At 55.5% G+C, this 100,065-nt stretch carries 100 protein-coding genes (1 of these 100 running past the window's edge); 36 read left to right on the forward strand and 64 right to left on the reverse strand.

Translation table 11 applies throughout. From position 1 onward, the window contains the following. On the reverse strand, positions 1-1,106 hold the 5' portion of the coding sequence (gene icd / locus IM273_RS06625; RefSeq protein WP_003857898.1) for an NADP-dependent isocitrate dehydrogenase. The gene continues 145 nt to the left of window position 1, outside the view; the window shows 1,106 of its 1,251 coding nt (coding positions 1-1,106); the start codon lies at positions 1,104-1,106; its stop codon lies beyond the left edge, outside the window. Positions 1,107-1,223: 117 nt separating this feature from the next. On the opposite strand from icd, the gene rluE reads away from it, so the two are divergent. The 8 genes from rluE to IM273_RS06665 all read left to right on the forward strand — a co-directional run bounded on the left by rluE (position 1,224) and on the right by IM273_RS06665 (position 9,030). Beyond that, positions 1,224-1,877, forward strand: a complete 654-nt coding sequence (gene rluE, locus IM273_RS06630; protein WP_193050248.1) for a 23S rRNA pseudouridine(2457) synthase RluE — start codon at positions 1,224-1,226, stop codon at positions 1,875-1,877. Positions 1,878-1,886: 9 nt separating this feature from the next. Then, on the forward strand, positions 1,887-2,360 hold the full coding sequence (locus tag IM273_RS06635) for an NUDIX hydrolase (protein WP_028012752.1): 474 nt from the start codon (positions 1,887-1,889) through the stop codon (positions 2,358-2,360). Between the two features lie 40 nt (positions 2,361-2,400). Continuing rightward, entirely contained in the window at positions 2,401-3,513 is a 1,113-nt protein-coding gene (mnmA, locus tag IM273_RS06640) for a tRNA 2-thiouridine(34) synthase MnmA (RefSeq protein WP_028012751.1), read from the forward strand. Positions 3,514-3,539: 26 nt separating this feature from the next. Next, positions 3,540-4,169, forward strand: coding sequence for a high frequency lysogenization protein HflD (hflD, locus tag IM273_RS06645; RefSeq protein ID WP_013097081.1), 630 nt, complete (start codon positions 3,540-3,542; stop codon positions 4,167-4,169). A 19-nt stretch (positions 4,170-4,188) separates the two neighbouring features. Further along, complete coding sequence (gene purB / locus IM273_RS06650) at positions 4,189-5,559, forward strand: adenylosuccinate lyase (RefSeq protein WP_193050250.1); 1,371 nt, start codon at positions 4,189-4,191, stop codon at positions 5,557-5,559. Positions 5,560-5,682: 123 nt separating this feature from the next. Continuing rightward, entirely contained in the window at positions 5,683-6,354 is a 672-nt protein-coding gene (gene phoP, locus IM273_RS06655) for a two-component system response regulator PhoP (RefSeq protein ID WP_025911763.1), read from the forward strand. Beyond that, entirely contained in the window at positions 6,355-7,818 is a 1,464-nt protein-coding gene (gene phoQ, locus IM273_RS06660; RefSeq protein WP_193050252.1) for a two-component system sensor histidine kinase PhoQ, read from the forward strand. A gap of 90 nt (positions 7,819-7,908) precedes the next feature. Beyond that, entirely contained in the window at positions 7,909-9,030 is a 1,122-nt protein-coding gene (locus IM273_RS06665) for a cupin domain-containing protein (protein ID WP_193050254.1), read from the forward strand. A 42-nt stretch (positions 9,031-9,072) separates the two neighbouring features. Here the strand turns inward: IM273_RS06665 and pepT are convergent, their stop codons facing one another. After that, on the reverse strand, positions 9,073-10,296 hold the full coding sequence (pepT, locus tag IM273_RS06670) for a peptidase T (protein ID WP_193050256.1): 1,224 nt from the start codon (positions 10,294-10,296) through the stop codon (positions 9,073-9,075). A gap of 237 nt (positions 10,297-10,533) precedes the next feature. On the opposite strand from pepT, the gene potA reads away from it, so the two are divergent. Genes potA through potD form a run of 4 tightly spaced genes read left to right on the forward strand, consistent with a single transcriptional unit; the run spans position 10,534 to position 14,342 of the window. After that, on the forward strand, positions 10,534-11,682 hold the full coding sequence (gene potA, locus IM273_RS06675) for a spermidine/putrescine ABC transporter ATP-binding protein PotA (RefSeq protein WP_169804854.1): 1,149 nt from the start codon (positions 10,534-10,536) through the stop codon (positions 11,680-11,682). Continuing rightward, complete coding sequence (gene potB, locus IM273_RS06680; RefSeq protein WP_041910497.1) at positions 11,666-12,523, forward strand: spermidine/putrescine ABC transporter permease PotB; 858 nt, start codon at positions 11,666-11,668, stop codon at positions 12,521-12,523. Before potA ends, potB begins: the two co-directional genes overlap by 17 nt. Then, positions 12,520-13,311, forward strand: coding sequence for a spermidine/putrescine ABC transporter permease PotC (gene potC, locus IM273_RS06685; protein WP_028012744.1), 792 nt, complete (start codon positions 12,520-12,522; stop codon positions 13,309-13,311). The genes potB and potC overlap by 4 nt, the downstream gene beginning before the upstream one ends. Then, complete coding sequence (potD, locus tag IM273_RS06690) at positions 13,308-14,342, forward strand: spermidine/putrescine ABC transporter substrate-binding protein PotD (RefSeq protein WP_193050258.1); 1,035 nt, start codon at positions 13,308-13,310, stop codon at positions 14,340-14,342. The genes potC and potD overlap by 4 nt, the downstream gene beginning before the upstream one ends. Before the next feature lie 39 nt (positions 14,343-14,381). On the opposite strand, the gene cobB is transcribed toward potD, so the two are convergent. The 5 genes from cobB to lolC are packed head-to-tail and all read right to left on the reverse strand — an operon-like array spanning position 14,382 to position 19,321. Further along, positions 14,382-15,203, reverse strand: coding sequence for a Sir2 family NAD+-dependent deacetylase (cobB, locus tag IM273_RS06695; protein ID WP_041910499.1), 822 nt, complete (start codon positions 15,201-15,203; stop codon positions 14,382-14,384). A 14-nt stretch (positions 15,204-15,217) separates the two neighbouring features. After that, entirely contained in the window at positions 15,218-16,129 is a 912-nt protein-coding gene (gene nagK, locus IM273_RS06700) for an N-acetylglucosamine kinase (protein ID WP_193050260.1), read from the reverse strand. Positions 16,130-16,183: 54 nt separating this feature from the next. Then, positions 16,184-17,428: a lipoprotein-releasing ABC transporter permease subunit LolE gene (gene lolE / locus IM273_RS06705; RefSeq protein ID WP_193050262.1), complete on the reverse strand. Its 1,245-nt coding sequence runs from the start codon at positions 17,426-17,428 to the stop codon at positions 16,184-16,186. Then, positions 17,428-18,129 carry a lipoprotein-releasing ABC transporter ATP-binding protein LolD gene (gene lolD / locus IM273_RS06710; RefSeq protein WP_008500772.1) on the reverse strand — a complete coding sequence of 234 codons (702 nt, stop codon included), beginning with the start codon at positions 18,127-18,129 and terminating at the stop codon, positions 17,428-17,430. The genes lolE and lolD overlap by 1 nt, the downstream gene beginning before the upstream one ends. Further along, on the reverse strand, positions 18,122-19,321 hold the full coding sequence (gene lolC, locus IM273_RS06715; RefSeq protein WP_028012739.1) for a lipoprotein-releasing ABC transporter permease subunit LolC: 1,200 nt from the start codon (positions 19,319-19,321) through the stop codon (positions 18,122-18,124). The genes lolD and lolC overlap by 8 nt, the downstream gene beginning before the upstream one ends. A gap of 256 nt (positions 19,322-19,577) precedes the next feature. On the opposite strand from lolC, the gene IM273_RS06720 reads away from it, so the two are divergent. The 3 genes from IM273_RS06720 (at position 19,578) to IM273_RS06730 (ending at position 25,364) form a co-directional block, all read left to right on the forward strand. Then, a complete protein-coding gene (locus IM273_RS06720) occupies positions 19,578-20,651 on the forward strand; it encodes an acyltransferase family protein (protein ID WP_193050264.1) in 1,074 nt (357 codons plus the stop codon). A 149-nt stretch (positions 20,652-20,800) separates the two neighbouring features. Continuing rightward, the gene (mfd, locus tag IM273_RS06725) at positions 20,801-24,247 is read left to right on the forward strand and encodes a transcription-repair coupling factor (protein WP_182035536.1); all 3,447 of its coding nucleotides are present in this window, start codon (positions 20,801-20,803) and stop codon (positions 24,245-24,247) included. A 151-nt stretch (positions 24,248-24,398) separates the two neighbouring features. Beyond that, the gene (locus IM273_RS06730) at positions 24,399-25,364 is read left to right on the forward strand and encodes a L,D-transpeptidase family protein (protein ID WP_193050265.1); all 966 of its coding nucleotides are present in this window, start codon (positions 24,399-24,401) and stop codon (positions 25,362-25,364) included. A 69-nt stretch (positions 25,365-25,433) separates the two neighbouring features. Here IM273_RS06730 and IM273_RS06735 read toward each other — a convergent pair whose 3' ends face one another. From IM273_RS06735 to bhsA, 9 genes are all read right to left on the reverse strand, one after another. Next, the gene (locus IM273_RS06735; RefSeq protein WP_193050266.1) at positions 25,434-25,796 is read right to left on the reverse strand and encodes a hypothetical protein; all 363 of its coding nucleotides are present in this window, start codon (positions 25,794-25,796) and stop codon (positions 25,434-25,436) included. After that, positions 25,796-27,172: a hypothetical protein gene (locus IM273_RS06740; protein ID WP_193050267.1), complete on the reverse strand. Its 1,377-nt coding sequence runs from the start codon at positions 27,170-27,172 to the stop codon at positions 25,796-25,798. The genes IM273_RS06735 and IM273_RS06740 overlap by 1 nt, the downstream gene beginning before the upstream one ends. Further along, on the reverse strand, positions 27,172-27,429 hold the full coding sequence (locus IM273_RS06745) for a PAAR domain-containing protein (protein ID WP_032639699.1): 258 nt from the start codon (positions 27,427-27,429) through the stop codon (positions 27,172-27,174). The genes IM273_RS06740 and IM273_RS06745 overlap by 1 nt, the downstream gene beginning before the upstream one ends. Continuing rightward, positions 27,429-28,139, reverse strand: coding sequence for a hypothetical protein (locus IM273_RS06750; protein ID WP_193050268.1), 711 nt, complete (start codon positions 28,137-28,139; stop codon positions 27,429-27,431). The genes IM273_RS06745 and IM273_RS06750 overlap by 1 nt, the downstream gene beginning before the upstream one ends. A 2-nt stretch (positions 28,140-28,141) precedes the next feature. Continuing rightward, on the reverse strand, positions 28,142-28,828 hold the full coding sequence (locus IM273_RS06755; RefSeq protein WP_193050269.1) for a hypothetical protein: 687 nt from the start codon (positions 28,826-28,828) through the stop codon (positions 28,142-28,144). Positions 28,829-28,831: 3 nt separating this feature from the next. Further along, the gene (locus tag IM273_RS06760) at positions 28,832-29,542 is read right to left on the reverse strand and encodes a hypothetical protein (protein ID WP_193050270.1); all 711 of its coding nucleotides are present in this window, start codon (positions 29,540-29,542) and stop codon (positions 28,832-28,834) included. 13 nt (positions 29,543-29,555) lie between these two features. Then, complete coding sequence (locus IM273_RS06765) at positions 29,556-31,694, reverse strand: DUF3274 domain-containing protein (protein ID WP_193050272.1); 2,139 nt, start codon at positions 31,692-31,694, stop codon at positions 29,556-29,558. Continuing rightward, positions 31,691-34,204 carry a type VI secretion system Vgr family protein gene (locus tag IM273_RS06770; protein WP_193050274.1) on the reverse strand — a complete coding sequence of 838 codons (2,514 nt, stop codon included), beginning with the start codon at positions 34,202-34,204 and terminating at the stop codon, positions 31,691-31,693. The genes IM273_RS06765 and IM273_RS06770 overlap by 4 nt, the downstream gene beginning before the upstream one ends. An 801-nt stretch (positions 34,205-35,005) precedes the next feature. Further along, complete coding sequence (bhsA, locus tag IM273_RS06775; RefSeq protein ID WP_023332711.1) at positions 35,006-35,263, reverse strand: multiple stress resistance protein BhsA; 258 nt, start codon at positions 35,261-35,263, stop codon at positions 35,006-35,008. Positions 35,264-35,507: 244 nt separating this feature from the next. Here bhsA and comR point away from each other — a divergent pair, with 244 nt between their 5' ends. After that, positions 35,508-36,143: a TetR family copper-responsive transcriptional repressor ComR gene (gene comR / locus IM273_RS06780; RefSeq protein ID WP_136343116.1), complete on the forward strand. Its 636-nt coding sequence runs from the start codon at positions 35,508-35,510 to the stop codon at positions 36,141-36,143. Positions 36,144-36,202: 59 nt separating this feature from the next. On the opposite strand, the gene IM273_RS06785 is transcribed toward comR, so the two are convergent. The 8 genes from IM273_RS06785 to hinT all read right to left on the reverse strand — a co-directional run bounded on the left by IM273_RS06785 (position 36,203) and on the right by hinT (position 42,290). Then, positions 36,203-36,742, reverse strand: a complete 540-nt coding sequence (locus tag IM273_RS06785; protein ID WP_028012731.1) for a glycine zipper 2TM domain-containing protein — start codon at positions 36,740-36,742, stop codon at positions 36,203-36,205. A 193-nt stretch (positions 36,743-36,935) separates the two neighbouring features. Further along, complete coding sequence (locus IM273_RS06790; RefSeq protein ID WP_028012730.1) at positions 36,936-38,240, reverse strand: NAD(P)/FAD-dependent oxidoreductase; 1,305 nt, start codon at positions 38,238-38,240, stop codon at positions 36,936-36,938. A gap of 237 nt (positions 38,241-38,477) precedes the next feature. Continuing rightward, on the reverse strand, positions 38,478-39,020 hold the full coding sequence (gene ycfP, locus IM273_RS06795) for an alpha/beta hydrolase YcfP (RefSeq protein ID WP_008500781.1): 543 nt from the start codon (positions 39,018-39,020) through the stop codon (positions 38,478-38,480). Positions 39,021-39,054: 34 nt separating this feature from the next. Next, positions 39,055-40,080, reverse strand: a complete 1,026-nt coding sequence (gene nagZ, locus IM273_RS06800) for a beta-N-acetylhexosaminidase (protein ID WP_193050306.1) — start codon at positions 40,078-40,080, stop codon at positions 39,055-39,057. Between the two features lie 11 nt (positions 40,081-40,091). Continuing rightward, positions 40,092-40,916 (reverse strand): thiamine kinase, encoded by an 825-nt coding sequence (gene thiK / locus IM273_RS06805; protein ID WP_041910506.1) that lies wholly within the window; start codon positions 40,914-40,916, stop codon positions 40,092-40,094. Then, complete coding sequence (lpoB, locus tag IM273_RS06810; RefSeq protein WP_088205017.1) at positions 40,897-41,541, reverse strand: penicillin-binding protein activator LpoB; 645 nt, start codon at positions 41,539-41,541, stop codon at positions 40,897-40,899. Before lpoB ends, thiK begins: the two co-directional genes overlap by 20 nt. A 13-nt stretch (positions 41,542-41,554) precedes the next feature. Continuing rightward, on the reverse strand, positions 41,555-41,929 hold the full coding sequence (locus IM273_RS06815) for a YcfL family protein (protein ID WP_041910507.1): 375 nt from the start codon (positions 41,927-41,929) through the stop codon (positions 41,555-41,557). 1 nt (position 41,930) lies between these two features. After that, positions 41,931-42,290: a purine nucleoside phosphoramidase gene (hinT, locus tag IM273_RS06820; RefSeq protein ID WP_006809243.1), complete on the reverse strand. Its 360-nt coding sequence runs from the start codon at positions 42,288-42,290 to the stop codon at positions 41,931-41,933. Positions 42,291-42,630: 340 nt separating this feature from the next. Between hinT and fhuE the strand changes: the two genes are divergently transcribed. Beyond that, on the forward strand, positions 42,631-44,820 hold the full coding sequence (fhuE, locus tag IM273_RS06825) for a ferric-rhodotorulic acid/ferric-coprogen receptor FhuE (protein ID WP_193050276.1): 2,190 nt from the start codon (positions 42,631-42,633) through the stop codon (positions 44,818-44,820). 71 nt (positions 44,821-44,891) lie between these two features. Here fhuE and ptsG read toward each other — a convergent pair whose 3' ends face one another. The 14 genes from ptsG to yceD all read right to left on the reverse strand — a co-directional run bounded on the left by ptsG (position 44,892) and on the right by yceD (position 57,219). Next, a complete protein-coding gene (ptsG, locus tag IM273_RS06830; RefSeq protein WP_028012724.1) occupies positions 44,892-46,325 on the reverse strand; it encodes a PTS glucose transporter subunit IIBC in 1,434 nt (477 codons plus the stop codon). Positions 46,326-46,622: 297 nt separating this feature from the next. Next, positions 46,623-47,417, reverse strand: coding sequence for a metal-dependent hydrolase (locus IM273_RS06835; RefSeq protein WP_047368291.1), 795 nt, complete (start codon positions 47,415-47,417; stop codon positions 46,623-46,625). A 10-nt stretch (positions 47,418-47,427) separates the two neighbouring features. Beyond that, positions 47,428-48,432, reverse strand: coding sequence for a DNA polymerase III subunit delta' (gene holB, locus IM273_RS06840; RefSeq protein ID WP_045261638.1), 1,005 nt, complete (start codon positions 48,430-48,432; stop codon positions 47,428-47,430). Further along, on the reverse strand, positions 48,429-49,070 hold the full coding sequence (gene tmk / locus IM273_RS06845; RefSeq protein WP_041910511.1) for a dTMP kinase: 642 nt from the start codon (positions 49,068-49,070) through the stop codon (positions 48,429-48,431). Before tmk ends, holB begins: the two co-directional genes overlap by 4 nt. Next, complete coding sequence (gene yceG / locus IM273_RS06850) at positions 49,060-50,082, reverse strand: cell division protein YceG (RefSeq protein WP_193050278.1); 1,023 nt, start codon at positions 50,080-50,082, stop codon at positions 49,060-49,062. The genes tmk and yceG overlap by 11 nt, the downstream gene beginning before the upstream one ends. After that, positions 50,079-50,894 (reverse strand): aminodeoxychorismate lyase, encoded by an 816-nt coding sequence (pabC, locus tag IM273_RS06855; RefSeq protein WP_193050280.1) that lies wholly within the window; start codon positions 50,892-50,894, stop codon positions 50,079-50,081. Before pabC ends, yceG begins: the two co-directional genes overlap by 4 nt. 122 nt (positions 50,895-51,016) lie before the next feature. Continuing rightward, complete coding sequence (gene fabF, locus IM273_RS06860) at positions 51,017-52,258, reverse strand: beta-ketoacyl-ACP synthase II (RefSeq protein ID WP_045630098.1); 1,242 nt, start codon at positions 52,256-52,258, stop codon at positions 51,017-51,019. A 91-nt stretch (positions 52,259-52,349) separates the two neighbouring features. Beyond that, positions 52,350-52,586 (reverse strand): acyl carrier protein, encoded by a 237-nt coding sequence (gene acpP, locus IM273_RS06865; RefSeq protein WP_003857954.1) that lies wholly within the window; start codon positions 52,584-52,586, stop codon positions 52,350-52,352. 154 nt (positions 52,587-52,740) lie between these two features. After that, entirely contained in the window at positions 52,741-53,475 is a 735-nt protein-coding gene (fabG, locus tag IM273_RS06870) for a 3-oxoacyl-ACP reductase FabG (RefSeq protein ID WP_010429699.1), read from the reverse strand. A gap of 12 nt (positions 53,476-53,487) precedes the next feature. Beyond that, on the reverse strand, positions 53,488-54,417 hold the full coding sequence (fabD, locus tag IM273_RS06875) for an ACP S-malonyltransferase (protein ID WP_193050282.1): 930 nt from the start codon (positions 54,415-54,417) through the stop codon (positions 53,488-53,490). A gap of 15 nt (positions 54,418-54,432) precedes the next feature. Further along, positions 54,433-55,386, reverse strand: coding sequence for a beta-ketoacyl-ACP synthase III (locus IM273_RS06880; protein ID WP_041910515.1), 954 nt, complete (start codon positions 55,384-55,386; stop codon positions 54,433-54,435). Between the two features lie 6 nt (positions 55,387-55,392). After that, complete coding sequence (gene plsX / locus IM273_RS06885) at positions 55,393-56,427, reverse strand: phosphate acyltransferase PlsX (protein ID WP_028012715.1); 1,035 nt, start codon at positions 56,425-56,427, stop codon at positions 55,393-55,395. 80 nt (positions 56,428-56,507) lie between these two features. Continuing rightward, positions 56,508-56,681, reverse strand: a complete 174-nt coding sequence (gene rpmF / locus IM273_RS06890; RefSeq protein ID WP_003857964.1) for a 50S ribosomal protein L32 — start codon at positions 56,679-56,681, stop codon at positions 56,508-56,510. A 16-nt stretch (positions 56,682-56,697) separates the two neighbouring features. After that, positions 56,698-57,219, reverse strand: a complete 522-nt coding sequence (gene yceD, locus IM273_RS06895) for a 23S rRNA accumulation protein YceD (RefSeq protein WP_021240759.1) — start codon at positions 57,217-57,219, stop codon at positions 56,698-56,700. Positions 57,220-57,359: 140 nt separating this feature from the next. Between yceD and IM273_RS06900 the strand changes: the two genes are divergently transcribed. Further along, positions 57,360-57,944: a nucleoside triphosphate pyrophosphatase gene (locus IM273_RS06900; protein WP_193050284.1), complete on the forward strand. Its 585-nt coding sequence runs from the start codon at positions 57,360-57,362 to the stop codon at positions 57,942-57,944. 79 nt (positions 57,945-58,023) lie between these two features. Here IM273_RS06900 and rluC read toward each other — a convergent pair whose 3' ends face one another. After that, complete coding sequence (gene rluC, locus IM273_RS06905) at positions 58,024-58,971, reverse strand: 23S rRNA pseudouridine(955/2504/2580) synthase RluC (protein WP_028012713.1); 948 nt, start codon at positions 58,969-58,971, stop codon at positions 58,024-58,026. A 572-nt stretch (positions 58,972-59,543) separates the two neighbouring features. Here rluC and rne point away from each other — a divergent pair. Then, positions 59,544-62,651: a ribonuclease E gene (gene rne / locus IM273_RS06910; RefSeq protein WP_193050287.1), complete on the forward strand. Its 3,108-nt coding sequence runs from the start codon at positions 59,544-59,546 to the stop codon at positions 62,649-62,651. Between the two features lie 41 nt (positions 62,652-62,692). On the opposite strand, the gene IM273_RS06915 is transcribed toward rne, so the two are convergent. Beyond that, positions 62,693-63,631: a LysR family transcriptional regulator gene (locus tag IM273_RS06915; protein WP_028012711.1), complete on the reverse strand. Its 939-nt coding sequence runs from the start codon at positions 63,629-63,631 to the stop codon at positions 62,693-62,695. Positions 63,632-63,740: 109 nt separating this feature from the next. Between IM273_RS06915 and IM273_RS06920 the strand changes: the two genes are divergently transcribed. Further along, a complete protein-coding gene (locus IM273_RS06920; RefSeq protein ID WP_028012710.1) occupies positions 63,741-64,955 on the forward strand; it encodes an MFS transporter in 1,215 nt (404 codons plus the stop codon). A 74-nt stretch (positions 64,956-65,029) separates the two neighbouring features. On the opposite strand, the gene flgL is transcribed toward IM273_RS06920, so the two are convergent. The 11 genes from flgL to flgB form a co-directional block, all read right to left on the reverse strand. Beyond that, complete coding sequence (gene flgL, locus IM273_RS06925) at positions 65,030-65,983, reverse strand: flagellar hook-associated protein FlgL (RefSeq protein WP_048999996.1); 954 nt, start codon at positions 65,981-65,983, stop codon at positions 65,030-65,032. Positions 65,984-65,997: 14 nt separating this feature from the next. Then, entirely contained in the window at positions 65,998-67,638 is a 1,641-nt protein-coding gene (gene flgK, locus IM273_RS06930) for a flagellar hook-associated protein FlgK (protein ID WP_193050289.1), read from the reverse strand. 75 nt (positions 67,639-67,713) lie between these two features. Continuing rightward, positions 67,714-68,667, reverse strand: coding sequence for a flagellar assembly peptidoglycan hydrolase FlgJ (flgJ, locus tag IM273_RS06935; protein WP_041910522.1), 954 nt, complete (start codon positions 68,665-68,667; stop codon positions 67,714-67,716). Continuing rightward, positions 68,667-69,758 carry a flagellar basal body P-ring protein FlgI gene (locus IM273_RS06940; RefSeq protein WP_028012706.1) on the reverse strand — a complete coding sequence of 364 codons (1,092 nt, stop codon included), beginning with the start codon at positions 69,756-69,758 and terminating at the stop codon, positions 68,667-68,669. Before IM273_RS06940 ends, flgJ begins: the two co-directional genes overlap by 1 nt. 12 nt (positions 69,759-69,770) lie before the next feature. After that, positions 69,771-70,469 carry a flagellar basal body L-ring protein FlgH gene (gene flgH / locus IM273_RS06945; RefSeq protein ID WP_023311139.1) on the reverse strand — a complete coding sequence of 233 codons (699 nt, stop codon included), beginning with the start codon at positions 70,467-70,469 and terminating at the stop codon, positions 69,771-69,773. Positions 70,470-70,526: 57 nt separating this feature from the next. After that, positions 70,527-71,309: a flagellar basal-body rod protein FlgG gene (gene flgG / locus IM273_RS06950; RefSeq protein WP_000625853.1), complete on the reverse strand. Its 783-nt coding sequence runs from the start codon at positions 71,307-71,309 to the stop codon at positions 70,527-70,529. An 11-nt stretch (positions 71,310-71,320) separates the two neighbouring features. Then, on the reverse strand, positions 71,321-72,076 hold the full coding sequence (locus IM273_RS06955; protein ID WP_028012705.1) for a flagellar basal body rod protein FlgF: 756 nt from the start codon (positions 72,074-72,076) through the stop codon (positions 71,321-71,323). A 20-nt stretch (positions 72,077-72,096) separates the two neighbouring features. Continuing rightward, entirely contained in the window at positions 72,097-73,305 is a 1,209-nt protein-coding gene (gene flgE / locus IM273_RS06960) for a flagellar hook protein FlgE (RefSeq protein WP_126327390.1), read from the reverse strand. 26 nt (positions 73,306-73,331) lie between these two features. Beyond that, complete coding sequence (gene flgD / locus IM273_RS06965; RefSeq protein WP_041910524.1) at positions 73,332-74,042, reverse strand: flagellar hook assembly protein FlgD; 711 nt, start codon at positions 74,040-74,042, stop codon at positions 73,332-73,334. Positions 74,043-74,053: 11 nt separating this feature from the next. Continuing rightward, complete coding sequence (gene flgC / locus IM273_RS06970) at positions 74,054-74,458, reverse strand: flagellar basal body rod protein FlgC (RefSeq protein WP_013097138.1); 405 nt, start codon at positions 74,456-74,458, stop codon at positions 74,054-74,056. A 3-nt stretch (positions 74,459-74,461) separates the two neighbouring features. Then, positions 74,462-74,878, reverse strand: coding sequence for a flagellar basal body rod protein FlgB (gene flgB, locus IM273_RS06975; RefSeq protein ID WP_008500815.1), 417 nt, complete (start codon positions 74,876-74,878; stop codon positions 74,462-74,464). A gap of 157 nt (positions 74,879-75,035) precedes the next feature. Between flgB and flgA the strand changes: the two genes are divergently transcribed. The 3 genes from flgA to flgN all read left to right on the forward strand — a co-directional run bounded on the left by flgA (position 75,036) and on the right by flgN (position 76,512). After that, positions 75,036-75,695: a flagellar basal body P-ring formation chaperone FlgA gene (flgA, locus tag IM273_RS06980; RefSeq protein ID WP_193050291.1), complete on the forward strand. Its 660-nt coding sequence runs from the start codon at positions 75,036-75,038 to the stop codon at positions 75,693-75,695. A gap of 93 nt (positions 75,696-75,788) precedes the next feature. Beyond that, positions 75,789-76,082 carry a flagellar biosynthesis anti-sigma factor FlgM gene (flgM, locus tag IM273_RS06985; protein ID WP_014883360.1) on the forward strand — a complete coding sequence of 98 codons (294 nt, stop codon included), beginning with the start codon at positions 75,789-75,791 and terminating at the stop codon, positions 76,080-76,082. A 4-nt stretch (positions 76,083-76,086) separates the two neighbouring features. Further along, the gene (gene flgN / locus IM273_RS06990; RefSeq protein ID WP_028012701.1) at positions 76,087-76,512 is read left to right on the forward strand and encodes a flagella biosynthesis chaperone FlgN; all 426 of its coding nucleotides are present in this window, start codon (positions 76,087-76,089) and stop codon (positions 76,510-76,512) included. A 59-nt stretch (positions 76,513-76,571) separates the two neighbouring features. Here the strand turns inward: flgN and murJ are convergent, their stop codons facing one another. From murJ to rimJ, 4 genes are all read right to left on the reverse strand, one after another. Beyond that, a complete protein-coding gene (gene murJ / locus IM273_RS06995; RefSeq protein WP_028012700.1) occupies positions 76,572-78,107 on the reverse strand; it encodes a murein biosynthesis integral membrane protein MurJ in 1,536 nt (511 codons plus the stop codon). A 129-nt stretch (positions 78,108-78,236) separates the two neighbouring features. After that, positions 78,237-79,160: a Gfo/Idh/MocA family protein gene (locus tag IM273_RS07000; RefSeq protein WP_047368281.1), complete on the reverse strand. Its 924-nt coding sequence runs from the start codon at positions 79,158-79,160 to the stop codon at positions 78,237-78,239. A 2-nt stretch (positions 79,161-79,162) separates the two neighbouring features. After that, positions 79,163-79,810: a YceH family protein gene (locus IM273_RS07005; RefSeq protein ID WP_193050293.1), complete on the reverse strand. Its 648-nt coding sequence runs from the start codon at positions 79,808-79,810 to the stop codon at positions 79,163-79,165. Between the two features lie 9 nt (positions 79,811-79,819). After that, on the reverse strand, positions 79,820-80,404 hold the full coding sequence (gene rimJ / locus IM273_RS07010; protein ID WP_013097146.1) for a ribosomal protein S5-alanine N-acetyltransferase: 585 nt from the start codon (positions 80,402-80,404) through the stop codon (positions 79,820-79,822). A gap of 236 nt (positions 80,405-80,640) precedes the next feature. Between rimJ and mdtH the strand changes: the two genes are divergently transcribed. From mdtH to IM273_RS07055, 9 genes are all read left to right on the forward strand, one after another. Next, entirely contained in the window at positions 80,641-81,849 is a 1,209-nt protein-coding gene (gene mdtH / locus IM273_RS07015) for a multidrug efflux MFS transporter MdtH (protein WP_045261652.1), read from the forward strand. Between the two features lie 123 nt (positions 81,850-81,972). Then, positions 81,973-82,533 (forward strand): lipoprotein, encoded by a 561-nt coding sequence (locus IM273_RS07020; protein WP_028012696.1) that lies wholly within the window; start codon positions 81,973-81,975, stop codon positions 82,531-82,533. Positions 82,534-82,659: 126 nt separating this feature from the next. After that, a complete protein-coding gene (gene pyrC / locus IM273_RS07025; protein ID WP_193050295.1) occupies positions 82,660-83,706 on the forward strand; it encodes a dihydroorotase in 1,047 nt (348 codons plus the stop codon). 74 nt (positions 83,707-83,780) lie between these two features. After that, positions 83,781-84,026: a DNA damage-inducible protein I gene (dinI, locus tag IM273_RS07030; protein ID WP_028012694.1), complete on the forward strand. Its 246-nt coding sequence runs from the start codon at positions 83,781-83,783 to the stop codon at positions 84,024-84,026. A gap of 272 nt (positions 84,027-84,298) precedes the next feature. Continuing rightward, entirely contained in the window at positions 84,299-84,553 is a 255-nt protein-coding gene (gene bssS, locus IM273_RS07035) for a biofilm formation regulator BssS (RefSeq protein ID WP_023299782.1), read from the forward strand. A gap of 116 nt (positions 84,554-84,669) precedes the next feature. After that, the gene (gene solA / locus IM273_RS07040; protein ID WP_193050297.1) at positions 84,670-85,788 is read left to right on the forward strand and encodes an N-methyl-L-tryptophan oxidase; all 1,119 of its coding nucleotides are present in this window, start codon (positions 84,670-84,672) and stop codon (positions 85,786-85,788) included. Between the two features lie 60 nt (positions 85,789-85,848). Then, entirely contained in the window at positions 85,849-85,962 is a 114-nt protein-coding gene (locus IM273_RS07045; protein ID WP_032644857.1) for a YceO family protein, read from the forward strand. A gap of 218 nt (positions 85,963-86,180) precedes the next feature. Beyond that, complete coding sequence (locus IM273_RS07050; protein WP_028012692.1) at positions 86,181-86,747, forward strand: cytochrome b; 567 nt, start codon at positions 86,181-86,183, stop codon at positions 86,745-86,747. 1 nt (position 86,748) lies between these two features. Continuing rightward, the gene (locus IM273_RS07055; RefSeq protein WP_061098591.1) at positions 86,749-87,327 is read left to right on the forward strand and encodes a YceI family protein; all 579 of its coding nucleotides are present in this window, start codon (positions 86,749-86,751) and stop codon (positions 87,325-87,327) included. Between the two features lie 41 nt (positions 87,328-87,368). Here IM273_RS07055 and IM273_RS07060 read toward each other — a convergent pair whose 3' ends face one another. Beyond that, on the reverse strand, positions 87,369-88,418 hold the full coding sequence (locus IM273_RS07060) for a rhodanese-related sulfurtransferase (protein WP_028012690.1): 1,050 nt from the start codon (positions 88,416-88,418) through the stop codon (positions 87,369-87,371). Between the two features lie 221 nt (positions 88,419-88,639). On the opposite strand from IM273_RS07060, the gene IM273_RS07065 reads away from it, so the two are divergent. From IM273_RS07065 to IM273_RS07075, 3 genes are all read left to right on the forward strand, one after another. After that, the gene (locus tag IM273_RS07065; RefSeq protein WP_028012689.1) at positions 88,640-89,566 is read left to right on the forward strand and encodes a Kdo(2)-lipid IV(A) acyltransferase; all 927 of its coding nucleotides are present in this window, start codon (positions 88,640-88,642) and stop codon (positions 89,564-89,566) included. Between the two features lie 140 nt (positions 89,567-89,706). Beyond that, a complete protein-coding gene (mdtG, locus tag IM273_RS07070; RefSeq protein WP_193050299.1) occupies positions 89,707-90,924 on the forward strand; it encodes a multidrug efflux MFS transporter MdtG in 1,218 nt (405 codons plus the stop codon). A gap of 97 nt (positions 90,925-91,021) precedes the next feature. Continuing rightward, positions 91,022-91,396 carry a MysB family protein gene (locus tag IM273_RS07075; RefSeq protein WP_028012687.1) on the forward strand — a complete coding sequence of 125 codons (375 nt, stop codon included), beginning with the start codon at positions 91,022-91,024 and terminating at the stop codon, positions 91,394-91,396. 6 nt (positions 91,397-91,402) lie between these two features. On the opposite strand, the gene IM273_RS07080 is transcribed toward IM273_RS07075, so the two are convergent. The 3 genes from IM273_RS07080 to mdoG form a co-directional block, all read right to left on the reverse strand. Further along, positions 91,403-91,630, reverse strand: coding sequence for a YceK/YidQ family lipoprotein (locus IM273_RS07080; protein ID WP_013097162.1), 228 nt, complete (start codon positions 91,628-91,630; stop codon positions 91,403-91,405). An 84-nt stretch (positions 91,631-91,714) separates the two neighbouring features. Continuing rightward, positions 91,715-94,243, reverse strand: coding sequence for a glucans biosynthesis glucosyltransferase MdoH (gene mdoH, locus IM273_RS07085; protein WP_041910533.1), 2,529 nt, complete (start codon positions 94,241-94,243; stop codon positions 91,715-91,717). Further along, positions 94,236-95,789: a glucans biosynthesis protein MdoG gene (gene mdoG / locus IM273_RS07090; protein ID WP_193050301.1), complete on the reverse strand. Its 1,554-nt coding sequence runs from the start codon at positions 95,787-95,789 to the stop codon at positions 94,236-94,238. Before mdoG ends, mdoH begins: the two co-directional genes overlap by 8 nt. 254 nt (positions 95,790-96,043) lie before the next feature. Between mdoG and mdoC the strand changes: the two genes are divergently transcribed. Next, positions 96,044-97,183, forward strand: coding sequence for a glucans biosynthesis protein MdoC (mdoC, locus tag IM273_RS07095; protein ID WP_028012684.1), 1,140 nt, complete (start codon positions 96,044-96,046; stop codon positions 97,181-97,183). Positions 97,184-97,218: 35 nt separating this feature from the next. Here the strand turns inward: mdoC and ymdB are convergent, their stop codons facing one another. From ymdB to csgB, 5 genes are all read right to left on the reverse strand, one after another. Continuing rightward, complete coding sequence (gene ymdB / locus IM273_RS07100; RefSeq protein ID WP_028012683.1) at positions 97,219-97,761, reverse strand: O-acetyl-ADP-ribose deacetylase; 543 nt, start codon at positions 97,759-97,761, stop codon at positions 97,219-97,221. Between the two features lie 103 nt (positions 97,762-97,864). After that, on the reverse strand, positions 97,865-98,185 hold the full coding sequence (locus IM273_RS07105) for a type 1 fimbrial protein (RefSeq protein ID WP_028012682.1): 321 nt from the start codon (positions 98,183-98,185) through the stop codon (positions 97,865-97,867). Between the two features lie 150 nt (positions 98,186-98,335). Further along, positions 98,336-98,668, reverse strand: a complete 333-nt coding sequence (gene csgC / locus IM273_RS07110; RefSeq protein ID WP_041910536.1) for a curli assembly chaperone CsgC — start codon at positions 98,666-98,668, stop codon at positions 98,336-98,338. 61 nt (positions 98,669-98,729) lie between these two features. Continuing rightward, positions 98,730-99,182 carry a curli major subunit CsgA gene (gene csgA, locus IM273_RS07115; RefSeq protein ID WP_193050303.1) on the reverse strand — a complete coding sequence of 151 codons (453 nt, stop codon included), beginning with the start codon at positions 99,180-99,182 and terminating at the stop codon, positions 98,730-98,732. Between the two features lie 41 nt (positions 99,183-99,223). Next, positions 99,224-99,679: a curli minor subunit CsgB gene (gene csgB / locus IM273_RS07120; protein ID WP_028012679.1), complete on the reverse strand. Its 456-nt coding sequence runs from the start codon at positions 99,677-99,679 to the stop codon at positions 99,224-99,226. Between the last annotated feature and the right edge of the window lie 386 nt (positions 99,680-100,065).

The raw sequence follows: 100,065 nt of genomic DNA on the forward strand, positions 1-100,065 counted from the left end.
CATTCCATATGGCGCAGCATCATCTCTGCGGAGAGGATGATAGAGCCTGGGTTCACTTTGTCCTGGCCTGCGTATTTTGGTGCAGTGCCGTGGGTTGCTTCGAACAGGGCGCACTCGTCGCCGATGTTCGCGCCAGGGGCGATACCGATACCGCCAACCTGTGCCGCCAGGGCGTCAGAGATGTAGTCACCGTTCAGGTTCATACAGGCGATCACATCGTATTCAGCAGGACGCAGCAGGATCTGCTGCAGGAACGCATCGGCGATCACATCTTTAATGATGATCTCTTTGCCGGTGTTCGGGTTCTTGATCTTCTGCCACGGGCCGCCGTCGATCAGCTCACCGCCGAACTCTTCGGTCGCCAGCTGGTAGCCCCAGTCTTTGAACGCGCCTTCGGTGAACTTCATGATGTTGCCCTTGTGAACCAGGGTCACAGAATCACGGTCGTTGGTGATCGCGTATTCGATGGCCGCACGCACCAGGCGCTTGGTCCCTTCTTCAGAGCACGGCTTAATGCCGATACCGCAGTGCTCAGGGAAGCGAATTTTCTTCACGCCCATCTCTTCGCGCAGGAATTTAATCACTTTTTCTGCATCAGCAGAGTCCGCTTTCCACTCGATACCCGCGTAGATGTCTTCTGAGTTTTCGCGGAAGATAACCATGTCGGTCAGTTCAGGGTGCTTAACCGGGCTTGGGGTGCCCTGATAGTAACGAACCGGACGCAGACACACGTACAGGTCCAGCTCCTGACGCAGCGCCACGTTCAGGGAACGGATGCCGCCGCCGACCGGAGTGGTCAGTGGGCCTTTAATAGCAACGCGGTAGTCGCGGATCAGGTCCAGCGTTTCCGCTGGCAGCCAGACGTCCTGGCCATAAACTTGCGTCGATTTCTCACCGGTGTAAATTTCCATCCAGGAAATTTTACGCTCGCCTTTGTAGGCTTTCTCAACAGCGGCATCAACCACTTTCAGCATTGCCGGGGTAACGTCTACACCGATACCGTCGCCTTCGATGAACGGAATAATCGGATTGTGAGGAACGTTAATCTTGCCGTTTTGCAGGGTGATCTTTTTACCTTCCGCCGGAACAACTACTTTGCTTTCCATTAACCTCTCCTTCGAGCGCTTCTGGTTGTTACTGATCTTATGTTAATAAATTGTAATGAGCCCTTCGATAGTACCTGATTGTCCTGCGCCATGAAAGGTCTTCGTTATTAGGCTATAATGCGGCAATTGATAACGCCTGAAAATACCATGAAGAAAACTTCTTTTACAAAACACCGGGTTGAGCGATTCAGCTCACGACAAGCCGCCAGACGACCGCAAGAAACCCAGCCAAAGCGGGTTATTCTGTTCAATAAACCCTACGATGTTTTGCCGCAGTTTACCGATGAGGCCGGACGCAGCACGCTCAAGGATTACATCCCTGTTCAGGGCGTCTACGCCGCCGGTCGCCTGGACCGGGACAGCGAAGGACTTTTGGTCCTAACCAACGACGGCGCCCTACAGGCAAAGCTTACACAACCGGGCAAACGCACCGGCAAAATTTACTTTGTGCAGGTTGAAGGCGAGCCGGACGAAGAGACGCTGGCGAAACTGCGCAGCGGGGTGACGCTGAACGACGGTCCCACCCTGCCCGCCGGTATTGAACGCGTGAATGAGCCGGAGTGGCTGTGGCCGCGTAACCCGCCCATTCGCGAGCGCAAATCCATCCCGACAAGCTGGCTCAAAATCACCCTGTATGAAGGCCGCAACCGCCAGGTGAGACGAATGACCGCGCACGTCGGCTTCCCTACCCTACGTCTGATTCGCTACGCTATGGGCAGCTACACGCTGGATACGCTGGCAAACGGCGAATGGTGCGACGCTGCCCCTTAAGGAGAAACGATGTTTAAACCTCATGTTACGGTCGCCTGCGTGGTGCACGCGCAGGGAAAATTCCTCGTTGTGGAAGAGAGCATCAACGGCAGGGCGCTGTGGAATCAGCCTGCCGGGCATCTTGAAGCCAATGAAACGTTGCTGCAGGCCGCGAAGCGCGAGCTCTGGGAAGAGACCGGCATTCGCGCTGAGCCCCAGCACTTCATTCGCATGCACCAGTGGATTGCGCCCGACAGCACCCCATTCCTGCGCTTTTTATTCGCCGTTGAGCTTAGCGAAACGTGCGCCACAGAACCGCATGATGACGATATCGATCGCTGCCTGTGGGTCACCGCCGAGGAGATCCTGAACGCGCCAAACCTGCGCTCGCCGCTGGTTGCGGAAAGCATCCGCTGCTGGCAGTCAGGCGCACGCCTGCCGCTGGGTGTCATCGGAGAATTTAACTGGCCGTTTACAGAGGGTGTCAACGGTGGGGGGGCGTGATAGAATACGCCGCCTTGAAGTTCAATGTCGTGAGTATTCCATGTCAGATAACAGCCAGAAAAAAGTGATCGTCGGCATGTCCGGCGGTGTCGATTCCTCCGTTTCCGCCTACCTGTTGCAGCAACAGGGCTATAAGGTGGAGGGCCTGTTCATGAAGAACTGGGAGGAAGACGATGGCGAGGAATACTGCACTGCCGCAGCGGATCTCGCCGACGCGCAGGCCGTATGCGACAAGCTCGGCATTGAACTGCACACCGTTAACTTTGCCGCAGAATACTGGGACAACGTCTTTGAACTGTTCCTGGAAGAGTACAAAGCGGGCCGTACCCCGAACCCGGATATTCTGTGCAACAAAGAGATCAAATTTAAAGCTTTCCTGGAATTCGCCGCAGAAGATCTGGGCGCTGACTACATTGCGACCGGTCACTACGTGCGTCGTGCGGACGTGAATGGCAAAAGCCAGCTGCTGCGCGGCCTCGACGGCAATAAAGACCAGAGCTACTTCCTTTATACGCTGAGCCATGAACAGATTGCGCAAAGCCTGTTCCCGGTCGGCGAACTGGAAAAGCCGGAAGTGCGTAAAATTGCCGAAGAGCTGGACCTGATCACCGCGAAGAAAAAAGACTCCACCGGTATCTGCTTTATTGGCGAGCGCAAATTCCGTGATTTCCTGGGCCGCTACCTGCCTGCACAGCCGGGTAAAATTGTCACCGTTGATGGCGACGAGATTGGTCAGCATCAGGGGCTGATGTACCACACCTTAGGCCAGCGTAAAGGCCTGGGTATTGGTGGGACGAAAGAAGGCAGCGAAGATCCGTGGTACGTGGTCGACAAAGACGTCGAAAACAATATTCTGGTGGTGGCTCAGGGTCACGACCACCCGCGTCTGATGTCCGTTGGCCTTATCGCACAGCAGTTGCACTGGGTCGATCGCGAGCCCCTGAAAGGCACGCTGCGCTGTACGGTGAAAACGCGCTACCGCCAGACCGATATTCCTTGCACCATCACCGCGCTTGATGACGACCGTATTGACGTCCGTTTCGACGAGCCGGTCGCCGCCGTTACCCCGGGCCAGTCTGCTGTCTTCTACAGCGGCGAAATCTGCCTGGGCGGCGGGATCATTGAACAGCGCCTGCCGCTGCCCGCTGTTTAACCGATTGCACACATAAAGGAGACCGTGTGGCGAAGAATTATTATGACATCACCCTGGCGCTGGCAGGAATTTGCCAGTCTGCTCGTCTGGTGCAACAGCTGGCGCATCAGGGTCACTGTGACGCTGATGCCCTGCACGTTTCGCTCAACAGCGTTATCGACCTCAACCCCGGTTCAACCCTGGGCGTGTTCGGCGGCAGCGAAACCAATCTTCGTCTCGGTCTTGAAACCCTGCTTGGCGTGCTTAACGCCAGTAGCCGTCAGGGGTTAAACGCGGAACTGACCCGCTACACCTTAAGCCTGATGGTGCTTGAGCGTAAGCTGAGCGCGGCGAAAGGCGCGCTCAATACCCTGGGCGATCGCATCGCCGGGCTACAGCGTCAGCTCGACCATTTTGACCTGCAGTCTGAAACGCTGCTGAGCGCCATGGCGGGCATTTACGTTGACGTCATCAGCCCGCTGGGCCCGCGCATTCAGGTCACCGGATCCCCTGCCGTACTGCAAAGCCCGCAGGTGCAGGCGAAGGTTCGCGCTTCCCTGCTGGCTGGGATCCGCGCCGCCGTGCTGTGGCATCAGGTTGGCGGTGGCCGCCTGCAGCTAATGTTTTCTCGTAATCGCCTGACCACTCAGGCAAAACAAATTCTTGCTCATTGTTAACCTCCCGGAGTTGCGAATTATGGAATTATCCTCACTGACCGCCGTATCCCCTGTCGATGGACGCTACGGCGATAAAGTCAGCGCGCTGCGCGGGATCTTCAGCGAATATGGTTTGCTGAAGTTCCGTGTTCAGGTTGAAGTACGCTGGCTGCAGAAGCTGGCCGCCCAGGCAGCAATCAAGGAAGTTCCTGCTTTTGACGAAAAGGCAAACGATTACCTTGATAAAATCGTTGCTGAGTTTAGCGAAGAAGATGCCGCGCGCATTAAGACCATTGAACGCACCACCAACCACGACGTGAAAGCGGTTGAGTATTTCCTGAAAGAGAAAGTGGAAAGCGTCCCGGCCCTGCATGCGGTATCCGAGTTCATTCACTTCGCCTGTACGTCCGAAGATATCAATAACCTGTCTCACGCGCTGATGCTCTCCACCGCGCGTAAAGAAGTGGTGCTGCCTTACTGGCGTAAAATCATCGACGCGGTGAAAGCGCTGTCCGTGGAATACCGTGACATTCCGCTGCTTTCCCGTACTCACGGCCAGCCAGCCACCCCATCCACGATGGGTAAAGAGATGGCGAACGTGGCGTACCGTATGGAGCGCCAGTATCGTCAGCTGGAGCAGGTTGAAATTCTGGGTAAAATCAACGGCGCGGTCGGTAACTACAATGCCCACATTGCCGCGTACCCGGAAGTGGACTGGCATCAGTTCAGCGAAGATTTCGTGACCTCTCTGGGGATCCAGTGGAACCCGTACACCACCCAGATTGAGCCGCACGACTACATTGCAGAGCTGTTTGACTGCATCGCGCGCTTCAACACCATCCTGATCGACTTCGATCGCGACGTGTGGGGCTACATCGCGCTGAACCACTTCAAGCAGAAGACCATCGCCGGGGAAATTGGCTCCTCCACCATGCCGCACAAAGTGAACCCAATCGACTTCGAAAACTCCGAAGGCAACCTGGGCCTGGCGAATGCCGTGCTGCAGCATATGGCGAGCAAGCTGCCGGTATCCCGCTGGCAGCGTGACCTGACCGACTCCACCGTGCTGCGTAACCTGGGCGTGGGCATTGGCTACGCGCTGATCGCGTATCAGTCCACCCTGAAGGGCGTGAGCAAGCTCGAAGTGAACCGTGACCGTCTTCTGGACGAGCTGGATCACAACTGGGAAGTATTGGCAGAGCCGATTCAGACCGTGATGCGCCGCTACGGTATCGAAAAACCGTACGAGAAGCTGAAAGAGCTGACACGCGGTAAACGCGTCGATGCCGAAGGCATGAAACAGTTTATCGACGGTCTGGCACTGCCGGAAGAAGAGAAAACCCGCCTGAAGGCCATGACTCCGGCGAATTACATTGGCCGCGCCATCACCATGGTTGATGAGCTGAAGTAATGTTCCTTCCCCCCTTTCCGCCCGGAAAGGGGGTTGCTTTTCCCCGGTTTACTGAATGTTTATCCCCACAGCAACATAATCAGCGTTAAACTATTCATACTATTTATTCTGGGAGAAAAGATGATGCGCGTACTGGTTGTTGAGGATAACGCATTGCTACGCCACCACCTGAAGGTTCAGCTTCAGGAGATGGGACATCAGGTGGATGATGCTGAAGATGCAAAAGAAGCCGATTATTATCTCAATGAACACCTGCCGGACATCGCCATTGTCGATTTAGGCCTGCCTGATGAAGACGGCCTGTCGTTAATTCGTCGCTGGCGCAGCCATGACGTTTCCCTGCCGGTTCTGGTTCTCACCGCCCGCGAAGGCTGGCAGGACAAAGTTGAAGTGCTCAGCGCCGGTGCGGATGATTACGTCACCAAACCGTTTCACATTGAAGAAGTGGCGGCGCGCATGCAGGCGCTGTTACGCCGCAACAGCGGGCTGGCTTCACAGGTTATCTCCATTCCGCCTTTCCAGGTGGATCTCTCCCGTCGCGAGCTCTCGATTAACGATGAAGTGATCAAGCTCACCGCGTTCGAATACACCATTATGGAAACGCTGATCCGTAACAGCGGAAAAGTAGTGAGCAAAGACTCCTTAATGCTCCAGCTCTACCCTGACGCTGAGCTGCGCGAGAGTCACACCATAGACGTGCTGATGGGCCGTTTGCGTAAGAAAATTCAGGCGCAGTATCCGCAGGACGTGATTACGACCGTCCGCGGCCAGGGCTACCTGTTCGAATTACGCTAAATGAGACGGATTTTGCGCCACATTCTGCCCCTCTCGCTGCGGGTTCGTTTTTTACTGGCAACGGCCGCGGTGGTGCTGGTGCTGTCGCTCTCCTACGGTCTGGTCGCCCTGGTGGGCTACAGCGTCAGCTTCGATAAAACGACCTTTCGACTGTTACGCGGCGAAAGTAATCTGTTTTATACCCTGGCCACATGGAAAGACAACCACATCACCGTTGAAATGCCGGAGAACCTTGATCAACAGAGTCCTACTTTAGCCCTGATTTACAATGAAAAGGGAAAGTTGCTTTGGGCGCAACGCGATATTCCGTGGCTGGCGAAAAGCATTCGTCCGGAGTGGCTCAAAACCAACGGGTTTCATGAGATAGAAGCCGATCTCAATACCACCAGCACGCTGATTCGCGAAGATCGCTCGATGCAGCAAAAGCTCAATGAAATCCGGGCTGACGATGCCGAGACGGAAATGACGCACTCGGTGGCGATCAATATCTACCCGGCGACCATGAACATGCCGCAGTTAACCATTGTGGTGATCGACACCATTCCGGTTGAGCTAAAACGTTCCTATAAGGTCTGGGGCTGGTTCGTTTATGTTCTGGCAGCAAACCTGCTGCTGGTGATCCCGCTGCTTTGGGTGGCGGCGTGGTGGAGCTTGCGCCCTATTGAGTCCCTGGCGCGAGAGGTGCGCGAGCTTGAGGAACATCATCGTGAAAAGCTCAATCCGGAAACCACCCGTGAGCTGACCAGCCTGGTGCGTAACCTCAATCGCCTGCTGAAAAGCGAGCGTGAACGCTATGATAAGTACCGTACGACCCTGACCGACCTCACCCACAGCCTGAAAACGCCGCTGGCAGTAATGCAAAGCACCCTGCGTTCCATGCGCAGCTCAAGGCTGAGCGTCGACGATGCCGAGCCGGTGATGCTGGAACAAATCAGCCGAATCTCGCAGCAAATTGGCTACTATCTGCACCGCGCCAGCATGCGTTCCGGCAGCGCGCTCCTGAGCCGCGAGCTGCACCCGGTGGCCCCGCTGCTGGATAATCTCACGTCCGCCCTTAACAAGGTGTATCAGCGTAAAGGGGTGAACATCAGCCTCGATATTTCGCCTGAAATTAGCTTTGTAGGCGAAAAAAATGACTTTATGGAAGTGATGGGGAACCTGCTGGATAACGCCTGTAAATACTGCCTGGAGTTTGTTGAAGTATCGGCGCGCCAGACGGATAACGAGTTACACATTATCGTTGAGGATGATGGCCCCGGGATCCCGCTTAATAAACGTGATGTGGTGTTCGATCGCGGTCAGCGAGCGGATACGCTGCGCCCCGGTCAGGGCGTGGGTTTAGCCGTCGCCCGCGAGATTGTCGACCAGTATGACGGAAAAATCGAAACCAGCGAAAGCTTGCTCGGCGGGGCCAGAATGGAAGTGATTTTTGGTCGTCAGCAGCCCATATCGGACGATAGTTAACCCGTTATGTGAAAAATGCGAGGATCTCGCAGCCGGGGGGCTGAGCTTCCGTTATAATCCGAGTCAGTAAGAGCCTGCGGATAAAAAAATATGGATTATCACTTAACACTTAACTGGCCCGAGTTTATTGAACGTTACTGGCAAAAGCGCCCGGTGGTTCTGAAACGCGGGTTCAGCAACTTTGTCGACCCTATCTCACCTGACGAGCTGGCCGGTCTGGCCATGGAAAACGAAGTCGACAGCCGTCTGGTCAGCCACCAGGACGGGAAATGGCAGGTCAGCCACGGTCCTTTCGAAAGCTACGATCATCTCGGCGAAAGCAACTGGTCGCTGCTGGTGCAGGCGGTTAACCACTGGCACGAGCCGACTGCCGCGCTAATGCGCCCGTTCCGCGCCCTGCCCGACTGGCGAATGGACGATCTGATGATCTCCTTCTCCGTACCTGGCGGCGGCGTGGGTCCGCATCTGGACCAGTACGACGTGTTTATCATTCAGGGGACGGGCCGCCGCCGCTGGCGCGTGGGCGAAAAAGTGCCGATGAAGCAGCACTGCCCGCACCCGGATCTGCTTCAGGTGGATCCGTTCGAAGGCATTATCGACGAAGAGCTGGAGCCAGGCGATATTCTCTACATTCCGCCAGGATTCCCTCACGAAGGTTACTCCCTGGAGAACTCGCTGAACTACTCTGTCGGGTTCCGCGCGCCGAGCGGCCGCGAGATGATCAGCGGCTTTGCCGACTACGTCCTGCAGCGCGAGCTGGGAAGCTATCGCTACAGCGATCCGGATGTGCCTGAGCGCGAGCATCCGGCAGACATCGTGCCAGAAGAGCTGGATAAGCTGCGCGGCATGATGCTGGATCTGATCAACGAGCCGGAACATTTCAGGCAGTGGTTTGGCGAATTTATCAGCCAGTCACGTCACGAGCTGGACGTTGCACCGCCGGAGCCGCCGTATCAGGCAGATGAGATCTATGATGCGCTGCAGCAGGGTGACAAGCTGGTGCGCTTGGGCGGACTGCGCGTGCTGCGCATTGGTGAAGAGGTCTTCGTCAACGGTGAGAAGCTCGACTCCCCGCACCGCCCGGCACTGGAAGCCATTGCCAGCCACATGATACTGACTGCAGAAACCTTTGGCGACGCGCTGGAAGACCCATCCTTCCTCGCGATGCTGGCCGCGCTGGTCAACAGCGGGTACTGGTTCTTTGAGGACTGAGTTGTGACAATGCCCGGTGGCGCTGCGCCACCGGGCTTTTTCTTACTGCTTCGCGGTTAACTCGGCTATCCGCACAATCACCTTCACCGCCTTTTCCATCCCTTCCAGCGTCACAAACTCATGCTTGCCGTGATAGTTATAGCCACCGGTAAACAGGTTCGGGCACGGTAGCCCCATAAACGATAGCTGCGAGCCGTCAGTGCCGCCTCGAATCGGTTTTAAGACCGGTTCAATATCGCAGTCTCGCATCGCCTGCTGGGCGATATCCAGAATGTGCGGATGGGCCATCACCTTGTCGCGCATATTGTAATAGCTGTCTTCAATGATCAGCTCAATATAGCAGTCAGGATGCAATCCCTTCCCAACCTTCTTGGCGATCTCCATCATTTTGCGCTTGCGCGCCTCAAAAGCTTTACGGTCAAAATCGCGGATGATGTAGTGCATCTGCGCGCTGTCCACGGTGCCTTTGATGCTGGTGAGGTGATAAAAGCCCTCGTACCCCTCTGTCTGTTCAGGGCTCTCTTCCGCCGGGACTTCCGCATGAATACGCGACGCCAGCGACAGCGCGTTCACCATCACCCCTTTGGCAGACCCGGGGTGAACGTTGTTTCCGACAATTTTTATGGTCACCGACGCCGCGTTGAAGTTTTCATACTCCAGCTCGCCCACGCCACCGCCGTCGACGGTATACGCCCACTGCGCGTTAAAAGCGTCCACGTCGAAGTGCTTCGCGCCCTTACCTACCTCTTCATCTGGGGTAAAAGCAACGCGGATGTCCCCGTGCGGGATGTTTTTACCTTTCAGCACCGCCAGCGCCGTCATGATTTCCGCGATGCCCGCCTTGTCATCCGCCCCCAGCAGCGTTTTGCCGTCGGTGGTGATCAGCGTCTGGCCGAGCAACTGGTGCAGCACCGGGAACATCACCGGAGAGAGCACTTCGTCGCCAATCCCCAGCGCGATATCACCGCCGCGGTAGTTTTCCACGATCTGCGGGTTCACGTGTTTGCCGCTAAAATCAGGTGAGGTATCGACATGAGAAATAAAGCCAATCGCCGGAATATCACCCGGCACATTCGCCGGCAGCGTTCCCATCACAGTGCCTTTTTCGCTTAACGTGACGTTGACCAGCCCCATGGCCTCAAGCTGCTCTTTAAGCAGGTTTAACAACTTCCACTGGCCTTCGGTGCTTGGCACCTGGCGGACACCCGGCTTAGATTGGGTATCCAGCGAAACATACTGTAAAAAACGCTCAAGTAATTTATCCATGCAGTCACCCTCACTTTTTGTGACAACATTATCAGTAAGCATCAAAACGCAAATATTGCGTCAGGTCACTTTTATCCCGCAAACGAGAACTTTTTACGTTTATATCTTTATGCGTTAATAAATGTAGCTTATGAATCAGTGACAAGGATTGGCGATTACGGGGGATTGCCGTAGAATGTCCGCCCTCATTACGAGTCACCAAGGTGGTTACACACAAACCCCGCTTCAGTCTGCTGCCTGAGGCGTCTATATGGGACAGCGCAAAAATTGAATACACAATCCCGTTCTCGTTCACCGCTGGTGCAACTGGAACGAATTCGTAAAAGCTTTGATGGCAAAGACGTCATTTCCGACCTCAACCTGACCATCAATGATGGTGAGTTTCTTACGCTGCTTGGCCCTTCCGGTTGCGGCAAAACCACCGTACTGCGCCTTATCGCCGGGCTGGAAAGCGTTGATAATGGCCGCATCCATCTTGAGAACCAGGACATAACCCAGGTTCCTGCCGAAGATCGCCACGTCAATACTGTTTTTCAGAGCTACGCCCTGTTCCCGCACATGACCGTGTTTGAGAACGTGGCGTTTGGCCTGCGGATGCAAAAAACCCCGGCTAATGAGATCGAACCGCGCGTCACCGAAGCCCTGCGCATGGTTCAGCTGGAGACGTTTGCCCAGCGAAAGCCCCACCAGCTCTCCGGCGGTCAGCAGCAGCGCGTGGCCATTGCCCGCGCGGTCGTCAATAAACCGCGCCTGCTTCTGCTGGATGAATCCCTCTCCGCGCTGGATTACAAGCTGCGCAAGCAGATGCAGAACGAGCTGAAAGCGCTACAGCGCAAGCTCGGTATTACCTTTGTTTTTGTCACCCACGATCAGGAAGAGGCGCTGACCATGTCAGACCGTATCGTGGTAATGCGTGACGGTAAGATTGAGCAGGACGGTACGCCGCGTGAAATTTACGAAGAGCCGAAAAACCTGTTTGTCGCCAGCTTTATTGGCGAGATCAATATCTTCAACGCCACGGTGATTGAGCGTCTGGATGCACAGCGCGTTCGCGCGAACGTCGAGGGACGCGACTGCATTATCACCGTGAACTTTGCCGTCGAGAAAGGACAAAAACTCAATGTCCTGCTGCGCCCGGAAGATCTCCGCGTTGATGAGATCCACGACACGGCCGACGTCGAAGGTCTGATCGGTTACGTTCGCGAACGTAACTATAAAGGGATGACCCTCGAGTCCGTTGTGGAACTGGAGAACGGCAAAATGGTGATGGTCAGCGAATTCTTTAACGAGGACGATCCTGACTTTGACCACTCTCTTGACCAGAAAATGGTTATCAACTGGGTAGAAAGCTGGGAGGTTGTGCTGGCTGATGAAGAACACAAGTAAGTTCCAGAAGGTGGTCATTGCCACTATCGTCGGTTGGCTTGTGTTATTTGTCTTTTTACCCAACCTGATGATCATCGCCACCAGCTTCCTGACCCGCGACGATGCAAACTTCGTTTCGCTGGTCTTTACGCTGGACAACTACGCGCGCCTGCTCGATCCGCTCTATTTCGACGTGCTGTTGCACTCGCTCAATATGGCGCTGATTGCCACCGTGGCCTGCCTGCTGCTGGGGTACCCTTTCGCATGGTTCCTGGCGGGACTGCCGCAAAAGGTGCGCCCGCTGCTGCTGTTTCTGCTGATTGTGCCGTTCTGGACCAACTCGCTGATTCGCATCTACGGGCTGAAAATCTTCCTCAGCACCAAAGGCTACCTCAACGCGTTTCTGCTGTGGCTGGGCGTGATTGATACGCCAGTGCGCATCATGTTTACCCCAGGTGCGGTAATCATTGGCCTGGTCTATATCCTGCTGCCGTTTATGGTGATGCCGCTCTACTCCAGCATTGAGAAGCTCGATAAACCGCTGCTGGAAGCGGCAAAAGATCTGGGGGCCAGCAAGCTGCAGACCTTTATCCGCATTATCATTCCGCTGACCATGCCCGGCATTATTGCGGGCTGTCTGCTGGTGATGCTCCCGGCGATGGGCCTGTTCTACGTTTCTGACCTGATGGGCGGGGCGAAAAACCTGCTTATCGGCAACGTGATTAAGAGCCAGTTCCTGAACATCCGCGACTGGCCGTTCGGCTCCGCGACCAGCATTACGCTCACGGTGGTGATGGGGCTGATGCTGCTGGTCTACTGGCGCGCTTCTCGCCTGCTGAATAAAAAGGTGGAACTCGAATGATCGGTCGACTGCTTCGCGGCGGTTTTATGACCGCCATTTACGCTTACCTTTATATCCCGATTATCATTTTGATCGTGAACTCGTTTAACAGCTCGCGGTTCGGGATCAACTGGCAGGGGTTTACCACCAACTGGTACAGCCTGCTGATGAACAATGACAGCCTGCTGCAGGCCGCACAGCACTCGCTGACGATGGCGATCGTCTCCGCCACCTTTGCCACGCTGATTGGCTCGCTGACCGCCGTAGCGCTGTATCGCTACCGTTTTCGCGGCAAGCCGTTCGTCAGCGGCATGCTGTTTGTAGTGATGATGTCGCCGGACATCGTGATGGCGATTTCGCTGCTGGTGCTGTTTATGCTGCTGGGCGTACAGCTTGGCTTCTGGTCGCTGCTGTTTTCCCATATCACCTTCTGCCTGCCGTTTGTGGTGGTCACCGTCTACGCGCGTCTGAAAGGGTTCGACGTGCGCATGCTGGAAGCGGCGAAAGATCTGGGTGCCAGCGAGACGATCATCCTGCGCAAAATCATCCTGCCGCTGGCGATGCCTGCCGTCGCCGCCGGATGGCTGCTCAGCTTTACCCTGTCGATGGATGACGTCGTGGTTTCCTCCTTCGTGACCGGGCCCAGCTACGAAATTCTGCCGTTGAAGATCTATTCGATGGTAAAAGTTGGCGTCTCACCGGAGGTGAACGCGCTGGCGACCATTCTGCTGCTGTTTTCGCTGGTTCTGGTGATCGCCAGCCAGGTTCTGGCTCGTGATAAAACAAAATCTCAGGGGACAATGAAATGAAAAAAATGCTCGCCGCTGCGGCGCTGGTGCTTGGCATGGGTGCCGCGCACGCTGATGACAGCAAAACGCTTTACTTCTACAACTGGACCGAGTACGTGCCGCCGGGCCTGCTGGAACAGTTCACAAAGGAGACGGGCATCAAGGTGATCTACTCGACCTACGAGTCGAATGAAACCATGTACGCCAAGCTCAAAACCTACAAGGACGGCGCCTACGATCTGGTCGTTCCTTCCACCTACTTTGTCGACAAAATGCGCAAAGAGGGCATGATCCAGAAGATCGACAAAACGAAGCTAACTAATTTTTCAAACCTCGATCCTGAGATGCTCAACAAGCCGTTCGACCCGAATAACGACTACTCCATTCCGTACATCTGGGGGGCGACGGCGATTGGCGTGAACAGCGAGGCCATCGATCCGAAAACGGTCACCGGCTGGGCCGATCTGTGGAAACCGGAATACAAAGGCAGCCTGCTGTTAACCGACGACGCGCGTGAAGTGTTCCAGATCGCGCTGCGTAAGCTTGGCTATTCCGGTAACACCACCGATCCGAAAGAGATCGACGCGGCTTACAACGAGCTGAAAAAGCTGATGCCTAACGTGGCGGCATTCAACTCTGATAACCCGGCAAACCCGTATATGGAAGGCGAAGTAAACCTGGGGATGGTGTGGAACGGCTCTGCGTATGTTGCCCGTCAGGCCGGGACGCCGCTGGAGGTGGTCTGGCCGAAGGAAGGCGGGATCTTCTGGATGGATAGCCTCGCGATCCCGGCCAACGCGAAGAACGTGGACAGTGCGCTGAAGCTGATTAATTTCCTGCTGCGTCCGGACGTGGCGAAACAGGTAGCCGAGACGATTGGCTACCCGACGCCAAACCTGGCCGCCCGCAAGCTGCTGAAGCCTGACGTGGCTAACGATAAGTCACTCTATCCGGATGCCGAAACCATCAGCAAAGGAGAATGGCAGAACGATGTAGGCGACGCGAGCCGCCTTTACGAAGAGTATTATCAGAAGTTAAAAGCAGGTCGTTAATGCAATACATAACGGGCGACGCAACGTCGCCCGTTACTCTTACAGCCCCTTCAGAAGCTTATCTACAAACGCTGGCACCACCTCGCTCGCCAGGCCATATTGCTTCTCTTCAAACTCGCTGCCCACCTGGCTCGGCTCCAGATTGAGCTCCACCGTATGCGCCCCGTGCAGTCGCGCTTCGTGAACAAACCCCGCCGCCGGGTAAACGTGCCCTGATGTGCCAATAGCGATAAACACGTCCGCCATCGCCAGCGCGCTGTAGATCTCATCCATCCCCAGCGGCATTTCGCCAAACCAGACCACGTGCGGACGCAGGCGCGACGGGAACTGGCAGCAGTGGCACTTGTCCTCTGGCAGCACGTCCTCTTTCCAGTCCAGCACCTGGCCGCTCCAGGCGCAGCGAACTTTAAGCAGCTCGCCATGCATGTGGATGATGTTCTTGTTACCGGCCCGCTCGTGCAGATTGTCGATATTCTGCGTCACCAGCAGAAAGCGGTCCCCGAGCGCCTCTTCCAGCTTCGCCAGCGCCAGATGCGCCGCGTTCGGCGCAATCTCAGGCTGCTGAAGCTGCCGACGGCGAGCGTTGTAAAACGCCTGCACGAGATCCGGATCGCGGGCAAAGCCTTCCGGCGTCGCCACGTCCTCGACGCGGTGCTCTTCCCACAGCCCGTCTGCCGCACGGAAGGTTTGAATTCCTGACTCGGCGGAGATCCCCGCCCCGGTCAGTACCACCACTCTGGGTTTATCCATCGCTTCTGGCATGATTCTGTCTCTGAAAAAGATCCGCTGGCGCAAGCGCTCTCGTAAGCGGCGTTTGTTTTTGCGAAAACGGCTGAGTCGACCCTGGCGACGCGACAGCATAAAGACCTCGTAAACTAATCGGTGAGATGAAGGAATGCGGCTCCGCGCATGCCTCCCGCGTCCCCGTGTCGCGCGCGTTCAATGCGCGGCACGCGGGCGACCGGCAATAAATGTCGGGGCAGACGCCCGGACAACCGTTCCGTAATCGCAGTAAAGTTTGACAGCCCTCCCCCGATCACCAGCAGATCCGGGTCGACGATGGTGAGAATATTTCCCAGGCACACCGCCAGCAGATCCAGATAGCGCTCGACGTGCTCACGCGCCTGCGCATCCCCCTGCTCCCACAGGGTAATGATTTGAGGGGCCTCAAGTTTCTGATGATAGAAGTGTTCGTAAAGCCATGCAAACCCGCGTCCTGAGAGAGAGTTCTCGATACAGCCGTGCTGGCCGCAGCCGCAGCGGGTGAGCGGGAAATCACGCCCTACCACCTCCAGCGCATCCACCGGGAGACGGATATGACCAAACTCCCCGGTGATGTAGCTGCGCCCGGTAATCGGCTTGCCGTTGATGACAATCCCCCCGCCTACGCCGGTACCGAGGATCAGCCCCATCACCAGCGGATAGCGGCGGAATTCATCGTCCCAGGCTTCAGAGAGGGCAAAGCAGTTGGCATCGTTATCTAAACGCACGTCGCGTTCTAGGAGGGCCGAGAGGTCGGCGCGGAGCGGTTTACCGCTGGCGGCAGGCACGTTGGTGGCATACAGCGTGCCATCATCGGTTTCCGGCATCCCCGGAATACCGATGCCGACGCTGCCTTTCACGCCAAATCGTTCATCCGCCTGCGCTACCAGCGCGGCAATGGCGGTTAAAAATTCATCGTAGCTTTCGCGCGGCGTGGGAACGCGGGTTTCCCACTGGAGTTTGAGGTCTTTATCAAACACGCCGAGCGCAATCTTGGTGCCGCCAATATCAAATCCATAATACATAACGCATTCCTCTTTCTGACATAGCGGCCTCAGGACCGCTACACCATGACGTAATTACTGGCCACTTAATACCCTCGCCGGATCAATTCGGCTTGCGCGACGCGCCGGATACCAGCTTGCCAGCAGACTCAGTAAAAGTGCTGTAACCAGCACATAAAAAACGTCCAGCCAGTGCAGTTCAGACGGCAGGAAGTCAATAAAATAGATGTCACCGGACAGGAACTGGTGACCAATAAGCTTTTCAATGCCGTTGATAATCGGCGTCAGCTGCAGAGAAACCACCACGCCAATCACCACGCCGCAAAGGCTGCCGAACAGCCCTGCCAGCAAACCGTACCAGACGAAGATGGCGCGAATAAGACCGTCTTTTGCCCCAAGGGTACGCAACACGGCGATGTCGCCGCTCTTGTCCTTAACCGCCATTACCAGCGTCGAGACGATATTAAAGCACGCCACGCCAATCACCAGCACCATCGCCAGATACATGATCGCACGGATCATCTGGATATCACGGTACATATATCCGTAAGTGCCGATCCAGCTTTTGATGTAGACATAGTTATTGGTCACGCTGCCGGCATCACGCACCAGTTTGTTGGCGTTAAAGACGTCGTTCACCTTAATGGCAATGCCCGTCACGCTGTCGCCCATGTCGAGATACTGGCGTGCATCCTCCATCGGCACCATCGCAAAGCTGTGGTCAAGCTGACCGCTCAGCTGAAGAATACCGGTAACGTGCAGGCGCACGCGCTTGGGCTGCTGTAATTTGTGATCGGCGCTGGCATTCGGGATCATGATTGACACCCAGTCGCCCTGCTTCACCTTCAGGGCATCGGCAACGCCTTTACCCATAATGATCTGCTGCTCGCCGGCCTTAAAGTTCGCCCACGCTCCGTTCTGAACATATTTCGGCAGCGCACTGAGCCGCGCTTCCTGGGCCGGGTTGACCCCTTTCACCTGAATGGCGCGCAGGTTTACCCCGCTCTCCACCAGCCCGGTAAAGTTAATGTAGGGCGCGGCCGCGGCAATGCCCGGCACTTTTTCCACTTTGGCGAGCGCATCGCTCCAGTTGGCCCACGGCTGGTTAACCGGCTCGATCTCCCCGTGCGGCACCACCGCCAGAATGCGGTTATTCAGCTCGCGCTCAAAGCCGTTCATAGCGCTTAAGCCGACAATCAGGACCGCCACGCCCAGCGCAATACCGATGGTGGAGATCACGGAGATCAGCGACACCATACCGCCGCGACGGCGGCCGCGGCTAAAGCGTAACCCGATGAGTAACGATAACGGTGACGCCATTACTCTGCCCCCATCAGGGTCAGTTCCGCGTTCAGATGGCCGTCGCGCATCTCAAGCTGGCGACCCATGCGTTTTGCCAGCTGCAGGTCGTGAGTCACCACCAGAAACGCGGTTCCCTGCGAGGCGTTCAGCTCGCCCAGCAGTTGGAAGATACTGTCCGCATTGCGTGCGTCCAGGTTACCGGTCGGTTCATCCGCCAGCACCAGGCGCGGATTATTGACCAGCGCGCGGGCAATCGCCACGCGCTGGCGCTCGCCGCCGGACAGCTCCGACGGGCGGTGATTTCCCCGGTGGCCCAGTCCTACCGCTTTCAGCATATCGCTGGCGCGGGCGTTAATTTCTGCCGGTTTCTTTTTGCCAATCAGCAGCGGCATCGCCACGTTTTCCAGCGCCGTAAAGTCCGGCAGCAGGTGGTGGAACTGGTAGATAAAGCCCAGCTCGCGGTTACGCAGCTCGGCCTTCGCCGCAGAGGACATTTTGCTCATCGGCTGACCGGAGAAGATCACGTCGCCGTTGGTTGGCGTGTCCAGCCCGCCCAGCAGGTGCAGCAGCGTACTTTTGCCCGAGCCGGAGCTGCCGACAATCGCCATCATCTCGCCCTCGCCCACGCTGAAGCTCACATTGTGCAGCACGTCAGTCTGCACAGTGCCTTCCTGATAGCGTTTGGACAGGTTGTCGCATTGCAACAGGATCTTATTCATAACGTAAAGCCTCAGCGGGTTGAGTGGCGGCAGCGCGCCAGGAAGGATAAAGCGTAGAAAGTAGCGCAATGGCCATCGCGGCCAGCGCAATTCCGACCACCTGCAGCGGCTCGATAGCCACTGGCAGCGCCGCGCCGTCAAGGAGCGCGCCGATGATCGGCATTAAATTATTAAGCTGGCTGGCAAGCAGTGCGCCGAGCACGGCGCCCAACAGCGCGCCGATAATGCCTGCACTGGCCCCCTGCACCATAAAGACCGCCATGATCTGGCGCGGCGTCAAACCCTGGGTTTGCAGGATGGCGACTTCGCCCTGCTTCTCCATCACCATCAGGCCCAGCGAGGTGATGATGTTAAATGCAGCCACGGCGACGATCAGGCTCAGCAGCAGCCCCATCATGTTTTTTTCCATGCGCACGGCCTGGAACAGCTCGCCTTTACGCTCGCGCCAGTCCTGCCATTTGGTACCGTCCGGCAGTTTTTGCTGGCTGAGGGTATCGACCTTCAGCGGCTGATCGAGCCACAGGCGCCAGCCGGTGATATTTCCCGCCGGGTAGCGCATCAGGCGTGACGCATCCTGAATGTTCACCAGCATCTGATAGCCGTCAACTTCGCTGTTGGCGGCAAAAGTACCAATCACGTTAAACAGGCGCTGGCTCGGCAGGCGACCCATTGGCGTAAACTGGCTGGCGGACGGCACCATCACGCGCAGCTGATCGCCGCGGTTGACGCCAAGCTGCCCGGCAAGCTGCTCACCCAGAATCACGTTGTATTTTCCGGCTTCCAGATCGGTTTGCTTCACGTTAACCAGGAACGGCGTCAGCGGGTCTTTTTGCGCCGGGTCAATCCCCAGCATCACGCCGACCGCCACGCTGCGGGCGCTTTGCAGCACCACATCGCCAGTGGTTAAGGGCGCAACGCGCGTGACGCCCTGTAACTTCGCCGCGCTTTCCGGCAGCTGTTGCGGGTTAACGGAACCGTTATTCGATGAGAGAACGGCCTGCGGCATCAGCCCCAGGATGTTGTTTTGCAGCTCGCGCTCGAAGCCATTCATGACGGAAAGCACCGTCACCAGAGCCATCACGCCGAGCGTAATGCCAATAGTCGAAAGCCAGGAGACAAAGCGACCGAAGCGGTCCGCGGCGCGCCCACGCATGTAACGTAAGCCTATGAAGAGTGCGACAGGTTGATACATGAAGTCCGTCTGTTTGCTGATAGCAGACCCACGAGTATATAAGCGAATCCGTTAAGGGTAAATGACTGAAACCGTAAGCTTTGGTAATCATTTTTCCGAAAAATTCAGATAAATCAGGGTACTAATGTCTGAAACCGCGCCTCGCAACCTCCACCTTTTCCGAAAAACCTCCTGATACAGACTGTTACCCATTACATCACGGTTTCGTTTAACAACAATTGCTCGTTCGTCTATGGCAATAAGGTAGTTGCGAACAATGAAGCAAAAAGCATTATGGATAAACCAGATAAAAGGGCTGTGCATCTGTCTGGTGGTGATTTACCACTCGGTTATCACCTTTTATCCTCATCTCAGCGGGCTACAGCATCCGCTCTCCGGTCTCCTCGCCAAATGCTGGGTCTATTTTAACCTCTATCTCGCCCCGTTCCGGATGCCGGTTTTCTTCTTTATCTCCGGCTATCTGATCCGTCGTTATATTGATGAGGTAGACTGGCGCACCAGCCTCGACAAGCGGATCTGGAGTATTGTCTGGGTTCTGGCGCTGTGGGGGATCCTGCAATGGCAGGCGCTGACCCACCTGAACGCCTGGCTGGCGCCCGATCGCGAGCTTGCCACCTCGTCGAACGCGGCCTACGCCGATTCCCTCCCCGGCTTTATAAAAGGCATGCTCACCGCCAGCACCAGCCTGTGGTATCTGTATGCTCTGGTGGTCTACTTCACGCTGTGTAAACTGCTGAGCCGCTGGAAGCTGCCGGTACTCGGACTGCTTGCGCTGGCGAGCATCGCGATCAACTTCCTGCCGCTGCCGTGGTGGGGAATGAACAGCGTGGTACGCAACATGATCTACTACAGCCTGGGGGCGTGGTATGGCGCCGAGCTGATGGCGTGGATGAAAAGCTTCAACCTGCGCCGCACCTGGCTGGCTACTGGCGCTTTCGCGGCCGTCTCCGTGGTGCTGTGGTTTGCTAACGTTCCTCTCCTGCTTTCTCTGCTGTCGATCGTGTTGATCATGAAGCTGTTCTACAGCCTTGAGCAGCGTTATGCCGTACATCCCAACAACCTGCTGAACGTGATTGGCTCAAACACCATTGCGATCTATACCACCCACCGCATCTTAATTGAGGCCTTCAGCCTGATCCTGATTGGCGAGATGAATGCCGCTTACTGGCCGGTATGGGCAGAGCTGTGCTTAATTCTGATCTACCCGTTTGCCAGCCTGCTGATCTGTACCCTTGCCGGGCTTGGGGTGCGTAAAATTTCCACCGCGCTGTTCGGGGACCTTTTCTTCTCTCCTCCGTCTACGCGGAGCCTGTCACCTGCCACCCGCTAACGCCCTCTCCGCCCCCGTTTTGGGGGCGTTTAGCCCTGCCGTGCGGTTACAATTTGCTTATGTAAAACGATCGAGGATAATAAAGACATTGCGTATCAGTGATATGCCCCAATACTGTTGGTATATCCATAAGAGACTCTGACATAGCCATGCCTGAACACTATCGTTATTCCTTGCCCGTCAAAGCGGGCGACCAGCGCCAGCTGGGTGAACTCACGGGCGCGGCGTGCGCCACGCTGGTGGCAGAAATCGCTGAGCGACACCCTGGCCCGGTGGTGCTGGTTGCCCCGGATATGCAAAACGCCCTGCGCCTGCACGATGAAATCCGCCAGTTCACCGATAGCCTGGTGTTTAGCCTGGCCGACTGGGAAACGCTGCCGTATGACAGTTTCTCCCCGCATCAGGAGATCATCTCCTCGCGCCTGTCGACGCTATATCAACTCCCGACCATGCAGCGCGGCGTGCTGATTGTGCCGGTGAATACCCTGATGCAGCGCGTCTGCCCGCATAGCTATCTGCACGGCCACGCGCTGGTGATGAAAAAAGGCCAGCGCCTGTCTCGCGACACCCTGCGAGACCAGCTTGACGGTGCCGGATATCGCCATGTCGATCAGGTCATGGAGCACGGGGAATATGCCACCCGCGGCGCGCTGCTCGACCTTTACCCGATGGGCAGCGACCAGCCGTATCGTCTGGATTTCTTTGATGATGAAATCGACAGCCTGCGCGTGTTCGATGCCGACACCCAGCGCACGCTGGAAGAGGTGGAATCCATCAATTTACTGCCTGCCCACGAGTTCCCGACGGACAAAACCGCCATCGAGCTGTTCCGCAGCCAGTGGCGCGACAGGTTCGACGTAAAGCGTGATGCAGAACATATCTATCAGCAGGTCAGCAAAGGTACGCTCCCGGCCGGAATCGAATACTGGCAGCCGCTGTTCTTCAGCGAGCCGCTGCCCGCCCTGTTCAGCTACTTCCCGGCAAATACCCTGATTGTGAACACCGGCGATATCGACGCCAGCGCCAGCCGCTTTGAAAGCGAAACCCGCGCGCGCTTCGAAAACCGGGGCGTTGACCCGATGCGTCCGCTCCTGCCGCCGGAAGCGCTGTGGCTGCGCACCGACGAACTCAACGCCGAGCTGAAGCGCTGGCCGCGCATGCAGCTGAAAACCGATTCGCTTGCCGATAAGGCCGCCAACACCAACCTCGCCTTCCGCACGCTGCCGGAGCTGGCCGTTCAGGCGCAGCAGAAATCGCCGCTGGATAATCTGCGCAAGTTCCTGGAGTCCTTTACTGGCCCGGTGGTGTTCTCCGTTGAGAGTGAAGGCCGCCGCGAAGCTTTGGGTGAGCTGCTGGGACGCATTAAGGTGGCGCCGAAGCGCATTCTTCGCCTGAGCGAAGCGACCGGAAACGGTCGATATCTGATGATCGGCGCCGCCGAGCACGGGTTCATCGACACGCTCAACAACCTGGCGCTGATTTGCGAAAGCGACCTGCTGGGCGAGCGCGTCGCGCGCCGCCGTCAGGACAGCCGTCGGACCATCAACCCGGACACGCTGATCCGCAACCTGGCCGAGCTACATCCAGGCCAGCCGATTGTTCACCTGGAGCACGGCGTTGGCCGCTATCAGGGGATGACCACGCTGGAAGCGGGCGGTATCAAAGGTGAGTACCTGATGCTGACCTACGCCAACGACGCCAAACTCTATGTACCGGTCTCGTCGCTGCACCTGATCAGCCGCTATGCGGGCGGCGCGGAGGAAAATGCGCCGCTGCACAAGCTGGGCGGCGACGCCTGGGCGCGTGCACGCCAGAAAGCGGCGGAAAAAGTGCGCGACGTGGCGGCCGAACTGCTGGATATCTACGCCCAGCGCGCGGCCAAAGAGGGCTTCGCCTTTAAGCACGACAAAGAACAGTACCAGCTGTTCTGCGACAGCTTCCCGTTTGAAACTACGCCGGATCAGGCCCAGGCCATTAATGCCGTGCTGAGCGACATGTGCCAGCCGCTGGCAATGGACCGCTTAGTCTGCGGCGACGTCGGCTTCGGTAAAACCGAAGTGGCGATGCGCGCCGCCTTCCTTGCGGTTGAAAACAACAAGCAGGTGGCAGTGCTGGTGCCGACCACCCTGCTCGCCCAGCAGCACTTCGACAACTTCCGCGACCGCTTCGCCAACTGGCCGGTACGCATCGAGATGCTGTCGCGTTTTCGCAGCACCAAAGAGCAGACGCAGATCCTGGAGCAGGCAAGCGAAGGCAAAATTGACATTCTGATCGGTACCCACAAGCTGCTGCAAAGCGATGTGAAGTGGAAAGATCTGGGGCTGCTGATCGTCGACGAAGAGCACCGCTTCGGGGTGCGTCATAAAGAGCGCATCAAAGCGATGCGCGCGGACGTCGACATCCTGACCCTGACCGCCACGCCGATCCCGCGAACCCTGAACATGGCGATGAGCGGCATGCGCGATCTGTCGATTATCGCCACGCCGCCGGCGCGTCGTCTGGCGGTAAAAACCTTTGTCCGCGAGTACGACAATCTGGTGGTGCGTGAGGCCATTCTGCGTGAAGTGCTGCGCGGGGGTCAGGTCTATTACCTGTATAACGATGTCGAAAATATCCAGAAAGCCGCCGACAGGCTGGCGGAACTGGTACCGGAGGCGCGTGTTGCCATCGGTCACGGACAGATGCGCGAACGCGAGCTGGAGCGGGTGATGAACGACTTCCACCACCAGCGCTTTAACGTGCTGGTGTGTACCACCATCATCGAAACCGGGATCGACATTCCAACGGCGAACACGATTATCATCGAACGCGCGGATCACTTCGGCCTGGCCCAGCTTCACCAGCTGCGCGGCCGTGTCGGGCGTTCGCACCATCAGGCCTACGCCTGGCTACTGACGCCGCATCCGAAAGCGATGACCACCGACGCGCAAAAGCGCCTGGAAGCCATCGCCTCGCTGGAAGACCTCGGCGCAGGCTTCGCGCTGGCCACGCACGATCTGGAGATCCGCGGCGCAGGTGAACTGCTGGGTGAGGACCAGAGCGGCTCCATGGAGACCATCGGCTTCTCGCTCTATATGGAGCTGCTGGAAAACGCGGTGGACGCCCTGAAGGCCGGGCGCGAGCCGTCTCTGGAAGATTTGACCAGCCAGCAGACCGAGGTCGAGCTGCGAATGCCTTCCCTGCTGCCGGATGATTTCATTCCGGACGTGAATACCCGACTGTCGTTCTACAAGCGCATCGCCAGCGCGAAGACGGAAAACGAGCTGGAAGAAATTAAGGTTGAGCTGATCGACCGCTTCGGCCTGCTGCCAGATGCTGCGCGTAACCTGCTGGATATCGCGCGCCTGCGCCAGCAGGCGCAGAAGCTGGGCATTCGCAAGCTTGAGGGCAACGAAAAAGGCGGCGTCATTGAATTTGCCGAGAAGAACCACGTCAACCCGATGTGGCTGATCGGCCTGCTGCAAAAACAGCCGCAGCACTTCCGTCTTGATGGCCCGACGCGACTGAAATTTACTCAGGAGCTGACGGAGCGCAAAACGCGCATGGACTGGGTGCGTAACTTTATGCGTCAGCTGGAAGAGAACGCTGTCGCGTAACTCGCCCTTCCCCCCCGTTAGCGCAGTGCTGGCGGGGGGACAATTTACAAACTCTTTGCACTTCACCCGATCTTCCCGACACACCCATTCGCCATAATTATCTTTAACCCCTTATAAAACAATAACCTTATCATTTACATGGATTATGGTGATGATGACCTCTTCGCGTTTTACCCGCTGGATAACCCTGTTTGCGCTGGCAGCCACCGTCGCGGTTGCGCTTCCTGCGCGGGCAAACACCTGGCCCCTTCCCCCGCCCGGCAGCAAGGTGGTGGGCGAAAACCGTTTTCATGTGGTTGAAAACAATGGTGGCTCTCTTGAAGCGATAGCCAAAAAATATAACGTCGGTTTTCTGGCCCTGCTTCAGGCGAACCCCGGCGTCGATCCGTACGTCCCGCGCGCGGGCAGCGTACTGACGATTCCGTTACAGACTATCCTGCCGGATGCCCCGCGCGAGGGGATCGTGATCAACCTGGCGGAGTTGCGTTTGTACTATTACCCGCCGGGTAAAAATGAGGTTACCGTCTACCCTATCGGTATTGGTCAACTGGGCGGCGATACGCTGACGCCGACGATGGTCACCACCGTCTCGGATAAACGCGCCAACCCAACCTGGACGCCGACGGCCAACATTCGCGCCCGCTATAAGGCCCAGGGCATCGATCTTCCTGCCGTGGTTCCGGCAGGCCCGGATAACCCGATGGGTCATCACGCGATCCGCCTTGCCGCATATGGCGGTGTGTACCTGCTGCACGGTACGAACGCGGATTTTGGCATCGGCATGCGCGTCAGCTCCGGCTGCATTCGTCTGCGCGATGACGATATCAAAACGCTGTTTAACGTCGTTACGCCGGGAACGAAGGTGAATATTATCAATACGCCGATTAAGGTCTCTGAAGAGCCAGGCGGCGTGCGGCTGGTTGAGATTCACCAGCCGCTATCAAAAAATATCGGCGACGATCCCCAGACGTTACCCATTAACCTGAATGCCACGATGGTGAGCTTCAAAACGAATGCGAATACCGATAGCCTGGTGATGGAGCGCGCGATGGAAGCGCGGTCAGGCATGCCGACCGATGTCACCCGGCATCACGATGTTATCCAGCAATCGATGTAAATTGGAAAGAAAAACGCCCTGCACGTCTGCTTTACTTAAGGCTCACGTGACTTAAACCTGAACGGATATTTAGATGGCACATAAAGCACTGAACGATCGTATCGTCGGTGCTTTCTTTTTTCTGGCAGGAAATCCCGGATACATAATCAACATCATTAAAAACGCCTGATAGTCTGTGAAAATTTTCAGCGGCACACTAATATAGCATTCCCGTCGGGAAGGGATACGTATCGACATATATAAGTAGTAGATTCCTGGAGAGTCCTTCAATGATTTTAATTTATTATATGCACAGCAGTGCTTTTTGTTCCTGTAATCAAAAGACAAATCAATATCCACCACCATTAACGCAAGCATTACACCGAGGACCAAATCATCATAATAAAATACAGATTTATGAGGTAAAATAAGAGCGATTAGTTCATTCATCATTACAGCCCCATGTGCTGGTAAGCTTTATCACTCTGTAGCCAGGTAATAAATACGCCTGCAGCCGTAAACAATCCAGTACATATTACAAACAGAATAACCAGGAACCCGCCAGAAATATCTTCACCCTCGTTAACGCTGAAACCAAACATAGTTAATATAACAGTGAAAAATAACATCATTCCGGATAGCCCGGCTGAAGACCACGGTGGAGTGTACATTTTTTCCGCCGGATAATCGGGCTGATGGGTTAATCTGGAGGATACCGCCGTAATAGAAAACTTTTTCTGTTCGGATGCCGCCACAAACTGGTCCCCCTGTGCGTACGTTACTGCATCTGATGCCAGCGCCAGCGCCAGCCACGGATACCCTGCAGAATGCTCACCGAGCGACATTTCAAGCTCCAGCCGATCCGGTACGACTTTTTTTTCGTCCAGCACTTCCAGCAGCGGATACTTCTCTGTGCGCGATAAACCGGTATACCAGATCTGTTTGGGTTTACTGACAGCCTCCGCACGCAGATAAACAGGTACTGCACTTTCTACGTCAATAACCCCCGTCATCGGTTGATAAAGATAAACAGGTTTTTCTCCTTCCGTTTTAACGTAGTAATTCGTCAGGAGAAGCGCGGTAGCATTCTCCATCCACTTGCATTCCCCTTCTTCAGAATGCAAATCTACACAGATAAGCAGGCGTTCAACAACGTAGCCGTTCGCCTGTTTTATCCACTCTGTGACTAACGTATAGTCCGGGCATTCAGGCAAAAATGTGATTTTTTTGGTTGAAATCCCGGAACGTTCAAGCACACGCCGGAGTTCATCGCTACAGGATTCATCCCCACCTCGCACCCATACAAGCGCTTCAATCTGCCTGTACCGGGAGAGTTTTTCCATCATCGGCGCCAGGAGGTAGATAATTGCCTGCCCGGCTCGCGTGAAATCGAATGATTTATCCAGGTCAATCTTCAACGGCATTTTGGCGGCCAGCGGAAACTCCCCCTCCAGTTTCAACATGTTCAGCGCCAGCTCCTTTGTTGCCTTTGGCGGGGTCAGTATCGACCAGCCAGCCAGGATGATGTTACGCCTGGCATAGCTGACAACCTTGTATTCCTGCCGTGCCGCAATCAATAACCGCGTTTCTATGTAGTGTCTGTGCGCGTTATACGCAATACAGAACGCCTGTACTAAAAAGGTTACTACAGCGACAGGTATTACCACGGCATCAACAAGAAAACCTGAATCTACATGTTTATTACCCGGCCAGGTGACAGCCCGAATACCAGTACAAACAATCACCACGAGCACATAGACGACACACACACCAATAGTGGGAAAGTCATGTTTAAATTCGTTCTGCTTAGGGTAAAGCCACCAGTTCATCACACAGCCCCCGCAGTGGGGAGTGTGGTGCGAATAACACAGCCGCACGCCGCTTTACAGCCATCCACGACCACGCCCCGGCCGTTCATCGTCCATGTCGGATGGCTCTCTTTAATGGGGAACGTCCCCTTGTGTTCGGGACACATCACCTCATCCCCTTTCAGCGCGACAGGCATGCCCATAAACTGCGCGCCTGACGCCTTAATTACCTTCCCGCCGCTCACCAGCGGGTCATTCAGTCGAATTACGCCGTTCATCAGTTTCCTTTCCTTCCTGCGTCCATATCGCAGCGCATATGGTCCCAGCCGGTATAATCTTTCACTTCCGGTACTTTATCGGGTAAGCCCTGATAGTTAGCCTTAAACTGCGCTGTATCTTCTTTCAGACCTTGTTTGGTGATGTAATCCAGCCCCCAAGCTGGGCCAGCATTACTTGGCTCCAGTTTTCCATTTACCTTACCTCCCATTCCGTCATCCACGGTGTATTCAATCCCAGGACCACCGGGCTGAATGCGCGGGTCATCAAACGGTTTGGACGACATATACAGTCGATGTTTGGTCTGCAAAAAACCCTGATCATTGACCACTGTGAAGGAAAGAACATCTTCCTGCTGTGGGGCATTCATTCCATTAAGATCATTTTCACCAGGGGAAAACTGTGCAATTTGCCAGGTCTGCCCATAATCTTTCGAAACCCTAAATCCACCAACACCCCAACCAGTTATTGCAATATATTTCTCAGATGGATGGACATATTTTTTGGTAAATATCCGGTAAAACTGGCTGACAGGCTCCGTGTGGATACCCCGCAGTGTATCCGTATACCAGAGCTCGCCCTCACAGTCCCAGCCCTTCAGCTCCAGATAACGGTGATCGTCAAACCGATAAACCACCTGCGTCGGCGGCTCTGAAGCCTTGCAACCGGCCACCAGCAGCAGCGCGGTCAGCACTGAAAAAAGTCCTTTCATGGCTATCTCCCTGCATCCATATTGCATTGCATATGGTCCCAGCCGGTATAATCTTTCACTTCCGGTACTTTATCGGGTAAGCCCTGATAGTTAGCCTTAAACTGGGCTATATCCTCTTTCAGACCTTGTTTAGTTATGTAGTCCAGCCCCCAGGCTGGACCAGGTGAACGGGGTTCCAGAACTTGCACAGTCCCGTCCTGTAGCTTGTAAGTAATGCCGGGTCCACCCGTAGCGAGACGAGGATCATCAAACGGCTTGGACGACATATATAGTCGGTGTTTGGTCTGCAAAAAACCCTGATCGTTGACGACAGTGAAGGAAATAATATCGTCGTAAGGAGGCGAAGAATCACCGTTAGGCTCGTTTTCTCTGGGAGCAAACGCCGAAGGATACCAGGTTTGCCCATAATCTTTCGAAACCATAGCCCCTGGAGAATCCCATGTAGGAATAGCAATATAACGTTCAGAAGGATGAATAAATTTTTTGGTGTAAATCCGGTAAAACTGCCTGACAGGCTCAGAGTGAATACCCCGTTGTGTATCGGTGAACCAGAGTTCACCTTCACAGTCCCAGCCCTTCAACTCCAGATAACGATGGCCATCGAACCGGTACACTACCTGCGTCGGTGGTTCTGAAGCCTGGCAACCGGCCACCAGCAGCGCGGTCAGCACTGAATAAAGTCCTTTCATCTTTTAACGCCCCGCATCCATATCACAGCGCATATGGTCCCAGCCGGTGTATCCCTTCACTTCCGGAACCTTATCGGGTTGATTCTGCCAATTCGTTTTAAGTTGCTCAGTAGAGCCTTCTAAACCTTGTTTGGTCATATACACCATTCCCCAAGGCCAGCCAGGTGAACGAGGTTCCACTTTCCCGCTTACCTTTTGCCCAGTTCCGTCGTCAACGGTATATTCAATCCCAGGACCACCAGCGGCAAGGCGCGGGTCGTCAAACGGTTTGGACGACATATACAGTCGATGTTTGGTCTGCAAAAAACCCTGATCGTTGACGACCGTGAAGGAAAGAACATCTTCCTGCTGTGGGGCATTCATTCGATTAAGATCATTTTCACTAGGGGAAAACTGTGCAATTTGCCAGGTCTGCCCATAATCTTTCGAAACCCTAAATCCACCAACACCCCAACCAGTTATTGCAATATATTTCTCAGATGGATGGACATATTTTTTGGTAAATATCCGGTAAAACTGGCTGACAGGCTCCGTGTGGATACCCCGCAGTGTATCCGTGTACCAGAGTTCACCCTCGCAGTCCCAGCCCTTCAGCTCCAGATAACGATGGTCATCGAACCGGTACACTACCTGCGTTGGCGGCTCTGAAGCCTTGCAACCTGCGGCCACCAGCACTGACACCAGGGCAATACCTGCTGTACGTTCTATCTTCATGCTTGTCTCCCTGTCACGATTCCCACCACGATTTTTGTTTCGCTATTCCCAGGTCGCTGTCAGATTTTGGCTTAGGCATATCCCATTGTAGATTTGCCACTTCCTGATTCCCTGTTGCCAGATCACGGGATGGCTTAACCGACGTGGCATTGTTAAACTGGTTTTCCACGCCGAACTCACCTTTAGGCAGAACATCTTCAGGTTTATTCATAAACCATTTTGTTGTTTCATCATTCAACTTTCCGGTTCTGTAATAATCTACAGCTGACTTGAACCCATTCTGCGGGTCTCGCCAGTCTGCGCGGTGTAACAAGCCTTCCCAGAACTTACCCGCCTGATAGTCAAAGGACTTGCACTGACCGATAGCCAGGTCGAACGCCATCGCGTGCGACGGTGCAAATTCACTGGCGACGATAGAAGAGTGCTGGCTGTAGCCTACCGGATCGGTGTTCTGCCACTCCTTTTCAAGTTCGTCACGGGATTTAAGCCAGGTCAGCGTCAGCTGAGAAAAATCTCTCGTTCCCGTCACTTCACCGCGAATAACTTCATGCCCCCGGTCAAAACTTTCCACCTGCAGCTCATTCGGCGTTAATACATGACCCGGTTGCCAGCTGATACGCTGATAGTTATCAAGCGCATAGGTAGCCGATGCCGTGCGCGAAATGGCACTGGCTTTAGCTGAATAGGAAATGTAGGCATCCGGGCTGTTCGGATCGATATACGCGGTGTACGGTTTATCACTGGTCTTCGGATCGTTATCCGGATGGTTATCCTGCCCCATGAGTTTGAAAATAAATGGCTCCGGCAGTTCTTCGCCGTTAATCACCACATCGCTGTACGAATATCCCGCATTCATCACCGGCGTGGTACTGAAATCCCCCTTTCGCTCCGGTGCCATCTTAAACGGCTCCGTCTCCAGTCGCCCTACCCAGCGGTGCTGGCAGAACACACGCTGACGCAGGTTAGGAATGCCAGCAGCTAACTTATCGGGAATACCCCGCCAGCCAAATCCCTGGATGTTTTGCAGGGAGACGGTACCGTCCTGCGGACACCAGTAGTTATAAACCTTACCGTTATTGTCACGACGATACTTAGCATCCTTCCTCAATGGGTTATCGGAAGGCTTGCGTGATGCGCAGCTGGCTTCCATCGCCAGCATATCCGCGTCTGACAGATCACCGCCTTTGTACTGAGTGCCCATCAATGCACAAAAATGTTTAAACGTTTCCTGACGGGCAAACGCCGTCTGGTGATGACCGGGCTGGGCGTCTTCACTGAGACGTCCTTCCAGCGAATACGGTGAGTGGTTCAGAATGGTGCAATTAACCGGATCAAAACTCTCCTGTTTGACCAGCATATTTGCCAGCATGGTGATAATCGTGCCCTGGCTGTGCGCCACTACATTAATAACATCCTTCCCGGTCACTGGATTTCGGCGGATAGTCAGGATCAAATCCGCCAGACGCTGCGCGGCAAAGAATTGATAGATGCGGTGCGGGTTCGGAAAGATGGGGTGCGTGTAATCGCCGCCATTCATGTGCAATGTGGCAAACCCTGCGGCGGCCAGCGCCGCGCCACCAGCTCCCGGTCCTAACATATCGGGGATGTTGGTTGTCGCATTGGCAAACGTCCCTCCACCTTTGGCAAAATTCGTATCGAGGGCGTTTTTGAAATTATCGTTCTGGTACTTAAACGCACCTTTGCCGTCGTTACCCAGCGCCGCTTTATTCTCCTCGTTATCCTCCTGATAAGCATCAAACGGCAGGTGCGCATTGTCTCCCTGCCTGTAAACCTCTTCCCTGTAGCGTTGCTGGTCTGCAACGTAATCCTCATGCGTTACCGGCTTGTATCCCCAGTAAAACGGGATAACCGGTGAACGGCCGGGGTGCGCAATTCTATATTCCCCCCATTCATGCGCGTAAAAATCCTGACGATTAAGACGCTTACTCAGGCCCGCAATAATGCCCTTCTCCTGATTCTGGTACGCTTCGCCCACGTCGTTCACGCCATGAACCAGGATCACAATCCCCGGCATCGGGCGCGGCACGCCAACGCGACGGGTCTGGGCCACCTCCCCCAAATCTTTGTGTATCGGGATATCCCCTTCTGATATGACCCGTGGGGCATACGGGCTTTGTCTGGCTTCCGTCATTCCATTAACTCCATTTTGTAGGTGTCAAGGTCATCGGCATCGAGTAATGCTGAATGGCCGTTGCTGTCCGTTATGCCTTCCACCACTTTTCCGGCCGAGCTGGTCAGCCTGAATTTTTTGTTCGCGAGAATTTGCTCCGGGTCATCTCCGGCGTGCAGCTGGTAGCGGAGCTTAAATGCGCCCTTATTGAACGACGGGACCGTGACATGCGCGCTTTCCGGGCCGTCATACTTAAGATTTAGCCCTTTCAGTTCGATTCCTGTTGGCGAGAATATGGTGACCAGTCCGTTCGGACTGACGCGTATTCCGCCACCGCCACAGACCAGCTGTATGCCCTGTCTGGCGCTGCCGTTCAGTTGCCCGGCGGTGCTCGCCATCGTGAAATCATTCTGCGAGAGCATATGCATGGCACCGCGCTGGGCCTGCGTCGTGATATCCCCGGCACCGGCAATCATCTGAATGCCGAGCTTGCGGGCAAACAGCGAGAGTTTTTCCCCCACGGCCAGAGAGAATTTTTTCACCACGTTTACGCTGGTATCCTGGCCCGCAGTCACAATCACATCTTTCCCGGCAGACAGTTGCAGACTGTCCGGCGTGACGTGTGCCTGCCCTTTGTCGGCATAGGTAAGCAGACCCGGCCCTGCCAGATTACTCAGCACCTGGTTCAGCTGGTTTTGCTGATCGGTTTCCACATTACTGGCCCCGGCCGTCAGTGCGCTTTGTTGCAGCGTCATTGCCAGCGACAACGCTTTTTCCAGCTGCGCAATGGCGGCTGTCATATCCAGTTGCTTACCCGCAGCACGCGGTTGCGCCTCCGTGGTGATCATCACCCCTTTGGCCGCACGGAGCGCCATGTGATTGTCAGTACGCGCTTCCACACCTTCACCGCGCTGCTTTCCCTCTGCGTCAACGAGGTGTCCAGCGCTGACCTGGCTCTTGCCGTACTCCGTGGAAATCTTGATGTGTTCCTGACCGCGGCGGTCCTCCAGGCGGATTTTGTTTGAAGCAGCAGTGCGGATCACGTTGCGGGTGTCGTTGTGGTTTGTAACCAGATCAGGGTGCGCGCCGTCATGCATGACATGCGCAATAAAGGGCCGGTCCGGATCGCCGCCTTCAAAGGCTACAGCCACTTCTGTGCCGTCCAGCAGCGGGAAATGAAAACCAAACACATCCCCGCCGTACGGTCTGCCCAGACGCATCAGCGCACTTTCAAAACCGTCACGTTTCTCGTCGAGGTCAAAATCAAACTTCACGCGGTATCGGCCCCGGGCATCGACTCCGGCATAAGTGTGATCCCGATTGATGGCCGCCACGCGACCGGGTACCGTACCGGCAATCACCGGTCGCGGCAGATATTCCGGACGATAGCTGTAGCCGTTCAGATAAGGGATCCCCTTCAGGATGGCGCGGTAGTGCTGTGCGCGACTGCCGGAAAGCGTCATTGTGGTGACAAGAAAACCGTGCTTAAACCCGTCAGGAATATCCCCTGTCGGGTGGAACATCACCCCCGGCAACAGTGCCGGGTCACTGGTTGTTCCACCCAGCACACTCTGTTTGTTCAGCAGGCGCTCATAGCGCAGGCGCGCGTAGAACGTGGCTGTTTCCGCCTCTTCACCGTAAAAATCGCCGTTCTCCAGATAATGATCGGCATAGTGATACTGTTTGCCGCTAGTTATCCCGTCGGGAATATCATTATCGAAAATGGTTTTATCCGCCTGTGGCGAAAATGGATTACGGTAGTTATACGTACGCACCAGCACGCTTTCGGGAATGAGTTCGTATTGTTCTTCGAGCTCGGTAATGTATTCTTCATGACTGGTCATGCCGGAATGGCGGACGTACGGCAGCGGCTTATCGCTGAAGACATAGCGGCGGCCACCGTCACCAAAGATAACCACCGTTTCGCCCTGCACCTTGTCGTGGTTTTCAAAGCGGAACCAGATCCCTACCTCGGCCAGCAGACGGCGGATAAACTGGAGATCGGTTTCCTTCCACTGAATGACCATTTCCCTTCGGGGATAGCTGCGACTCAGCTGGTCAAAATCAATGTTGTAGCCTTCAAACAGACTGCTTTCCTTCATCAGCTGAGTGACGAGCTCGGGTACGGTTACATCCATGTACACGGCCGAGCGGTAATTTCGGTCCAGCAGCGCCAGCTCATGCTCCAGCACACACTCGTACAGGGCTTCATCGGCAGATGACTTCAGACGGGAAAACGACGTGATCACCCCGTTAATCTGGCGCACCGGCAGCCAGGGCTCCTGATCGTACCAGCCTGCTTTCGGATTCGGGGCACGCAGAATAAATTCCGCGCTCTGATTGAGGACTTCGTTGACTGCAATGTTTGATGTTGGGCTGGTAAAGCGGATGGTGTAGCGGTAGGGCTTACTGAGTTCTTCTTCCCCGGTAAAAGAGTGAACATCCGGTAAAACGGATTTGCCTCGTGTAAAATACAGTAAATAACGGTTTAACGTATCCTGTTGCTGAACAATGCCTGATGGTCCTTCCATCGCCAAATATCCCTGTTAAAAATGACTTTTTATTAAAAATACAATACGCCCAAAGTCCATTTAATAAAACGCCATTCCGTAACACATCACAGAATGTTACAAAATACATATCATTCAGTTTAAAGATAAATAAGACAAAAATATTCACACCACAAATAAAAAAAGACCGAGAGTAATACCCGGCCCGTATATAGAAATTCAGTCGGTAATAACAATAGGGACAACGTGCTTTTCCTGTGAACGCATCATCAGATATTCAAGAACTGCCGTTGAAGGGTTATTCGGCTCTTTTTCCTGATATAAATCGCTCTTCCCTGGCGATCAGCAATAAATATTAAACCGGTTCGCCACCTGATAAGAATATACAGCAGTTTCCGTAAGCGGGATTTTATCTGCCACCAGTATATGACCGATATCCCGGTTCGCAGGAGGCGGCAAAGAGCTGCTGCTTAAAATCAAGAGAATACTCAGGGCATCCTTTTCGCCTGCCGCGAGTCACATTTTTCTGCATATCTGACCCTTTGATACCCACCACTTATTTGGTGGACACCACGTTGTTGGATGCATCGACGGCTCTCGCAGGACGCATCCAGAGAGCGGAAAAAAGTATCCAGTCGGACGGGAAAGCATCCGCAACGAAGTCCATATCGAGTTCAGACGTAAAAAATCCGGGCCAGAGGGGCTGTACCCGGATTGTTTCTTACTGGCAGGATCGTTCAAGTGTTCTTAAACGATCGGCATTACTGCACATGTGCAGGGCGTTTTTAATTGCAGTGGCATAAATGAGGGTTTATGCCCGGCTTATTTGTAGATGACAGCGGTGCCGTGCAGGGTGTTAGGACCGGTCACAGAGGTGATGCGGTAAGATTTTGCACCCATTGCTTCCGCTTTTTGTGCCAGCTGATCTTCCAGAGAGCCCAGGTTAGTCCCGGCAGACGCAGAGATCGTCCCGACTTTATGCTGATCGGCTGGCGTGGATTGTACCTGTACAGCAGCAAAGCTTGCGAAAGAGAGTGAACTCAGTACAGCAGCAGCGATGAGGGTTTTGACGTTTTTCATAATGTTTACCTTTGGCAGATGAATTTTTTGGTCGTTAGCTATTTAGTTAACGATCGATAGGTAAATAATAAATGTGATCCAGCTCACGCGTCAACACATTTTTATAACGAGCATTAATTAAATTTTAAAATTGTTATTTTTCATACATATATGATTAATTTATTTTTAAGCATTCTGCACTGGTGGTGGGTTGCGTTTATTTTTATAATGGTCATTCAACAAACCAACAGAGGACCAACGGCAAATGACAACCGACGTCACGAGTTGTGTGAAGAAAAGCCGTGGCCGACCAAAAGTGTTTGACAGGGATGCAGCGCTTGATAAGGCCATGACTCTCTTCTGGCAACATGGGTATGAAGCGACCTCGCTTTCCGATCTGGTAGAAGCCACCGGAGCTAAAGCGCCGACGCTTTATGCTGAATTTACCAATAAAGAGGGGCTGTTCAGGGCGGTGCTGGACAGGTACATTTCGCGCTTTGCGGCGAAACACGAAGCCCAGCTATTTTGTGAAGAGAAAAGCGTTGAACAGGCGCTACGGGATTACTTCACCGCCGTTGCCACCTGCTTCACCAGTAAAGAGACGCCCGCGGGCTGCTTTATGATTAACACCTCTGCCACCCTGGCGGCATCCTCAAAAGAGATTGCCAATACGGTGAAATCCCGTCATGCGATGCAGGAGGAGACGCTCAGCGCATTTCTGGCTCAGCGCCAGCAGCGCGGTGAAATTCCCGCACACTGCCAGCCTCAGATGCTGGCGCAATACCTGAGCTGTATTTTACAGGGAATGTCGATCAGCGCCCGTGAAGGGGCGACGCTGGAAAAACTGCAGAACATTTCCGACACCACGCTGCGCCTGTGGCCTGAACTGCTCAAAATCTGACGCAAAAAAAAGCTCCTCAGCCTGAGCGCTTGAGGAGCTAAGTTCAGAGAACATCTTTTTTACGCTTTGTTATTCAGTACCAGCTGGCCGTTTCCATCCAGTGGAATTTGGGTGCCCGGGTCTTTATCCATGCGGATTTTGCCCTGCTGATCGCCAATTTTGTAGGTCACGTCATAGCCCAGCATTTTTTCCGACTTGTCATAGACGGTTTTACAGCGCTGCTGGGTCGTGGTGTAAGTATCGTTATCCTGCATTGCGCCCTGCACCTGGTTACCGGCATAGCCGCCACCCAGCGCGCCGACCACGGTCGCGACATCTTTACCCCGACCACCGCCAAACTGGTGACCAATCACCCCACCCGCTACCGCACCCAGAACAGAGCCGGCAATACGGTTTTCATCCTGTACCGGACGACGGTGGGTTACGGAGACGTTACGGCACTCCTGACGTGGGGTTTTTACGGTTTCTTTAATAGGCGTTGCAGAAACCACCTGCGCATACTGCGGGCCGCGATCTAAAACGTTGAGACTGGCAACAGCAGCCACACCTAACGCAGCTGCGACGCCGATCCCTATACCCGCCAACATTGATTTATTCACGGGACTTCCTCCTTTGTTGCTATTGGTAACAATTCTGCTATGGAGGCGCGGCTTCGCCAATAAGACAAAGGATCAAAAAGTGGACATCGGGGAGAGATATATCGCGTTTAGGAGAACTCTTAGGCACCTAATCCACGACGAACAGCATGATATGCTAAAAAATCCCTCCGGAGGGCCCGGAGGGAGTGAAAGATTAGTGCAGCTTCAGACGTGGACGAATGACGCGGTTGATTCTGCCCACCAGCATCATCAGGCCCGTTTTAAAGTAGCCGTGCAGCGCGATCTGGTGCATACGGTACAGGGAGATATACACGAAGCGTGCAATGCGCCCTTCCACCATCATCGAGCCACGCATCAGGTTACCCATCAGGCTACCGACGGTAGAGAAGTTTGACAGCGATACCAGAGAACCGTGGTCTTTATAGACATACGCCTTCATTGGCTTGCCTTTGTACTGCGCCAGGATGTTGTGCAGCACCAGGCTTGCCATCTGGTGCGCGGCCTGAGCGCGCGGCGGCACGAAGCCCCCTTCAGGACGCGCGCAGGAGGCACAGTCACCAATAGCGAAGATTTCAGGGTCGCGCGTTGTTTGCAGCGTCGGCTCGGTGACCAGCTGGTTAATGCGGTTCGTCTCCAGACCACCGATATCTTTCATAAAGTCAGGCGCTTTGATACCTGCCGCCCAGACCATCAGATCCGCTTTGATGTACTCGCCGTCTTTGGTGTGCAGTCCACCTTCGTCAGCGCTGGTCACCATGGTCTGCGTCAGGACGCGCACGCCCAGTTTCGTCAGTTCATTGTGCGCTGCGCCGGAAATGCGCGGAGGCAGCGCAGGCAGAATACGCTCACCCGCTTCAACCAGCGTCACGTTCAGCGCTTCGTTAGTTAACCCTTTGTAACCGTAGCTGTGCAGCTGTTTAACCGCATTGTGCAACTCTGCGGACAGCTCAACGCCTGTCGCGCCGCCGCCGACAATGGCAATGTTAACCTTGCCATTCGCACCCAGATTGCTGGTGTACTTCAGGAACAGGTTCAGCATTTCCTGATGGAAACGACGCGCCTGGTGCGGGTTATCGAGGAAGATACAGTGCTCTTTAACGCCCGGCGTGTTGAAGTCGTTGGAGGTACTTCCGAGCGCCATCACCAGCGTGTCATACGCCAGCTTGCGCTCGGGGACCAGCAGCTCGCCTTTTTCATCACGCAGCTCGGCCAGGGTAATGGTTTTGCTCTCACGGTTGATGTCAACCACCGAGCCCAGCTGGAACTGGAAATGATGGTTGCGCGCGTGCGCCAGATAGCTCAGCGCGTCCACGCCCTCATCCAGTGAGCCGGTCGCCACTTCGTGCAGCAGCGGTTTCCACAGGTGGCTGTGGTTACGATCCACCAGCGTGATTTTGGCTTTTTTACCGCGCCCCAGCTTCTTGCCCAACTGTGTGGCCAGCTCCAGCCCGCCAGCACCACCGCCTACAATCACTATCTTTTTCAATGGCGTAGTCAACGTGACCCCCTCAAATTATTAACCAATTGTTAATTAAAAGTTATGAAAATAACCCTTAATTAACAACAGGTTACAGCACTGAAACCATTCAGGTGCATTGAGAATAACACGTCAGGCGCATTGGTCATACCAAAATTGATATGCATCAAGTTTTGATGGCTTAAAAGTAGACAATTCTGGACAAAAAGAAACCCGGTGCGCGTTCGCGACCGGGTTTCTGAAGTGGCAGGCTGTGGTTTAGCCCAGCGTTTTAAAGGCTTTGATGCGCTGGAGGTGCGGGGAGATGTTCTTAAACTTGTGGGTCTGCTCTTCGTCCCAGACGATCTCGTAATAGTGATGCAGCAGCTCTGCGGCCCGATGGCTGTTCAGTGCTTCATCATTACGCGAGAGGATCACCAGACAGCGATCGCGGTTTTTCTCACGGAAGTTGCTCACGCACTTGGTCGCAATATCGACATACTCTTCCGGGCGGTCAATTTTGCCTTCCATGTTCTCATTCGGGAAAAGGTTAGGATTGAAGACCACCTGGCGGATGTCGCACAAGAAGCCAATCCGCTCCGCCCAATAGCCGCCCAGCCCCACGCCGCAAATCAACGGGCGATCGTCGACGTTAAGCTGCAGCATCTTGTCCACCTCTTTGAGCAGATGCTGCATATCATGCTTCGGATGGCGTGTACTGTAGCTAATCAGCCGTACATCGGGATCGATAAACTGCAGCTGTAGCACCTTCTCATGATTACCAGGACTGTTTGAGTCAAAACCGTGTAAATAGATGATCATTGTCTTCTCACCACGCTACGCCTTCCGGGAGGGTTTACAGGCTGGCTTTATGTGCCTGCCAGCGCTCATTCAGGTCTTCAAGCCGGGCGTTGACCGACTTCCAGCGCGCCGAATCCATCAGCTCCTGACGGCTAAATGAACCTTTATGATACAAATGCGTAACACGCTCTGCATTGATCGGTGACAGGTTATCCAACACGCTAACGGCACCTTTACGATTATTGCAGACCAGGATCATATCGCAACCTGCATCCAGCGAGGCCTGACCGCGCTCAGCATAGCTGCCCATGATTGCCGCCCCTTCCATCGACAGATCGTCAGAGAAAATGACGCCGTTGAAACCCAGCTCCTGGCGCAGAACGGTTTTCAGCCAGTGCGGGGAGCCGCTGGCAGGACGCGGATCGACATCGCTGTAAATCACGTGTGCCGGCATAATGGCGTCCAGCTTGTTATCGGTGATAAGCGAGCGGAACACCGACATATCTTTGGCGCGAATTTCCGCTTCCGGACGCGGGTCGCGCGGGGTCTCTTTGTGGGAATCCGCCGTCACCGCCCCGTGGCCCGGGAAGTGTTTCCCGGTGGTTTTCATTCCCGCATCGTGCATCCCGTCGATAAACCGGGTCGCCATTTCCAGCGCAATACGCGGATCTTCATGGTAGGAGCGCTCGCCAATCGCGGCGCTGATATGGCCCACATCCAGCACCGGGGCAAAGCTGATGTCGATATCCATGGCAATCATTTCGCTGGCCATCAGCCAGCCGGCTTTCTGCGCCAGTTTCCCACCCTCTTCCGTGCCGAGCAGCGCGGCGAAAGACTGGGCTGCCGGCAGGCGGGTAAAACCGTCGCGAAAACGCTGCACGCGGCCGCCTTCCTGATCGACGGCCACCACCAGATGATTGCGCGACGCGTCGCGGATCTGGCGCACCAGTTCACGCAATTGCGCCGGATCGTGATAGTTGCGGGTAAACAGGATCAGGCCGCCCACCAGCGGATGCGCCAGAATTTCACGCTCCTCCGCATTCAGCTCAAACCCTTCTACATCCAACATGACTGGACCCACACTCACCTCTCTTATCCTTTCGTTTGTAACTGGCGCCAGGCATCGTCTGCCAGCGCAATAAATTGTTTATCTCTGGACTGCTGCAAACGCATCTCAAACCAGCCCGCCATCAGCATGATGACCCAGGGCCGCCAGCGTCTCACCTGGTGTGCCAGCGCATCGGCGTTAAAGTGCGCAACGCTGGCATACTCTCTGATGAGTTTCTGCCGCGCGGCTTCACTTTCCGTCCAGACCGCGGCCAGCTCCAGCGCCACATCGCCGTCTCCGGCATATTCCCAGTCGATAAGCCTGGCGCCCTGTGGCGTATGCACGATGTTCCCGGCGTGCACATCCATATGTAACGGCGAGAGCCGAATCGGTTGCGGCTCGCCCGCTTTACGCAGCCGTTTGAGATGCGCAAGCCACACTGGGGTACGTCTTGCTGGAGAGGCTTGTTGCCAGTAGTTTTCCAGCAGTGGAAGTAAGGCGATTCGCCACCCCAGACGCTGTTGCTGGTGCAGATGATACAGCATCGCCGCAAGCGCTGGGGTGTCCGGCAGCGCGCTTTTCACCTCCCCCTCCAGATAGTCGACGGCCATCCAGCCCTTGCTGAAAAATCGGGGTTCAGGCACGAGATCCGACGGAAGGCGTTTGAGGGCGCGAAACTGACGGCGAAACTGGAAAGCCGGGGCGAAGGGATCGTGGTTCTGCCGCAAGACCAGACGGTGCGCGCCCCGCGCTATAATGCAACTCGCGCCGCTAAGCCCGGAGTGGGCCTGCGGCGCGATAAGGCGGTACTGTGGAAAATAACGCGTCAGAATCTCTTCACGCGTGGTGTCATTGTTGCGTAACCGCACCTTTACCTGACCAGATAATTTCGCCTGTCTGAACCAGCATCAGCTGCATCTGCAGGGCTGGGGTATTCACGTTACCGGTCGCATTAGAGTACAGCACATACTGGGCGCCAACGTTGCGGGCAATGCCAATCGCCTTGCTGCGGGTGCCGAGGCTATCCTGCGGAGACAGGCCCAGCTGCTGTTTGGCTAATGCGAGCTGCTGAGCAGAGACCAGCGTAAACTTACCGTTGTTTGCCAGTGCATTGCGCAGCGTTTCTGTCGCTTCGCCCGCGTTCAGCGAACCGTTGGTACGGTTGTTCACGCTATCGACCAGCAGCACGCTGCCTGCCGTCACGCCCTGAGCCTGCAGCATTTTACCGACCATCGGCTGCATCGCACCGTTCCAGTCGTAATGGCGCACGCGCGGCGCAGGTTGTGACGTCTGGTCCTGATGTTCAATCGGGCCAGGCTGTGACGGAATAGACGGTACAGACGGCACGGTTGGCTGGGTCTGCGTTGGCGGTGTCGGCTGCTCGGTACCCGGCTTTGCCTCTTCCACAGGTGCTGGCTGTTCTGTACGGGTCACACACCCTGCGAGGAACAGCGCGAATGCGGTCACGAGCGCATAACGGCTCATATTTTTAATCAAGGTTCACCCCTTAGAGATAAAGATAAAGTCTCACCTTATGCGCACCCAGATAGCTGGCGCTGTCATAGAGCGTTACCGACGACCTTGCCGGAAGAGTGACGCTGCGCGGCGCCTCCAGCGGGTGCATCTCAAGACCTCTTACGTCATACCAGAAAAAACGGTAGTGGACCGTCACCGGTTCATTTCTTTCGTTATAGAGCGTAGAGGAGGCAGAAGATTTAATTTCACTGATGGTCAGTGCGGGCTGTTGCGCCGTGATGCCCGCAGCCAGCACGGAGGATTCCATCACCAGCGTCTGTTCATCGCTGACGGGGATCGCCGGACGCGTGCTGCACCCCACAACCATCATCGTCATTACCAGCGCTGCAATACGCCCTTTAAACATGTTACAGACCTTTGTGAGCCAGCATCGGTCCCAGCGGACGTCCACCCAGCAGATGCATGTGAATATGATAAACTTCCTGGCCGCCATGACGATTACAGTTCATGATCAGACGATAACCGTCTTCCGCTATGCCTTCCTGCTCGGCAATTTTCGCCGCCACCGTCAGCATACGACCTAACGCCACTTCGTGCTCGGTTTTTACGTCGTTTACGGTCGGAATCAGAATATTAGGAATGATAAGGATGTGTGTCGGTGCCTGAGGGGAAATGTCCCGGAAAGCCGTTACCAGTTCATCCTGATAGACGATATCCGACGGGATTTCGCGGCGAATAATTTTACTGAAAATTGTTTCTTCAGCCATGACCTTTTCCTTTTTTGTTAGGTGCGTCCGCTGTTAACACACTCTCTGGAGGACTGTGTGACACAATTCAAGAGTATGAGCGAGTTTCTCCTGTCCTTTCAACCTTCTCCCCCGAATTCTTTGCTGAATATTCATCAGCTGACTGAAGAGTGACCGCTCGCGTGCCTTAACGGGCTGAAACATTATTTCAGTTTCGCACGACACATCTGTTTACAGCATTAATGGCAATGCGTATATTTCGCATTTGCATTTTCATGCGCATTTTTAACATAGAAAACGACGTCAGACCGTATTTGTGGGACTGACGCAAACACTCTTCACCGTTCATAAGGGTTTGATAATGTCTTTCATTGATCACACCAGGGATGGGCAACGTCAGCCTGTCGCAACGCCTTCGTTGCTGGCAGCCTGTATTGCTATGGCATTGACGCCAGCCGCCGCTTTCGCTGCATCAGCAACCGAAGACACCGTCGTCGTGGATGGAGGTTTTGACAATACGCAGGATCCTTCCGCAAGTCAGGACCGGGATTACAGCGTAAAAACCACCACCACCGGCACAAAGCTGTTGCTGGTTCCCCGCGATATCCCGCAGTCCGTCAGCGTGATTAGCCAGCAGCGCATGGCGGATCAGAACCTGCAGTCCATCGGCCAGGTGTTAACCAACACCACGGGCGTAACTGCGCAGGTGCAGGACAGCGATCGTACCGTCTTTTACTCGCGCGGATTTTTCGTCAGTAACTACGCGTATGACGACCTGCCCACCTCCATCAGCGAAGTGTGGAACTTCGGCGACACCACCGCCGATACCGCGATTTACGACCGTATCGAAGTGGTTCGCGGCGCGACCGGGCTGATGTCCGGCACCGGTAACCCGGCGGCGTACGTCAATATGGTGCGTAAGCATGCGGACAGCAATGAGTTCAAAGGCAATGTCTCCGCCAGCTACGGCAGCTGGGACAAACAGCGCTACGTGCTGGATCTCCAGGCACCGCTGGTAGAGTCCGGGAAGGTACGGGGACGCCTGATTACGGGCTATCAGGACAACGACAGCTTCGTGGATAACTACCACTACCGGAAGAAGTTCCTCTACGGCGTGGTGGATGCGGACGTCACCGACAGCACCACCCTCTCTGTAGGGTATGAATATCAGGAAAGCCACACCGCCGATCCGACCTGGGGCGGATTGCCGACCTGGTACAGCGACGGGAGTAAAACCGACTACAATCGCAGCCAGACCGTCGCGCCTGACTGGGCCTACTCGGACAAGGATAGCACCCGCATTTTCGCTAACCTGACCCAGCGTTTCGACAACGGCTGGGAAGCGCACGTCAACGGCATGCACGCGGAGACCAACTTCGACAGCAAGCTGATGTATATGTCCGGCTATCCGGAAAAAGAGACCGGGGCGGGCATGGTTGGCTACGGCGGCTGGAACAGAGGTGAACGCAAACAGGATGCGGTTGATGCCTTCCTGCGCGGCGGCTTCGATCTTTTCGGCCGCCAGCATGAGATGATGTTTGGCGGCAGCTTCAGCCGACAGCGCAACCACTATGACAACAGAATGCCGGATGCGCTGTACGGCATGGTGGACGTGGGGAATTTCAAAAACTGGAACGGAAATATCGCCGATCCGCAGTGGACGCCGTGGAAGCTCTATAGCAAGGACGACATTCGCCAGTCCTCAGCGTACACCTCCGCCCGCTTCTCGCTGGCCGACCCGCTGCACCTGATCCTCGGGGCGCGCTACACCAACTACAACATTCGCTATAACCCGGCGGGCTCTCCTGACACCCGTCTGGAAAGCACTGAAGATGACGTAACGCCTTACGCGGGCCTGGTCTACGATATCAACGAAGACTGGTCGACCTACGTCAGCTATACCTCCATCTTCCAGCCGCAGGACAAGCGCGACGCCAGCGGACGTTATCTCGATCCAACCACGGGCAAAAGCTACGAAGCCGGTGTTAAAGCAGACTGGTTTAATACCCGTCTGACCACCTCGCTGGCGATTTTCCGCATCGAGCAGGATAACGTGGCGAGCAACACCTATACCTACATGCCGAGCGGTGAGTCGATTTATGAATCGCTGGACGGCGTGGTCAGCAAAGGGATTGAGTTCGAGCTGAACGGCGCCCTGACCGATAACTGGCAGCTGACGTTCGGCGCGACGCGCTACATTGCGGAAGATAAGAACGGCAGCGCTGTCAGTTCCGATCAGCCGCGCACGACAATGAAGCTGTTTACCCGTTATCAGCTGCCAATGCTGCCGGCGCTGACGGTGGGCGGTGGCGTAAACTGGCAGAACAAAGTTTGGACGGATGTGGACGGTGGCCCGGCGGGACAATCCCGCGCAGAGCAAGGCAGCTACGGACTGGTTAATCTGTTCAGCCGCTATCAGGTCACCAAAGATTTTGCTATTCAGGCGAACGTCAACAACGTGTTCGACAAAGAGTATTACGATTACGTCGGCTCTTACGTGGTTTATGGCGCACCGCTGAACGTTTCAGTGAGCGCAAGCTACGACTTCTGAGTGTTGGCACAACAAACCACAGCAATAAAAAAGGCAGCCATTCGGCTGCCTTAGTCTCCCCAGGTCACAGCTTAGCTGTTGCGGATGTACTCATCCATTTCGGTTTTCAGGTTATCGGATTTAGTACCGAAGATAGCCTGAACGCCCGAACCTGCAACAACCACGCCCGCTGCACCCAGTTTTTTCAGACCCGGCTGGTCCACTTTCGCAACGTCGGCAACGCTCACACGCAGACGAGTGATGCACGCGTCCAGGTTAGTGATGTTCTCTTTACCGCCGAACGCAGCAACCAGTGCCGGAGCCATTTCGCTGGTCGCGCCTGCTTTGCTGTCTTCAGTTGCATCTTCACGACCCGGAGTTTTCAGGTCCAGTGCTTTGATCAGCACGCGGAAGATGGTGTAGTAAACAACGGCGTAGCACGCACCCACGATTGGGAACAGCCACAGCTTGCTGCTGTTACCGGACAGAACGATAAAGTCGATCAGGCCGTGAGAGAAGGACGTACCGTCACGCATACCCAGCAGGATACAGATTGGGAACGCCAGGCCAGCCAGTACAGCGTGGATGATGTACAGGATTGGCGCAACGAACATGAAGGAGAACTCGATCGGCTCGGTGATACCGGTCAGGAACGAGGTCAGCGCTGCGGAGATCATGATACCGCCCACTTTTGCACGGTTTTCTGGCTTAGCAGAGTGCCAGATTGCAATCGCAGCAGCCGGCAGGCCGTACATTTTGAACAGGAAGCCACCAGACAGTTTACCTGCAGTTGGGTCACCCGCCATGTAACGTGGGATATCGCCGTGGAACACCTGACCTGCTGCGTTGGTGAATTCACCAATCTGCATCTGGAATGGAACGTTCCAGATGTGGTGCAGACCGAATGGCACCAGGCAACGCTCGATGAAGCCATAGATACCGAACGCGACAACCGGGTTCTGGTAAGCAGCCCACTGAGAGAAGGTCTGGATAGCGGAACCGATTGGTGGCCAGATGAAGGACAGGATCACGCCAGTGAAAATCGCTGCCAGACCAGAGATGATCGGAACGAAACGCTTGCCCGCGAAGAAGCCCAGATACTCAGGCAGCTTGATGCGATAGAAGCGGTTGAACATATACGCTGCAATCGCACCGGAGATGATACCGCCCAGAACACCGGTATCTGCCAGGTGTTTCGCGGCAATCTCTTCTGCCGGTAAATGCAGAACCAGCGGCGCAACCACAGCCATGGTTTTCACCATGATGCCGTAAGCAACCACTGCAGCCAGCGCAGAAACGCCGTCGTTATTGGTGAAGCCCAGCGCCACACCGATAGCGAAGATCAGAGGCATGTTAGCAAAGACGGAACCGCCTGCTTCAGCCATCACATGGGAAACTACGGCTGGCAGCCAGCTGAAGTTAGCAGAACCGACACCCAGCAGGATACCTGCGATAGGCAGTACGGATACTGGCAGCATCAGCGATTTACCGACCTTTTGCAGGTTAGCAAATGCATTCTTAAACATAATTGAGAGTGCTCCTGAGTATTTGTGCTTTTTTTACGCTTTCACGCATTGGCCCGGGGGGAGTACCGTGCCGTGGACAGGACATCTAAGCGCCCTTTATTTATTACACAGAGTAAAATAATTCCCTCTGAGTTTGTTTGACGGCTATCACGTTTCAGCTTAAGACGGTCGAAAAACTTTCAGTAATTTACAAAAAGCATGTCTGGATGTTTCTAAGAACACCGTCACCGCCCCAAATGAGGCGGTGAACTTTACTCGTTTTATTTATTAATTACGAGCCTAAAAAAAACAGGCTTATCAGACGGATTGCAGGCGGGCGGGGTCGATATGGAACAGCGCAGAGAAGTTTTGCGTCGTGACGCGGGCCAGCTCTTCGATACTGACGCCTTTAAGCACGGCCATGTACTCTGCGACGTCTCGCGTCATGGCCGGCTGGTTCTCTTTACCGCGATGCGGTACCGGCGCCAGATACGGAGAGTCTGTTTCCACCAGAATGCGATCGAGCGGGACATAGCGCGCAGCATCACGGAGCTGCTCAGCGTTACGGAACGTCACGATCCCGGAAAACGAAATATAAAACCCCAAATCAAGCAGTTTACCCGCCGTTTCTCTGTCTTCTGTGAAACAGTGTAGTACGCCACCGCAATCCGTCACGTTTTCTTCCCGGAGGATCGCCAGCGTATCGGCGCGCGCATCGCGTGTATGTACGATGACCGGTTTATTCAGTTCGCGGCCGATGCGAATATGGTTGCGGAAAGACGCCTGCTGGCGCGCTTTCGTTTCCGGCGTATAAAAATAGTCCAGCCCGGTTTCACCCATCGCCACGACGCCCGCTTCTGCTGCCAGTCGGCGCAGCTCTTCTACGTCATACTCTTCATCCTGGTTCAGCGGATGAACGCCGCAGGAGAACACCACGTTATCGCGAACGCCCACCAGCTCACGCATTGAGCGATACCCCGGCAGCGTCGTCGCCACCGCAAGACAAAATTTCACATCGCGGGCAGCGGCTTTCGCCAGCACGTCATCCACGTCGTTGTGCAGGGATTGATAATCCAGGCCATCAAGATGGCAGTGTGAGTCGACTAAAAACATAATGTCTCTCTCAGAGATGGGAAACAGGCGGCGTAACGCCCGGTTGCAGGTAGTGTTCAATACGCAGTAACTGGTCGGTCAGCAAAAGCTCGCGATTAAGACCCGTCACGGTTAAAAGCTGTTCGCGGCTCTCGCAAACATCATGAAGGATAGCGTGCAGAGACGCGCCTGTAAGGCGGCTTGCCAGCATGTTCACCAGGGGCCACGCGTCCGGGTTAGTCAGCAGCGTAGCCCCTTGCTGGATTTTTAGCGCATCGAGCAATAAGGAGGCCAGCCAGTGCAGACGCTCAACGGCCCGATCGCTATTCAGCGCAGGCAGTAAACTCAGCCAGTCCTGGTTGTTAAGTGAAGCCTCAACGGCCCGGCAGAGCGCTTCTCGCTGCGACCAGACGTCAGGCTGTAGTAATGCCAGCGCCGCCGCGGGGGCGCCGCTGCTGAGGCGCAGCGCAGACAACGCACTCTCCTGTGACGTTGTCACCTCTCGCTCAAGCCAGCTTAACGCCCACGATTCCTGAGGCACCGCCAGATGATGGAGACGACAACGGCTGCGCAGCGTCGCCAGTAAACGTCCCGGGTCCCGGCAGGAAAGGAAAAACCACGTCTTTTCCGGCGGCTCTTCCAGGGTTTTAAGCAGCGCGTTCGCCGCCGCCTCGGTAAGCAACGCAGCGTCGTTGAGCCAGACCACTTTTGCCCCGCCCAGACGCGCATGTTCGTACAGTTTCTCGCTGACTTCACGCACGGCATCAATGCCAAGCGCGCTTTTGCCCTTCTCAGGCTCAAGCGTGTAGTAGTCAGGATGCGTGCCGGCCTGCATCAGCTGGCAGCCGCGGCATTTACCGCAGCTTTTATGCCCTTCCGGCTGCTGGCACATCAGAAAACGAGTGATGGCGTAGATCAAGGCATCATCCCCCATTCCCGGCAACGCCTGAATCAGTAACGCATGATGCCCCCGACCGGCCTGATAGCTGGCGATCAGCTGTTCAAAGTGCGGGCGCAACCATGGATACCATTTCATGCCTGCTGCTCCTGTAGCCACTGCGTAACGGTCTGTTGAATATCGCGCGTGACGTCGTCCAGAGATTGCGTGGCGTCAATGGTACGAATTGCGCTGTCCCGCGCGGCCAGCTCAAGATAGCGCGCGCGCGTGCGGTTAAAGAAATCGAATGACTCTTGCTCAATGCGATCCAGTTCGCCGCGCGCGCGGGCGCGCCTGAGACCCACTTCCGGGGTCACATCCAGGTAGAGGGTCAGGTCCGGGCGAAAATCCCCCAGTACGGCATCGCGAAGGGTTGCCAGCATCGCCTGGTCAATACCGCGTCCGCCGCCCTGATAGGCCTGAGTCGACAGATCGTGACGGTCACCGATCACCCACTTGCCGTCGGCCAGCGCAGGTTTAATCACGGTCTCAACCAGCTGGACGCGCGCCGCATAGAACATCAGCACTTCGGCTTTGTCAGTAATAACCTCGTCGCCAACGGATTTAATATCCAGCACCAGGCTGCGCAGTTTCTCCGCCAGCTGAGTACCGCCCGGCTCGCGGGTAAAGACCATGTCAGCGACGCCAAGCGATTTCAGCGTATCCACTACCACGTTACGGGCGGTGGTTTTACCCGCCCCTTCGAGTCCCTCAATGACAATGTATTTACTGCGCATTTTTTTCCTTAAGTGCCTTCAGATAGTCCTGAACAGAGCGATTATGGCCGGCAAGGTTGGTGTTAAAGGTATGCCCCCCTTTTCCATCAGCCACAAAATAGAGGTACGGTGTTTTGGCCGGGTGCGCGGCGGCTTTGAGCGAAGCCTCGCTCGGCGTGGCTATCGGGCCCGGCGGCAAGCCGTTAATCACGTAGGTATTATACGCCGTTGGCGTCTCCAGATCTTTTCTGGAGATCTTGCCGGCATAGCTCTCGCCCATGCCGTAGATGACGGTCGGGTCGGTTTGCAGACGCATGCCGATGCGCAGGCGGTTGATAAATACCGACGCGACCCGGTCGCGCTCGGCCGCCACGGCCGTCTCTTTCTCAATGATCGAGGCCATTGTCACAAACTGGTTTTGATCTTGATAAGGCAGCCCGTCCATGCGCCCTTCCCAGGCGGAATCAACTGCCTCAACCATCTTTTTGTGTGCCCGTTTAAGAATCGCCACATCGGTCGTGCCCGCCGTATACATCCAGGTGTCTGGCCAGAACCAGCCTTCCACCCACTCAGGATGTTCAAATTTCAGCTCCTCGGCGACCGTCTCATAGCGATCGTCTTTGAGCGTGTGCTTGATGTAAGGCGCATCACGCAGCTGCTTGAGGTAATCGCTTAAGCGCATCCCTTCAACAAAGCGCAGCGGGAACTGTGCCTCTTTACCGCTTTCCAACAGCTGCAGCATCTCTCTGACGGTCATGCCGGGCGTAAAGCGATAGGTACCAGCCTTGAAGTGAGACAGTTCAGGCTCGATACGCAATAACCACTGGAACACGCGTGGACGGTTGATGATTTTATCCCCGTAAAGCTGCTCGCCCAGCGCCATCCGCCCGGTACCGGCTTTCAGGGTAAAAATCGTCTCGTCTTTAATCAGGATTTTACTATCCGCCAGCTGGCGAACCTTCCATACTCCCGCTCCGCCGGCAATACCCAGCGCAACAATCAGGAGAAGGACAAAGCGCAACATTTTCTTCATGACTTTTTGATTTGCTCACATATCGGGGCTAAAAACGTAAAGAGCTCTCGCGAAGACCAGCGCTGTTGACCATACGCCCGAACGGGTATAACAGGCATCAGCGCATTGCAGATCACAACTTCATCGGCGGACAGCAGCGCCTCTTCCTTCGCGTTTACTTCGACAACGCGAAAGCCTGCATGTGCCAGCTGTTGCAAACAAAACTGGCGCATGATGCCGTTAACCCCAGCCTGCTCCAGCGAAGGGGTGAAGACCTCACGGCCCTTCCGCCAGAGTAAATTAGCCGCACAGCATTCCGTAATGAACCCTTCGCTGTCAAGGACTAGCGCCTCATCGGCGTCCGTCTGTTCAAGATGAGTACGAACAAGCACCTGTTCAAGGCGGTTAAGATGTTTTATTCCGGCGAGCATAGGGTTTCGCCCCAGCCGTACCGGGCTCAGCGTCAGCGTTACCCCCTCCTCACGCCAGCGTGCATAGTGAGCAGGATACGCTGATACGGAAAGAATACGCGTGGGATGCTGACAGGCGGAACCGCTGTACCCTCGCCCGCCGCTGCCGCGGCTAAGAATAACTTTTAAAACGCCGTTTGTATTACCTGACGCCAGCCGGCGCATCTCGCGCTCGAGAATGTCCCACTGCATGAAGGGAATCAGCAATTTCTCGCAGGCTTTTTGTAAACGACGGATATGGGCGTCAAGCAGGCTCACCTCACCGTCAAGAATACGCGCCGTGGTGAAACAGCCATCGCCAAACTGGATTGCCCTGTCGCTTGCCGGCAGCGTTTCTTGTTCAAGGCCATTAATGAGAAACATGGTGTCTCCTTATGCGTGGAGGCTCAGTCTGGCAGGATGTTAAAAGCCGGACAAGGGGATTTTCCCTAATAAAAAAGGCCCGCCAAGCGGACCTTTTTTTTATAGCTTTCAGGCAGTCAGGCTCAGACCTTTTTGAAGATCAGAGAACCATTCGTGCCGCCAAAGCCGAAGGAGTTACACAGGGTGTACTCCATACCGCTAACCTGACGCGCTTCGTGCGGAACGAAGTCCAGATCGCAACCTTCATCCGGGTTATCCAGGTTGATGGTTGGCGGCACAGCCTGATCGCGCAGCGCAAGGATAGAGTAGATTGACTCTACTGCACCCGCCGCACCCAGCAGGTGACCGGTCATGGATTTCGTGGAGCTGACCATTACGCGGCTGGCAGCCTCGCCGAAGATAGACTTAACCGCCTGCGCTTCTGCTTTATCGCCTGCAGGCGTAGAAGTGCCGTGCGCGTTAACGTAGCCAATCTGTGCAGGGGTAATACCCGCATCACGGATCGCATTTTCCATCGCCAGCGCAGCACCCGCGCCGTTCTCCGGAGGAGACGTCATGTGATACGCATCGCTGCTCATCCCGAAGCCAACGACTTCAGCATAAATTTTCGCGCCACGTTTTTTCGCATGTTCGTACTCTTCCAGTACGAGCATACCTGCGCCGTCACCCAGCACGAAACCATCGCGGTCTTTATCCCACGGACGGCTCGCCGCCTGAGGGTTATCGTTACGGGTAGAGAGCGCACGCGCTGCGCCGAAACCACCAACACCCAGTGGGGTACTGGCTTTTTCAGCACCGCCCGCAACCATAGCATCTGCATCGCCGTACGCAATGATACGCGCGGCCTGGCCGATGTTATGTACGCCAGACGTACACGCGGTAGCGATAGAGATGCTTGGCCCACGCAGGCCGAACATAATGGTCAGGTGACCTGCCACCATGTTAACAATCGTGGACGGAACGAAGAACGGGCTGATCTTACGCGGTCCGCCATTCATCAGCGATGTATGGTTTTCCTCGATCAGGCCAAGACCACCAATCCCGGAGCCGATAGCGGCGCCGATACGGGTTGCGTTCTCTTCCGTAATCTCAAGGCCAGAATCCTGCATGGCCTGAACGCCAGCGACAATTCCATATTGAATGAAGGCATCCATCTTGCGCTGTTCTTTGCGCGAGATGATCTCTTCACAGTTAAAATCCTTTACTAAGCCAGCAAATTTCGTTGCATAGGCGCTAGTATCGAAATGGTCGATTAGGCTGATGCCGCTCTGACCGGCAAGGAGAGCTTTCCAGGTGGACTCTACGGTATTGCCGACAGGAGACAACATGCCAAGTCCGGTCACAACTACACGACGCTTAGACACGTTTGTCCTCCAGGGAGGGATAAAAAAAGAGATACGTGGGACTAAAAAAGATAAAACTCAGGCGGTCGAATGACCGCCTGGAGATGTTCACTTACGCCTGGTGGCCGTTGATGTAATCAATGGCAGCCTGAACGGTGGTGATTTTCTCAGCTTCTTCGTCCGGAATCTCAGTATCAAACTCTTCTTCCAGAGCCATTACCAGCTCAACGGTGTCAAGAGAATCTGCGCCCAGGTCTTCAACGAAGGAAGCGGAGTTCACAACTTCTTCCTGCTTAACGCCCAGCTGTTCGCCGATAATTTTCTTAACGCGTTCTTCGATAGTGCTCATACTCTTAAATTTCCTATCAAAACTCGCTTTCGCGATGGTTTTCGTAGTGTATAAAATGTTGAAAAATTTGCAACTAAATCCCGGCAGGTCTTACCACGATTTTACGTTATTTTGAGGCCATTTGCCCTAATAACGCAAATATTTTCGATCGTGATTAAACCATGTACATCCCGCCGTTGACGTGGAGGGTCTCACCAGTGATGTAACCCGCTTCGTCAGAGGCTAAAAATGCAACCGCACTGGCGATTTCTTTAGGGTCGCCAAGACGACCCGCCGGAACTGCCGCCAGCGTACCCGCACGCTGATCATCAGTCAGCGCACGCGTCATGTCCGTTTCAATAAAGCCCGGAGCAACAACGTTTACAGTAATCCCGCGGGACGCGACTTCACGCGCCAGCGACTTACTGAAACCGATCAGACCTGCTTTCGCCGCAGCGTAGTTAGCCTGACCAGCATTTCCCATGGTACCAACCACAGAACCAACAGTGATAATACGACCATGACGCTTTTTCATCATAGCGCGCATTACCGCTTTTGACAGACGGAATACAGATGACAGGTTGGTTTCGATAATATCGTTCCACTCATCATCTTTCATTCGCATCAGCAGGTTGTCGCGAGTTATCCCGGCATTATTGACCAGAATATCCACTTCACCAAACTCTGCGCGAATATTTTCCAGAACAGATTCGATAGATGCAGGTTCGGTCACATTCAGTACCAGACCTTTACCGTTCGCACCCAGATACTCGCTGATGGCCTGGGCGCCATTCTCGCTGGTTGCTGTACCAATCACCTTCGCGCCGCGCGCGACCAGTGTTTCAGCAATTGCACGCCCGATACCGCGGCTTGCGCCAGTAACCAGGGCAATTTTTCCTTCAAAACTCATGGTATTCCTCTTTTATTGCGAGAGTGCCGCTAACATCGCTTCCGGCTCGTTAATCGCCGAGGCAGTCAGGGTGTCAACAATACGTTTCGTCAGACCGGTGAGGACTTTACCAGGACCGACTTCATAAAGGTGCTCAACGCCCTGAGAGGCCATAAACTCAACGGTTTTGGTCCACTGTACCGGGCTATAGAGCTGGCGAACCAGTGCGTCACGGATAGCCTCCGGCGCGGTTTCGCATTTCACATCGACGTTGTTCACAACGGAAATCGTCGGTGCGTTAAAGGTAATTTTTTCCAGCTCAGCCGCCAGTTTCTCGGCTGCGGGCTTCATCAGTGCGCAGTGAGACGGTACGCTGACCGGCAGCGGCAGTGCGCGTTTGGCGCCCGCGGCTTTACAGGCAGCACCGGCACGTTCAACGGCCTCTTTATGACCAGCAATAACAACCTGGCCCGGCGAGTTGAAGTTAACCGGAGAAACCACCTGCCCTTCAGCAGATTCTTCACACGCTTTTGCAATCGCGGCATCATCCAGACCAATAATGGCAGACATGCCACCCGTTCCTTCTGGCACCGCTTCCTGCATGAATTTACCGCGCAGTTCTACCAGGCGCACCGCGTCAGCAAACGCAATCACACCGGCGCACACCAGCGCAGAGTATTCACCCAGGCTATGGCCCGCGAGCAGCGCTGGCGCTTTACCGCCCTGCTGCTGCCATACGCGCCACAGCGCAACGGACGCAGTCAGCAACGCTGGCTGAGTTTGCCAGGTTTTGTTCAGCTCTTCGGCCGGACCCTGTTGGGTCAGCGCCCACAGATCATAACCCAGCGCATCAGAAGCTTCACGAAAAGTCTCTTCAATGACCGGGTAGTTTGCTGCCATTTCAGACAACATCCCAACGGTTTGAGAACCCTGGCCCGGGAACACAAAAGCAAATTGCGTCATTTTTTATTCCTTATACTAGAAACGAACCAGCGCGGAACCCCAGGTGAACCCGCCACCGAAGGCTTCAAGCAAGACCAGCTGGCCCCGTTTGATTCGTCCGTCGCGTACCGCTTCATCAAATGCGCACGGTACCGACGCCGCAGAGGTGTTGCCGTGACGATCCAGCGTCACCACAACGTTATCCATCGACATGCCCAGCTTTTTAGCGGTGGCGCTGATGATACGCAGGTTCGCCTGATGCGGCACCAGCCAGTCGAGCGCGGTGCGTTCAAGGTTATTTGCTTCCAGCGTCTCATCGACAATGTGCGCAAGCTCGGTCACCGCCACTTTGAACACCTCGTTACCCGCCATGGTCAGGTAGATGGAGCTGTCCGGATTAACGCGATCGGCGTTAGGCAGCGTTAACAGCTCGCCGTAGCGGCCATCGGCATGCAGATGCGTGGAGATGATACCCGGCTCTTCGGACTGCCCCAGCAGCACCGCACCGGCACCATCACCGAAAATAATGATCGTTCCGCGATCGGTTGGATCGCAGGTACGCGCCAAAACGTCAGCACCGATAACCAGCGCATATTTGACGGAGCCAGATTTAACATACTGATCGGCAATGCTCAGCGCGTAGGTGAAACCTGCGCACGCGGCGGCAACGTCAAACGCCGGGCAGCCTTTAATACCGAGCATGTTCTGCACCTGACACGCCGCGCTTGGGAAAGCATGCGTGGCAGACGTCGTGGCAACCACGATCAAGCCAATCTCTTCTTTATCGATACCCGCCATTTCGATAGCGCGCTGTGCGGCTTCGTAACCCATGGTGGACACGGTTTCGTCTGGCGCGGCGATACGACGTTCACGGATACCTGTGCGCGTGACAATCCACTCGTCAGACGTATCTACCATTTTTTCCAGATCGGCGTTGGTACGCACTTGTTTTGGCAGGTAGCTGCCGGTACCTAAAATCTTCGTATACATGTACGCTCAGTCACTTTTAGCTAATACAGATTCCAGGCGAGCGGCAATCCGCTGAGGGACTTGTCGCTGCACCGCCTGCACTGCCTGTTCAATGGCGACAGAAAATGCTCGCTGATTGGCGGCGCCATGACTCTTAATCACGATGCCGCGCAATCCTAACAGACAGGCGCCATTATACTGGTCGGGGTTGAGGTGACTGAATCGCCGCGTCAGGCTCTTTTGTAACCAACGCTTCAATAAAATCAACCACCAGGCGCTTTTTTTGCCTTCTCCCTGAGATTTCAGCAGAGAAAGGAACATGCGCACGACCCCTTCCATGGTCTTCAACGTTACGTTTCCGGTGAAGCCATCGCACACCAGAACATCCGTTTTTCCCGTCAGCAACTCATTGGCTTCGAGATAACCAATATAGTTGATGGAGGGAACCTGTTTGAGCATTTCAGCAGCGTCGCGAATGCTGTCCAGGCCTTTGGTCTCTTCTTCACCAATATTCAATAACGCAACGCGGGGATTGTTGATCCCGACCACGTCTTCTGCCAGCACCGACCCCATCACGGCGAACTGAGCCAGCATGGTACTATCACAATCCACGTTAGCGCCCAAATCGAGCACCACCGTTTTCCCCTTCTGCTGATGCGGTAACACCGTCACCAGCGCCGGGCGCTCAATGCCCTCAATCGGCTTGAGCAGTAATTTCGACAGCCCCATCAGCGCGCCGGTATTGCCGGCGCTGACGCAAGCCTGCGCTCGCCCTTCTTTTACCAGCTCCAGCGCCATGCGCATAGAGCTGCCACGGCTATTACGAATCGCCTGTGAGGGGCGTGCATCACTGGCAATAACTGACTGCGCAGGAATAATCTGCAGACGCGAACGTTGTTCAAAGTCAGCTTTTGCAAGTAATGGCGTGATTGTGTCGGGATTGCCGACTAAAAGAAGTGTGAGTTGCGAATTAGAATTCAGTGCCTGCAATGCTGCAGGCACTGTCACGGAAGGGCCAAAATCTCCCCCCATGACATCTAACGCCAGGGTTAGACGTGTCAAGGTATCGTCGCAGCCTGGTTCGGTAACTTCCCCGTTTGCACGGGGAAATCCTCACTAAGCCTAATCACGCTTTCGCGCGATTACTTAGTGATAACCTTGCGGCCGCGGTAGAAACCGTCAGCGGTGATGTGGTGACGCAGGTGTTTCTCACCAGAAGTCTTGTCTACAGACAGGCTGGTAACTGCAGTCAGCGCGTCATGGGAACGACGCATGCCACGTTTGGAACGGGTTGGTTTATTCTGTTGTACGGCCATGGACCTTACTCCTCAATTACTTACGCTTTAAGCTGGCTAATACGGCAAATGGGTTTGGTTTTTGCGCTTCATCAGGCAGTTCCCCAAAGACCATGTCCGCCTCGGACACTTCACAGTGTTCAGAATCATGCACCGGAACGACTGGCAAGGAGAGGATGATTTCATCTTCAACCAGAGCCAGAAGATCGATTTCACCGAATTCGTTAACCTCAATCGGCTCATACGCTTCCGGGAGTGCTTCAGCCTGTTCGTCAGAACGAACCGGACTGAAACAATACGTTGTGTGAACATGCTGTACAAACGGTTTCCCGCAACGCTGACACTCGAGCGTTACCGTTACCTTTGCATCACCGGTTAAAACGGCGAGACGCTGGTTGTCGATAGCGAACGACATGGAGCATTCTACATCACTGTCCACACTGACTACAGATTCGGCAATACGCTCGGCCTGATCGGAAGTATAGATACCTTCGTAATCAAGGCGTTTTTGAGCCGTACGAACCGGATCAAGAGTCAGGGGTAATTTTACCTTTTGCATAGGGCGCGCATATTAACTTTGTAACGTCATAGAGTCAAAGAAAAAGGCAACCAGAGCTGCCTTTTGCCAATTATTCGCACACATTGCGGCCTGTAGTTTAAAATGGCTGGCATCGATACGCTATATCTGGTGATAAAAATATGCCAAATCTCGTCCTTGCTTCCACTTCTCCCTACCGTCGAACGCTGCTGGAAAAGCTCGGGATCCCGTTTGCATGCGCCGCGCCGGACGTTGATGAGACGCCGCAGCCGGGCGAATCACCGCGTCATCTGGTGACGCGTCTCGCTAAAAAGAAAGCGCAATCGCTGGCCGCACGTTATCCTGCACATTTGATTATAGGCTCCGATCAGGTTTGCGTGCTGGACGGCGAAATCACCGGCAAGCCCCATACGGAGGAGAATGCCTGCCAGCAGCTTCTGCGTGCGCGGGGCACTATCGTGACCTTTTACACGGGCCTGGCGCTCTATAACTCCGCCTCCGGCCATCTGCAAACCGAATGCGAGCCGTTCGACGTGCACTTCCGCCATCTTAGCGAACAGGAGATTATGGACTACGTGCGCCGGGAACGTCCGCTGAACTGCGCAGGAAGCTTTAAGAGTGAAGGACTGGGGATTGCGCTGTTCGACAAACTGGATGGGCGGGATCCGAACACACTGGTGGGATTGCCGCTGATTGCCTTGTGTCAGATGTTACGGCGAGAAGAGTGTAATCCGCTGATCGTGTAAGTTATGCCCAGCGGCGCTTCGCTTGCATGGGCCTACGGGTTTCGTAGGCCGGGTAAGCGCAGCGCCACCCGGCACATAATCAGCCGCGCAGAACCTTCAGGCAGCGTTTCAACTGCTCGTCCAGCGGCGCTTCAATACGGATAACTTCCCCGGTATTAGGATGGGTAAACTTCAGCGCTGCCGCATGCAGGAACAGACGCGACAGGCCCGTACCCGCCAGTTGCTTATCGAACTCGCGATCGCCGTAGCGGTCATCAAACGCAATCGGATGGCCCGCAAACTGGGTATGCACGCGAATCTGGTGGGTACGCCCCGTCACCGGGCTGCAACGCACCAGCGTGGCAAACTCATAGCGCTCTTCAACCTTAAAGCGCGTCTCCGACGGTTTCCCTTCCTGGCTCACGCGCACAATGCGCTCGCCGCTTTGCAGAATGTTCTTCAGCAGCGGGGCCTGCACCACCTTCACGTGGGACTGCCACTGACCGCGCACCAGCGCCAGATAATCTTTCTGCATGCCCTTTTCACGCAGCTGCTCGTGCAGGGAACGCAGCGCTGAACGCTTTTTCGCTACCAGCAGCACGCCTGATGTATCACGGTCCAGGCGGTGAACCAGTTCGAGGAAACGGGCTTCCGGACGCAGCGCACGTAACCCTTCAATCACGCCGAAGCTCAGACCGCTACCACCGTGGACCGCGGTACCCGATGGCTTATTCAGCACCAGAATATGATCGTCCTCATAAAGGATGACATCGCTCAGGGCCGCGACTTTTTGCAGCTTCGGCGAAACCACCTCTTCTTCACGTTCAGCCACGCGAACCGGTGGAATACGCACTTCATCACCGGCTTCGAGCTTATACTCAGGCTTCACGCGTTTTTTATTCACACGCACCTCGCCCTTACGCAGGATGCGGTAAATCATACTCTTTGGCACGCCCTTCAGTTGGGTGCGCAAGAAGTTATCGATGCGTTGCCCCGCGTAGTCATCCGCGATAGCAACCATTTTTACGGCTGGAGTCTCTGTTTTCATGGTTGGCGATTCTAAATATCGTCAGCCATTAGCGCCACTCATTTTTCTATGCTTATATTTACTTTTATCCGGCCTGCGCCCCGTTTCACGCAATCGATTTGGTGGTTATTAAACCAATCACCACCTTGAGGTGAAGAAACTGTGAGTAACCGGGTGATAATTGGTAAAAGTCATCTTGCTATAACCCGGCGAGCAGTGGAATAATGGGGCTGTTTTCCGCGTTAAATCCGGGTTTTGTAAGGATGTCGACGGAATGACCAATTTTGTCTGACCGATCATCCACGCAGCAATGGCGTAAGACGTATTGATCTTTCAGGCAGTTAGCGGGCTGCGGGTTGCAGTACTTCCCGGTATAAGGATTGTTCTCTGGAGAGTTCTACCCAGGCAATTCCCCTGATAATTGCGCTGTGTTTCCGTATGAAATACAGGCAACCGACACTCTGCGCCTCTTAAGCGAGCGACAACCGTGAGGTTGGCGACGTGAACAGACACGAGGCCATCGGTTCATACCCCGGAAAGCGTCACCTTGCCCGCAGCTTTGTCGTCAATGTAAGAATAACGAGTAAGTTACGATGAAAAGAATGTTAATCAACGCAACTCAGCAAGAAGAGTTGCGTGTCGCCCTTGTGGATGGGCAGCGCCTGTACGATCTGGATATCGAAAGTCCTGGACACGAACAGAAAAAAGCGAACATTTACAAAGGTAAAATCACCCGCATTGAACCAAGCCTTGAAGCTGCATTTGTCGATTACGGTGCTGAGCGTCATGGTTTCCTCCCTCTGAAAGAAATCGCCCGCGAATATTTCCCTGCAAACTACAACGCCCATGGCCGCCCAAACATCAAAGATGTTCTGCGTGAAGGTCAGGAAGTTATCGTTCAGATTGATAAAGAAGAGCGCGGCAACAAGGGTGCCGCACTGACCACCTTTATCAGCCTGGCGGGGAGCTATCTGGTGCTGATGCCAAACAACCCGCGCGCGGGTGGCATCTCTCGCCGTATCGAAGGTGATGACCGTACCGAGCTGAAAGAAGCGCTGGCAAGCCTTGAGCTGCCGGATGGCATGGGGCTTATCGTGCGTACCGCGGGCGTGGGCAAATCTGCCGAAGCGCTGCAGTGGGACCTGAGCTTCCGTCTGAAGCACTGGGAAGCTATCCAGAAAGCCGCAGAAAGCCGCCCTGCTCCGTTCCTGATCCACCAGGAAAGCAACGTTATCGTGCGTGCCTTCCGTGATTACCTGCGTCAGGACATCGGTGAGATTCTGATCGATAACCCGAAAGTGCTTGAGCTGGCTCGCCAGCACATCGCCGCGCTGGGTCGTCCGGATTTCACCAGCAAAATTAAACTGTACACCGGTGAAATCCCGCTGTTCAGCCATTATCAGATCGAATCCCAGATCGAGTCCGCCTTCCAGCGTGAAGTGCGCCTGCCGTCCGGCGGTTCTATCGTTATCGATACCACCGAAGCGCTGACCGCTATCGACATCAACTCCGCGCGTGCAACCCGCGGCGGGGACATCGAAGAGACGGCCTTCAACACCAACCTTGAAGCCGCTGATGAAATCGCCCGCCAGCTCCGCCTGCGCGACCTGGGCGGTCTGATTGTTATCGACTTCATCGACATGACTCCTGTTCGCCACCAGCGCGCGGTTGAAAACCGCCTGCGTGAAGCGGTGCGTCAGGATCGCGCGCGTATCCAGATTAGCCACATCTCGCGCTTCGGCCTGCTGGAGATGTCCCGCCAGCGTCTGAGCCCGTCGCTGGGTGAGTCCAGCCATCACGTCTGCCCGCGCTGCTCCGGCACCGGCACCGTGCGTGATAACGAATCGCTGTCTCTCTCTATCCTGCGTCTGATTGAAGAAGAAGCGCTGAAAGAGAACACCAAAGAGGTTCACGCCATTGTGCCTGTGCCGATTGCCTCCTACCTGCTGAACGAAAAACGTGCAGCGGTCAGCGCAATCGAAGCGCGTCAGGGCGGCGTTCGCTGCATCATCGTGCCAAACGACCAGATGGAAACCCCGCACTATCACGTGCTGCGTGTCCGTAAGGGCGAAGAGACCAGCACCCTCAGCTACCTGCTGCCGAAGCTGCATGAAGAAGAGATGGCGCTGCCTTCCGATGAAGAACCTGCCGAGCGCAAACTCCCAGAGCAGCCTGCGTTAGCGACCTTCATTATGCCTGAAGCACCACCGGAAGCGGCGCTGGAAAAACCTGCAGCCAAACCGGCGGCGCAGAAACCAGAAGCAACGGCAGTGAAAGCCCAGCCGGCGCAACCGGGTCTGCTGAGCCGCTTCTTCGGCGCGCTGAAGAAGATGTTTGCGGGTGAAGAAGTTCAGCCAGAGCAGCCGAAAGAAGAACCTAAAGCTGCCAAACCTGAACGTCAGCAGGACCGTCGCAAGCGTCAGAACAACCGCCGCGATCGTAACGACCGCAGCGACCGTAACGAGCGTCGTGACAGCCGTTCAGACAATAACGAAGGCCGTGAACAGCGCGAAGACAACCGTCGCAACCGTCGCGAGAAACAGCAGCAGAATGTTGAAGATCGTGAAATTCGCCAGCAGGCGGGCGATGAGTCCGAGAAGAGCAAGCAGCGCGACGAGCAGCAGCCACGCCGCGAACGCAACCGTCGTCGTAACGACGAGAAGCGTCAGGCGCAGCAGGAAGTTAAAAACCTGAACCGCGAAGAGCCCGCTGAGCAGCAGGACGGCGAGCAGGAAGAACGTACTCAGGTGATGCCTCGTCGTAAGCAGCGCCAGCTGGCACAGAAAGTGCGCATTGGTGCGGCTCCGGTAGAAGAAACCACCGTAGTTGCGGCTGAAGCGGCAGAAACCGCAACAGGCACGCAGGTTGCAAAAGTTGACCTGCCAGCCGTTGTGGACAATAACGTTGAGCAGGATGAAAACGGTGAAAACCGTGACAACGCAGGTATGCCGCGTCGCTCCCGCCGTTCTCCGCGTCATCTGCGCGTAAGTGGCCAGCGTCGTCGTCGCTACCGTGACGAGCGTTATCCGACTCAGTCTCCAATGCCTTTGACCGTGGCGTGCGCGTCACCAGAAATGGCATCCGGCAAAGTCTGGATCCGTTATCCGGTCGCTCGCCTGGAGCAGGCTGTTGAAGAGCAGGCTGTGACCGAAGAGGTGATTGCTCCTGTAGCAGCGGTTGAAGGCGCTGTGACCGAAGCAGCAACCGTGGTTGAACCTCAGGTTGTTGAAGCGGCAGAACCACACGCAGTGGACGTCGAAACCACCCATCCTGAAGTGATTGCCGCGCCGGTTGATGCCGCACCGCAGATTATCGCCGAAGAAGATGTCGTGGTGGCTGAGGAAGTCGCTGAAGAGGCTGAACCAGTAGCCGCAGTGGAAGAAGCCGCTGAAACCCTCGTCGAAACCACCACTGAAGAAATCGTTCAGGACGTTGAGATTCAGGTTGAACCGGTTGTTGAAGAAGCGAAAGCGCCTGAAGTGGAACCAGAGCCGGTTAAGGTTGTTGCCGCTCCTGCGCCTGCTCACGTTGCGACAGCGCCGATGACGCGCGCTCCGGCACCAGAGTATGTGCCTGAAGCACCGCGTCACAGCGACTGGGTTCGCCCGGCGTTCAGCTTTGACGGTAAAGGCGCTGCAGGCGGCCACAGTGCAACGCATCAGGCGACTGCACCAGCAACGCGTCCGCAGTCTGTCGAATAACGACGCAGAAAGTAAAAAGCCGACCTTCGGGTCGGCTTTTTTTATGGCTGCTGCACGGGCTTTCTCATCCCAGTGACTTCCGGCATGATCTGCCGCATTAGCTCCAGAAATCGCCGCAAGCGCGCCGGATAATACCGGGACCAGGGGTAAACCAGATGCACCGGTAACGCCGCCGGCTGCCACTCTGGCAGCAAATGTACCAGCCGACCTTCCCGGATATCATCCTGTACCGTCCAGCTGGATACTACCGCCACGCCAAGACCGGTGAGTGCCGTATTGCGTGCGACATACAGACTGTCGGTGCTCAGGCGTGGGGTAATTATCACGCGCGCGGTGGCGGATGATGCCTCGTGAAAAAGCTCCACATGGCGCTGGTAGAAAGAGCTGATGGCAATCCAGGGAAGCTGCTGCAGATCCTCCGGGGTGTTAACCGTCGGAAAGCGGTCCAGCAATGCCGGAGAAGCCACCACCGAGCGCGGCACTTCGGCCAGCAGCACGGACACGGTCGCCGGGTCGACTTCCATTCCCACCCGAATAGCGCAGTCAAGGTTGTCGCCCAGAAAATCAGCCGACCGATCGTTGAGCATCCACTCAATAGAAAGCTGCGGATAACGCTGTAGAAATTCGGTTAGTGGTTTCAGGAGCTGATCCTGACCAAACGCATGCGGTGCCCGCACCCGCAGCACGCCTACAGGTTCATCTTCCGTCTGCCCCACCTCATCTTCCAGCGCCAGCCAGCTGTCAATTACCCGACGGGCATGCTGATAGCAGCGCTCCCCGTCATCCGTCAGCCGCGTCGTGTGGGTGGTGCGCAACATCAGACGCACGCCCAGCATTGTCTCAAGCGACTGCAGCCGCCGGCTCACCGTGGCCTGGGTGGTGTCCAGCTGCCGTGCCGCCGCAGAAAGGGAACCCGCCTCCACAATGCGGACAAACGTCCGCATCAGCTCTACCCTGTCTATACGCTCAGCTCTTTTCATTTACTTTTCATCTATACGTTCAACGTATAAGCGTTTTACCACCGCGCCCGCTACCGCCGCAAGGCGTACTGATGAAAAATAGCCTCACACGATGAATGAGGAACGTCTTATGAACACAACAACCGCCGCCCATGCCGTAAGCCGCTGGGTAATCCTAATGCTGGCGCTCGGTGCAGGCTTCAGCGTGGCATCCATCTATTATGCCCAGCCTCTGCTGCCTCTGATGGGCGCCGACCTTCACCTGAGTATCGAAGGAATGGGCCTGGTCCCGACCCTCACCCAGGCGGGATATGCCTTAGGGATCCTGTTCCTGCTGCCGCTCGGCGATCGCCACGACCGCAGAACGTTAATCCTGATAAAGAGCGCGGCCCTGGCGCTGTTCCTGCTGGGCTGTAGCCTGACCGGACAGATCCACTCCCTGCTGCTGGCAAGCCTGCTCATCGGCATGGCCGCCACCATGGCGCAGGATATTGTCCCGGCTGCGGCGATCCTTGCGCCGGAAGGCAAACAGGGGAAAACCGTGGGTACGGTGATGACCGGTCTGCTGCTGGGTATTTTGCTCTCCCGAACCGTCAGCGGCGTGGTGGGCGAAGCGTTTGGCTGGCGCGTGATGTATCAGCTGGCTGCGGGAAGTATTGCGTTTATCGGCGTGGTGATGTGGGCCGTACTCCCTCGTTTCGCCGTTCACTCCACGCTGAGCTATCCCGCTCTGCTGCGCTCGATGGAACATCTGTGGCGTCGCTATCCCGCTCTGCGCCGTGCCGCGCTGGCCCAGGGTTTTCTGTCGATAGCCTTTAGCGCCTTCTGGTCTACGCTTGCGGTCATGCTGCTGGAACGCTATCACCTCGGGAGTGCCGTCGCCGGTGGTTTTGGTATCGCAGGTGCAGCCGGTGCGTTGGCAGCCCCGCTGGCGGGCGGCCTGGCGGATAAACTGGGTGCCGGGAAAGTCACGCAGCTTGGTGCCGTCCTTGTGACCGTCTCGTTTGCCCTGATGTTCCTGATGCCCGCCCTGGGGATTCACGGACAGCTGATTCTGATTGCCGTCTCTGCTATCGGGTTCGATCTGGGCCTGCAGTCCAGCCTGGTCGCGCACCAGAATCTGGTTTACAGCCTTGAGCCACAGGCGCGGGGTCGTCTGAACGCCCTGCTCTTTACCGTGATCTTTATCGGCATGGCGTTGGGTTCCGCGTTAGGCAGCAATATTTACACGCTGGCTGGCTGGACGGGCGTGGTTGCGCTGGCAACGGTCTGCGGCATCATTGCGCTGGCAATCCGTATGATTGAAAGCGCGCGGGTCGCCTCGGCACCAGCAGAAATGGCATAAAAAAATGCCCAATCCAGACGGATTGGGCAGTAAAACATGCCCAGTTTCAAGACATGTTCCAAGAGGTCAAGATGTTATTTGTTCAGCTGGAACAGAGACATGCCCTGCATATCGCTAAACGCTTTATAAGAGGCCTGCAGGGCCGCCTGCTGCATGGTGTAAGAGGAAATCGCTTCGTTCCAGTCGACATCAACCAGGTCGCTCATCTGCTTGGTCTGACCCAGCGCGCGGTCATCGCCCAGCGTATCGAGTTTTTCCAGCTCGTTCATCTTCGTTCCCACATCCGCAACAACCGTCAGGACATTGTTCTGAGAGTTTTTGATGCCGATTTGCGCGTTGGAAATCACCTGGCTTTGCGCGGCGGCGGCGGCCGGATCGTTCTCAATCGGCGTTTTCAGCGACGCAATGGCAGAGTCCAGGATTTTAAACATGTTGGTGTCGCCATAGCCCCCGCCCGGCAGCTCTTGCGCATTACTGGTAATGCTCTCGAAGATCTGCTGGCCGGTATGGCTGATTGCCATGTTTCGCGCCGTATCAACCTGCTGCGTAATCGCCTCAGTACCACCATTGTAGGTGCCGGTTGCGGCATCAAACGGCGCGGTCTCGGTTTTGTATCCCGCAAAGATAAAACGACCGTTGCCGTCCGTGGTGTTAGCCAGGTTCATCAGCTGGTCGCGGATCCCCTGGATATCGGTCGCCAGAGAGAGACGGTCGTCATCGCTTAACGTGCCGTTAGACGCATAGACCAGCTTCTCACGCACGCTTGATAACGCAGTATTCACCTGGGCCAGCACGTTATCTTCCAGCGAGACCTTCTGCGTTGCAAAGGTACGCGCTAACGCAAACTGGCTGTTTTGTGACTGAGATTGTGACAGCACAATGGACTGCGAAGCCGCGATAGGATCGTCCGACGGACGGTTGACGCGCTTACCGGTCGACATTTGCTCACCGTAGCTCAGCCATTTGCTCTGGGAATCGGTGATCCCGCGCATGTTCTGCTCGTACATCATCTGGGTGCTAATACGCATTTTTCACCTCAGCCTTAACGAATGTTGATAATTGCATCAAAGAGCGTACTGGCAGTCTGAAGCACCTGCGCGTTGGCGAGGTAGTACTGCTGATACCGCTGCAGGTTGCCATACTCTTCGTCGAGGTTGACCCCGGAGATGCTCTGCTGCTGCTTGGTTAACTGCGTTTCCACATTGGCTTTCGTCTGGCTACTGACTTTCAGTGAAGCGGTGGTGCTCCCTACGGTGCTCACCAGTGAGGCATAGGCATCGTTAAAGGTTTTGTTTCCGCCAACCACTTTGCTGTTTTGCAGATCGAGCATTTTCTGCCCGTTGCGGTTGTCACTCTCACCGCCGTTCTGCACCGCAGCCATGGCCAGTTTGGACTCGTCGCTGATGGACAATTCCATATTCATGATGACATCGGCCACGGGCTTCACGGTAAAGCTGTCTTTGGTATTTGCCGAACCGCTGACGTTCACGTTGAGGCCATCAAACGACAGATTACCGCTGGCATCCGGGCTCATTGTAAAGCTGGTCTTGTCCGAGGCACGGGTGATGGTCCAGTCGGTGCCGTTAAACTGCAGCGTATAGTCCGTTGCCTGAACTTTGGTGCTGTCCGCAACGGTGGCAGTGACCGCCGCCGTGCCGCTATTCTTGCTGTTGGAAAGCACGGCCGGAGAACCAAAGTCGAACAGCTTACCGCCCGCATCGCCATTGGCATCAAAACCGGCCTCATGCTGTTTGTTCATCGCGTCAGCAAACGCCAGCGCCATCTGGTTCAGGGTGTTACGAGCTTTATCCAGATCTTCAGCACGGAACGTCAGCAAACCGCCTAACGAACCGGTCGCGATCGTCTTTTCCGGGATCTCGACATTACCCACCACGTCATCAACGTAGGCGATAGTGGTACGGGACGGATCGGCGCTGGACTTCACGGCCGCCAGCTGGTTAGCTTTGCTGCCCTGCACCAGGCTGTAACCATTGCCGAAAGAGATGTTATACGTGCCGCTATCCTGCACAGAGACTTCCACGCCCACGATTTTGTTCAGCTCAGTGACGAGCTGATCGCGCTGGTCGAGCAAATCATTCGGGGATGCGCCCGCGCCAACGCCGGTCAGACGGGAGATCTGATCGTTCAGGTTGGCAATCTGTTTGGCGTAGTTGTTGATCTGCGACACGCTGGTTGAAATCGCGGTATTCACCTGCGAATCCTGGTCGCGAAGATACTGATCGTTAGTTTTAAACTGGTTAACCAGACCATCCGCTTTTCCCAGCACCGTCTGGCGCGCGGCCGGATCTTCCGCGTTGCTCACCAGCGTTTGCAGGCTCTTAAAGAAATCCTGCAGCGTGGTGGAGAGCGAGTTGGTGGTATCGGAGAGCACATCGTCAATTTTTGACATCTGCTGGTAGCGCGTCGTCAGGCCGCTGCTCTGGGTCTGCGCGGCGCGCAGCTGGTTGGTGATGAAAGCGTCATATTCACGCTGGACACCGGAGACATACACCCCGTTACCCACCCAGCCACCGCCGGTCAGCGTGCTGTTAGATGCACCCAGCACCGTCGTCTGGCGGGTGTAACCTGCCACGTTATAGCTTGAAATATTATTACTGACGGTATTGAGTGCCGACTGCGCGGCACTGAGGCCACTCATGGCGCTGTTAATCAAACTGGACATGGGGGTTCCTTTTATACGTTCACACACGAGTCCTGATGAAGGTTATCGGCAACCTCCACCGGGACTTGAGAACTTTCAGAACAGATTTTCGATATCTGTGCTATAGGCTTTGCTGACCTTCTCGCCCATGGATTTCAGCTGCTGGATCATGCTGGTAAGCTTGCGCGCGTAGTTCGGGTCGGTCGCGTAGCCCGCGTTTTGCAGGGCCTGAGCGCCCTGCTCCGCCGTTGCCGCCTGCGTAACGGCGGTATAACGCGGATTTCGGCTCAGCAGGCCTACATAATCGGATAAGGCTTCCAGATACGAGCTGTAGACGCGGAATTTGGCTTTCACCTTCACCGCCGCGCCGTTCTCGTATTCCGTAGTCGTGATCTCGGTGGTCGGCCCCTTCCAGCTGGAGGTGGCCTTCACGCCGAAGATGTTGAAGCTCGGGTCGCCGTTTTCCTTGCGGATCTGGCGCTGGCCCCAGCCCGACTCCAGCGCGGCCTGGGCCAGAATCAGGTGGTGAGGCACGCCGCTCTGTTCACTGGCAAGCCGTGCCGGCAGAGAAAGCTGCGCCAGGAAGTCTTTGCTGTCACCGGAGAGCGCCTCGTCGCCGCTGCCCGTTGCCTTCGGTATCGCTTTACGCACCATCTGCGTCAGCGCCTGGTTCTGATAACTGGTCACCGTTTCGAGGTCGAACTTCATCGGCACCTGCGGCGGCTGCTCTTCTGGCTGAACACCCTGTGCGGCGGCGGTCTGTTTGACAATCATGTCAGCCAGACCGAGGCCTTTACCGGCGGTCATCTGCTGCGCAATCTGCTGGTCATACATGCTGGTGTAGAGACGCGTTGAATCGCTGCTGAACATCCCGTCTTTCGGCAGGGTTTCGCGCATGCTCTTCAGCATCATCTGTACAAACATCCCTTCCACCTGGCGGGCAACCGGGCGGATATTCGCCGCCGGGTCTTTACCTGCTTTGGCTTTCAGTTCGTTGAGCGACTGGGCGTCCCAGGCGGCACTGGTCAACAGTTTGCTATCGGTCAACATTAGATGATTTCCAGTTTGGCGCGCAGGCAGCCCGCGCTTTGCATCGATTGCAGAATGGACATCAGATCCATCGGCGTCGCGCCCAGGGCGTTCAGGGCACGTACCACGCTGTTCAGGTTGGCGCTGGAGCGCACGCTCTGCAGGGAACCGCCGCTCTGGCGTAAATCAATCTGCGTTTGCGGCGTCACTACCGTCTGGCCGCCACCAAATGGTGTATCCGGCTGGCTGACGTTGGCGGAACGGTTAACCGTCACCGACAGGTTACCCTGCGCCACGGCACAGCTATCCAGCGACACTTCCCGGTTCATCACCACGGAGCCCGTACGGGAGTTGATGATCACTTTGGCATCCTGCACCGGCACGTTCACTTCCAGATTCTGGATATCCGCCAGCATGCGCACCTGGTTGCTGCTGCCGGTGGAGGTGCGGATCTGCACGGTACGCGCATCCAGTGCCGTGGCATTGCCATAGCTGCGGTTGATGGTGTCGGCAATCTGCTGCGCCATCGTGAAGTCTTCATTATTCAGCTGCAGGTTGATGGTGTTGCCCGCGCCAAACTGGGTCGGCAGTTCACGCTCGATGATCGCACCGTTGGTGATGCGCCCGCCGTTCAGCTGGTTCACCTGTACGCTGCTTCCACCAGCGGATGCGCCTGCCCCGCCGACCAGGATGTTCCCCTGCGCCAGCGCGTAGACCTGGCTGTCGACGCCTTTCAGCGGGGTCATCAGCAGCGTACCGCCGCGCAGGCTTTTGGCGTTACCCATTGAGGAGACCACCACGTCAATGGTCTGCCCCTGGCGCGCAAACGCCGGGTATGAGGCAGTGACCATTACCGCGGCCACGTTTTTCAGCTGCATGTTGGTTCCCGCCGGCACGGTAATGCCGAGCTGGGAAAGCATGTTGTTTAAGCTTTGGGTGGTAAACGGCGTCTGGGTCGTCTGGTCACCGGTACCGTCCAGCCCCACCACCAGGCCATAGCCAATCAGCGAGTTCCCGCGGACGCCCTGAACGCTGGTGAGATCGCGAATGCGATCGGCCTGGGCAAACGTTGCGACAAGAACCAGCGCCGCGGCGAAGATCGATTTAAACATGGGTCACCTCGCTTACATCGGCGATAAATTAAGGAAGAAGCGCTGCAGCCAACCCATATTCTGCGCTTCATTAATGTAGCCGTTGCCGACGTACTCAATGCGCGCATCCGCCACCTGGGTGGACGGAACGGTGTTGGTGCCGCTGATGGTGCGTGGATTCACCACGCCCGAGAAGCGAATGAATTCAGTGCCCTGGTTAATGGCGATCTGTTTTTCACCCACGACGTGTAAATTGCCGTTAACCAACACCTGGTCAACCGTGACCGTCAGCGTACCGCTGAAGGTGTTGCTGGCGTTCGCGCCACCTTTACCGTTAAAGGTGTTGCCGCCGGAGGCCTCAACATCCGCACGGGCATTGCCGAACAGGCCCTGCAGATAGCGTGGAACGGTGTCAAAGCCAAAATTGGTTTTGCCATCGCGGCTGGCGTTCGCCGACGAGCTCTTGCTCGCGCTGACGTTTTCCTGCAGCACAATGGTCAATGTATCGCCGACATTACGCGGGCGGCGATCTTCAAACAGCGGCTGATAGCCGTAGTTAATCGGCTGCGCGGTCTGGAAAATGGAGCCGTTTACAACTGGCGCAGGGCCAGGAACGGGTTGGGCAGTCGTCGCACCCTGGACCAATGGTTTAGACGGGATCAAAGCGCACCCGCTGAGGGTGACGGCCAGAACAGTCAGTATCGGATAACGAAACGCCGCGTTTTTTTGCATTGCCTTCATCTTCGAAAACAGGGAGCCGGTGCGGGGTTTACCGCACCGGGCTACACCTTAGAGTTGCGTCAGTTTCTGCAGCATCTGATCGGTCGTCGAGACTGCTTTACTGTTAATTTCATACGCGCGCTGGACCTGGATCATATTCACCAGCTCTTCCGCCACGTTCACGTTGGAGGTTTCGACATACCCCTGATACAGCAGACCGGCACCGTTCAGGCCTGGCGTACTTTCATTTGGCGTACCGGAGGATTGCGTTTCGGTGTAGAGGTTCTCACCAATGCTTTCCAGACCGGTATCGTTCATGAAGGTGGTCAGGTTGAGCTGTCCGACCTGGACCGGCGCGGCCTGCCCCTGCTGGGTCACGCTCACGATGCCGTCGCGGCCGATGGTAATGCTCAGGGCGTTCGCCGGAATGGTGATCGCAGGCTGAACCTGGAAACCGCCCGCCGTCACCAGCTGACCGTTCTGATCGACCTGGAAGGAACCGTCACGGGTGTAGGCAGAGGTCCCGTCAGGCAGCTGCACCTGGAAGAAGCCCTGGCCTTTGATCGCCACGTCTTTGCTGTTGTTGGTCTGAGACAGGTTGCCCTGGCTGTGCAGACGCTCGGTCGCCACCGGGCGAACGCCGGTACCGATCTGCAGGCCTGACGGCAGCGTCGTCTGTTCAGAAGACTGCGCGCCCGGCTGGCGGATGGTTTGATAAAGCAAATCTTCGAAAACGGCGCGCTGACGCTTGAAACCATTGGTGCTCACGTTTGCCAGGTTGTTGGCAATCACATCCATGTTGGTTTGCTGCGCGTCCAGGCCAGTTTTCGCGATCCATAAAGAACTGATCATAAAGAGTCCTGTTAACTCATCGACAGAAGTTGGTTAGCCTTGCCCGCGTTTTCGTCCACGCTGCTGATAATTTTCATCTGCATTTCAAAACGACGGGCGCTGGCGATCATGTCGCTCATGGCGGCTACCGGCTTAACGTTGCTGCCTTCCAGAACGCCGGACATCACGCGGATGCTCGGATCGGCCTGTAATGTGGCACCACGGGTAGCCTGAGCTGCCTGGGTCAGACGGAACATGCCGTCGTCGCCGCGCTGCACCTCTTTGCCTTCCGCTTTGACCAGCTTCAGACGCCCAACGGGGGCAACGGTGTTGGCCGGATCGCCCGGGTTCAGCGCCGAGATGGTGCCGTCCGCGGCGATGGTCAGCTCAGAGCCTTCCGGCACGGTCAGCGGGCCCGCTTCACCCATCACCGGATGCCCCTGAATCGTCAGCTGGCCGGTCGCGCTGACCTGGATATTCCCGTTACGGGTATAGCCTTCACCACCGTCCGCCGTTTGCACCGCCAGCCAGCCGTCCTGCTGCAGAGCAACGTCCAGCGGGCGTGAGGTGTAATCCATCTGCCCTGGCGTCATGTCTGCGCCCGGGGTGGATGCCGCCACCAGCGTACGGGTCGGCAGAGAGAGCCCTTCTACCGGCACCGCGCGCAGCGCATTCAGCTGCGCGCGAAAGCCCGGCGTAGAGGCGTTTGCCAGGTTGCTGGCGGTAACGGCCTGCTGGCTGAGCGTCTGACTTGCCGCGCCCATCGCGGTATATATTGCGTGATCCATTGCGCTTTCCTGTTAGCCGCTTAACGCAGGTTAACCAGCGTGTTGAGGATCTGATCCTGGGTCTTGATGGTCTGCGCATTCGACTGATAGTTACGCTGCGCGACAATCATGTTCACCAGTTCTTTACTCAGGTCCACGTTAGAGGCTTCCAGCGCGCCGTTGGTCAGCGTGCCGAAGTTACCGGAGCCCGCGGTGCCCAGCAGGGCAACACCGGAAGACTGCGTGGCAGACCAGACGTTATCCCCTTCGGACTTCAGGCCTTCGTTGTTGGCGAAGTTTGCCAGCACGATCTGGCCCAGCACCTGAGTCTGCTCGTTGGAGTAGTTCCCGACGACGGTGCCGTCATCGTTGATCTGATAGCTGACCAGATCGCCCGGCTTGAAGCCGTTCTGGTTGGTCGCCACGATATTGTTCGCACCGGTGTTCTGCTGCATGGAGTTAGCAAAACTCATCGCGAAGATCGCCGGGTCCGCACCTGGGATAGTCGCGGTAGTGATGTTGATGTTTCCACCCCCGATCAACGTACCGTTATTATCGAAGGTCAAGGTCGTGGCCACTGCCGCCGGGCTGCCTGCCACGCTGCCGTCCTGGGCATACACTTTCCAGGAGTTGGCCGGGGTCGCATCTTTGACGTAAAACAGGTTCATGTTGTGCGCATTACCCTGGCTATCAAAGACGGTTACCGTACCTTTTTTGTTGTAGGTATCCGGGTTGGCCGGATCGAAGGCGGCGGTTGGTGCAGCATCGGTGGAGTTGAGGTTAATCTGCTGGGAAGCCGTGGTGGTGGACTTCGCGGCCATCAGCGTGGTCGGGATATTAATCGCCTGCGGATTCGCACCGGTCTGAACCGTTGATGGCGTTCCGGCAACCGGATACCCCGTTAATTGCATCCCCTGCATGTTCACCAGGTTACGGTTTTCGTCCAGCTTGAACTGGCCGTTACGGCTGTAGAACACCGAGCCGTTTGCATCGACCATACGGAAGAAACCGTTCTGGCTGATGGCAACGTCCAGGCCACGACCGGTGTTGGTGGTGGTACCGTCGGTAAAGTCCTGAGTGATGCCTGCAACTTTTACGCCCAGACCCACTTTGGAACCGGCAAACATATCTGCAAAAGACGCAGAACCGGATTTGAAACCATAGGTCGCGGAGTTGGCGATGTTGTTGCCAATGACGTCCAGGTTGGTGGCCGCAGCATTCAGGCCGCTGACCGCTTGAGAAAAGGCCATGACTTACTCCTGATAAGTGTTAAGACTTAGATAATCTGCCGAACTTCGTCGAGTGTGGTGGTACCGGAAGTACCCAAATCCAGTTTGTTGCCGTCGCCCCCTTTAATCACGCCCTGAACCAGCGCAAACTGCAGCGGCTGCGCCACCAGCTGGGTCGTCCCGTTGCTGGCGCTAATCGCGACTTTGTAGGAGCCATTTGGTGCTTTCGTGCCGTCGGTCAGGCTGCCGTCCCAGGTAAAGGTGTGAACGCCCGCTTTCAGCTCGCCGATGTCGATGGTGCGAACCACGGCGCCGGTTGAGTCGGTGATCGTCGCCGTCACTTTGTCAGCCGCCTGCTGCAACTCAACGCCGAACGGCGTAGTGGTGGTGGTCGATGTACCGTCGGTGGTGCTGGTGCCCGCCAGGATCGTGGTCCCCGGGATCATTACGCCGTGACCAATCAGGCTTGCCGCCTGCAGGGACTGAGCGCTGTTAATCTGACCGGAGACGGAACCGAGGGTGGTGTTCAGTTTCTCAATGCCGCTCACGGTACTGATCTGCGCAAGCTGCGTGGTCAGTTCGTTGTTCTGCATTGGGTTAGTCGGATCCTGGTTCTTAAGCTGCGCCACCAGAAGCGTCAGAAAACTGCTCTGCAAATCGGAGGCATTGCTTCCCGTCAGGGAGCTGGAGCTTGTCGAACTTTTGGTGTTGTTAACACCCGTGTTCGTCGGATCATTCACATTTACGGCGATGGACATGCATGTCTCCTTTACTGGCCGAGAGTGAGTGTTTTGAGCATCATGCTCTTCACGGTATTAAGCACTTCGACGTTCGCCTGGTAGCTACGGGACGCCGACATGGAGTTCACCATCTCGCCTACCACATCCACGTTTGGCATCTTCACGTATCCGTTAGCGTCCGCGAGCGGGTTACCAGGCTCATACACCAGCTTGTCCGGCGCCTGGCTCTCAACCACGTCAGACACCTTCACACCGCCCGTTGCCGCGCCTGGCGCAGCGTCGACCTGAAACACAACCTGTTTGGCACGATAAGGCTGTCCGTCAGGTCCGGTCACGCTGTCGGCGTTCGCCAGGTTACTGGCGGCCACGTTCAGACGTTTGGACTGGGCAGTTAGCGCCGAGCCGGCGATATCAAAAATATTCAGCAAGGCCATTTATCAGTTGCCCCCCTGCAGGACGTTCATCATGCCTTTGATTTGTCCGCCGAGTACGGTCAGGCCCGTCTGATATTTCAGGCTGTTATCGGCAAACTGCGTACGCTCCCGGTCCATATCCACGGTGTTACCGTCGAGTGAAGGCTGGTCAGGGATGCGATAAAGTAAATCGGTCGCTGGCGCGGTCATCGCCTGAGCGGGAATATGGCGAGAGGATGTCATGGCGAGTGCAACACCGGTTCCTTCGGCACGTCCACGCTCCATCACCTTTTTGAGCTCACTGGAAAAATCAATATCGCGCGCCTGATACCCGGGCGTATCGGCGTTAGCGATGTTGGCGGCTAAAATCTCCTGCCGCTGGGCGCGTAAATTGAGCGCTTCCTGCTGAAAACGTAACGCGGCGTCGAGTTTATCGAGCATGTCTCCTCCGCTGATGGCAAAATTTCAGTTCACAGCTTAAATCTCACCCGGTCTCCCCTATCGACGGAATAAGCACAAAATGCGTCGCTATTTATTCCGTTGATGCAAAACCACTGCAGGTAGAATTCATCCAACTCTGGAAACGGTGGAACTTGCGATGCAAACGTTAAAACGTGGCCTGATGGCAACCTTCTTGCTGTTTAGCCCTCTGGTGAATGCCGGGGATTTACAGGATGCGCTGACGAATTTTTTTGCCCAGAAGCTGGCGGGCTTTAGCGATGACGTTAACGTGACCATCCGCACGCCGCCGAATCTGTATCCGACCTGCGAGCAACCGTCATTCAGCGTGACGGGGACCACGAAGCTGTGGGGCAATGTGAACGTCCTGGCACGCTGCGCCAACGAAAAACGCTATTTACAGGTTGCAGTTCAGGCGACGGGCAATTATGTTGTCGCCGCCGTACCCATTGTGCGTGGCAGCGCGCTGCAGGCAAACAGCGTGACGTTAAAGCGCGGGCGTCTGGATCAGCTCCCGCCGCGGACAATGCTGGACATTAACGAGGCACAGGACGCCGTCAGCCTGCGCGATGTCGCGCCGGGCCAGCCGATTCAGCTCTCCATGCTGCGCCAGGCGTGGCGTGTCAAAGCGGGACAGCAGGTGATGGTCGTTGCCAACGGAGACGGCTTTAGCATCAACAGTGAAGGGAAAGCGTTAAACAATGCCGCGGTAGCGCAAAACGCCCGCGTCAGAATGTCCTCAGGCCAGGTGGTGAGCGGAACCGTCGATTCTGATGGGAATATTCTGATTAACCTATAATCTTTTTAAAGATTTCGCGGCGCGTGCCGATAAATATTCCACTAATGATGATGTCAGGCGCAAACGCCGCGAACCCTCGATGAGGACAACACTATGAGCATTGATCGTACATCAGCCCTGAAGCCGGTAAGCGCTGTACAGCCTCGCGAAACGAACGACGCTACCCCTCAGAAAACGCGTCTGGAAAAACCGTCAACGTCTAACAGCACCAGCGTGACCCTGAGCGATGCCCAGGCAAAACTGATGCAGCCAGGCAGCAACGATATCAATATGGAACGTGTTGAAGCGCTGAAAACGGCTATTCGCAACGGTGAGCTGAAAATGGACACCAGCAAAATCGCTGATGCCCTGATTCAGGAAGCACAGAGTTTCTTACAGAGTAACTAACCGTATGAGTCGACTGTCAGAAATACTGGATCAAATGACGGTTGTCCTGAACGACCTGAAAACGGTAATGGATGCTGAACAACAGCATCTCTCTTCCGGTCACATTAACGGCAGCGCGCTGCAGCGTATTACTGAAGATAAGAGTTCGCTGCTGGCCACGCTGGATTATCTGGAGCAGCAGCGCCGCGCCGAGCAGGACTCGAAGCGCAGCGCCAATGACGATATTGCCGAGCGCTGGCAGACCATTACCGAAAAAACCCAGCATCTTCGCGATCTCAACCAGCATAACGGCTGGCTGCTTGAAGGCCAGATAGAGCGTAATCAGCAGGCGCTTGAAGTGCTGAAGCCGCATAAAGAAACCGGACTGTACGGCGCGGATGGTCAGACGGCGACGGCACGTATTGCGGGTGTAAAAAAGATTTCGATTTGACGCGTAAGCGACAAATCTTGCAGTGGGGAGCACCCTGAGGTGAACTCCCCTTTTGGCGTTTATGCCGTCCGGCGGGTAAACTCTTTCACTTTGAAGCCCAGCACGGCGAGCGTGGCAAAATACGCTACCACCCCAACGCCCACCACGGCCATCAGCCGCATCAGACGATAAGGCATCGTACCCAGAGACCACTCCGGCATGACGTACATCATCCCGATGAGTGCCGCAGACATCACCAGCACCGCCACGACCAAACGCACGAGGAAACTTGCCCACCCCGGCTGCGGCGTAAAGATATCCTGCTTGCGCAGCTGCCAGTAAAGCAGCCCGGCATTCAGACAGGCCGCCAGACCAATAGAAAGCGACAAGCCGGCATGCTTCAGCGGGCCGATAAATGCCAGGTTCATCAGCTGCGTCATAATCAGCGTCACAATGGCAATTTTCACCGGCGTTTTGATGTCCTGACGCGAGTAAAAGCCCGGCGCCAGCACTTTCACCACGATCAGCCCCATCAGTCCCACCGAGTAAGCGACCAGCGCGCGCTGGGTCATCGCAGCGTCAAACGCGGTGAATTTCCCGTACTGGAACAGCGACACCGTCAGCGGCTTGGCGAGGATCCCCAGCGCTACCGCGCTTGGCAGGGCCAGCAGGAAGCAGAGACGCAGGCCCCAGTCCATCAGGCGGCAGTATTCGTCATGGTTGCCGCTGGCAAAGCTTTTCGACAGCGACGGCAGCAGGATGGTCCCCAGCGCCACGCCCAGCACGCCGGACGGGAACTCCATCAGGCGGTCAGCGTAGTACATCCACGAGACGGAACCCGACACCAGGAAAGAGGCAAAAATGGTGTTGATAATCAGCGAGATCTGGCTGACGGAGACGCCAAGAATGGCGGGCCCCATCTGCTTGATAACGCGCATCGCCCCGGCATCTTTCAGGTTGATACGCGGCAGCACCAGCATGCCGATTTTTTTCAGGTGCGGCAGCTGATACGCCAGCTGCAGCACGCCGCCCACGGTGACCGCCCAGGCCAGGGCCAGCACCGGCGGGTTGAAGTGCGGCGCGGCGAACAGCGCAAAACCGATCATGCTGACGTTGAGAAACGTCGGCGCAAACGCCGGAACGGAGAAGCGGTTCCAGGTGTTCAGGATCGCCCCCACAAGCGAGGCCAGCGAGATCAGCAGAATATAGGGGAAGGTAATGCGCAGAAGCTGCGAGGTCAGGGCAAATTTATCCGCCGTGTCGGCAAAGCCGGGCGCGGTCACCATAATGACCCAGGGCGCGGCCAGCATACCGACTACCGTCACCACGGCCAGCGCCAGCGTCAGCAACCCGGAGACATAAGAGACAAACACGCGCGTCGCGTCTTCACCCTGCTTGCTTTTATATTCCGCCAGAATGGGCACAAACGCCTGGGAGAACGCCCCTTCAGCAAAAATGCGACGCAGCAGGTTCGGCAGCTTGAACGCCACGAAAAAGGCGTCCGTTGCCATCCCTGCACCAAAGACCCTTGCCACAATGGCATCGCGCGCAAAACCGAGAACGCGAGAGAACATGGTCATCGAGCTGACGGCCGCCAGCGATTTTAATAAGTTCATTAACGTGAATTTCCAGAACCATACGGATTTATAGACCGGGAACGCACAAGCGCCACCCGGCAAAGCCAACAAGCGGCGCTTAGTCTAACCGGATTTCAACGAATTACTATCCGCAGATGTTACAGCGAGTTATTCACTCATGGCCTCGCGCCAGAGCCGTTCCACAATGCGCTGAGCCAGAATGGCCTGCTCGCCGGACGTTTCAGGAACCGTCTGATTTTGCACGCAGGTGATAAAGTGGCGGGCACATCCTGCGAAACCTCGTTGCTCCAGAGTGCTTTGCCAGCCGGGGACCGGCTGCATCACCACGCCGCCGCCCTTCTCTTCCCGCCATTCACGCATGTCGGTAACGTCGTACAGCGCGCCGTCGGTTACCGCCTGCACGGATTCCCGCTGGCTGCCCGCGCGGCGGTGCATGCTGGTGGTGACCTGAAGATGCTCAACGGCAAAATGGTGTTCCGCATACACCATCTGCCCCTGTTCGTTGGTGACAAGAGTGCCGCTTTTCAGCAGCGCTTCGCCGTTAGTCAGCCACAGCGCGGTGTCCACCACGTGGAGGTAGTCATCGAGAAGGGTAAAGCGCAGATCGTTTGGTCCCACGCTGTCGGTGCGGTGCTTATCCATGCGCAGCGAGGCCATATTGCCGGACTGCGCCTTCAGCTGCTGGTAAAGCGGCGCGAAGCGGCGGTTGAAACCGACCATCAGCGTCAGTTTTTTACGTGCCGCCAGCTCAATCAGCCGTTCGGCGTCCTGAACATTTTCCGCCAGCGGTTTATCCACGCAGACGTGAACCCCCGCATTCAGCAACTCGCTCACCACCTGATAGTGGGTTGCCGTTGAGGTATGCACAAAGACCGCATCGCACTCGCGGGCCAGATCCTGGAGCGATGCCGCATACGGGATACGCCAGGTTTCACAGATACGTTCTGCCTTTTCTCGGGTGGGTGACCATGCCCCTTGCAGCGTCCAGTCAGACGCAGCGCCCAATACGGGCAGCCAGGCTTTCTGCGCAATACCGCCCAGCCCCACCACGCCAATGCGTAATTTTTTCACCGTTAGTCTCCCAAATGTGCCAGCAGTGCATCCAGACGCTGTTTCAGCCCGGCCACCTCGTCTTCCAGCGCCTCTATGCGCGCGGCAAGGTCGTCACGGGTTGCAGGGCTCGATTCCGTCGCCACGCTTGCGGCGTCAACGTCGCCGCTGAAGAGATGCATGTAGCGGCTCTCACGTTTACCCGGCTCGCGCGCCAGGCGCACCACGTAAGGGCCATCCTCACGCGCGGCCAGCCCTTCCAGGGTCTGCTCGACTTCCTGCATGTCGCTGAACTCATGCATTCGGGAAGCGCGCGTTCGCAGTTCCCCCGGCGTTTGCGCCCCGCGCAGCAGCAGCGTGGTAATAACCGCCACTTCCGCGCTGTTCAGCTTCAGATCGCCAAATTCGGAGTTACAGAAGCGCTGCTCGTATTTGGTCACGCGGTTGCCGAAGCCGCTGACGGTGCGCAGATAGTGGCGCTTCACCAGCGCATCCAGCACGTCCTGAACCTCATGCTCGCTGAGATTCATCACCGGCTCGCGGTTGGTCTTCTGGTTGCAGGCCATGGTCACGGCGTTAACAGAGAGCGGATACTGCTCCGGCGTGGTGACCTGTTTTTCGAGTAAGCACCCAATCACGCGCGCTTCCGTACCGTTTAGCTGATACTTCATCTTTTCTCCTTAACGACCTGCGGTCCAGTCACGGGTGGTTAATGCCGTCAGAACGTGGTCGCGCCACTCTCCGTCTATCAGCAGATAGTCTTTGGCATAACCCTCTTTCTCAAACCCTAAACGCGCCAGCAAATTCCCGCTGCGCTGATTATGCGGCATGTAGTTCGCCATAATGCGATGGATATGCTGCGTGCGTTGCATATAGCGGATGGCTACCGTTAACGCCTCGTACATCAGCCCCTGCCCCTGCCATTTCTGGCCGATGGAATAGCCAAGGTAGCAGGCGTGAAACGATCCCCGCACCACGTTTGAAAAATTGGCGATCCCGATAATCTCTTTCTCTTCTGGATCCAGCAGCGCGAAATAAAACGCGCTGCCCTGCTTATGAAATTCAGCGATCATGCTGAGGCGTGCCTGCCAGCCGGAGGGGTAACAATGGCTCTCATCCCGAACGGGTTCCCAGGGTTTTAAAAACTGGCGATTCTCGGCGTAATAATCCGCCAGACGCCAGGCATCACGCTCATGCACAAGACGAACGACCAGCCTGTCCGTTGTCAGACGCACTTTTGGCACATTACTGCGATAGCCAAACATCAATACCACTCCTTCCCGTCACTTCAGCTTACCCATTAGCTTTACTATACCTGCGCCCGTGCCGTCTGTGAAAACAGTGACATACCATTTTGACCTCTTTTCACATTTTTCGATGAGAACTCTCTATCAAAGCACCGTTTTGATAAAAAAATATTGTCGCGCCCGGGGGTGGGAAAAAACGCGGCGACACCGCAGAATGTTAGCGTGCTCACCTTCTTATTTTCCCTGGAGGGAAAATGTCCCGCGTATCACAGGCCAGGAGCCTGGGTAAATATTTCCTGCTCGTCGATAACATGCTGGTCGTGCTCGGCTTTTTTGTTGTGTTCCCCCTCATCTCGATCCGCTTTGTCGATCAAATGGGCTGGGCGGCATTAATGGTTGGGATTGCCCTGGGGCTACGTCAGTTTGTCCAGCAGGGGCTGGGCGTCTTTGGCGGCGCGATCGCTGACCGCTTTGGCGCTAAACCGATGATCGTGACCGGTATGCTGCTCCGCGCGGCAGGCTTTGCCACGATGGCGATCGCCCAGGAGCCGTGGCTGCTGTGGTTCTCCTGCTTTCTCTCCGGCATCGGGGGCACCCTGTTTGACCCGCCGCGCACCGCGCTGGTGGTAAAGCTGATTCGTCCTCAGCACCGCGGCCGCTTCTTCTCCATTCTGATGATGCAGGACAGCGCCGGGGCGGTTGTTGGCGCCCTGCTGGGCAGCTGGCTGCTGCAGTACGATTTCCGTCTGGTTTGCGCGGCCGGGGCGGTGCTGTTTATTCTGTGCGCCCTGTTTAACGGCCTCTACCTTCCGGCCTGGAAGCTGTCGACGGTAAAAGCCCCGGTGCGCGAGGGGCTAGGACGCGTCCTGCGCGACAGGCGTTTTGTCACCTACGTGTTGACCCTGACCGGCTATTACATGCTGGCCGTACAGGTGATGCTGATGCTGCCAATCATGGTGAACGATATTGCGGGCACGCCTGCTGCCGTAAAATGGATGTACGCCATCGAAGCCTGCCTGTCATTAACGCTGCTCTACCCGATTGCCCGCTGGAGTGAACGGCGTTTTCGCCTGGAGCATCGCCTGATGGCAGGGCTGTTTCTGATGACGCTGAGCATGATGCCGATCGGTCTGGTAAACACGCTTCAGCAGCTTTTTACGCTGATCTGCACCTTCTATATCGGCTCCATCATCGCCGAGCCCGCCCGCGAAACGCTGAGCGCCTCGCTTGCGGATGCGCGTGCGCGCGGCAGCTATATGGGCTTCAGCCGCCTGGGTCTGGCCTTTGGCGGTGCGCTGGGTTACGCCGGCGGCGGCTGGCTGTTCGATGCCGGCAAAGCGCTGAACCAGCCGGAACTCCCCTGGATGATGCTCGGCGTGGTGGGCGTCATGACGCTTCTCGCCCTGTGGTGGCAGTTCAGCCAGAAACGCAGCGCGAGCGGCATGCTCGAGCCTGGCGCGTAGCCTTTCCCTCGGGCGGGAGCCTCTCCCGCCCCACTTCTCAGTTTTTTCTGCTGGTTTCTGCCCATTCACGCTGACATACTGGCGTAACAGGACAGAAGCGCCGATTTTTCGTTGAGGAGCACTATGAAGAAAATTGTCTTAGCCGCGGCATTCGTTGTCAGCGGTCTGCTGGTGGGCTGTAACCAGCTTACGCAATATACCGTCAGTGAGCAGGAAATTAATCAGGCGCTGGAAAAACATAACAATTTCTCTAAAGACATTGGCGTGCCGGGGCTGGCCGATGCCCACATCGTTCTCACCAATCTCACCAGCCAGATTGGTCGCGAAGAGCCGAATAAAGTCACTCTCGCAGGCGATGCCGCGCTTGATATGACGTCCCTTTTTGGCAATCAGAAAGCCAACATCAAGCTCAAGCTGAAGGCGCTCCCCGTTTTCAACAAAGAGAAAGGGGCGATATTCCTGCAGGAGATGGAAGTGGTCGATGCGCAGGTTTCGCCGGACAAAATGGCGCCGGTACTGCAAACCCTGATGCCCTATCTGAACCAGTCGCTGCGAAACTACTTTAACCAGCAGCCGGCGTACGTCTTAAGCGAAGACAACAGCAAGGGTGAAGCCCTCGCGAAGAAATACGCAAAAGGGATAGAGGTGAAACCGGGAGAGATCGTTATTCCTTTCACCGATTAACCTGAAGGGCGCTGCGGCGCCCTTTTTTTTACGGAAAAGTGTGCAAACGAAAACGTTTCCGCTTATGATTTGTGTCCGGCAAAAACAGCCATCCTTATGACTGATTCCTGACAAGCCGGAGCTTCCATGACTGCACAACCCCAGGTTCTTAAAATCCGCCGCCCAGACGACTGGCATATCCATCTGCGCGATGGCGATATGCTGAAAACCGTCGTGCCCTATACCAGTGAAATTTATGGCCGCGCGATTGTCATGCCAAACCTGGTTCCGCCAGTCACCACCGTCGATGCCGCCATTGCCTACCGTCAGCGCATTCTGGATGCCGTTCCGGCGGGACATGATTTCACCCCGTTGATGACCTGCTACCTGACCGATTCACTGGATCCGAACGAAGTGGAACGCGGGTTTAACGAAGGCGTATTTACGGCGGCGAAACTCTACCCGGCGAACGCCACCACCAACTCCAGCCACGGCGTCACCAGTATTGATGCCATCATGCCGGTGCTGGAGCGCATGCAGAAACTGGGCATGCCGCTGCTGGTACACGGTGAAGTAACGCATGCGGAGATTGACATCTTCGACCGTGAAGCCCGTTTTATCGAAACCGTGATGGAGCCCCTGCGCCAGCGCCTGCCGGCGCTTAAGGTGGTCTTTGAGCATATCACCACCAAAGACGCGGCAGAGTATGTTCGCGACGGTAACGAGCTGATCGCTGCGACCATCACCCCACAGCATCTGATGTTTAACCGTAACCATATGCTGGTGGGCGGAGTGCGCCCTCACCTTTACTGCCTGCCGATCCTCAAGCGCAACGTTCACCAGCAGGCGCTGCGCGAGCTTGTCGCCAGCGGATTCACGCGTGCGTTCCTGGGCACGGACTCCGCGCCTCACGCCCGCCATCGCAAAGAGGCAAGCTGCGGCTGCGCGGGCTGTTTCAACGTCCCAACGGCGCTTGCCAGCTACGCAACCGTATTTGAAGAGATGAACGCGCTGGAACATTTCGAAGCGTTCTGCTCCCTCAACGGCCCGCGCTTCTACGGCCTGCCGGTCAATGACACCTTCATTGAGCTGGAGCGCAAAGCGAGCCAGGTTGAGGAGTCTATCGCGCTGACGGATGACACGCTGATCCCCTTCCTGGCAGGTGAAACCGTAAGCTGGACAGTAAAACGCTAAAAAATCAACGCCCCTTGTTGTCAAACCGATAATATGCCTGTATAAATAAACAGTATATTACACAGGGGGCATTTATGCGTATTGAAGTCACCATAGCCAAAACTACCGTTCTGCCTGCCGGCGCGCTTGACGCTCTGGCAGGCGAATTATCCCGTCGTATTAACAACACCTTTCCCGACAACGCGGGCGCCGTAACGGTGCGTTACGCCGCAGCGAACAACCTCTCCGTCATGGGTGCCGCAAAAGAAGATAAAGATCGCATCAGCGAAATCCTGCAGGAAACGTGGGAAAGCGCAGACGACTGGTTCATTACCGATTAACACTGCTCCCTCATTGTGTTTTTTGCCGGGTCGCCCCGGCTTTTTTTTGCCTGTAATTTCGAAAGTTCAAATTAATTCAGCGTGTTCTTAAAAAATCGTGAACGAGATGGTGTTTTATTGTTCGAACAATCCTAAAAAGCAGAAAAATGTGTTGCTACCTGTTTATTTTTCCCTTTGGAACCCTTATTACTTGGTATACTGAAGAAGCTTTCAGAAAAACATGCATTGAACCTCAGAGCCGTTGTCTTCTAACACGCATTAAGGGGGTTATAATGGAAAAGAATAACGAAGTCATCCAGACCCATCCGCTTGTAGGCTGGGATATCAGTACCGTAGACAGCTACGATGCACTGATGCTGCGTTTGCACTACCAGACCCCAAATCAACTCAACCGTGACGAAGCGGAAGTGGGACAGACGCTGTGGCTAACAACAGACGTCGCCCGTCAGTTTATTTCTATTTTAGAGGCAGGCATTGCAAAAATAGAATCTGGCGACTATCAGGAAAATGAGTATAAACGGCACTAACCTTATGCCCACTTTTCACTCAACAGGCACCCTCGCGGTGCCTTATTTATTTCCCGCTTGTTTACGCCCGCGTTGTTAATTACTCTGCTAACAAACCGTAAGTTTACGAGATGCATATGAGATACGACTTAATCATTATTGGTAGCGGCTCCGTTGGATCGGCCGCCGGTTATTACGCAACGCAGGCAGGGCTAAACGTCCTGATGATTGACGCCCACCTGCCGCCGCATAGCGAAGGCAGCCATCATGGCGATACCCGCCTTATCCGCCATGCGTATGGCGAAGGCGAGCGCTATGTCCCGCTGGTGCTTCGCGCCCAGACGCTGTGGGACGAGCTGGCGAAACAGACTGAAGATCGCATTTTCGAACGTACCGGCGTTATCAATCTGGGCCCGGCCCACTCTGAATTTCTCGCCAACGTCGAACGCAGCGCGAAAGCCTTTAATCTTGACGTTGAGAAGCTGCACGCGGCGGCCATTACCTCGCGCTGGCCTGAAATTACCGTCCCGGAGGATTATATCGGCCTCTTTGAAGCCAACTCCGGTGTGCTGCACTGTGAAACGGCGATCAAAACCTGGGTCGATCTTGCCGCCAAAGCGGGCTGTGCGCAGCTGTTCAATTGCCCCGTAGAGGCCATCACGCATGATGCAAACGGCGTTACGGTGAAAACCGTAGACGGGGAATATTCGGCTTCCCGCCTGCTTATTAGCGCAGGAACCTGGGTTACCCGCCTGCTCCCGGACCTGCCGATCCAGCCGGTACGCAAGGTCTTCTCCTGGTTCCAGTCTGACGGGCGTTACAGCGCGCAAAATAAATTCCCGGCGTTTACCGGCGAGTTACCCAACGGCGATCAGTTCTACGGTTTCCCTTCCGAGAAGGACGCTCTCAAGATTGGAAAACACAACGGCGGGCAGGTCATCTCCTCACCAGAGGAGCGCAAGCCGTTTGGCGCCTGCCCGCAGGACGGCTCAGAAGCCTTCTCGTTCCTGCGCACTATTCTCCCGGGCGTCGGTGGCCTGCTTTATGGCGCGGCCTGCACCTATGACAACACGCCGGATGAAGACTTTATCATTGATACGCTGCCGGGGCATGACAACACCCTGCTGATTACCGGGCTGAGTGGCCACGGCTTTAAGTTCGCTTCGGTGTTGGGTGAAATCGCCGCGCAGTTTGCCCAGGGTATCACGCCGCAGTTTGATCTGACGCCGTTCTCACTCTCGCGTTTTAACGGATAATCGGCCACGGGCTCCGGCGGCATCGGGGCCCGTTTTCTTCGTACTCAATTGTGGGGCGTTATGCGCAGGATAGTGGATTTCCTCATCAATAACATTCGCGAACACTTTATGCTCTACATCTTATTGTGGGCGCTGCTCGCTATCGTTGATGTTATTTACATTGTGTTTTATTGAAAGTGACAATTGACGTTAACTGACGTTACTTTATGTTTATTTAAGGTTTTTTCTTCTGCTAAATACGTCTTGCACGAAGCCATTGAATTAATCTTGCCGTTTCTTTTCAAAATCGCTGAAATAAATAAAATAAAAATCAATAGTCAATTATTTCAGTTGCAATATCGCGTCTTCCCGTTCATTTTTACCTTTCGGTTAATTTGAAAATGGACATTCTGATGCAATTGCGTAACTCCTCCCGGCGCTACGGAATAATATCCATAAGTTTGCACTGGATATTTGCCATTGCCGTCTATGGTATGTTCGGACTTGGACTCTGGATGGTCACGCTCAGCTATTACGATGGCTGGTATCATCAGGCACCCGAGCTGCATAAAAGCATCGGGGTTCTGCTGATGCTGGGGCTGGTATTTCGCGCCATCTGGCGACATATTTCCCCACCGCCCGCGCCACTAAAGACATACGGAAAAATAACACGCGTCAGCGCCGTTGCCGCGCATATTGCGCTCTACGCGCTGCTCTTCGCCATTCTGATCAGCGGCTATCTCATTTCAACGGCAGACGGCAAACCGATTAGCGTTTTTGGCCTGTTCGAGGTTCCGGCAACGCTCAGCGATGCCGGGGCTCAGGCCGATACGGCAGGCGTCGTTCACCTCTGGCTTGCCTGGAGCGTGGTGATCCTGTCCGTACTGCACGGGCTCGCCGCCCTTAAACACCATTTTATTGATAAAGACGATACGCTTAAGCGCATGCTTGGCCGCTCGTCAGTTGACTCTGGAGCATAAAATGAAAAAACACCTGCTGGGTATTGCCCTCGGTTCTCTGTTATTCACCGCCGGTTCTGCCGTAGCGGCTGACTATAAAATTGATAAAGAGGGCCAGCACGCTTTCGTCAATTTCCGCATTCAGCACCTGGGATACAGCTGGCTGTACGGTACCTTTAAAGATTTCGACGGCACATTTACTTTTGACGAGAAAAACCCTGCGGCAGATAAAGTCAATGTGACCATTAATACGAACAGCGTCGACACGAACCATGCTGAGCGCGATAAACACCTGCGCAGCGCAGAGTTCCTCAACGTCACAAAATTCCCACAGGCCACCTTCACCTCCACGGAAGTTAAGAAAGACGGTGATAAATTGGCTATTACCGGGAATCTGACGCTGAATGGCGTAACCAAACCCGTTACTCTGGATGCGAAATTGATCGGTCAGGGCGACGATCCGTGGGGCGGAAAACGCGCAGGTTTCGAAGCGGCGGGTAAAATTCACCTGAAAGATTTTAATATCACAACGGATTTAGGCCCGGCGTCGCAGGACGTTGAGCTGGTTATTTCCGTTGAAGGTGTGCAGCAGAAGTCGTAATAGATTCGCCCGGCAGGCTTTCGCCGTGCCGGGTGTTATTATCATTCCGGGTCAGGAATACCCAGTTTGGTATTCAGACGGCCGCGTGATTTATTAAAAATCTTATTACCGTTTTCACGCCCCGCGCGACGACGACGCTGCTCTTCTTCCGGCAGGACGCTCTCTTCGCTGCACAGCTCGCTACAGCAGCCGTTAAACTTCTCGGCACAGGCCGGGCACTGAATAAACAGCAGGTGGCAACCGTCGTTTTTGCAGTTGGTGTGGGTATCGCACGGCGCGCCGCACTGGTGGCACTGGGCAATCACATCTTCTGAAATGCGCTCGCCCATGCGCTCGTCAAAGACGAAGTTTTTACCGATAAAGCGTACCGGTAAGCCCTGCTCACGGGCGCGGCGGGCGTACTCAATAATACCGCCTTCAATGTGCCAGACCTTGTTGAACCCATTGTGCTTCATCCACGCGCTGGCCTTCTCGCAGCGGATACCGCCGGTGCAGTACATAACGATTTTTTTATCCTTATGCTCCTGCATCATCTCCACCGCTTTAGGCAGCTGCTCGCGGAAGGTATCAGCCGGAATCTCCATCGCGTTTTCGAAATGCCCCACTTCGTACTCGTAGTGGTTACGCATATCAATGAACACGGCATCCGGATCGTCCAGCATCGCATTCACTTCCGCGGCCTTCAGATATTCGCCGACGTCAGCCGGGTTAAACTCAGGATCGTCAATACCGTCCGCCACGATGCGTTCACGCACCTTCATGCGCAGCACCCAGAACGATTTTCCATCGTCATCCAGGGCAATGTTCAGGCGTAAGCCGTTGAGGGCCGGGTCGAAGCTATAAAGCGCGTCGCGGAACGCATTCACTTTGCTTTCCGGCACGCTAATCTGCGCGTTAATGCCTTCGCGGGCAAGGTAGACGCGCCCGAAAACGTTCAGCGCCGTGAAGGCCTGATAAAGCGCATCGCGGGTCGCCTGCGGATCGTCGATGGTGAAGTATTTGTAGAAGGAGATGGTCGTGCGCGGTTCGGTTTCAGCCAACATGCGCGCCTTTAACATCTCATTCGAAACGCGGTTGTGTAACACTGGCATGGTGTACAAGTCCTGCAATCGTCAGAGAGAATCAAAATCGGTCGGCATCATATAGCAAACAAAACCAATTTACATCCACACAATTTACGCTACATTTCACACACCCTGATGAATCAGGCTTAACAATTGCCGTCGTCGTGCAGGTTTCGACGGCAGATATTTTGGCTACGTCTCAAAAAATGCGACAATAGCGAAACAGGACGTTTGAACACAGGAAAGACATGACCCAGTTACCAAAATTTACCGTCGCCCTTTTGCACCCCCGCTATTGGATGACCTGGCTTGGCATTGGCTTTTTATGGCTACTGGTACAGCTTCCCTACCCTGTTATCTTCCGGTTAGGTACATCATTAGGCCGACTCGCGCAAACGCTTATGAAGCGCCGCGCCCGCATCGCGTATCGTAACCTTGAGCTGTGCTTTCCGCAGATGAGCGAGGCAGAGCGCCATGATATGGTCTCGAAGAATTTCGAATCCGTCGGCATGGGTCTCATGGAGACCGGAATGGCGTGGTTCTGGTCGGACAAACGTATGGCCCGCTGGAGCAAGGTTACAGGCACCGGCATGGAGCCGGTGCATACGCTTCAGGCCAATCAGACCGGCGTGCTGCTGATCGGCGTCCATTTCCTGACGCTCGAAATCGGGGCGCGTATGTTTGGCATGCAGGCGCCCGGCATCGGGGTTTATCGTCCTAACGACAACCCGGTTATCGACCTCATCCAGACCAACGGCCGCATGCGCTCCAACAAAAGCATGATCGACCGTAAGGATCTGAAGGGCATGATCCGCGCGCTGAAGTCCGGTGAAGTGGTCTGGTATGCCCCCGATCACGACTATGGCCCCCAGGCCAGCGTCTTTGTCCCCTTCTTCGCCGTTGATGAGGCCGCCACCACGACCGGCACCTGGATGCTGGCGCGGATGTCCAAAGCCGCCATCGTTCCCTTTGTTCCCCGCCGTATGCCGGATGGCTCAGGCTACGAGCTGATGATGCTTGAGCCGGAACTCGCGCCGCCGCTGGAAGATGCGGAAACCACCGCGCGCTGGATGAACGGCGTTGTGGAGAAGTGCATCATGCTGGCACCCGAGCAGTACATGTGGCTGCATCGACGCTTTAAAACGCGGCCAGAAGGCACGCCTTCCCGCTATTGATCCTCATGCGGCCCTCAGGGCCGCATGCTATTTTAGCTTTAAAAGCTCCCCCTCATTGCGGCAATCATAACCCAGGCGCATAATTAGCAGGCTTATTACTTCATGCCTCAGGTGCTCTGCACCTCACTATGCGGATTGTTATGACACCCTCAGATGCCCCCATAAACTGGAAGCGTAACCTCACGGTTGCGTGGCTTGGCTGTTTTCTTACCGGCGCAGCGTTTAGCCTGGTCATGCCTTTCCTGCCGCTCTACGTCGAACAGCTGGGCGTGACGGGCCATAGCGCGCTCAACATGTGGTCTGGCCTGGTATTCAGCATCACGTTTCTCTTTTCCGCCATTGCCTCGCCCTTCTGGGGCGGCCTTGCCGACCGCAAGGGACGTAAAATCATGCTGCTGCGTTCAGCGCTGGGGATGGCGATTATCATGGCGCTGATGGGCGTGGCGCAGAACGTCTGGCAGTTCCTGATATTGCGCGCATTACTGGGCTTATTGGGCGGATTTATTCCCAACGCGAACGCCCTGATCGCCACGCAAATTCCTCGCCATAAGAGCGGCTGGGCGCTTGGCACGCTGTCAACCGGTGGCGTGAGCGGCGCCCTGCTTGGGCCGCTGGCGGGGGGATTACTGGCGGATAACTACGGCCTGCGCCCGGTCTTTTTCATCACCGCCAGCGTGTTGTTCCTGTGCTTTATCGTCACCCTGGTCTGCATCCGTGAAAAATTTACGCCCGTCGCCAAAAAAGAGATGCTTCACGCCAGAGACGTGCTGACCTCGCTTAAAAATCCCAGACTGGTGCTGAGCCTGTTCGTAACGACATTGATCATTCAGGTGGCAACCGGATCGATCGCTCCTATTCTCACCCTATACGTTCGCGACCTGGCGGGTAACGTCAGCAATATTGCGTTTATCAGCGGACTGATTGCCTCCGTGCCCGGCGTGGCGGCGCTGGTTAGCGCACCGAGGCTAGGGAAATTGGGTGACCGGGTCGGCCCGGAAAAGATCCTGATCTGCGCACTGATCGTTTCCGTCCTGCTGCTGATCCCCATGTCGATGGTGCACTCTCCGTGGCAGCTGGGCGTGCTTCGCTTTTTGCTGGGCGCCGCCGACGGGGCGTTGCTACCCGCCGTACAGACCCTGCTGGTCTACAACTCCACGAACCAGATTGCCGGGCGTATCTTTAGCTATAACCAGTCGTTTCGCGATATCGGTAACGTCACCGGGCCGCTTCTCGGGGCGGGTATTTCCGCCAGCTTCGGTTTTCGCGCCGTCTTTATCGTGACGGCAAGCGTGGTGCTGTTCAACGCGATTTACTCGTGGTTCAGTTTATCCCGCGCGTTACGGCCGGTGACGGAATAAGAAGAACGCCTGACGGCTTATTTTCGCATTCATACTTGCAGAATCTGATATTCAGCTATTCTTTCCCTGAAACCTTCTGGAAAACAGGGAGACACCAATGACCATGTACGCCACGCTGGAAGAAGCTATTGATGCCGCTCGTGAAGAGTTCCTTGCCGATAATCCCGGCGTTGAGGAAGAAGATGCTGACGTGCAACAACTTAATATCCAAAAATATGTTCTGCAGGATGGAGATATTATGTGGCAGGCCGAGTTCTTTGCCGATGAAGGCGAAGAAGGAGAATGTTTGCCGGTCCTGAGCGGTGCAGGTGCGCAGGCCGTGTTTGATGGCGACTATGATGAAATCGAGTTACGCCAGGAATGGCTGGAGGAGAATACGCTGCACGAGTGGGATGAGGGCGAATTTCAGCTCGAGCCACCGCTGGATACGGAAGAAGGTCAAACCGCAGCCGATGAATGGGACGAGCGTTAATTTACGCTACTCGTACGGGCCGTGGCTGGCATCGATGGGCAGCAACAGCGTGTCGAAAATCAGCGAGAACGGCAGATCGAGCACCGTCAGGTAGCGCCATGCGGAATCACGGACATCCCATTTTACGCCCGGGTAGTACTGGTTGCCATGGCCCTGACCTGGAATAGTGCGGCTGATGATGCTGCCGCAGCCGCTCAGCAGGCATGCCATCATGACGACGATGATTATTTTCATCAGTAACCTCTAAAAAAATACCGGCCTCACAGCCGGTATTTTATCTGGCGGGTGGCGCTTTGCTTACCCGCCTTGCTTAACCGCTTACTTCGCCTTCAGCGCCAGCGGGTTCAGCTTCAGCTCTTTGTAGTAGTTCACCCACGAAGAGTACTTCTCCGGAGCGGACCATACGCGATAGTGAAGTCTTGCCATCGTGACCGGATCGCTCAGCAGCACCAGACGACGGTCGCGATTGAGTTTTTCCGGAGTCTCATTAAGCGCCTGCTCAACGTGACGATCGCGGGCAATCTCCAGCACCTGGCTTGCGCGGTGGCGCGCGGTGGCCATTGCCGTCGCCAGAGCGTTGAATGACGGATTAAACACGGCGTGCATAAAGCCATCGTCCAGCGTGCGGTTACGGTTCTGCTCCAGATAGGTATCGGTATCCACCAGCACCTGCGGCGGGGAATACTCTTCCGGGATAAGGAACAGTTTCCAGCGTTTGGTACGCAGCCCTACCGTTGAACGGCTGGAGATCACGGACACAAACGGCGACAGGATCAGCGAGAAGACAATCGGCGCCAGCCAGAACAGGAAGCGCAGATCCAGCCAGGCCATTCCGGCCGCCCACACCAGGCCCAGCAGCAGCTGAGAGCCGTGGCGCATGAAGGCTTCACTCCACGGCGTGGAGTCGTCATCACGCTGCGGTGAGTTCCAGACCACTTCCCAGCCCAGGAAGGCACTGACCACAAACACGGTGTGGAACAGCATACGCACCGGCGCCAGCAGCACGGAGAACAGCACTTCCAGCAGTAGCGAAAGGGTGACGCGGAAGAATCCGCCGTACTCTTTCGAGCCTTTGCACCAGATCAGGATGATACTGAGCAGCTTAGGCAGGAACAGCAGCACCATGGTGGAAGCAAACAGCGCAATCGCCAGCTCCGGACGCCACTGCGGCCACACCGGGAACAGCTGGCGCGGTTGCAGGAAGTATTGCGGCTCCGTCAGGGCATGGACGACCTGCAGCGCAGTGGAGAGCGCGAGGAACATAAACCACAGCGGTGCGGAGAGATAAGACATTACGCCCGTCAGGAACACCGCACGGTGAACCGGGTGCATCCCTTTTACGAGGAACAGGCGGAAGTTCATCAGGTTACCGTGACACCAGCGGCGGTCGCGCTTGAGCTCGTCCAGCAGGTTCGGCGGCAGCTCTTCGTACGATCCCGGCAGGTCGTAGGCAATCCAGACGCCCCAGCCAGCACGACGCATCAGCGCCGCTTCCACGAAGTCATGCGACAGAATCGAACCGGCAAACGAACCCTCGCCCGGCAGCGGCGCCAGCGCACAGTGTTCGATGAACGGCTTCACGCGGATAATGGCGTTGTGGCCCCAGTAGTGCGACTCACCCAACTGCCAGAAGTGCAGACCGGCGGTAAACAGCGGGCCGTAAACACGGGTGGCGAACTGCTGGCAGCGCGCGTACAGGGTGTCCATGCCGGATGCTTTTGGCGAAGACTGAATGATCCCCGCGTTCGGGTTGGCTTCCATCAGACGCACCAGACCGCTCAGGCAGTCACCGCTCATGACGGAGTCAGCATCCAGCACGACCATGTAGCTGTACTGGTTACCCCAGCGGCGGCAGAAGTCATCGATGTTGCCGCTTTTACGCTTCACGCGACGGCGGCGGCGGCGGTAGAAGATCTGTCCTTCGCCCTGCACTTCTGCAATCAGCTCCATCCAGGCTTTTTGTTCTGCCACGCAGATATCCGGGTTGTAACTGTCGCTCAGGATGTAAACGTCGAAATGCGCCGCATTACCGGTTGCCTTTACGGACTCCCAGGTTGCACGCAGCCCCGCAAATACGCGGTCAACGTCTTCGTTACAGATAGGCATAATCAGCGCGGTACGGTGCTCGGGATTGAGGGGTTCATCCCCGACCGTTGACGCCGAAATGCTGTACTTGTCCCGTCCCATCAGCAGCTGCAGGAAGCCCATCAGCGCGGTCCAGAAACCGGCAGAGACCCAGCAGAAGAGAACCGCGAACAGCAGGAGAATGCCGCTCTGCAGGATATACGGCAGCAGCTGCATGAAGGAGACCCAGAGATCCTGGCCCATCATGTCCGTCGGGTTGATAAACGCCCAGCCCTGGTAAGGCAGAATGGTTTTCATATACCAGGTCGCGACAACCGTCTGCGCCAGCGTCAGAAGCAGCAGGATATAACGGCGAATTGTCCCCACGGTACGCCATTTCTGTTCGGAGGCCTGCTCTTCTTTCGTCAGGCGCGACAGATAGCGCGGCGTGACGTCACGCCCGCGCAGGCGATCCCAGAAGCGGCCAACCGGGTTGGTGCGCCATGGATCGGGGAACATTGAGGAACGCGTCGCTTTCGGCATCGCCTGAAGCTGATCGCGTCCTTCGTCGTCTTTAATCAACTGCCCTTCTGCCAGCGAGTCCGGCCAGGCCTGCTCCAGACGCGCCTTGACTGACCCCAGCGGCGTATCATCATCACGGGAAAACTGACGATGTTCGCCATCCAGCGCGGTATGAACCGCGCGGATGTCGCTCTTAGGCAGCGCCGCTTTTTCGATATCCGTCAGCGGCATGGCATCAATATATTCAGATGTATTATTCATTGGCAGGTAGCTGGTAGCTCCAGGTTTCACTCAGCGGCTGATCTTCACTGACCAGCGCAGCACGCATTTCAGTGGTCTGTTTCGGATCTTTCACTTTCACGCGCAGGGTCAGACGCCAGCCTTTGGTTACCGGGTTGTAACGCACGGTGTTCTCTACGATTTCACCGTTGTCACCGATGCTGGCCTGGGCCGACACCGCAGTATCAGGAGACAGTTTCTTCATATCCTGGCCGGTGAAGTCCACGACAAACGCTACCGTACCGTCAGGCTGACGGATCAGGTTAGACTGCTTCACGTCACCCGTAGAACGGCGAGTCTGCGTCACATACGCGTTATCCGGCGCATGCAGTTTATCTTCGTCGCGGCTGAAGGTAATGGTGTACTTGAAGTTCATCTCTTTACCGGCTTCCGGCAGCTGCTCCGGCGTCCAGTATGCGACGATGTTGTCGTTGGTTTCGTCGTTGGTTGGGATTTCAACCAGCTCTACCTTGCCTTTACCCCAGTCGCCTTTCGGCGTAACCCAGGCGCTTGGACGCAGGTCATAGCGGTCGTCGAGATCTTCAAAGCGAGAGAACTGACGACCACGTTGCAGCAGGCCAAAGCCCTGCGGGTTTTCCATCGCAAAGCTGCTGACCGCCAGATGTTTCGGGTTATTCAGCGGACGCCAGATCCACTCACCGTTACCAGCATGAATAGACAGACCGTTGGAGTCATGCAGTTCCGGGCGGAAGTTGGTTGCCGGTGACGGCTGGTTCGGCCCAAACAGGAACATACTGGTCAGCGGAGCGACGCCCAGTTTGCCCACTTTGTCACGCAGGTAAACCTTAGACTGCACGTCAACGACCGTGTCACGACCTGGCATAATCACAAAGCGATAGGCACCGGTTGCGCGTGGGGAATCCAGCAGCGCATAAATAGTCAGACGTTTGTCCGTTGGTTTTGGACGCTCAATCCAGAACTCGCGGAAACGCGGGAACTCTTCACCTGATGGCAGCGCGGTATCAATAGCCAGACCGCGCGCAGAAAGCCCGTACACCTGCCCCGCGCCAATCACGCGGAAGTAGCTGGCGCCAAGCATGCTAACGATTTCGTCGTTTTTATCTTTGCTGTTGATCGGGTAAAGCACCTTAAAGCCTGCGAAGCCCAGGTCTTTCACCGTATCTTTGTCGTGCTGCACATTGCCAAAATTGAAGTAATCCGGGCTGTACTTGATCTTACGTACCGCGGTCGCCGTCACTTCATTGATGGCAACAGGCGTGTCGAAGTACATACCCTGATGATAAAATTCAAGCTTGAACGGGGTTTTAACGTTGTTCCAGTACGCTTTATCGTGGTTGAACTGGATCTGCTGATAGTCCGCATACTTCATGTCGCGGAAAACGGAGGGCAGGTTACTTTTCGGCGCTTCGTAGCTCTTGCCTGCCATCGATTTTGCCTGTTTTGCGACATCGTCGATGTTAAAGGCCAGTGCCGATGAGGTATACAGTGATAACACCACCGCAACACCCAACCAACGCATTTTCATCATCTGTGGTTTATGTTTCATAATAAGTAAGCACTTCCCCCTTTGTGTGCTTATATCGATCCGATCCATTTTAATGGAAACTCAGGCAATCCGACAACATAATCACTGCTTTGTTCAGCTGCTGGCTCATGGATTAAGCAAATGAAAGAACCCGTTATTCACTTTGCGTGCTTATCCTGGAGACAGTGTGTCGGTCTTGGTGTAGGGTTGGCGTCGAATGTAACCATTATGAGCCTTAGGGATAAGGCGAAAAGTCTGAGAATGCACAACGTTATATGAGCACAACACCGATACAACGGGAATATTTCCTCGACTCGATCCGGGCATGGCTGATGCTATTGGGGATCCCCTTTCATATTTCACTGATTTACTCCAGCCACACGTGGCATGTTAATAGCCAGATGCCCTCCTGGTGGCTGACGCTGTTTAATGACTTTATTCACGCCTTCCGCATGCAGGTGTTTTTTGTCATCTCCGGCTATTTCTCGTACATGCTTTTTTTACGCTATCCGCTTAAGCGCTGGTGGAAAGTGCGCGTGGAGCGCGTAGGTATTCCCATGTTAACCGCCATACCGCTCCTGACGCTGCCGCAGTTCATTATGCTGCAATACGTTAAAGGCAAGGCGGAAAACTGGCCGAATCTCTCGCTGTATGAAAAGTACAACACGCTGGTCTGGGAGCTGGTGTCTCACCTCTGGTTCCTGCTGGTTCTGGTGGTGCTGACCACGGTCAGTCTGGTGATTTTCAGCCGCCTGCGCCGTCATCTCAGCACGACAGCAGACTCTTTCTTCGCTAACGTCACGCTGGGCAAACTGTCGGTGCTCTTCTTACTGTTGGGGATCGCCTATGCCGCGGTGAGACGCACGCTGTTTATTGTCTATCCACCGATACTAAGCGACGGCCTGTTCAATTTTGTGGTGATGCAGTCGCTGTTCTACATTCCGTTCTTTTTAATTGGCGCGCTGGCCTTTATTCATCCGAGGCTTAAAGCGCTGTTTACCACCCCGTCACCGTGGTGCGCGGTGGGTGCGGCCATTGCCTTCGTGGCCTACCTGCTGAACCAGCGCTACGGGAGCGGCGACGCCTGGATGTATGAAACGGAAAGCGTGATCACCATGCTGTTGGGCTTGTGGATGGTGAACGTGGTGTTCGCGCTCGGCCACCGTTTGCTGAATTTTAAGTCCAGCCGCGTGACCTACTTCGTCAATGCCTCACTGTTTATCTATCTGGTGCACCACCCGTTGACGCTGTTCTTCGGGGCATACATCACGCCACATATCGCATCCAACACGCTGGGCTTCTTTACCGGGCTGGTGTTTGTGGTGGGGATTGCCGTCGTACTCTACGAGATCCATCTGCGGATCCCTCTTCTGCGCTTCCTGTTTTCAGGAAAGCCTCAGCCGAAAGCCGCCTGAGCAGTGCGGCGCACTCACGGTGCGCCGCCTTCGCTTCAGCTCTCCAGCTCTTGTCTGCGCTGAGTCAAAAGCCGCTGATAAAGATGCGTGGTGTCTTCATCGAAGCAGACAAAAATCACCTTCTCTGGCAGCGGTTTAAGCGACAAATAGCGGTAAACCGTTTCGACGGCGATGGTCGCCGCTGCCGCCTTAGGATATCCATACACGCCGGTGCTGATGGCCGGGAACGCCATCGTTTTATAGCCGTTGTCGGCGGCAAGCCGCAGACAGTTTCGGTATGCCTCCTCCAGAAGGCTCGCTTCATGCTGGTCTCCGCCGTGCCACACGGGCCCGACAGCATGAATCACCGCTTTGGCAGGAAGGTTGCCCGCCAGCGTAATCACCGCATGGCCCGGAGGGCATTCACCCTGTTGCTGACGCACGATTTTACAGGCTTCCAGTAACTGCGGTCCGGCAGCCCGGTGAATAGCGCCGTCTACGCCTCCTCCCCCCATCAGGGAAGGATTGGCCGCATTGACGATGACGTCGACATGAACTGTCGTAATATCGCCATGAATAACTTCAATTTGCGGTTTCATAAAGCCCCTCTGCTGCCCGCCTTTTTTATAAGTGTATCGCAGAGGGGTTATTGAGAAAAACGATAGGCATAAAACCGCGCCCACCGGCGGGCGCTCACGGGTATTAACGGTACTGGATCTGAACAACCGCGAGCGTTTTTTCAGGATTCAGGTACGTCATATTCACTGTCGCCAGGCCGGAAGCCGTCGCCTTGCCGTCCAGCGCGTCGCCGTAACTCACCATACGCGTTTGCATACGATTTTTTTCCGGACACGACACCGCCAGCTGCCGCTGCTGCTGGGTAACTTCGCAAGGGTCAGCAACGATTGCGCCGCGAAAGTGAATAACGCCGCCCTGCGCGAGCGTGGCTGAATAAGCTGGAGCGATAAATGCCGAAACAAGCAGGCCCAGACCTGAAATAAGATGTGCAAACGAGTGGGTCACGATATGTACTCCTCAATGAAAATCGTCCATGAGGGGCAAACGCGCTTCATTATGCAAACGAAGGCTGACGTTACGGAACCTAACAACGCAGTTCCTGATAACAGCTTAGTTCAACGGCAAATATTCACAATGCATTGATTTCATGAATATTTACAGCGCACCCCCGGCTGGCGACCACTGCTGTGATAAATGAAGCGCTTTTCCATCCGTGACGGTGACAACGATGTTGATCGTGTCTTCCGCAGAAATAGTTAAACTCAACCGCGTTAAATCAATCGGCTGATTAGCGGGAATAAAAAGGGTATTTTGCTGTCGCGAAGCACTTTGCCCACTCTGCCCTTCCTTCAAAGAGAGGATCTGGACCTGACAATCACACGGTTCCGTCAAAATGACCTGCGGAATAATGGTCGTCATATTTCCCTGCTGTGACGTTTGAAAGGTTATCTGGCCGGAAAGCGCGGCAAGGAGAATGAAGGTATTCATGAGGAACTCCCGAAAAAAAACAGGGCATCGGCCCTGTTTTTTTGTAGTACAGATTTCAGTATCAGTACTGATGCGCTGTCGCGTGGTTACCAAAGCCGATCTGGGTAACGTTGACGGTGGAGTTAGACGCCGTCTGGTCTACGAGCGCACCGTTAAGGCCGCCGTACTGGCTAACATTCATAACGGATTTTTTGCTGTTCCACTGATCGAGTGTCGCACTGTTGCCAAAGCCGTTCTGGGTCAGGTTGATTTTGCTGTCGTCAGAACCCTGACCGACATCAGCCCCGTTACCGCCACCGGTCTGGCTAATATTAAGAACGGAATTTCTGGCATCTGTCTGCAACGCCAGCGCGGAGTTACCGCCACCGTTCTGATAAATATTCAGGGTTGAATTTGGACCACTGTTTCCGCCATGACCGTGTCCATGACCCCATCCGCCCTGATTAATGATACCAGCCATAGCACTACCAGAAACGACGATTGCTGCAAGTGCTGCCACTTTGATAAATTTCATGGTAAACCCCCATCGGATTGATTAACGTCGTCGCGAAATAGCTAGCGCTGAATAACGCGAATTGCCATCTGCGACTGTTTCTGCACTACAACTGCGGTTTTCTGCGTACCGTACTGCGTAATATTTGCTCTATTACCCGACCCTTTCTGGATAATTTTCGCACTATTACCATATCCATCCTGCGTAATACCTGCATCGTTCCCGTTACCGCTCTGATCGATCCAGGCAATATTGTAAGTCCCTGATTGATCAACTCTCGCTCTGTTGCCTGCCCCATCCTGAGAAATGACGGACAAGAGTTTCGATCCTTCCTGGCGAAGCTGAGCGTCATTAAATACGCCCTGTTGACCAATAATGGCTGCCTGATTTAATGATGAATAACTTAATTCATTAACCGCAAAATTATATTCAGCGTTTGCTAAATCTGAATTCGCGGCGGTTACAAATCCAGGCGCACCCAGTAATGTAAACATCAAAAATAACGATGTGTTTTTCATGTTGTCACCCTGGACCCGGCTACCTGAAAACACCCTGATCGTATTTCGTATTAAACGACTCGTTTTTGTTAACGCGTCGTTACGGTGAAGAGTATGTCCGCTGAAACATTTTAAATATCTCACCCGCGCGGCTTATTTTTATTTTTCAGGTCACCACAAAGTTGTAATTTGCACCATAAAAGGCATGACACAGGCCATTTTTATTTTTTATGAAATATTTATGCGCGACATGTCGTACAACGGCGAGAAAGCCGTCCATGCCCCTTCCCGCGTTGTTTAAGCGTAACGCCAGGATGACATTTTCTTCAGGGCGTGACACAAGGCGAGTTTTCTTAAGCCAGAAAAACCAGAACGGCATGACTTAGAAAGTATCAGTTACTCATACC

It is taken from the genome of Enterobacter cloacae complex sp. P13B (genome assembly GCF_014895915.1).
GTDB lineage: Bacteria > Pseudomonadota > Gammaproteobacteria > Enterobacterales > Enterobacteriaceae > Enterobacter > Enterobacter bugandensis.

Excerpts from the sequence above, each read along its gene's own strand:
- rluE (WP_193050248.1), top strand. The coding sequence starts at position 1,224 with ATGCGGCAATTGATAACGCCTGAAAATACCATGAAGAAAACTTCTTTT.
- IM273_RS06635 (WP_028012752.1), top strand. The coding sequence starts at position 1,887 with ATGTTTAAACCTCATGTTACGGTCGCCTGCGTGGTGCACGCGCAGGGA.
- mnmA (WP_028012751.1), top strand. The coding sequence starts at position 2,401 with ATGTCAGATAACAGCCAGAAAAAAGTGATCGTCGGCATGTCCGGCGGT.
- purB (WP_193050250.1), top strand. The coding sequence starts at position 4,189 with ATGGAATTATCCTCACTGACCGCCGTATCCCCTGTCGATGGACGCTAC.
- phoP (WP_025911763.1), top strand. The coding sequence starts at position 5,683 with ATGCGCGTACTGGTTGTTGAGGATAACGCATTGCTACGCCACCACCTG.
- phoQ (WP_193050252.1), top strand. The coding sequence starts at position 6,355 with ATGAGACGGATTTTGCGCCACATTCTGCCCCTCTCGCTGCGGGTTCGT.
- IM273_RS06665 (WP_193050254.1), top strand. The coding sequence starts at position 7,909 with ATGGATTATCACTTAACACTTAACTGGCCCGAGTTTATTGAACGTTAC.
- pepT (WP_193050256.1), bottom strand. The coding sequence starts at position 10,296 with ATGGATAAATTACTTGAGCGTTTTTTACAGTATGTTTCGCTGGATACC.
- potB (WP_041910497.1), top strand. The coding sequence starts at position 11,666 with ATGAAGAACACAAGTAAGTTCCAGAAGGTGGTCATTGCCACTATCGTC.
- potC (WP_028012744.1), top strand. The coding sequence starts at position 12,520 with ATGATCGGTCGACTGCTTCGCGGCGGTTTTATGACCGCCATTTACGCT.
- potD (WP_193050258.1), top strand. The coding sequence starts at position 13,308 with ATGAAAAAAATGCTCGCCGCTGCGGCGCTGGTGCTTGGCATGGGTGCC.
- cobB (WP_041910499.1), bottom strand. The coding sequence starts at position 15,203 with ATGCTGTCGCGTCGCCAGGGTCGACTCAGCCGTTTTCGCAAAAACAAA.
- nagK (WP_193050260.1), bottom strand. The coding sequence starts at position 16,129 with ATGTATTATGGATTTGATATTGGCGGCACCAAGATTGCGCTCGGCGTG.
- lolE (WP_193050262.1), bottom strand. The coding sequence starts at position 17,428 with ATGGCGTCACCGTTATCGTTACTCATCGGGTTACGCTTTAGCCGCGGC.
- lolD (WP_008500772.1), bottom strand. The coding sequence starts at position 18,129 with ATGAATAAGATCCTGTTGCAATGCGACAACCTGTCCAAACGCTATCAG.
- lolC (WP_028012739.1), bottom strand. The coding sequence starts at position 19,321 with ATGTATCAACCTGTCGCACTCTTCATAGGCTTACGTTACATGCGTGGG.
- IM273_RS06720 (WP_193050264.1), top strand. The coding sequence starts at position 19,578 with ATGAAGCAAAAAGCATTATGGATAAACCAGATAAAAGGGCTGTGCATC.
- mfd (WP_182035536.1), top strand. The coding sequence starts at position 20,801 with ATGCCTGAACACTATCGTTATTCCTTGCCCGTCAAAGCGGGCGACCAG.
- IM273_RS06730 (WP_193050265.1), top strand. The coding sequence starts at position 24,399 with ATGATGACCTCTTCGCGTTTTACCCGCTGGATAACCCTGTTTGCGCTG.
- IM273_RS06735 (WP_193050266.1), bottom strand. The coding sequence starts at position 25,796 with ATGATGAATGAACTAATCGCTCTTATTTTACCTCATAAATCTGTATTT.
- IM273_RS06740 (WP_193050267.1), bottom strand. The coding sequence starts at position 27,172 with ATGAACTGGTGGCTTTACCCTAAGCAGAACGAATTTAAACATGACTTT.
- IM273_RS06745 (WP_032639699.1), bottom strand. The coding sequence starts at position 27,429 with ATGAACGGCGTAATTCGACTGAATGACCCGCTGGTGAGCGGCGGGAAG.
- IM273_RS06750 (WP_193050268.1), bottom strand. The coding sequence starts at position 28,139 with ATGAAAGGACTTTTTTCAGTGCTGACCGCGCTGCTGCTGGTGGCCGGT.
- IM273_RS06755 (WP_193050269.1), bottom strand. The coding sequence starts at position 28,828 with ATGAAAGGACTTTATTCAGTGCTGACCGCGCTGCTGGTGGCCGGTTGC.
- IM273_RS06760 (WP_193050270.1), bottom strand. The coding sequence starts at position 29,542 with ATGAAGATAGAACGTACAGCAGGTATTGCCCTGGTGTCAGTGCTGGTG.
- IM273_RS06765 (WP_193050272.1), bottom strand. The coding sequence starts at position 31,694 with ATGACGGAAGCCAGACAAAGCCCGTATGCCCCACGGGTCATATCAGAA.
- IM273_RS06770 (WP_193050274.1), bottom strand. The coding sequence starts at position 34,204 with ATGGAAGGACCATCAGGCATTGTTCAGCAACAGGATACGTTAAACCGT.
- bhsA (WP_023332711.1), bottom strand. The coding sequence starts at position 35,263 with ATGAAAAACGTCAAAACCCTCATCGCTGCTGCTGTACTGAGTTCACTC.
- comR (WP_136343116.1), top strand. The coding sequence starts at position 35,508 with ATGACAACCGACGTCACGAGTTGTGTGAAGAAAAGCCGTGGCCGACCA.
- ycfP (WP_008500781.1), bottom strand. The coding sequence starts at position 39,020 with ATGATCATCTATTTACACGGTTTTGACTCAAACAGTCCTGGTAATCAT.
- IM273_RS06815 (WP_041910507.1), bottom strand. The coding sequence starts at position 41,929 with ATGTTTAAAGGGCGTATTGCAGCGCTGGTAATGACGATGATGGTTGTG.
- hinT (WP_006809243.1), bottom strand. The coding sequence starts at position 42,290 with ATGGCTGAAGAAACAATTTTCAGTAAAATTATTCGCCGCGAAATCCCG.
- fhuE (WP_193050276.1), top strand. The coding sequence starts at position 42,631 with ATGTCTTTCATTGATCACACCAGGGATGGGCAACGTCAGCCTGTCGCA.
- ptsG (WP_028012724.1), bottom strand. The coding sequence starts at position 46,325 with ATGTTTAAGAATGCATTTGCTAACCTGCAAAAGGTCGGTAAATCGCTG.
- IM273_RS06835 (WP_047368291.1), bottom strand. The coding sequence starts at position 47,417 with ATGTTTTTAGTCGACTCACACTGCCATCTTGATGGCCTGGATTATCAA.
- holB (WP_045261638.1), bottom strand. The coding sequence starts at position 48,432 with ATGAAATGGTATCCATGGTTGCGCCCGCACTTTGAACAGCTGATCGCC.
- tmk (WP_041910511.1), bottom strand. The coding sequence starts at position 49,070 with ATGCGCAGTAAATACATTGTCATTGAGGGACTCGAAGGGGCGGGTAAA.
- yceG (WP_193050278.1), bottom strand. The coding sequence starts at position 50,082 with ATGAAGAAAATGTTGCGCTTTGTCCTTCTCCTGATTGTTGCGCTGGGT.
- pabC (WP_193050280.1), bottom strand. The coding sequence starts at position 50,894 with ATGTTTCTCATTAATGGCCTTGAACAAGAAACGCTGCCGGCAAGCGAC.
- acpP (WP_003857954.1), bottom strand. The coding sequence starts at position 52,586 with ATGAGCACTATCGAAGAACGCGTTAAGAAAATTATCGGCGAACAGCTG.
- fabG (WP_010429699.1), bottom strand. The coding sequence starts at position 53,475 with ATGAGTTTTGAAGGAAAAATTGCCCTGGTTACTGGCGCAAGCCGCGGT.
- fabD (WP_193050282.1), bottom strand. The coding sequence starts at position 54,417 with ATGACGCAATTTGCTTTTGTGTTCCCGGGCCAGGGTTCTCAAACCGTT.
- IM273_RS06880 (WP_041910515.1), bottom strand. The coding sequence starts at position 55,386 with ATGTATACGAAGATTTTAGGTACCGGCAGCTACCTGCCAAAACAAGTG.
- rpmF (WP_003857964.1), bottom strand. The coding sequence starts at position 56,681 with ATGGCCGTACAACAGAATAAACCAACCCGTTCCAAACGTGGCATGCGT.
- yceD (WP_021240759.1), bottom strand. The coding sequence starts at position 57,219 with ATGCAAAAGGTAAAATTACCCCTGACTCTTGATCCGGTTCGTACGGCT.
- IM273_RS06900 (WP_193050284.1), top strand. The coding sequence starts at position 57,360 with ATGCCAAATCTCGTCCTTGCTTCCACTTCTCCCTACCGTCGAACGCTG.
- rluC (WP_028012713.1), bottom strand. The coding sequence starts at position 58,971 with ATGAAAACAGAGACTCCAGCCGTAAAAATGGTTGCTATCGCGGATGAC.
- rne (WP_193050287.1), top strand. The coding sequence starts at position 59,544 with ATGAAAAGAATGTTAATCAACGCAACTCAGCAAGAAGAGTTGCGTGTC.
- IM273_RS06915 (WP_028012711.1), bottom strand. The coding sequence starts at position 63,631 with ATGAAAAGAGCTGAGCGTATAGACAGGGTAGAGCTGATGCGGACGTTT.
- IM273_RS06920 (WP_028012710.1), top strand. The coding sequence starts at position 63,741 with ATGAACACAACAACCGCCGCCCATGCCGTAAGCCGCTGGGTAATCCTA.
- flgL (WP_048999996.1), bottom strand. The coding sequence starts at position 65,983 with ATGCGTATTAGCACCCAGATGATGTACGAGCAGAACATGCGCGGGATC.
- flgK (WP_193050289.1), bottom strand. The coding sequence starts at position 67,638 with ATGTCCAGTTTGATTAACAGCGCCATGAGTGGCCTCAGTGCCGCGCAG.
- flgJ (WP_041910522.1), bottom strand. The coding sequence starts at position 68,667 with ATGTTGACCGATAGCAAACTGTTGACCAGTGCCGCCTGGGACGCCCAG.
- IM273_RS06940 (WP_028012706.1), bottom strand. The coding sequence starts at position 69,758 with ATGTTTAAATCGATCTTCGCCGCGGCGCTGGTTCTTGTCGCAACGTTT.
- flgH (WP_023311139.1), bottom strand. The coding sequence starts at position 70,469 with ATGCAAAAAAACGCGGCGTTTCGTTATCCGATACTGACTGTTCTGGCC.
- flgG (WP_000625853.1), bottom strand. The coding sequence starts at position 71,309 with ATGATCAGTTCTTTATGGATCGCGAAAACTGGCCTGGACGCGCAGCAA.
- IM273_RS06955 (WP_028012705.1), bottom strand. The coding sequence starts at position 72,076 with ATGGATCACGCAATATATACCGCGATGGGCGCGGCAAGTCAGACGCTC.
- flgE (WP_126327390.1), bottom strand. The coding sequence starts at position 73,305 with ATGGCCTTTTCTCAAGCGGTCAGCGGCCTGAATGCTGCGGCCACCAAC.
- flgD (WP_041910524.1), bottom strand. The coding sequence starts at position 74,042 with ATGTCCATCGCCGTAAATGTGAATGATCCGACGAACACGGGTGTTAAC.
- flgC (WP_013097138.1), bottom strand. The coding sequence starts at position 74,458 with ATGGCCTTGCTGAATATTTTTGATATCGCCGGCTCGGCGCTAACTGCC.
- flgB (WP_008500815.1), bottom strand. The coding sequence starts at position 74,878 with ATGCTCGATAAACTCGACGCCGCGTTACGTTTTCAGCAGGAAGCGCTC.
- flgA (WP_193050291.1), top strand. The coding sequence starts at position 75,036 with ATGCAAACGTTAAAACGTGGCCTGATGGCAACCTTCTTGCTGTTTAGC.
- flgM (WP_014883360.1), top strand. The coding sequence starts at position 75,789 with ATGAGCATTGATCGTACATCAGCCCTGAAGCCGGTAAGCGCTGTACAG.
- flgN (WP_028012701.1), top strand. The coding sequence starts at position 76,087 with ATGAGTCGACTGTCAGAAATACTGGATCAAATGACGGTTGTCCTGAAC.
- murJ (WP_028012700.1), bottom strand. The coding sequence starts at position 78,107 with ATGAACTTATTAAAATCGCTGGCGGCCGTCAGCTCGATGACCATGTTC.
- IM273_RS07005 (WP_193050293.1), bottom strand. The coding sequence starts at position 79,810 with ATGAAGTATCAGCTAAACGGTACGGAAGCGCGCGTGATTGGGTGCTTA.
- rimJ (WP_013097146.1), bottom strand. The coding sequence starts at position 80,404 with ATGTTTGGCTATCGCAGTAATGTGCCAAAAGTGCGTCTGACAACGGAC.
- mdtH (WP_045261652.1), top strand. The coding sequence starts at position 80,641 with ATGTCCCGCGTATCACAGGCCAGGAGCCTGGGTAAATATTTCCTGCTC.
- IM273_RS07020 (WP_028012696.1), top strand. The coding sequence starts at position 81,973 with ATGAAGAAAATTGTCTTAGCCGCGGCATTCGTTGTCAGCGGTCTGCTG.
- pyrC (WP_193050295.1), top strand. The coding sequence starts at position 82,660 with ATGACTGCACAACCCCAGGTTCTTAAAATCCGCCGCCCAGACGACTGG.
- dinI (WP_028012694.1), top strand. The coding sequence starts at position 83,781 with ATGCGTATTGAAGTCACCATAGCCAAAACTACCGTTCTGCCTGCCGGC.
- bssS (WP_023299782.1), top strand. The coding sequence starts at position 84,299 with ATGGAAAAGAATAACGAAGTCATCCAGACCCATCCGCTTGTAGGCTGG.
- solA (WP_193050297.1), top strand. The coding sequence starts at position 84,670 with ATGAGATACGACTTAATCATTATTGGTAGCGGCTCCGTTGGATCGGCC.
- IM273_RS07045 (WP_032644857.1), top strand. The coding sequence starts at position 85,849 with ATGCGCAGGATAGTGGATTTCCTCATCAATAACATTCGCGAACACTTT.
- IM273_RS07050 (WP_028012692.1), top strand. The coding sequence starts at position 86,181 with ATGCAATTGCGTAACTCCTCCCGGCGCTACGGAATAATATCCATAAGT.
- IM273_RS07055 (WP_061098591.1), top strand. The coding sequence starts at position 86,749 with ATGAAAAAACACCTGCTGGGTATTGCCCTCGGTTCTCTGTTATTCACC.
- IM273_RS07060 (WP_028012690.1), bottom strand. The coding sequence starts at position 88,418 with ATGCCAGTGTTACACAACCGCGTTTCGAATGAGATGTTAAAGGCGCGC.
- IM273_RS07065 (WP_028012689.1), top strand. The coding sequence starts at position 88,640 with ATGACCCAGTTACCAAAATTTACCGTCGCCCTTTTGCACCCCCGCTAT.
- mdtG (WP_193050299.1), top strand. The coding sequence starts at position 89,707 with ATGACACCCTCAGATGCCCCCATAAACTGGAAGCGTAACCTCACGGTT.
- IM273_RS07075 (WP_028012687.1), top strand. The coding sequence starts at position 91,022 with ATGACCATGTACGCCACGCTGGAAGAAGCTATTGATGCCGCTCGTGAA.
- IM273_RS07080 (WP_013097162.1), bottom strand. The coding sequence starts at position 91,630 with ATGAAAATAATCATCGTCGTCATGATGGCATGCCTGCTGAGCGGCTGC.
- mdoH (WP_041910533.1), bottom strand. The coding sequence starts at position 94,243 with ATGAATAATACATCTGAATATATTGATGCCATGCCGCTGACGGATATC.
- mdoG (WP_193050301.1), bottom strand. The coding sequence starts at position 95,789 with ATGAAACATAAACCACAGATGATGAAAATGCGTTGGTTGGGTGTTGCG.
- mdoC (WP_028012684.1), top strand. The coding sequence starts at position 96,044 with ATGAGCACAACACCGATACAACGGGAATATTTCCTCGACTCGATCCGG.
- ymdB (WP_028012683.1), bottom strand. The coding sequence starts at position 97,761 with ATGAAACCGCAAATTGAAGTTATTCATGGCGATATTACGACAGTTCAT.
- csgC (WP_041910536.1), bottom strand. The coding sequence starts at position 98,668 with ATGAATACCTTCATTCTCCTTGCCGCGCTTTCCGGCCAGATAACCTTT.
- csgA (WP_193050303.1), bottom strand. The coding sequence starts at position 99,182 with ATGAAATTTATCAAAGTGGCAGCACTTGCAGCAATCGTCGTTTCTGGT.
- csgB (WP_028012679.1), bottom strand. The coding sequence starts at position 99,679 with ATGAAAAACACATCGTTATTTTTGATGTTTACATTACTGGGTGCGCCT.